A 110,769-nucleotide genomic window follows, 5' to 3' on the forward strand; every position below is an offset into this window, starting at 1 on the left:
GGTCGCTCCGGCGAGCGTGACCAGGACGTCGCGCAGCAGCCCGCCGCGGAACGACACTGCGCCATAGGTGACCTCGGCACCGTCGAACCGTTCGTAGGGCCGGCTGAGCGCCTTGCCGCGCAGGCGCAGGACCTTGCCCGCGCGCTGGACCTGCAGTTCGGCAGGATCGCCGGTCAGCAACGTGGCGGCATAAGCGACGACATCCTCGCCGGTTGCGACCGGCCTGCCGCCGGCGGCGATGATGCGGTCGCCCTGGCGGACACCGAGCCGCTCCGCGGTCTGTCCGGGCAGGACGCGATCGACGATCGGCGGCCCCTGGAGCGCCGACGGGGGCGTGGCCATGGCGACGCCCAGACTGGCGCGCCGGGGCAGATTTTGTGCCGAGAGAGGCCCGGCGAGTGCGGTCAGTGCGGAAGCGGCAAAAAGCCATGGAGATGAGCGGAGCATGATCCCGAGGCTAACACCGCCCCCGCCGAAGGTGCTTGCCACATCTTGCTCATGTCGGCGCACGTGGACATCCGCCGGAAACGACGCGGCTTCAGCCCTCCCCGAAGGGCTCGTCCTCGGCCCGTCCCTTGAAGCCCTGCGCGACCACATACCATTCGGAAGAGCCCTTGCGGCTGGCCGGGGGCTTGGCGTGCTTGACGGTGGTGAATCGGCGCTTCAGTTCCGCCACGAGATTGTTGTCGGCGCCGCCGGCGAGAACCTTGGCGACGAAGACGCCGCCGGGCTTCAGCACTTCGGCTGCGAAGTCGAGACCTGCCTCGACCAGCGCCATGGTGCGCAGATGATCGGTCTGGGGATGCCCGACCGTGTTGGCCGCCATGTCCGAGAGAACGAGGTCGGCCGGGCCGCCGAGTGCCTCGCGAAGCCGATCAGGCGCCTCGTCGGCGAGAAAGTCCATCTGGAGGAGGATTGCGCCGTCGATCGGATCGGCGGGCAGAAGATCGATCCCGACCACCGCCGCCCGCGGCAGGCGCTTGCGCACCACCTGGGTCCAGCCGCCGGGCGCGACGCCGAGATCGACGACCCGCTCGGCACCCTTGAGGAAGCCGAAGCGCTCGTCGAGCTCGATCAACTTGTAGGCGGCGCGGGAGCGGTAGCCTTCCGCCTTGGCCTGCTTGACATAGGGATCGTTGAGCTGCCGCTCGAGCCACCGGGTCGAGCTGATCTTGCGTCCCTTGGCGGTCTTGACCCGCGTCTTGATGCCCTTGCTCACGAAATATGTCCGTCCTTCGCCATCAACGAGCGAAGAATGCCTTCGCGAATGCCGCGATCGGCAACGCCGAGCGTCTGCGCCGGCCAGATGTCCATGATCGCTTCGAGGATTGCGCAGCCGGCGACGACCAGATCCGACCGCTCGGTGCCGATGCAGGGCAAAGCGGAGCGTTCGGCATGGGTCATCTTGGACAGCATCTCGCTGACCGACCGCATCGAACCGGAGGGAACCATCAGCCCGTCGACCGCGCGGCGATCGTAGCTCGGCAGCGCGAGATGAACGCTGGCGAGCGTGGTGACGGTGCCGCTCGTCCCCATCAGCCGGATGTTGTTGCGCTCGCTCGGCAGCAGCTCGGAGAATCGGCGGAAGGCGTGACGCACTTTCTCCTTCATCCGGCCGTAGGCGGCGAGCCGCTCGGAAGGGTCGTTGAAGGCGGTGCCCTCACTCTCGGTCAGCGAGACGACTCCCCACGGCGCGCTCCACCAGCATTTGATCCGCGGCGCGGCCTCACCGTCCGTGTCGATGAGGACAAGCTCGGTCGAGCCGCCCCCGATGTCGAAGATGAGGGCAGGGCCGTCACCGGGCTCGAGCAGGCGATGGCAGCCGAGCATCGCCAGCCGCGCTTCCTCTTCGGGCGCGATGATCTCGAGCACGATGCCGGTTTCGCGGCGGACTCGTTCGACGAAGTGGCGGCCGTTGGCCGCGCGGCGGCAGGCTTCGGTCGCGACCGAGCGCGCCAGGGTCACTCGCCGACGGCAAAGCTTGTCGGCACAGACGGCGAGCGCGGCGACGGCACGGTCCTGCGCCGCATCACTGATCCGGCCGCTCGCCGCCAGGCCCTCGCCGAGGCGAACCACCCGCGAGAAAGCATCGATGACGGTGAATCCGTCGTCGGAAGGGCGCGCGATCAGCAACCGGCAATTGTTGGTGCCGAGATCGAGCGCGCCATAGGTGTGTCTTATTGCCCTCGCGCCGTAACGCGCGGAGGGCGGCTCTCTGTCCGCCGGCGCCGGGCCTGCTGCCGGCGTGAGCGGTGCCGTACCGGCCTGCTGCGCCATGCGTAAACTCTATATTCTCTTGCGGTACGGCGGGTGCCGCACCTGACTTGAGGACGTGGTACAGCGCGGCCGCGGGTTCGGCAAGGCACGGGCGCCGCCGTTTCGGAGCCAGTTGTCGTAGGAACACCTAGTCGGCGTTTGTGCCTTGACCGCCGAGGGGCAGCCTCCTATCTGGCGGCCCGGCGCTGCCCGATCGTCTAATGGTAAGACTACGGACTCTGACTCCGTCAATCGAGGTTCGAATCCTCGTCGGGCATCCAGCCGCTCCCCACATCATCGAGAATTGACGCGCGACGACAAGGCGCGCGATCCCTCGACGCTGCTCGATCTTCGTCCCATGATGCCGGTCGCAATGCGCATCGCGTTGCGGACGGGAGAGCTTATGGACGTGCAATACGGGCTTGCGAGCGCCGAAGACCTGAAGAGCCTCAGCGGCCTCGAATTGTTGCGGCGGATGATCGCCGGCCTCGTACCCGGGCCGACGATCGCGCGGACGCTGGGATTCCGTCTCACCGAGGTCGAGGAGGGGCTGGCGATCTTCGAGATGGACGTCGGACCGCATCTGCTGAATCCGCTCGGCAGCATCCACGGCGGTGTCGCGCTGACCCTGATCGACAGCGCCGCCGGCTGTGCGGTGCACACCATGCTCTCGGCCGGGATCGGCTACACCACCGTCGAGACCAAGGTGAACTTCACCCGCGCGATCCGCCCGGACGGCGGCACCATCCGCGCCGAGGGCAGGGTGGTGACCCGCGGGCGCCAGATCGCCACCGCCGAGGCGCGGGTGCTCTCGGGGGACGGCAAGATCCTTGCCCACGGCACGTCGACCCTGATGATCCTCGCCTCGCGCTGATCACAATCGCGAGCGGAGTGTCCGGACGATGATCCTGTCGGAGCGGCTTCGGCTGCGCCCGTGCCGGGAAGACGACAAGGATATGTTCGTCGCCATCCTCAACACGGAAAGGATGATGGCCCATGTCGGCGGCGTGATGGATCGTGCTGCCATCGAAGCGTTGGTCGACAAGCGCATCGCCGACCAAGCGAGGAACGGAATGTCCTATTGGGCGGTCGAGCTTCGCGGCGAGAACAGGCTGATCGGCAGCTGCGGCGTGCGGATCGCGGACGATTATCGCGGCACGCCGGTCCAAGGCATGTACGAAGCAGGCTGGCGTATCGCCGAGGCGGATTGGGGGAAGGGCTATGCCTATGAGGCCGCCCAGGCCAGCTTTGTGTGGCTGTGGGCGAACACAGGCGCGATGCGCGTCGCCGCATGGACGATCGCTGCCAATCGCCCCTCGTGGCGGCTGATGGAACGCCTCGGCATGCGGCGCCGTGAGGGTCTCGACTTCGACCGCCCCGCGAGGGGCGCGGCGCGCGGTCCCGAGCGACAGCGCGTCTATGTGCTCGACCGGCCATCCGGCTGACGATCCGCTGGAGCGGACGATTGCAGGAAAGTCAGCAAGATCGGTCAGGAACGCGCAAAACCGCGCTGCTAGCTCGGACCCGTTACGGAGGTGCGAAGTGAATTCCACGGCGGCTACAGCCTATCGGGAGCGGATGCTTCGGGTGCTCGATCATGTCGATCGGAACCTCGACGGCGATCTCACCCTCGACGCGCTGAGCGCCGTCGCGGCTTTCTCCAAGCACCACTTTCATCGGCAGTTTTCGGCGATGTTCGGGTTGAGCGTCCACCGCTACGTCCAGCTCGCACGGCTGAAGCGCGCTTCCTACCGCCTTGTCTTTCGCGAGGAGGTGCCGATCATCGAGATCGCGCTCGACAGCGGCTACGAAGCGCCGGAGGCCTTCGCCCGCGCGTTCAAGGAGCGGCTCGGCCAGAGCCCGCGCGCGTTTCGAAAGCAGCCGGACTGGAGCCCGTGGCACGCGGCCTACGCGCCGTTCCACCGAGCAAGGACGAACCAGATGAGCACGCCGACCGACGACCAGATCAGAATAGTCGATTTTCCCGCAACCCGTGTCGCGATCCTGAAGCATCGCGGCGATCCGCGAACCATCGGCGACACGATCAAGCGCTTCATCGCGTGGCGCAAGGAGACCGGCGTACGGCCGCCGGCGAGCGCGACCTTCAACATCCTCCACAACGATCCGGAGACGAGCGCCGCCGACGATTATCGTCTCGATCTATGCGCGGAAATCTCGGCCCCGATCGTGCCGAACGATGCCGGCATCTTCGACAGCGAGATCGCCGGTGGGCGTTGCGCGGTGTTGCGTCTCGTCGGATCGGGCGACGATCTGCGCGCTGCGATTGCATACCTCTATGGCAATTGGCTGCCGAGCAGCGGCGAGGAGCCGCGCGACGCACCATTGTTCGTGCAGCGCGTCCGCTTCTTCCCGGACGTGCCGGAGCATGAGGCGATCACCGACATCTTCCTGCCGCTGCAGTACCGGCACCGCTGATTTCCACAGGCTGGCGCCGCCGGTTTCGAACGCGTAACGAGACCGGCGGAGTCAACAGGGGTCGACGGGAAAAACATGGTACGCGTTCTGCTGGTGATTGTGCTCGGTCTGGTGCTCGGCGGTTGCTCCGCCGGTGAAAAGATCGCAGCGGCCCAGAACGAGGCTGCGCGTTTTCATTCGCTGCTGAACGCTGAGAAATATGCCGAGATTTACGAGCAATCGTCGTCCGAACTGAAAGCGCGCGAGACGAAGGATCATTTCGTCACATTTCTCGCCGCCATTCACCGCAAGCTCGGTGCCGCCGGCGAGGCACGTCAGCAAGGCGTCAATGTGAACATCAATCCGGGCGGCAGCCACGTCGCGCTGAGCTACAAGACGCATTTCACCAAAGGCGAGGCCGGGGAGACGTTCGTCTTCTCGAGCAGCGGAAGCGAGACCAAGCTGGTCAGCTACAATATCGACTCAGAAGTACTGGTCGTCGGATGAGCGCTCCGCTGCTTTGATCTTTCCTGACGGAGCGGCGTTGCCGAAACGATGACCGATCCGCCCCGTCCCCAGTCCTCGCTCTCGCCGCTGCGCCACCCGGTTTTCCGGGCCGTCTGGTTCGCCAGCATGGTGTCGAACTTCGGCGGCATGATCCAATCGGTCGGCGCGTCGTGGATGATGACCTCGATCTCGCATTCGGCCGAGATGGTGGCGCTGGTCCAGGCCTCGGTGACGCTGCCGATCATGCTGCTCGCCCTCGTTGCCGGCGCGCTGGCCGACACGTTCGACCGGCGCGGCATGATGCTGGCGGCACAGAGCTTCATGCTGCTGGTATCGGCGGCCCTCGCCGCCTGCGCCTGGTTCGGCCTGATCACGCCCTGGCTGCTGTTGCTGTTCACCTTTCTGATCGGCTGCGGCACCGCGCTCAACAGCCCGGCCTGGCAGGCGTCGGTCGGCGACATGATGCCGCGGTCCGATCTGCCGGGCGCGGTGGCGCTGAACAGCATGGGCTTCAACATCGCGCGCAGCCTTGGCCCGGCGCTCGGCGGTGCGATCGTCGCGGCCGCTGGCGCCGCCGCCGCCTTCGCGATCAATGCGCTCACCTATGTCGGGCTGCTGGTGGTGCTGTTACGCTGGAAGCCGCAGCGGCCGCCGCGAACGCTGCCGCGGGAGACGCTCGGGTCCGCGATTGCGGCGGGCCTGCGCTATGTCAACATGTCGCCGCCGATCAAGACCGTGCTCGTGCGCAGCGTCCTTTTCGGAATCGCGGCGAGTTCCGTGCCCGCCCTGATGCCGCTGATCGCCCGCGACGTGGTGGCGGGAGGGCCGCTCACATACGGTCTGCTGCTCGGAAGCTTCGGCGGGGGTGCGGTCGCGGGCGCGATCGGCAGCGCCCGCCTGCGGGCGCTCGTGTCGTCGGAGCGGCTGGTGCGGCTGGCCTGCGTCTGCTTCGCGCTCGGCGCGGGCACGGCCGCGCTCAGCCAGGTCCTGCTGCTCACCATGGCGGGCTTGCTGCTCGCCGGCGGTGCCTGGGTGATGGCCTTGTCCACCTTCAATGTCACGGTGCAGCTGCGCTCGCCGCGGTGGGTGGTCGCCCGCGCGCTCTCCATCTACCAGATGTGCGCCTTCGGCGGCATGGCGATCGGCAGCTGGGTGTGGGGCCGCGCCGCCGAAACCAGCAGTATCGAAGCCGCCTTGCTCGTCGCCGGAGGGCTCCAGCTCGTCTGCGCGCTCGTCGGCCTCAAGCTGCGATTGCCGCCGGTGACGGAGATCGATCTCGACCCGTTGCGCGAATGGACCGCGCCGCAGACCGCAGTGCCGGTCGAGCCGCGCACCGGTCCCGTCGTCGTCACGATCGAATATCGCATCCGTCAGCGCGACGTGCCGCGTTTCCTCGCGGCGATGGCCGAGCGCCGCCGGGTGCGGCGCCGCGACGGCGCCCTGCATTGGACGCTGCTCCGCGATCTCTCCGACCGCAACATCTGGATCGAGCGCTACCACACGCCGACCTGGCTCGATTACATTCGCCATAACAACCGGCTGACCAAGGACGATGCCGGCATTCCCGAGAGCCTCCGGGCGCTGCATTGCGGGGAGGGGCCGCCGGTCGTGCGGCGGATGATCGAGCGCGAGCCGACCCGCCTGCCGGCAAGCCGCACGCCGGGCGCACGCGAGATCGCCGAGCCGCTCACCGATCCGACGCGGAGCGCCTGAGCTTTCGAGATACCGTATGATTCCGGTTTCTCTTCAACGGCTTGGTGGCAATTCCTAGATTGCCGGGAAGTCGCTTGGCCGCCGGCCAAGGCCTTCCAGGATCCGTTCGTGACCGCATTTCTGCACGCGCTGCCGCGCATCGTCGGCGGCCGCTCGATTCTCTCCGCTTTGCTTGCCGCCAGCCTCGCATTCGCCCCGACCAGTGTCGATGCGCGCACCGAGACGGCAAGCCAGTCTGCGAGGACCTTCAGCCATCTGCGGACGCGCAGTTTGGAATACCGCCTGAACTGGGGCGTTCGCGCGATCCGGGCCGATCGCGCCTATCGGAAGGGTGCGACGGGCAAGGGCGTGACCATCGCCCTGCTCGACACCGGCATTGACGGCGGGCCGGCCGATCTGCTGGCCAACGTCTCCGATCGGTCGATCGACGTGGTTCGCGGATCGCCGCGCCCCTCAGACGATCGGCGCCCACGGCCGGCAGACCGCAAGCCTGCTCGGCGCCCGGCTGGACGGCAGCGGCGGGATGGGCGTCGCCTACGACGCAACGATCCTGTCCATCCGGGTCGATGCGGATGGTTCCTGCGCCGCGCGGTGCCGGATCCTGGAGCGTGATCTTGCTCGCGGCATTGATTATGCCGTGGAGCAGGGCGCCGACATCATCGCGCTTCCCTTGGCCTCCAAGCGTCGGCTGACGGTGATCGAGCCCGCGCTCGCCGGGGCGGCCGCCGCGGGCATCCTGATCGTCGCCGCAGCCGGCAATGACGGGTCCGAGCAGCCGGCCTCGCCTGCCCGCTATGCCGCCGATCAGCGCATCAGCGCAAGCTGAGCGCCGACAGGGTCAACGGTAGCCGGCTGCGATCAGCGCGACGCGACTGTGGGGCTGTAGCGCGCCAGGGCCTCACGGGCGAGATCCTGGGTCGAGACGATCCGGCCGTCCGCCGTTTCCACCTCATGGTGGTGCTTGGACGCGAACGCCCGTTCCCACGTAGCGACGGCGAGATCCGCACGGCCGGTCTCCATGTAGACCTTGCCGAGATTGATCAGGCGGGCCGGATCGCGGCTGGCCGAGGAATTTCGGGCGGTGAGCAGGGTTTCCGCTTTCTCCCAATCGGCACGAGCGATCGCTCCGACGCCGAGCGCGCCCGGCGCATAGCCCTGTTCCATCTGGGCCACCTGCGACGAGTTCGACGCGCAGGCGGCGAGCGAGGCGCAGCAGAGAGCTGCAAGAACGGGCATCTTCATGGGCGATCTCCACGTCCGAAAAAACAATGTTACATCTTTATGACACTTATGAGAAGCCTTTGTGAAGAGATATTCGCTTGCAGCGCCCGCGCCCGTCTGCTGCTCTGCATCGCTCCGGCCAAGCCGCCCAAGCTCCTCAGGAAAACTACTAGTCTCAAGAGGTTAACCATCTCCGGTCAGGCTTTGCTTACCGCAAATGCGCAAGCCTCGTTCGCGGACGCGAAAGCGGGTCCGTGTGGACGATGGAGTGATCGGGATGACGGGGTTGGGGACGAAATTGGCGGCGGGCATCGGACTTGTCGCGATTGCGATGGCGCAGCCGGCGCTGGCGGACGCAGGCTGCTGGAACAGCGAACAGGCGGCGGCGGCGCGCGTGCGCGATCTGCAATCACGGCTTATGGTGGCGACGCTTCGCTGCAAGGCGTTCGGCATCGATGTGCTCGCGCCGTATAACAGCTTCGTCACCGTCAACCGCGAGACGCTGCAGGCCGCCAACGGCGTGCTCAAGGCACAGTTCGCGGCCGGTTTCGGCAGCGAAGGGGAGAGCGCCTACGACCGCTTCACGACGTCGCTCGCAAACCAATATGGCGCCGATGCGACGACCGATCAGATCTGTGCGGAAACCGCCGATGCGGCGCTCGAGGCAGCCGAGGCCGGCGGTGACGTCACCCGCCTGCTCGCCATCGCCGAACGGCTCGGTGCCGCGCCGGAACTGCCCGGCGGGGCCTGCCCGATCCGCTTCAGCGCCGCGCGCTGATCCCGGAGGCGCGGGGCGCACCTGCCGCGACGCGCGCTGTCTGTGCCGGCGCGCCCTCCTGCGGCTGGTCCGTGAGCAGGGACCAGCCGTCGGGAAGATAGTCGGTCGACATGTAGTAATAGAAGTTGCAGCGGCCGCGGCGATCGTAGCTCGCGCCCTTGACGATGCCGAATGCGGTCCCGCCGGTGAACACGGGGCCTCCGCTGTCGCCGCTGCCGCAGGATGGGCCGGCAACGGTGACCCAGACGGGCGCACAGGGGCCGCCGCAGAGATCGCCCGGTGGCGCATAATCGACGAGTTCGACGTCGGCGCAGCTGTAACCGCTGCGCTCGCCGCGATGGCAGACGAAGTCGCCGGCGCGGGTGCTGGTGCGCTTGCGTGCCCCTGTCAGCGGCCGGGCGGCCGTCTTCTTGGTGTCCGAGTAGAAGAGCGGCTTCTGAGCGAGATCGCTGACGTGGAGCTGTACGTCCTGGAAGCTCCAGCCCCACTGACCACCGAACGGGAGCACGGTCTTGCCGCCGGCCGGATCGAAATAGGTAACCGTGTCCGGGCAATGGGCGGCGGTGACGATGCCGGTGCGTGCGCCGTCGGTGACCACGAATCCCGTCGTGCAATAGCCGCGATTGCCGGTCACCGCATCGAGTCCTTCGACCCGGGCACCGCCTTCCACCGCACTATTCTGGTCCGCCCGATCGAGCACACGCACACGCGCCGGAAGACCGAGCCCGTCCTTCAGGCGCCGCTCGATCTCGGGGACCCCGAAGCGGTCGGCATCGGCACGCCGCACCATAAGCACGAACTCGCCGGTGCGCTGATCGAGACCCATGCCGACGGCGCTGGGCAATTGGGCGCGGATCTCGCCGGCGTGCAGGCGCACCGCGTCGACGATCTCGGCGGCCGTGGCGGCGGCACCGGTGCGGAACAGGATCGGGACGTTCATGCTGCCGGCGCGGATCACCCGGTCCGGCACCGGGTCCGCCCCGGTGAGCAGGACGACGATTCGGTATTCGGGCGCGTGCTCGATCGCGATACCCGCCAGACGCGCGGCATAGGTCTGGCGGATCTCGTCGGTGACGGCGACGCTTTCCTCCTGTGCAAGCAACCTGCGGATCGCCTCGTCGAGCGCGACTTGGTGCTGCCGCGCATATTCGGCGGCATCCTGCGCCAGCGCTTCGGCGGGCCGCTGAAGGATCGTCGGCACCAGCCCGGGGGCGGCCGTGCTTGCCCCGCCCATGGCCTGGGCGAGCGCGGTGCCCGGCACGCTCAAGGTCAAGGCCAGCAGGAACGCAGCGATCAGGCGACGAAGAGATGTGACGCGCACGGGCTGTACGAAGGCCTCCCCAGCCGGCGCGGAGCATCCTTCGCCCCGCCGGCAGGGGAGCCTGTAGCATGGCGCAGCTTGCGGCAAGCTGACGAAAGCGCGGCGCAGGGGACGAGGGGCGCACGACGACTCCCCCTCTCCTCGCCGCCTTGCGGCTCTTCCTCTCTCTGAAGGGGAGAGACGTCTTATTGTTCGGGGAGGAATTCCGGCACCGACAGGTAGCGTTCGCCGGTGTCGTAGTTGAAGGCGAGGATACGGGTGCCTTCGGGCACTTCCTTCAATTTCTGTGCGACGGCGGCGAGGCTCGCGCCGGAGCTGATGCCGACTAACGTGCCTTCCTCGCGGGCGGCGCGGCGTGCCATTTCCTTGGCGTCGTTGGCATCGACCTGGATGACGCCGTCGATCGCGTCGGTGTGGAGGTTGGCGGGGATGAAGCCGGCGCCGATGCCCTGGATCGGGTGCGGGCCGGGCTGGCCGCCCGAGATCACCGGCGACAGGGTCGGCTCGACCGCGAACACCTTGAGGCCCGGCCATTCCTTCTTGAGCACTTCGGCGCAGGCGGTGATGTGCCCGCCGGTGCCGACTCCGGTGATCAGCACGTCGATCGGAGAATCCCGGAAATCGCTGAGGATCTCCTGGGCGGTGGTGCGGACGTGGACGTCGACGTTTGCCGGATTCTCGAACTGCTGCGGCATCCAGCTGCCCTCGATCTCGCCGAGCAATTCCTTGGCGCGCTCGATCGCCCCCTTCATGCCCTTCTCGCGCGGGGTGAGATCGAACCTGGCACCGTAGGCCAGCATCAGCCGGCGGCGCTCGATGCTCATGCTCTCGGGCATGACGAGGATGAGATTGTAGCCCTTGACCGCCGCGACCATGGCGAGGCCGATGCCGGTATTGCCCGATGTCGGTTCGACGATCGTGCCGCCGGGCTTGAGCGCACCGGAGCGCTCCGCATCCTCGACCATCGCCAGCGCAATGCGGTCCTTGATCGATCCGCCGGGATTGGACCGCTCCGACTTCACCCACACCTCGGCATTGCCGAACAGCCGGTTCATCCGGATGTGCGGCGTGTTGCCGATCGTATCGAGAATGTTCGAAGCCTTCATCCTGTCTCTCCTGGAACGATGGTGATGCTGTGCTGGGGCAAATCGACCCACGGACCGTCCTGGGCACGAAGACCCTCGCCGATGCGGTTGAAGAAGGCGCCGCTGGCGGCGCAGCGCGCCGTCTCCCACTCGGGATGCCACTGGACGGCGAGCAGGTCGGCACCGCAGGGACGGCTGGAAAAGGCCTCGACCAGGCCATCGTCCGCAGCGATAGCCTCGACGGTCAAGCCGGTGCCGAGACGCCCGATCCCCTGATGGTGGACCGAATTGACGCTGATCCGCCGCGTCCCCGCCGCCGACGCGAACACGCCGCCTTCGGTCAGATCGACCTCGTGGCGATGCGCGAACAGATGTTCGAACGGAAGGTCGTCGCTATCCTCACGATGATGGCCGGGGAGCTGTTCGAGGGTCCCGCCGAACAGGACGTTGAGCTCCTGGAGGCCGCGGCAGATGCCGAAGACCGGCCGCCCCTCCTCGATCATGTGCGCTGCGAGCGCGAGCGCGACCTCGTCGCGCTGCTCGTCGATCGGGAAGTCGCCGTGGGCGCCGCCATAACGGTGCGCGGCGACGTTCGACCGCGATCCGGTGAGCAACAGGCCATCGAGCCGGCGCGCGACCGCCCGTCCGTCGAACGGATCGGAGAGCGCAGGCACGAGCAGGACCGCGGCGCCCGCAAGCCGGGCCAGCGGTTCGATGAAGCGGCTCGCGACCGCCTGGACCGGGCGCCCGGCTTCCTCGTTGCAGCAGAGAACGCCGATTACCGGCTTGGCCTGCACGGGAAGGGAGGTGTGGATCATGTTGCGGGTCCTGCCAGGGTCTCGCGGACCGCTGCGGCCGAAGCGCGCTCGACGATGCCCGCCGCCGGCTGAAGCACGACGCTGCCGGCGGGCACGTCGGCAAGCAGCCAGACGTTGCCGCCGATCGTCGCGCCGCGACCGATCGTGACCCGGCCGAGGATGGTGGCGCCCGCATAGATAACGACATCGTCTTCGACGATCGGGTGGCGGGCGTAGCGATCGCGCACCGACGGCCGGGTCGTACCGAGCGGGGTTCGTGCGCCGAGCGTCACATGCTGATAGAGCCGGACCCGCGCGCCGATGATCGCGGTTTCGCCGATGACCACCCCGGTGCCGTGATCGATGAAGAAGGAGGGCCCGATCGTCGCGCCGGGATGGATGTCGATCCCCGTGCGTTCGTTGGCCAGCTCGGAAATGATGCGGGCCGAGATCGGCGCACCAAGGCCGTGCAGCGCGTGGGCGATGCGATGGTGAAGGGATGCGAGCGCGCCGGGATAGCAGACCAGGATCTCGTCTGCGCAACGCGCGGCGGGATCGCCGAGGAAGGCTGCCTCGACGTCGCTATCGATCAGCGCACGGATGCTTGGGATGGTGGCGGTGAAATGGGTGACGATCGTCGCCGCGTGATCGGGATCAAACGGGACCCGCGCTTCCGGTTGCCAGTAAGCGAGCTCGGCGGCGATCTCGTCGTGGAGGAGGCGCAGCCCTTCGCCGAGCTGTTCGCGGACGAAGGCATCCTCGGCAACCGCGGAGCCGCCGAACCGGCCGAGACGGCGCGGGAACAAAGCGGCGGAGAGATGCTCGACGGCAGCGGCCAGCGCCGACCGGGACGGAAAGAGCGGAGCCGCTTCCTCGGCGCGCTTCCCGCGTGCGGCCAGGCGAAGCCCACGCAATTCGGAGAGTGCTGCCTCGGCACGCGTCGTCCACGGCGAAGCATTTTCGGGAGGGATCGGAAGATGCGATGCCGGAGCTTCGGAAAAGGCGCGTGCGTCCACGGAAGAGTCCTTGTGTGGCGAACGCCTCCGGGTGTCCGGTCGGCAGCAATGAGCGTGGGCGGAATCGGCGCCGCGGCTCCACGATCAGGAGCAGAGATAATACTCTACCAGTTCAGTTGACAAGGATCTTCGATCCGCCCCGGCGCTCGGCGGGCTCGCTTGGGCGCAGGCGGCCTGCGCGTCTCAGGCCGGCTTGATGCGCGAAGCGCTGCTGCGCAGCCGTTCAAGCACCTTGGGATCGTTGATCCGCCGATAGCGCGCCTCGACCAGGCTGAAGATCCCGAACAGCAACAATCCGGCGGCGACCAAAGCATGGACCGTCGGGTTCAGCGACGCCAGGACTTCGCCCATGCCGCCGGCTTCGGACGAGCGGCTTTCCCAGCCTGCGCGAAGCAGGAACCAGCCCATCACCAGGAAGACGATCCCGCGGGCGGCGAATCCGGCCTGGCCCAGCGCCTTGATCTGAGGCCGCCGTGCGGCTTCCCCATCGAGATTTCGGAGGAAATCGGCGCGCCAGGCCTTCACCAGCTGGAGTGCCCCCGTGGCGAGGAGCACCACTCCGCCAATCAGAACCAAAATCTCTCCGCCTGGCAGATCGAGTGTCGCAGCTGCGCCCTGCTGCGTGCTGTCGCCACCGCTGCCTTTTCCCGAGCCCGACGTCAGTGATGCAGCGACGATGCACAGGCCGAGATGGATGACCCCGCTGACAGCGCCGCCGAGACGAACGGCGATGCCCTTGGCGTCGCTGCCATGGCCTTCGCTGTCGTAGATGGCGTCCGAGATGCGCCACAAGCCGTAGCCCAGGAACCCGACCGCCATCGCGCCGAGCAGCACCCGTCCGAAGCCGCTGTTCAGTTGCTCCAGAGCGCCGGCGCCATCCTCGCTGCGCCCCGTGAACAGAGCCAGAATGCCAATCAGGATGTACATGATGCCGCGTGCGGCAAAGCCGATCCGGGCGAGGGCTTCCAGATTCGGGACGCTCGGCATCGCCATCTTCTCCTGTTTACGCAACGTTCGGAGCCGAAGCTCCACCCGCAACAAAACACGTGCTTTCGGGCGTAAGTTCCGCGGCCGGAATGAGCGGGGTCCGCAGGCGGCGAAGCCGTGCGATGTTCCTTGCCTTCCGGAGCGGCGGCGGCTTCACTCGCCGCATGAGTCTCTTCCTGCTGTTGGCGCTTGCCGCCGCTCCCGCCGCCGTCTCTGGATCCCCCGCCATTTCCGCAGAGCGGATCAAGGCCGATGTCCTCCAGCTCTCGTCCGACGATTTCGCCGGACGTGGCCCCGGTGAGGCGGGTGAGTCGAAAACGATCGCCTATCTTGCGGACCGCTTCGCGGCGGCCGGCCTGCAGCCCGGGGGTGAGAATGGCGGCTGGTACCAGGACGTGCCGCTGGTCCGAATGGACCGTCTCCCCGGCGCGACGATGGCGCTCACGGTGACGGGGCGAACGATCCCGCTGACGCTTGGACGCGACGCGACGCTTTCGCTGAGAAACGCCGGTGCGACCGCGCTCGCCGGCGCCGAGCTCGTCTTCGCGGGCTATGGCATCGTCGATCCTGCCCGCGGTTGGGACGCCTATGCGGGCATCGACATGAAGGGAAAGATTGCGGTGGTTCTGGCCAACGATCCCGATTTCGAGGCGGGTGCCGATCTCGGCTTCGAAGGGCGGCGGATGGCCTATTCGGGCCGCGTCGGCGTCAAGTTCGAGGCTGCCGACAAGGCCGGCGCCGCGGGCGTCCTCGTCATTCATGAAGAGGCTGCGGCGAGCTATCCGTTCGCCCAGGTCGGCAGCGGCGACGCGTTGCCGGCGATGGGGTACGCGCCGCTTGCGCCATCTGCGATGAAGCTGACCGGCTGGCTCTCGCGCGACAGGTCGCTGTCGTTGCTTCGCGACCTCGGGCTCGATCTCGCTCGACTCAAGCAGGAGGCACGACAACCCGCCTTTCGCGCTCGTCCGCTCGCCGGCGCATCGCTCGCTGCCAGAGGCGAGATCAAGGCGACACCCTTCACCAGCCGCAATGTGATCGCACGACTGACTGGCGCCGAAAGGCCGGACGAGATCGTCCTCTACGGCGCGCATTGGGACGCGAATGGACGTAACGGGGCCGATCGCAGCGGCGACACGATCCGTAACGGCGCGATCGACAATGCGACCGGCACCGCCGAACTGCTCGAGGTCGCGCGTGCCTTCGCAGCGGGCAAGCGGCCGGCGCGGACGGTCGTCTTCGCCGCCTGGACGGCCGAGGAGAAGGGCCTGCTCGGTGCGAACTTCTACGCTGCGCACCCGCTCGCGCCGCTGGCCCGCACCGTGGCGGTGATCAATCTCGATCCGCACCTGGTGCTGCCCGCTGCCCGCAACATCGAGCTGGTCGGCGGCGGGCGGACCCCGCTCGAGGCCGATCTCGCGCGGGTGGCGAAGTCGCAGGGACTGCGCACCGATCCCGAGCCGAACCCGGAAGCCGGCTGGTACTTCCGGTCCGATCACTTCCCGTTCGCGCGGCGCGGCGTGCCGGCCCTGTCCTTCCGCGCCGGCCGGGATCTGGTCGAAGGCGGACGCGAGGCCGGCGATGCGATCGTCTCCGCCTACAATGCCCGCTGCTACCACCAGCCGTGCGACGAATTCAGTGCCGCCTGGACGTTTGCGGGAACTGCGCAGGAGGCTCAGGTGGCGTTTGCGCTCGGCAGCGAGCTGGCCGATTCCGCGGCGTGGCCGACCTGGAACGAAGGCAACGAGTTCAAACCCTTGCGCGACGCCATGTCCCCGACCGTCCGCTGAGACGAAACGCCTCGCGAATCTACGGCCGGAGAGTAAGCGGCGGATTAACCAATTGCCGCTAGCGCCGATCGTTGATGGCCGGTTCGTTGATCGAGGATCGTCGGCATCTACTGCTGACGAAAGTGGTGCTGCCCGCGGCGGCCGCGATGATCGCGCTCGCTTTGCTCGTTGGTGCCGTGCTGAGCATGTCGGCGGCGGGCTCCGACGAGGCCGCGGTGGCGCGGCAGACGCGCCTGGCGAAGATCGGGCTCCGGCAGGGGTGGGCGGACATCCGCAAGACCCAGGAAGCCTCGACCAACTGGGACGATGCCGCAGAAAAGTCGATTGCAACCCCGCTCGACGCCGAGTGGATGGACCAGAATCTCGGGGTCTGGTTCTACACCTATTACAAATACGACCATGCCTATCTCCTCGATCACGCCGGGCGGCCACTGTATGCTATGGTCGATGGGAAGCGGCATGCGCCGGAGGCATTCTCCGCCGTGTCGCAGGCGGTGCTGCCATTCGCGGCCGATCTCCATCGCCGGCTGAAGCGCGGAGACACGGCGGCACCGCCGGGTGAACTGACCCCGAGCGCCAGTGGGCTCACCCGTATTCACGGCCGTCCGGCGATCGTCAGCGTCAAGCCGATCCTTTCCGAAACCGGCGAGGTCGCGCTTGCTCCGGGCGCGGAGCGGCTGCACGTCATCGTCCGCTACATGGACGGGAGCTTTCTCCAGACCCTGTCGTCCATCTACGGGATCGATGCGGCCAGCTTTTCCACGGTCAGAAGCAGCGATGCGAGCCTTCAGCTGCGCGATACCAGGGGGAACATCGTCGGCTACATCCAATGGACCGCGTTCCGGCCCGGCCGGCAGGTTGCCGATCGCATGGTGCCCGTTCTTGCGGTGGCACTGCTGCTGGTCGGTGCGGTCCTGCTGTGGCTGCTTAGCCGCGTGCTTCGCAGCAGGCTCGAGCTCGAAGCGAGCCGGGCCCAGGCGCAGCATCTCGCTTTCCACGATCCGCTGACGGCCTTGCCCAATCGGGCTCTGTTCGAGGACCGGTTGAGCCACGCGCTGGTGGAGGCGCGGCAGGGCGGAAGCGTGGCGATCATGCTGCTCGATCTCGATCGCTTCAAGAACGTCAACGATACGCTCGGCCATCTCGCGGGCGATGCCCTGATAAAGGAATTCGGCCGCCGGCTGAGCGCGCTGCTCGCCGAGGGGGACACGATCGCGCGCCTGGGAGGCGACGAATTCGGTATCCTGCTCACCGGCGCAGGCGCGCGGGCGGAAATCGAGATTCTGTGCGCACGGGTGCTGATGGCGGTTCACGCGCCTTTCCCGGTGCTTGGATCGGAGGCCCATGTCGGAGTCAGCATCGGGGTGGTTTTCGCGCCTGAGTCGGGGACGGACCGGACGGAGCTGCTGCGCAAGGCTGACATCGCTTTGTACCGGGCCAAGGAGGATGGGCGCGACTGCTTCCGGGTGTTTGAGCCGGATATGGATGCGACCGTCCGCCTGCGCAGCAGCATCGAGGACGATCTCCGCCGTGCCCTCGACCGGGGGGACGAGCTCTCCGTCCACTATCAGCCGCAAATCTCGGGCGCAGGTCATCAGATCGTCGGAGTCGAAGCGCTTGCCCGATGGACTCATCCGACCCGCGGCGCGATCGCGCCCGAGCAATTCATCCCGATCGCGGAAGCAACCGGCCAGATCCGCCGTCTCGGCGCGTGGGTGATGCGGGAGGCCTGCATCGCCTCGAGACGATGGCCGGATCTGGTCGTGTCGGTGAACCTGTCGCCGGTTCAATTCCGATCGGCGGACTTGTTCGAGACGTTGACCGGCATCGTGCGGGAGACCGGCGCCGATGCGCGCATGATCCAGCTCGAAGTCACCGAAGGCATCCTGCTCGACGACGATGCCTTGGTCAGGACGACGCTGACCCAGCTGCGCAGCGTCGGATTCACCATAGCGCTCGATGATTTCGGGACCGGGTATTCGTCGCTGAGCTATTTGCGCCGCTTCGAGGTCGACAGGATCAAGATCGACCGCAGCTTCATCCAGGCGCTGGGGCAGACCGTCGACTCGGCGGCGATCGTGTCTGCGGTTCTGTCGCTCGGCCAGGCAATGGGTCTTGCGGTCACCGCCGAGGGCGTCGAGACCGCGGAACAGCGCCGGTTCCTGGAGGCCGCAGGGTGCAGCGAGATGCAGGGCTTCCTGTTCGCACCCGCAATGCCTGCGGAGGAAATCGACACCTTGTTGATTCGCAGCCGCCTCACCGACGCAGCCTGAGCCATGAGGGCGGACGGACGCTCTGGACAAAGTCGCCGTTCCGAGCGAGCAAGGGTGCCGAGGGGGACATCATGCAGATATTCGGGCATTTGCGGCGCGCCATTCTTGGGGGCATCGGACTGCTATCGGCGACTTTTGCGCAGCCGGTCTCTGCGGCCCCGGAGACGGTCACGATCAAGGCTGATCAACGCGATCTCACGTTGAGCGTATGGCGACCAGAAGCCCCCAAGGCCGTGATCATTTTTTCGCATGGCGGTAACGGCGCGCCGGCGGCTTATGAGAAGCTGCTCGAAACCTGGAAGACGGCGGGGTTCCTCGTCGTTGCGCCGCTGCACACGGATTCGTTCAAGCACCCTGGCCCCGATCACGGTCTCCAGACCGCATTCCCAATTCGAATCGCCGATTTCGCTGCCGCCGAAGCTTGGGCGAATGAGGCCGCGCCGGGACTCCCACATGCTGCCGCGGGCCATTCTTATGGTTCTCTGACCGCCATGATCGGGGGCGGAGCGCTCGACTCTATGGTTCATGCGAAGAGCAGACAGATCAAGGCTGTGATAGCATTTTCCTCTCCCGGAACGATCCCCGGCCTGATCAACCCGGCAAGCTTCTCCACTCTGGATGTGCCGCTGCTGATGGTGACAGGCGATGCGGACGTCGTCCCGGGTTTCGCGGCGGATTGGAAGGCACATCTGCTACCCTTCGAGGCCGCTCCGGCAGGAGCGAAATACGCCTGGATCGGCACGGGCGTGACCCACGGCCTTGCTGGACGCGATCCGGCCGAAGATGCGGCACTGTCGAACGTGGTGAAACTGAGCCTGGCATTCCTGGAGGCACATGTCGTCGGCAATCCCGCCGCCGTCGATGCGCTGACGTCTTGGAAGCAGAGCGGTGCCGCGGTCCTCCGCACGCGGTGAGCCCCCGGACCAAATCCTTTTCTCAGCGACGGCCGGGTTGATGGAGCACCGCCATATGCGCCTTTTCGCCTAGTTCGGCAGGAACGCGAACACCGAGGTGCGGCGCTTCACGCCGCCGGAGCGCTCGGCGATTTCGTAATTGGCGAGGGCACGAAGGTTTCCGACCGGCAGGCCGCGGCGCCAAGGATCGCCGACGATCACCTGCGCGCCCGCCGTCGACCATCGCTGGAGGCAGGCGGTTACCCCGGCTGCAAGATCAAGATCGTAGAACAGGTCCCCGACGAGGACGAGGTTCGCTCCGGCCCGGGGGGCGCGGGTGATGTCCTCGTGACGCAGGGTGAGTTCGACCCGATTGGCGCGGGCGTTGAGTCCGGCCGCGACCATCGCATAGGGATCGACGTCGACTGCCATGACCGAGACCGCGCCGACCTTCGCGGCGGCGATCGCGACCAGCCCCGATCCGCAGCCAAGGTCGAGCACCTCTTTCCCGGCGACGAGCTCGGGATTGTCGAGAAGAAAGCGCGCCAGGGCGAGGCCGCCGGTCCAGGCGTAGGCCCAGTAAGGCGTGGTGAACGCATCATCCTCGGCAGCGAGGCGGCCGAGCCCGCTGGTCGGCTTCGCCTGATGCAACCGTATCTCCGGTACGAACGGGAGCGGCTCGAGAGGCAGGTGCGTCTCGATGAAACGGGTGCGTTCGGCGTGGTTCACGCGTCGGCCGTACAGGGAGGGAGTGACAAGGGACAGCGCGGCGAGCCCTCGGATCCAAGTGTCCGTCAGCGGCCCCCCGGCGGCCCGGCTGCGGCGCCTTGTTGGGATCGAGTCACCGCGCTGCGCAAGGCTAGGGTCCGCGCCTGAAGCTCCCGCGATTCCGCCCCGGAGAGCCCGTCTCGCCCGTAGCGCCCGGCCAGCCTGCCGATCTGGCGCGCCTCCCGGTTGAGACGGCGCGCTTCCCCGCGGCTGATCGTTCCGCTTGCGCGCGCCCGGTCGACTCCGTCGCGGATGCCTCGCAACTCGCCCCTGAGCGGCGGGGCGCCGAGGCTGCTGTCACCGATGAACGGGTTGGCAGGTCCGACACTCTCATAATCGTGACGCCCGGCGATCTGGGCGGCAGCGGGCGCGGTTGCAGCGAGGCCAAGGATACAGAGAAAGACTGAGAAGCGCATCGGCAGGCTCCTTCCGGGAAGGCGTAATCTCGCCGAGCCAAGCTTAACCGGCGCCTAACGCGACCCGTCAAACAAAGGCATGGCCACGCCGCGCGGCCTGAATGAGGAGCGCATCGAGACGACGGGTTTCGCGGAGCACGGCGTCGCGAGACCGGGAGCCACCGAGGGAGATGCGCAGCCCCTGGTATGGCGGCTCCGCGCCGGCGCAGAAGCTCGAACCCGGCGCCACCGGAATACCCGATGCAACAGCCTGCGCCGCGAGATCGGCGGCGGCGAGCCCGGCATCGAGCTTAAGCCAAAGGTGATATCCTTCCGGCCGATGGCGCAAATCAGTACCGGCAAGGATCTTCGCCGCGGCGGCGCTGCGGGCGGCCGCTTCCGCGCGCACCGCTGCGACCAGTCTCACGAACGTTCCGTCCGCAAGCCAGCGCGTCACCAAGGCGAGGTTGAGCGGTGGCGGCATGATTGCGGTTTCGTGGATATCGCCGGCGAGCCGTGCCGCTCCGCGCACGTCGGGTGCCCGTACGAAGCCGACGCGCAGGCTTGGTGACAGGATCTTGGAGACGCTCGTGACATGCCAGGTCCGCTCCGGCGCCAAAGCCGCGATCGGGGGAAGGGGATCGTCCGGCAAACGCCCGTAAGGATCGTCCTCGATGATCGGGATTCCGAAACGGCGCGCGACGTCGGCAATGTCCTCCCGCCGGCGAAGGCTCATCGTCGCGGTGGTCGGATTGTCGTTGGTCGGAATGACGTACAGCGCAGCGAGCGACGTGCGTGATGCGACACGTTCGATGGCGTCGGGGAGAATGCCTTCACCATCCACCTCCAGCGGCAGCAACGGGGCGCCGAATCGGCGGGCGAGGGCGATCAGTCCGGGGTAAGTGAAGCAGCCCGCCGCAACGGGCTTGCCGCCGCCAAGCAGCAACCCACAGACGGCGTGGAGGCCGTTCTGCGCGCCGGCGGTGACGACCAGTTCGTCGGGTATGATGCCCGGGATCGTGCGCGCCAGGAACCGGCTGACCGCGGCACGATCGGCCTCGCTTCCGCCGCTCGGCTGATAGTGGAGCGACGGCGCTCCGCCGTCGAACAGGGCCTGGATGCCGGACATGATCGCGCGCTGCAGCTGGCCGCCCTCTGGCTCCGGAGGCATGTTCATCCCGCTTGCGGCCTCGGAGGCAAGTGCCGCCGGCGCAATCGGAACGACAGCGGTGCCGCGGACGAAGCTGCCGCGCCGGCCGTCGCTGTCGATCAGCCCGCGCCGCGCCGCTTCGGCATAAGCGCGGGTCACCGTGGTGAGATCGACGCCGAGTGCCTGGGCAAGCTCGCGCTGGCTCGGCAGCCTGTCCCCCGCGGCAATCCGGCCGTTCGCCACGTCGCGGGCCAGCGCGTCGGCGATCGCCCGGTAGATCGGGCCGGCCGAAGTAGCGAGTTGGGGGTTCCAGGTCACTGCATCTCCCTTGATCTGTATGGCTTTCTCATATATATTCATGCATACAAACTTGCAATATTGTATGGATGGCATCCGGTGATCGACAGGGAGGAGGCGCGCTTCGTGGACGCGCAGGGCAAAGTCTGGCCAAAGCTCGATCCCCACAAAACGGGGCCATTCGGCCGTTGCCCCCGCTGCGGCGAGGGCCATATCTTCCAGGGATTCCTGAAGATCCGGAGCGCGTGCGAGGTTTGCGGCCTGGATTATTCCTTCGCCGAGCCGGCCGACGGGCCCGCCTTCTTCGTGCAGATGTTTACCTGCATTCCGGCCGTGCTCTGGATCCTGCTGCTGGAGATCTTCGCCAGTCCGCCATTGTGGGTGCACGTCGTTACCGGTCTGCCGCTGCTGATCGTCACCTGCGTTCTGCCGCTGCGCCCGCTCAAGGGCTGGCTGGTCGCCAGCCAGTTCTACTTCAAGGCTCAGGAGGGGCGGCTGGCGCGGGAGTGAAGGAAGCGGCGTCACACGACGCGATCATCGGCAGGTTGTCGGCAGTAACGTCGATGCCTCGCAACGTGGCTATTAGCTGATAACAGTCATGGCGTACTGAATGTTGTCCGCATTCGAGGCGCTTTTTCCTCCATCTTCGGCTGAATTTTTAGTCCGAGACTATTGTTAGGCTTCATCGAGGGGTCCATCCTGCACGTTCGCGTGTGGGGAGATTCGACGATGAAAGCGTTGAAGTTCGTACTTGGGGCAGCGCTGGCTGCGTTCGCGGCGACACCGGCTTCGGCGGACGTGGTCTGCGAGTGGATGGGGTTTGCCGATGGCGTCATCACCGCGGCCACGCCGACCGGAACACCGCGAGCGCCTGAGCGCGACCGGGCATCGACCCAGGTCGCGCTCGCCATGTTCGAGGCCCTGAATGCGATCGACCGACGCTACGAAAGCTATCTTGGCGTTCCTGCCGGCGATCCGAAGGCGTCGCAGGATGCCGCGGCTGCGACGGCTGCCTACCAGGTTCTCCTCGCCCATTTCCCGAGCCAGAAGACCGCACTCGAGGAGAGCTGGCTGCTCGCGCTCGACGGCATTCGCGACGTGTCCGCCCGTGAAAAGGGCAAGGCGATCGGCGATGAAGCGGCGAAGGCAGCGCTTGCCGCAGGGGGCATCGACCCCGCAATCACGCAAAATCCGTACAAGCCCCGCGCCCAGCCGGGTGTGTGGACGGCCGTGCAGATGCCGGTCATCGAGCCGTTCGACGTCGCCTTCAAGCCGTGGGTGCTGAAGCGGGTCGATGCGGTGCGGCCCGGCCCGCCGCCGGCGCTCGACAGCGCCCGATGGGCGCGGGACTATGACGAGGTGAAGAGGCTCGGCGGCAAGACCAGCACCGAGCGCACACCGCACCAAACGCTGATGGCCCGTTACCGGATCACGCCGAACATGATGCCATCGTTCCGGATGATCGCGGACGCTCCCGGCCGTTCACTCGTCCAGAATGCACGTTTGTTCGCATTGCTCGAGATGTCCGCCGACGATGCCGGAATGGCCACTGCCGAAGCCAAGCTTCACTATAATTTCTGGCGGCCGGTGATCGCCATCCGCAGCGCCGAGACGGACGGGAACGACGCAACGGCGCCGGAGCCGGCCTGGGAGCCGTTGGTTCCGACGCCCAATCATCCGGAATATCCGTGCGGCCATTGCACCTACGCGGCAGTCGCAGCCGCCGTGCTCAAAGCGGAGGTCGGCAATGCTCCGCCCGGCGGGGTCCGGGTCGCCTCCCGCTCCATCCAGATGAGCAACGTGCAGGTGCTGCCGACCTTCGACGATTGGGTCCGCGAAGTCTCACTGTCGCGCACACTTGGCGGCGTTCACTACCGCTTCTCGAATGAGGCGGGCGAAGAGATCGGACGCAAGGTCGGTGAGTTGGCAGTGGCAAATCTGATGCGTCCCCTCCCAAAGTCGGGAGGGAAATAGACCGGCCAATCGGGACCCACGGCATGCTGTAGCCGCAGCTGTTCCAAGCCCAACGACCGCCTGTTCTTTTTTTGCGCGGAACCGAGCGGCGTCGGCATCGTATGTATGCCGAGCGGGGAAAGAACCTCGTAGGGAGATGGGAACACATGAAAACTCTTTTGCTCGCGGCAAGCGCGGCCTTGCTCGCGACCGCCTGTTCGTCCACGTCCGAGGATGAAACCGCAGCTGCCCCGAGCGAGGCGGCGCCCGCCGGTATGCCGGCAACCGAATATGTCTCGACCGCTGCAAGCAGCGACATGTTCGAAATTCAATCCGGCCAGTTGGCCCTGCAGCGGTCGTGCGATCCGGCCGTCCGCCAATTCGCCCAGATGCTCGTCGACGATCACACCCGCACCACCGCGCAGGTGACTCAGGCCGCGCAGACGGATGGCGTGACGCCGCCGCCGCCGCAGATGATGCCGCGCCACATGGAAATGCTGCAGCGCTTGCAGGCGACGGGCCCGGGCGGCTTCGAAGCCGCGTTCCGGAACGAGCAGACCACGGCGCACCAGGAGGCGCTGACCCTGCATCAGACCTACTCGCAGGACGGCGACCGGCCGGCGCTGCGCACGGTGGCGTCGCAGGCTGTGCCGGTGATCCAGATGCACCTCAATCAGGTGCAGAGCCTGCCGAGCACGGCCGCGTGCGCAACCCAAGCCCCGGCACCGACGACGGACCGCAGGCGCGGCGAGCGCGGCTGATCCGCGGATGAAGGAGGGTCGGAAGACGCGGCGCTGCGCCGCGCGAGTGGTTGCGCTCGGCGCATTGCTGCTCGTAGCCTCGCAGGCCGCCTGGCAGGAGCCTCTGCACGCGGCCTCTCCCTCCTCGATCTTCGAGGGGGAGGTGCGCGCGTCTTCCGATCGCACGATGCGGCAGCTTTATGCCGCCCGAAACTATGCGCCATTGTGGTCCGAGGGCTCGCGCCTCTCCGATGCGGCCGAGGATGTGCTGGCGCGCCTCGAAACGGCCGATGCCGACGGGCTCGATCCTCGGGACTATCAGGTGAAGCGCCTGCGTGCGGCGTTCGACGACGCTGCGTCCTCGCCGAAGGACCTTGCCAGGGCCGAGGTGCAGCTGTCGCGCGCATTCCTCAAATATGCCCGTGACCTACGCCGCAGCCGCGCCGCCGACATGGTCTATGTCGATCCCGCGCTGATCCCGACCGCACCTTCGCCGGGCACGGCGCTCGACCGTGCTTCCGGGGTCGGGCCCAAGAGCGCGTCGATGCAAGAGGCGTTGGGAACGCACCCGCTCTACGAGCAGCTGCGCGAGGCGTATGTGCGTTGGCAGGATCGCTGGGGGGATCTTCCGCAGACGCGCATCTCCGAAGCGACTCCGCTGCGCGCGGGAGCGCGCGGCGAGCGTGTCGAGGATCTCCGCGTGCGGCTTGGTCTGCCGGCCGGCGATGTGTTCGATGCCGCGACGACGGCTGCGGTACGCGCGTTTCAGTCCGGCCACGGCCTGACCGCGACCGGCATTGCCGATGCGGCCACGATCGATATTCTCAACAGCGGCGCACGGTCGTTTGCGGCCAAGCTCCGCCTCAATCTGGAGCGCGCGCGCGCCTTGCCCACCGCGGCCAACCGCTATGTTCTGGTCGACGCCGCCGCACAGCGGCTGTGGATGTATCAGGATGGCCGGCCCGTCGATTCGATGAAGGTGATCGTTGGCCGCGTCACCGAACCGACACCGATGCTTGCCGCCTACATCCGCTCCGCCGTGCTGAATCCGTACTGGAACGTGCCGCCCGACCTCGTTCAGACCCGGGTTGCGCCCAAGGTGCTGTCGCAGGGCCTCAATCACCTTCGTGCCGAACGCTACCAGGTGCTTTCCGACTGGTCGGACAATGCGAAGCCGGTCGACGCGAAGACGATCGACTGGCGCGCGGTCGCCCGCGGCGAGGTGGAGGTGCCGATGCGGCAATTGCCCGGACCGAAGAATTCGATGGGGAACATGAAGTTCATGTTCCCCAATCAGTTCGGCGTCTACCTTCATGACACGCCCGACAAGCGGCTGTTTGGGGCCGCCGACCGAAAGCAGAGCGCGGGCTGTGTCCGCCTGGAGGACGCGCGGCGTCTTGGCCGCTGGCTGTTCGGACGAGTGCCGTCGACCAAGTCGAACGCCCCCGAGCAGTCGGTACCGCTGAAGTCGCCGGTCCCGGTCTACATCACCTATCTCACCGTTGCGCCGACCCCGGACGGGATCGCGCTGCGTGACGATATCTACGGGCGCGACGGCGAGGGCGGCACGAGGCTGGCTGGGCGGCGCTGACGCTTCAGAGGCCACGCATGTCAACGTGGCCACCCCAAGGTTGCCGGCTCTGATGCCGGGCGACTTGCCTCCACCCGCTGGCCGTGACACATCTTCGGGAGAGATGGGCGGCGGTCTCGGCCGCGAAGGGGGCGCATGACATTGCCGGTGCTGGAGCTGGTCGACCTCGGCAAGGTCTACCGCGGACGTAAAGGCGGCGTGCAGGCCGTCAAGGATGTCTCGATTTCGGTGGGCGCCGGCGAGGTCTACGGGTTTCTCGGGCCGAACGGTGCCGGCAAGAGCACGACCATCCGCATGCTGCTCGGCCTGATCTCTCCGAGCGCCGGCGAGATCCATCTGTTCGGCGAACCGCTCCGCAACAATCCAGCGGTCCTTCGGCGGGTCGGATCGCTGGTCGACGGCGGCGCTTTCTATCCGTTCCTTTCCGGCCGCAAGAATCTGGAGGTGCTCGCCAGAACGCATGGCGCGGGCGCGGACAGGATCGACGCCCTGCTCGAGCAGGTCGGCCTCTCCGACTCGGCCAAACGGCGGGTGAAAGGCTATTCGACGGGCATGCGGCAGCGGCTCGGAGTCGCCGCCGCCCTGCTCGGCGATCCCGATCTCGTCATCCTCGACGAGCCGGTGAACGGCCTCGATGCCGCCGGCATTCAGGAGATGCGCCTGCTGATCCGCAGCCTGGCGGCGGACCACGGCAAGACGGTGTTCCTGTCCAGTCACCTGCTCCACGAAGTGCAGCAGGTCTGCGATCGGATCGCGATCATCAGCCGCGGCGAGGTGATCCGCGAAGCGACGATCCGCGACCTGCTGGCTGCCGACGAAGGCCTGCGCCTTCAGGCGGCGCCGCTGGAGCTTGCCAGGTCCGTGATCGAGGAGCGCTGGGCGGTCGAACCCGACGGAGACACGATCCTCGTCCGCGCCACCCAGGATGAGGCGCCCGAAGTGGTAAGGCGGCTGGTCGGGGCAGGAATCGACATTTTCGGCCTGACGCCGGAGCGCCGCAATCTGGAGGAGGTGTTCCTTTCCATCACGCAGGAGGAGGCCGCCGATGCTTGAAGCCTTTGCCGCCGAGACGCTCAAATTCCGGCGTCACCGCGCCACCTGGTTCCTGGTGTGGATCTACCCGATCGGCTTCCTGCTGCTGTCGGTGCTGCTGATCTGCGTCGGTCTCATTCAGGCGCGGCCGGAGACGGCAGCGCCGGCCGCGTCCAAGTGGATCGAGAGCACGGCCGCTATCTGGTACGTGCCGCCGCACATGTTCGGCCGCTATCTGATCGCGGCGTTCGCGGCCTTCGTCTTCGCCGGGGAATATGGCTGGAACACGTGGAAGCTGGTGGTTCCGCATCGCTCCCGTAGCGCCCTCATCGCCGCAAAGTTCGCGATGACGTTCCTGTTCCTCTACGGCGCCTTCCTGCTCACCGGCCTGCTGACCTTGCTGATGGGTTGGATCGGCGACGTCGTCCTGGGTTCACCGATCCCGGAGGGGATCACGGCCGCGGCGCTTGCGAAGGCGCAATATCTCGGCGCGGTCGCGGCACTGGCGCCGGTGCTGGTCACGATCGCCTATACCAGCCTTGCCGCCGTGCTGACGCGCTCGACGATCGCAGCTCTGGTCATCGGGCTGGTGGCGGTAACCGCGGAGCAGGCGTTTCTCGGTCTTGCACCGATCCTGTCGATCTACGCGCCGCGGCTCGTCTGGGGCTTGTACCAGCTGCTCCCCGGCTATCATTTCGACAATCTGTCGAGCTGGCTCGGCCAGGGCTCCGCTTCTCAAACCCGTCTACCCGAACTGGAGCCAATCGCCTGGTCCTGGCCGGCATCCCTCGCCCTGGTCGGCGCCTGGGTGGTGGGCGTAGCAGGGCTGACGTTCGTCAGCTTCAAGCGGCAGGATATCAATTGAATAGCGAGATGCCGTCCAACCTGGACTGATGGGGCGGACGCCTCAGGCGGCGGTCCTCGACGGCGTGGTGTCGTTGTTGCTCCGCGCCGCGGCGCGCGGCTCGGCACTGCCGCCGGCATGGGTCCGGCGCAGCCAGATATCGATCGAGCGGCTGAGGTTGGCACGCAGTTGCTGCTGGACGATCCGGCCGTCTTGCTCGTCGGACGAAGCAACGAGCGGGTCATTGAGCGGCACCATTTCTTCTTCCTTCCTGATTGCAAAGCGGCCGGCATGGCCGGCGATGATTCCGAACGCGGCCGACGTCGTCGGTGCCGGATTGCGAGGCGGGCGGCGTCCGCCGCAGGCTGGAAAGAGAAAAAACGGCTGGGTGTTCGCCTTTGCAGCGACGCAAGAACCGTCCCCCAACGATCCTTTCACCCAGCCTTTGCTCCACCCCCGGAGCCGTGACCTCTCTGTCCCGCTGAACACACCTTGCCGCGGCGAAGGCGGTAGAACTACGGTCTTTCGCCGCAAATCCTTGCCGGAATAGCGGGATTCGAAACGTAAGACGCGGCGTCCCGTGACGAGATGTGCGCATTTGTGCGGAAGAACCCTCGCCCAGGTGATAGCTCCTGGGCAAGGGTGGGGTGGCAGAATCGTATCCGCTGGGCTATGGGCGTTCCACAAGAGGAAGGAGGGCGTTGATGACAGCAAATCGCAATCCGCTTTCCTGCGGACGCGGCGTCATCGGCTGACGCCCCCCGCCGCCCTCCAGCGCGGCTTCGCTTTCCATCTGCAATCTCGATCCAGGGACGCACGCTCAAGCAGGTGCGGCAATCTATGGCTGTGAACCACCTGAAGGGGCGCTCGGCGCTCCGCATCGTCTTCGCCTTCGCCTGGGGCAAATGGCGCCGCCGCCCGGCGTTGGCGGCGGGCGTGAGCGCCGCGATGTCTGCGGCAACGATCACGGAGGTCTTCGTTCCGCTGTTCGCCGGACGGATGATCGACGCGCTCGGATCCGGACCGGACGGTGCCGATGCCGCGTGGGTGACCTTCGGAACGATTGCGGCACTCGGGGTGATCATGGTCGTGCTCCGGCACCTGGCGTGGTGGGGCGTCGTTCCCCTGACGCAATCGAACATGCGGGAGACGGCCGCCGACGCCTTCTATCGGGTGCAGCGGCTTTCATCCGACTGGCACGCCAACAGCTTCTCGGGATCGACCGTGCGCAAGATCACCCGGGGCATGTGGGCGTTGGACACGCTCAACGACGTGCTCCTGCTCGCGCTGCTTCCGTCGTTGGTCGTCCTGATCGGCACGGTGGCGCTGCTGGGCGTTCACTGGCCCGTCCTCGGCGTCGTCATGGCGATCGGCGCCTGCCTTTATGCCGGGCTGACCGTCATCCTTGCGACCCACGTCCTCGCCCCCGCCGCGCGGCTGTCGAACGAGTGGGACACGCGTCTGGGCGGCATGCTCGCCGACGCGATCGGCACCAATGCCGTGGTCAAGGCCTTCGGCGGCGAGGCGCGGGAAGATGCGCGCCTGTCCGCTCTGCTCGAAAAATGGAGCCGGCGGACGACGCGGACCTGGATGTTCTTCACCTGGAGCGGCTCGGGCCAGTTCGCTCTTTTGTGGCTGATGCGGGCAGGGGTGACCGGCACCGCGCTGTGGCTGTGGTCGATCGGCCGGGCAAGCGCCGGAGACGTCGTCTACGTGCTGACCAGCTACCTCGTGCTGCACGGCTACCTTCGCGACATCGGCCAGCACGTCCATCAGCTTCAGCGCTCCGTGAACGAGATGGAGGAACTCGTTCGGCTCCATGACGAGCCACTCGGCGTGGCCGATCGTCCCGGCGCCGGGCCGATCCGGATCATGCGCGGCGAGATTACGTTCGACGCGGTCACCTTCCGCTACGGCGGTCACGAAACCCCGCTATATGACGGATTGAACGTGCGGATCCCCGCCGGACAACGGGTTGCCCTCGTCGGGCGATCGGGATCCGGCAAGACGACGTTCGTGAAGCTGCTGCAGCGGCTGTACGACGTCAGCTCCGGCGAGATCCGCATCGACGGTCAGAACATCGCCGCCTCGCAACAGATGTCGCTTCGCCGGCAGATCGCGATCGTGCCACAGGAGCCGGTACTTTTCCACCGCACCCTTGCCGAGAATATCGCCTATGCGCGGCCGGATGCGAGCCATGCCGAGATCGAGCGCGCCGCCCAACTCGCCAATGCGCACGATTTCATATCCGCATTGCCGAAGGGCTATCGAACGTTGGTCGGAGAACGCGGGGTCAAGCTTTCCGGCGGTGAGCGCCAGCGTGTCGCGCTGGCGCGGGCCTTCCTCGTCGATGCGCCGATCCTGGTGCTCGACGAGGCGACGTCGAGCCTCGACTCCGAGTCCGAGGCGCTGATCCAGGACGCGATCCAGCGGCTGCTGATCGACCGAACCGCGATCGTCATCGCGCACCGTCTTTCCACGGTCCGTGCACTCGATCGTATCCTGGTGTTCGACAAGGGCCGCATCGTCGAAGATGGTGCCCACGTCGCGTTGCTCGAGCGGGAAGATGGGCAATATCGACGGCTGTTCGATCGTCAGGCCGGAATGTCGTCCGGGAACGAGCTGCTCAGCTGACGCTGCGTGCAGGCACGATCGGGATCGAAGGTCGGCTCAGGCGGGTTCGGCGGTGCGGACTCGCGCGATTTCCTGGTCGCGATGCACCAGGGCCTCCCCGCGCCAGAGCTCGACCGGGCGGCCCCGTGACAGACGGCGGGCATAAGCGAGCGCGCCTTCGTCGTTGAAAAAGCCGACCTCTTCCTCGGTCCGGCGATCATGGTCTTCGAAGCAGAGTCTGTACAGCGGCATGGCCTCTCCTTCCCCGAGTCGGATCGAGAAAGTTGCGCCGATGCGGCGGGGAAGTCCAGCGGCGCGCGAACCCAGGCGACGGCATCGGCCGTCCCCCTGGAACGTCTCGGCGCGACCGGCTTTTGCCTCGACACCGCTCGCCCGCTATCACCCTGCGGAAAACAAACAACGTCCAGGAGAGTTCGATGCGCAACGCCGCTCTTGCCGCCTTCATGCTTGCCACCGCCGGCTGCACCGGCGCCGTCAGCGAGCGCCCCGTCTCCGCCGCTCCAGCGTGGTCAGAGGGCTATGGTCTCGCGGCCCAGCGGGCGAAAATCGCCCGTATCGCAATGCCCGCGGATACGGCTTTCCTCACTTCGGAGGAGCGGACCGTAACCAATCTGCTGATCCGCGCCGCCGAGCTGATGAACCCGATCTACCTGCGCCAGCGCTCGGTCGAGAACCCGACGATCCGGGCCGAGATCGAGCGCAGCCGTGACCCGCGCGCGGCGCAATTGCTCGACATGTTCGATCTGCATTTCGGGCCCTGGGACACGCTTGCCGAGAACCGGCCCTTCTACGGCGATGAACCGCAACCGGCCGGCGCCGGCTTCTACCCGCGCGATCTCAGCAAGGAGACGTTCGATGCCTATCTCGCCGCCAATCCGGAGCAGAAGGAGGCGCTCACGTCGCCTTACACCGTGGTTCGGCGGCAGGGAGAGAAGCTGGTCGCCATTCCCTACAGCGTCGAATATCGCGAGTGGCTGGAGCCGGCGGCGCGCCTGCTGGAACAGGCGGCGGCCCGGACTTCCAACACGAGCCTGCGGACCTTCCTGACCCTGCGTGCCAAGGCGTTCCGGACCAACGATTATTACCCCTCGGAGCTCGCCTGGATGGAAGTCTCGGGGACTCCGATCGAGGTCGTGATCGGGCCGTACGAAGTCTATACCGATACGCTCTACGGCACCAAGACCGCGTTCGAGGCCTTCGTCACGGTCCAGAACCCCAAGGAAAGTGCCGCCCTCGCCAAGTACAAGACCTTGCTGCCCGACATGGAGCGCAATCTTCCTGTCGAGGAAAGGTACAAGAATTTCAATCGCCCGTTCACCTCGCCGATCCTCGTCGCCGATCAGGTCCATGGCGGGGGCGACAACGTGCCCGGCGTGCAGACGGTCGCCTTCAACCTGCCCAACGACGAACGAGTCCGCGAGCAGAAGGGGGCGAAGAAGGTGATCCTGGCCAATGTGCTCGGCGCCAAATACGAGCGGATCCTGGGGCCGATGGCGTCCTTCGTACTGGTGCCGGAGCAGGCGCGGCTCGTCTCCAAGAAATATATGGAGGAGGAGACGCTGTTCCACGAGCTGTCGCACAGCCTCGGGCCCGGAACGATCAGCGTCGGCGGCCGTCAGACGACGGTCAATGCCGAGCTCAAGGACGTCTATTCCGCAAGCGAGGAAGCCAAGGCGGATGTGATGGGCGTGTGGAACATCCTTTATCTGATGAAGCGCGGCGAAATGCCGTCCGCCGAGCGCGAGCAGATGCTCGCCACCTATTTCGCCGGCATCTTCCGCGCGGTCCGCTTCGGCGTCGACGAGGCCCATGGGCGCGGCGCGGCGATGCAGTACAGCTATCTTAAGGACAAGGGCGCTTTCACCTGGGATGGCTCCGTGGGGCGGTTCCGGGTCGATTACGCCAGGCTGGAGGCGGGGGTCCGCGAGCTCGTCGCCGATCTCGTCCGCCTGCAAGGCAACGGCGACTATGAGGGCACCAAGGCGTTCTTCGAGCGCTACGCCAGGCTCGACGATCACGCGCAGGCCGTGCTCGCCACGACGACGCACATTCCGACCGATATCCAGCCCGATTATCCCGACCGCCTGTGAAGCCGATGCGGACGAGACGGCAGGCTGTTGCCATTCCGGGTCAGAAACGTTCGGCCAGCGGAGCGCCGAGGATGGAACCGCGTTGCAAGGGGGGAGCAGCCGGCGTGGAGCCGAGCGACGCATTCGGGAGACGGGAATGGATTATCAGGCGCTGGTCGACGACATTGTGGGGGACGTTCACGCCTATCGTGGCTCCGGCAAGGTCGCGTCCTACATACCGGCGCTTGCCGAGGCGGATGCGCATTCGTTCGGATTGGCGATCGCACTGGCGGATGGCTCCACCTATGTCGCCGGTGAGGGCGACGAAACCTTCACCATCCAGAGCATCTCCTACGTGTTCAGTCTCGCGCTTGCCTTGCACCACGTGAAGTCGGCGCTTTGGAATCATGTCGGGCGAGAACCGGCGGGATCTCCGGTCAACTCGATCATCCAGCTCGAGATCGAGAAGGGCAAGCCGCGCAACCCGCTGACCAGCTCGGGCGCGCTTGTCGTCTGCGATCAGCTGATCGGGCGGCGCGGCCGCGAGGAGGCCTGTTCGGAATTGCTCCAGTTCCTGCGCGAGCGCGCGGGCGCCGGCGAAATCGGCATCGATGAGACGATCGCCATGTCGGAATCCCGCGCTGGCGCCTTCAACCGCAGCCTCGCGCATTTCATCGCGGCGTTCGGCAACCTCAAGAACCCGCCTGAGGAAGTGCTGTCGCTTTACTATCGTCAATGTTCCGTGGCGATGAGCTGCCGCCAGCTTGCCCAGGCGGCGTTGTTCCTCGCGTTCGACGGGCATGATCCGGTCAAGGGTGACGTGGTCTGCACGCCGTCGCGGGCACGCCGCATCAACGCGTTGATGCTGACCAGCGGCCATTACGACAATAGCGGCGACTTCGCCTTCCGGGTCGGTCTGCCGGGCAAGAGCGCGGTCAGCGGCGCGATCCTGGCGATCGTGCCCCGAACCGGAGTGGTCTGCGTCTGGTCGCCAGGGCTCAATGATGCCGGCACGTCTCTGGTCGGGGCGGTGGCACTCGAGCGCCTGGTCGAGCGGACGGGCTGGTCGATCTTCGTCTGACCATGTGGGTCGGAGAGGGGATTGATCCTTGTTAATCTGATGGCAAGGAACGCGAAGCGCTCTCAAAGTGTTGATCCGGAAGAAAAAAGGCGCACTCCGTTTCGGACCGCGCCGCTTCGGAGAGCTTGATTGGCAACGTCCTTCCTCACTCCCTTCGCGTCTGCTTTCTCGTCCTCCATTCCTTCATCCGTCTCCGCTCTGCCGTTCCTGTTTGTCCGCAGCGACGCCCAGGACGAGGAATGGAAGGTGCGGGCGGCGCTGGCGACGGCTGCGGCGGCGGAGCGCGCGGACGATACCCGCCGGAATACGCGCGGGCGCCTCGCCTATCTGCTGTGCGAGCTCGGCTTTCAGCTCGGCCGCCACGGTGCCGATCGCGACGCTTCACTTCCGCTGCCGCGTCAGGAATTGTCGCGCACGCTGGACGTGCCGCTGTGCAAGGTGAAGCGAACCCTCGCCCTGCTCAATCTGTCGCAAGTGATCCGCATCGAGGGCGAGAGCATGCGCATCACCGACTGGCGTCGCCTGTGCAGCGTCGCGCAATATGATCCGCTGCGGCTCGACATGCGCGATCCCGAGGATGACGCGATCCAGACCACGGCAATGCTCGACGGCGAGGAAGGGGAAAAGCGGCTGACCGCGGCCGGGGACCCTGCCTGTTTCGTGTGATCGGAGGGGGTCAGCCGTGCGTTGACGGATCGTCGTGGCTATGCGGCGCAGGCTCGGTGGGCTGCTCGGTGAAGCCCTCGAGACCCGCAAGCTCCTCCACGTCGCGGGCGATCTCGACCGGGCTCGCGGCATAGAGATAGGTCAGCTCGGCAATCGATTTGAGCGCATGGATGTGGATCCGCTCATAGGAATGGCTGGCGTCGATGCCGAAGGTGATCAAGGCCGTTCGGACATCGGCGCCGCCTTCGAGGGCCGATGCGCTGTCGGAGCGGTAGTAACGGAAGACGTCGCGCTGGTGGCGGATTCCGTTGTCGGTGCACAGGCGGATCAGCTTGCGGGTGAGGTGATAGTCGAACGGGCCGACCTGGTCGGCCATCCCGATCGTGACGCCGAATTCGGCGCTGTTCTGGCCGGGGGCGGTCGTGCCGTTATCGATCGACACCATTGCGACGACGTTGTCGAGCAGCACTGCGGATGCACCCGATCCGACTTCCTCGGTGATCGTGAAGATGAAGTGGATATCGACGGGCACGCGCACCCGGTCGTCGACCATCGCCTTGAGCGCCGCCAGCATCGCGGCCACTCCGGCTTTGTCGTCGAGATGGCGGGATACGATGTAGCCGTTGTCGAGGAATTCCGTACCCGTGTCGATCGCGACATGATCGCCGATGTTGATGCCGAGCGCCTCGACGCTCTTGCGATCAGTGCAATCGGCGTCGACCCGAAGCTCGACATGCTGCCAGCCGACGGGCTGGGTATCGATTTCCTCGTTGAAGGTATGGCCCGAGGCCTTGAGCGGCAGGATCGTGCCGCGGAACGCACCTTCATCGCTGAGGATGGTGCAGCGCGTCGTTTCGGCCGCCCGAGCCGACCAGGTGCCCACCGGCACCAACTCGAGCCGGCCATTGTCCTTGATCATCTTCACCGTCGCGCCGAGCGTATCGAGGTGCGAGACGATCGCTCGCGCGCCCTCGACCTCGCGCCCGCGGTATAGAGCGAGAATGGCGCCGCGGCGGGTAACCGAGAAGGGTACGCCCATCCGCTCCAGTTCCTCCGACAGATAGCGGACGATCGGATCGGTGTAGCCGGTCGGGCTCGGGATCGCGAGCAGCCGCTGCAGCTGGTCGGCAAGATAGTCGGTATCAATGTTGGGCAGCGGCATCGGCCCTCCTGGCGGTGCGTGCGGCGGCGGGCATGCTGAGCGGGAACAGCAGGTCGACGAAGCGTTCCGCAGTCGGCTGCGGTTCGTGATTGGCGAGGCCGGGCCGCTCGTTGGCCTCGATGAAGACGTAGTCGGGCTCGGTCGGATTGGGCACGATGAAATCGACTCCGACCACCGGAATGTCGATCGCCCTCGCGACTCTGATCGCCGCCTCGACGAGGCGCGGATGGACCAGCGCGGTGACGTCGTGAATGGTGCCGCCGGTGTGGAGGTTCGCCGCCTTGCGGACCGCGAAGGCGGCGCCCTCGGGAGGGACATCGTCCAGCCCATAGCCGGCCTTGGCGACGCAACGCTCGGTCTCGGCATCGAGCGGGATCCTGGACTCGCCGCCCGTCGCCGCCGCGCGGCGACGCGATTGCCGCTCGATCAACTGGCGGACGCTGTCGCGGCCGTTGCCGATCACCTCGGCCGGGCGCCGGATGGCGGCGGCGACCAGCTTGTAGCCGATCACCACCAGACGGAGATCATCGCCCTTGTGGAAGCTTTCGACCAACACGCGATCACTGTGACGGCGCGCGATGGCGATCGCCGTCTCCACGCTCTCGATCGTGTCGAGATCGACGGCGACGCCGCGCCCTTGCTCGCCGCGCGCCGGCTTGACGACCAACGAGCCGTGCTTGGCCAGCATCGCCTTCACGGCCTCGACATCGTTGGCTTCGATTTCGTCGGGCACCGACACACCGGCCGCGTGGACGATCCGGCGAGTCATCGCCTTGTCGTCGCAGATCGACAGTGACACCGCGGTGGTGAGATCTGACAGGGATTCGCGACAGCGAATATTGCGGCCGCCGGAGCGCAGCTCGAAGAGGCCGCCCTCGGCATCGATCACCTCGACTCCGATGCCGCGGCGCCGGGCCTCGTTGATGATGATCCGCGCATAGGGGTTCATCGCCTTGGCCGGATCGTTGCCGGCGAACAGCCGCTCGTTGATGACGTTGCGGCGTTTGACCGCGAACACCGGCAGCCGATGGAAGCCGAGCTTCTCGTATAGTCCGATCGCCCCATGATTGTCGTGCAGCACCGACAGGTCCATCGTCGCCGCGCCCCGCGCGATATAATGTTCGGCGAGCCAGCGGATCAGGGCCTCGCCGACGCCGGGGTGCGGCGTCTGCGGGTCGACGGCAAGCGTCCACAGCGACGATCCCTTCTCCGGATCGTCGAAGGCGCAGCCATGATCGATCCCGGTAACGGTGCCGATGATGGCGCCGGTCTCCTCGTCCTCGGCAACGAAATAGGTGAGCAGCCGGCCATTGCGATGTTGCTCGAAGAAATCGGGCCGCACCTCGATCATCCGGTGCAGGGCATAGAGGCGGTTGACCCCGTCAATGTCGGTGTCGGGCACCAGACGCCGGACGAAGAAGCCCGAAGGCCGTCGGCCCGCGGCCCGGTAGGTGGCAAGCGTCAAGCGGAAGGTGTGCGAGGGATCGAGGAAGAGCTCGGCCGGCGCGGCCGCGAGCACGACATGCGGATCGGTCACGTACATGGCGATGTCGCGCTGCTCCGGCCCTTCGGCCCGCAGTTCCGAAAGCAGATATTCGGCATTTTCGAAACTGTGCGCGAACAGGATCCGTCCCCAGCCGCAGTCGGCGAGCGCGTTCGCCCGCGGCTGCGGTCCGTGCGGATTCTTGAGGAACGGGAACAGGGCGGCGCGCCCGCGATGATGATCGGTGCGACTGGCCATCAGCCGACCCTGTGCGACTGCAGCCAGAGTTCGATCAGGCCCACCTGCCACAGCTCCGAGCCGCGCAACGGCGTGATATGTCCGGTCGGATCCGCGAACAGCATGTCGAGATAATCCCGCGAGAACAGTCCGCGTTCCCTCGCCGGCGCGCTCGAGAGCGCGTCGCGGACGAGATCGAGATAGGGGCCATCGATATATTTGAGCGCCGGGACCGGGAAATAGCCCTTCGGGCGATCGATCACCTCGGACGGGATCACCTGACGGGCGACATCCTTCAAGATGCCCTTGCCCCCGCCGGCGAGCTTCAGTGAGGACGGGATTCGGGCGGCGAGTTCGGCAAGATCGTGATCGAGGAACGGCACTCGTGCTTCGAGGCCCCAGGCCATCGTCATGTTGTCGACCCGCTTCACCGGATCGTCGACGAGCATCACGTGGGAATCGATCCTGAGCGCCTTGGCGACCGGATCGGCAGCGCCGGCGCGGGCGAAATGGCCTCGGACATAGTCGAGCGGACCGCTGCCGCCGTTCCGCCACTCCGCGCCGAGATGGCGGTTCAGGGTTGCGGCATCGCGATCGAAGAAGGCGTGGGCGTAGGTGTCGACCGGATCGCCGGGCCCCGCCATCGGCGGATACCAATGATAGCCGGCGAAGACCTCGTCCGCACCCTGTCCGGACTGGACCACCTTGATGTGCTTGGCGACTTCGCGAGAGAGCAGGTAGAAGCCGATATTGTCGTAGCTGACCATCGGTTCGGCCATCGCCTCGATCGCGCCGGGGAGCTCGCGCAGCAGGTCTTCCGAGGGCACGAACAGCTTGTGATGGTTGGTGCCGTAATGGCCTGCGATCAGATCGGAATAGACGAACTCGTCGCCCTTCTCGCCATGGGCTTCCTCGAAGCCGATCGAGAAGGTCGACAGGCCGTGCTGCCCCATCTCGGCGAGCAGGCCGACGATCAGGCTCGAATCGACCCCGCCCGAGAGCAGCACGCCGACCGGCACGTCCGCGACCATCCGGCGCTCGACGGCGGTGCGCAATGAGTCGAGCAGCATCTCCCGCCACTCGGCGTCGCTGCGGCCCGCATCGCCGTCCTGCGGACCAAAGGGCGGATCCCAGTAAAGGTGATCCTCGAACGCACCATCCTCGTCATAGATTCGGACGGTGGCCGGCGGCAGCTTGCGAACGCCCTTGAGGATGGTGAAGGGCGGCGGCACCACTGCGTGCCAGCTCATGTAGAAATGCAGTGCATCGCGGTCGATGCCGGTGTCGAGATCGCCTGCGGCGACGATCCCGGGCAATGTCGAGGCGAAGCGCAGCCGGTCCGGCTTGGCGGAATAATAAAGCGGTTTGATGCCGAACCGATCGCGGGCGAGGATCACCCGGCCGCTGTCCCGTTCATGGATGGCGAAGGCGAACATGCCCTTGAACCGGCGGACGCAGTCACGCCCCCAGGCATGCCATGCCTTGAGGATCACCTCGGTGTCGCCGCCCGAGAAGAAGCGGTAGCCGAGCCCCTGCAATTCTTCGCGCAGCGGCTGGTAATTGTAGATGCAGCCGTTGAAGACGAGGTCGAGCCCAAGCTCCGGATCGGCCATTGGCTGGGCCGAGCGCTGCGAGAGATCGATGATCTTGAGCCTCTGATGGCCAAGACCGACCCGGCCGCGCATCAGCTGTCCGCAGGAATCCGGGCCACGCCGGGACTGGCTTCTCATCATCGTGGCGACCGCCGCGGCATCGGCGATGCCGGAGCGGAAACGGACCTCACCGGCAATACCGCACATCAGGCGGCCGCCTTGTTCATAGCGTGACTGTGAATCATTCTTCCGGAGGAGCTGAGGAGAGGAATGACCGGTGAACGGGGCTGGCCGCGAAACGATCCCGCAATTGAGCCAGGTTAAGAGGATTGGCGCCTGGTGGGCGTCAGCGGCCGGTCACCCGGCGACACACGGCGTCGAGCTTTGCCAACATCTCCGGATCGCGCGCATCCGGTGCGGTGATCAGGGCCTGATCGAGCACGGTATCGATCGGCGAGGCTTCGCGATCGGCGGGCAGGGCCTTGGCGAACAGCTCCACCATCGCGCGCGCCGTGACCGCGTTCGCCATCAGCTGGGCAATGATTTCGGCGACTTCGACCGGCTTGTCGCCGACCCGCCAGCAATCGTAATCGGTGACCATGCCGACGAGCGCATAAGGAAGCTCCGCCTCCCGGGCGAGCTTCGCTTCCGGCATCGCGGTCATGCCGATCACGTCGCAGCCCCATTGGCGGTACAGTTCGCTCTCGGCACGCGAGGAGAATTGCGGGCCTTCCATCGCGAGGTAGGTGCCGCCGCGGGTTACCGCGGCGCCTGCGGCCTCTGCCGCGCCCGCAAGGGTCTCGGCGAGACGCGGGCAGACGGGGTCGGCCATCGAAACGTGGGCGACGAGCCCCGGGCCGAAGAAGCTGGAGGCCCGGCCGACGGTGCGATCGATGAACTGATCGACCACAACGAAGCGTCCGGGCGGCAATTCTTCGCGGAGCGAGCCGATCGCCGAGATCGCGACGATATCCGTGCAACCGGCGCGCTTCAGGGCGTCGAGATTGGCCCGGACGTTGAGATCGCCGGGCGGAATGCGGTGTCCACGGCCATGGCGCGGCAGGAAGACGAACTTGTGTCCGTGCAGGCGGCCGACGAGCAATTCGTCGGAAGGGGGACCCCAAGGCGTGTCGACCGCGATCCATTGCGCGTCCTCCAGCGCGTCCAGTTCATACAGGCCGGAGCCACCGATGATGCCGATCGTCCATTCGCTCATGATCGCCGTCGTAGGCGGGGCAAGGCCGCTTCGACAAGCCGTCGCCGACACGATGGTGCGGTCAGCGCGCGGGTTTCCTGAAACGGTAGACGAAGCGATCGGTCTTGCCGCGGATGGCGGGGTCGAACACATTCTTGCTGTGATCGTCTTCGGCAAGCGCAAGCAGATCGCTCTGCCCGTCGAAGACGAAGCCGGCGGCCTCGAAATCGGCACGTACCCTGGCTGGATCGATGCGATGAAGCTTTTCGACGATCTCGCGTGTGTCGCCGGCGGGGCCGACATGATCGACGACGCCGACGATCCCGCCGGACCTAGTCGCCTCGAAGACCGCCTGCAGGAAGGCCGGCGGGTCCATGCGTGGAAAATTATACTGAGCGCTCTGCCAGTAGGTGTCGTGGTAGACGAGGTGCAGAAGGACGAAATCGAACGCCTGGCTCGGTAACGACACGGCGTTGGCGGGAGTGGCAAAGATACCAGCGTTCGGCGTTCGAGCCTTGAGCTCAGCCCAGGCGGCTCGGCTCTTGTCGGTTGAGAAGTTGGCAGGATTCCAGGCCAGGGCCAGGCCCTTGGGACCGACTGCCCGTGCCATGATCTCGGTATAATAGCCGGACCCGGCGAACAGATCGAGCGCCCGGTCCCCGACTTCGAGGCCAAGGAAGTGCAGGACCTCGGCAGGCTTTCGACTCGCATCCAATTCCACCGCGTCGGCCGGCCGTCCGCTCGCCGCCAGCGCCGCTGCAGCGTCGGCGGGCCTCGCCCCGGCACTTGCTGCGGCACAGGGCAGCAATATGCTTGCCGCGATCAGCCCGATCCTGCGCATGATGGCTCCTCCCCCCGATCTTTTCTTACACCTACGCTGCCGCGCGGCGCAGGAAAAGCGATGTCCATGCGACCAAAGCCGCCCACGGTTCGACCGGGAGACAGGAACGCCGCCTGTGGATATCTGAGAGGATTACCTGTGGGCTGAGGTGAAGAGGCTGCGGAAAAAAACTCCGCTTCGGTGATTTCAACCAGCGAAGAGGATTCGCTTTGACGGCAAAAGCAGGTTAAAAAAGACAGCAAGGTCCGTTGCTTGGCGCGGTCGGGTAGATCGACGGGTCAGACTGGGGCAGCGGATCACAGGCGGGGATTGTCACGCTGCGGGCGCGAAAGCTGCTCCGAAATGGAGCAAGGCATGGCTGTCGCCGCTCGAAAGTGGAGATAATCTTCGTCCGAGCAGGAGTGGCGGACGATGCGGTCGCGAGCGGAGTGTAGCAGGGATCGACGGGCAGCGATCATCTATGATGATGCGCCGTCCTTGCTTCTGTTCGGGCACGAGCCAGCGATCCAGACAGGGCGGCGCGCGGCTGCCGCGGGAGGCTTCCGGGTCCTTGGGGAGGCGACCTCGCCGGGGAAGGCCGTCACCGCTGCGCGCGCAGTTCCGGCCGACGGAATTCTCGTCATTGCCGACTCGGCAGCATCATCCGGAGAAATCCTCTCGTCGCTGGAGGGTGCGAAGCTCGATCCGGCAATGCCGGTCGTGGTGGTCTCCCCTGGTGCCGATCATGACCTGGGCCGGAATCATTCGAACGATATCATTCGAACCATCATCGCGAACGATCCAGCCAGTCTCCTTCTGGTTCTCCGAGATCTGGCGGTGCCCCGTGCGGTCCGTTTCCACGATGCCAAGAACCATGGTGGGCCGCGGCTGCAGCAACTCAGCGAGGAGGTCGGGCGAATCGCTAACATCCTCGCCTCCCTGTCGGAAGACGACGGACCCGAGGATCTCGAGCGGGACGAGGGCATGCGCATCGACGCCGCGTTGGTGCGATCGGTGATCCGCGTGCGCCGGCTGCGCGATCATTTCTTCCGAAGCGCGATGTTCGCAGACCCTGCCTGGGACATGCTGCTGGATCTCTATGCGGCCCGGCTTGAACGGCAGCGCGTCGCCGTGTCCAGCCTCTGCATCGCCGCCGCGGTGCCAGCAACAACGGCGCTTCGCTGGATCAAGACGATGACCGACCAGCGGCTGTTCGTCCGGGTGGCCGATCCGCAGGACGGCCGGCGGGTGTTCATCGAGCTGTCCGACGAAGCTGCGGCGGGGCTCGAGGCCTATCTCAAGGCCGCCCAGCGGATCTGTCCGCTGATCGTGTGATCGGCGACGCCGGGAGCGCGCGGCACGGAACGCTGAGCGCCCTGGGCTGGCTGTTCGCATCAGAGGTCGCGAACCGCCTTCAGCACCCGCCCGATGACGATAAACTCCTCCTGGCCGGGGTAGATCGTCCTGTGCTCCTTGTTGGTGGAGCATGGTTCGAGGCGTGCAGGCTGATCCTGATATTGCTTGAAGGTGGTTTCGCCGGAGGCGTTGCGGACGACATAATAGCGCCGCGGCAGCAGCTCGCGCCGGCTGGGATCGACGATCACCGCCTCGCCGTCGTCGACCACCTTGTTCATCGAATCGCCTTCGACGATGACGACGAACGCATCGGTGCTGAGGTCGCTGTCGGGGCTAGGCATGTGTCCGCGGACATGCTCGAAACCCTCTTTCCAGGCGCCGGCGGACACCAAACCCACGATCGGCAGCATGTGGGGCCGGGCCGGACGGCCCTCGTCATTGTCCAAGCCGAAATAGCGCCGGAGAATGTTTCCTTCCTCCAGCTTCAGATTGCGCTTGCCGCTCAGCGTTTTCGACATCTTGTCCGGCGTGATCCCGATGAGACGCGCGAGCCCCGCCTGGTTCTCGCCCCGCTCCTCCATCAGTCGCTTCAGTTGTTCGACGTTCATGGACCTGCTCGCGCCATTATTATGTGGCGAATATCGCAATAAACCGCTTGCGAATCAAGTGCGAAATTCGCAATATGAGTGGCGACTCGGCAAATGGGCCGATGCGCGGTGAAATGGAGATGTAAGTGGCGAGCGGGCGCGGCAAGGCAGGGCGTAAACCCAAAGCGGGAGCGCGGTACAAATGCGGCAGGCTGCGGCCTGTCCGCGAACAGGGGAATGACCGCATCGCCGCCCTGGCCGCGCGCTTCCAGCCTTTCCAGGGCGGCAAGGCCGGTCAATGGGTGCGGGATTCAGCGATCGGGCGCGCGTGGGCGGTAGGGCTGCTCGACGGCCATGATGCCGATCCGTCGGCGATCCGCGACGCTGGTCTGGGCTATGCGGCGCGTTACTGGAGTAATTATCCAACCGCCGCAGGAGTCGCCAATTACGAGGGTGTCGACCGGCGGGGACGGGGGCTGACGGGCGGCGGGGCTGATCCCGGCGGATTGGCTTTCCAGCGCCTCGATCGTGCGATCGCCGCCACCGGACGAGCCTCCTACGAGGCGGTTCAGAGCCTGGTCGTCGACACCCATTGGTCTCCACAGGACAATCCCGCCTGGCTCGACCGGCTGATCAATGCGCGTCTGGTGCATGCTGGCGTGCACGCGGACGGTCCTTTCCCGACCACGGCGGACTTCGATCGGCTCAAGCTTGCCGTCGAAGGATTGCTCGCCACCGTGCGCGGAGAGCGAACGCGCTCGACCAGACCGATTGCGCGATCCGGCAACCTCGGATAACCTGTTGCACAACAGGGGTAATGCGCGAGAAATTGCGCCGGGGGGCTGTTGATATGCAGGCAAGGTCATTCCTTGTGCTGGCGCTGACGGCATGCGCAGCAGCACCGGCAGGTGCGGCGGAGCCGGTGTACTTCCATCAATCGGGAATCGCGCGAGAGCGCTTCGCGACCGATCTCGCCGAATGCGTCGGCCTCGCCGAAGGCGTCCAGGCACCGCGCCACTTCGTCTATTCGCCCAACCTCTATGCGGCGGCGGCCGGCGCGTTTTTCGCGGGTTTGCTCGGATCCGGCGAGAAGCGAAAGATGATCGACAGCGTGCTGCGCACCTGCATGGCCGATAAGGGCTATCGCCGGATCAAGGCAACCGGGCCGCTGCGCAAGGAACTCGGCGCGCTGTCCAAGGATGCGCGCCTCGATCGCCTCTACCAACTCGCCGCAGCGGACGCGCCGCCGGGAAAGGCTCTGCCGAAATGACCAGGATCGTACCAGCCATGGCGGCGGTTGCGCTTGCCGCCGGATCGGGCGCCATGGCGCAACCGCTCAAGACCGTTCCCACGGTCCTCAACCCGGCCAAGGCCTATGTCCTGGTCGAATACCGGCTGCGCGCCAATCCCTATGCAAGCTTACCGGGCTCCCGGAAGACGATGCCGCTCGACCAGGGGCTCGTGCTCGCCCGCTACGATCGCGTTCTCGGGGACATTCGCGGCCTTGGGCGGGCAAAGCAGAATTCGCTGCCGGCCAAGCAATCGGCGGTCGAAGGCTTCCGCAACAAGCCGCTGGTCAAAGCCGCGGAATCGCGCCTGTTCCTGCTGGAACTGGAACCCGACACATGGGTCGTTCAAGGCTGGGGCAATACCTCTTTCTCGCTTGGCTCGTACGCATTCGATCTGGCGCCCGGGACGATCACCGATCTCGGCGTCGTCGTCGCCGAGGATGATTGGGCGGAGGGCGACAGGCCACCGACGGTCGGGAGCCTGTTCAAGGGCGCGCTGCTCGGGCCCTTTTCCAAACGGCCCGACGTGGCGCCGATCCGCGTCCGGTTCGAGCCGCGCGGCCCGAAGGACATCGCGGTCCCCGCCGCACTACCTGCCGGCCGCTTGCAATCGGTGCGCTTCGAACCGGACGCGAAGTTCGGCAATTATCTTGGCGGACTCGTCAATCGCATCGAAGGCGTCAACGCCCGGCTCAAGGCCCAGAGTGTCGCGGTTGAGTCGGCTGATCCCGTGCCCGAGGTGGCAGCGACCAACCCTGCGACATCGCCGCCGTCCGTTGCGCCTCATTGACCGTGCAAGCGGCACCCGTCGCGGCTCAGCGAACGTCCGCGCGAGAGTCCAGCTCGGCTGCCCGCGCTGCCTGCGCGTAGACCTCAGCCATCGCCTGCAGGGTCTGGCGCAGCTCGTCGTCGGCAGCTTCGGACACAAGGCTCCGACAGAGCGTCTCCTGCGCCAGCAGCCGTTGACGGCCGAGTTTCTCCAGATGATCGGACATGAGGCTAGCGTTACGTCCACCACAGCGCGGCGGAAACATGGGCTTTCGGCCGGGTGGCCCGTCGTATTTCCCCTCAATGGCGAAGCGACGGGGAGCGCGGCAAAGGCGGGCTCGGCCGGCTCGTCTCTCCACCGAATCGCCGGCCACGGGCCGAGGTGAAGCGCCCCACGCTCCGCCTCGGCCCACCCTTTGCAATGCGACGGCCGATCTCGATCGAAGGCCCTCAGCGGTTGCGAAGCAGATCGCGCGCGGCGTTGACCAGCTGGATGTAGGCGGCGCCTTCCGTCACGACATATTCGTTCTCACCCCATAGGAACGGCCAATCCTCCTTGTTCTCCGGGAAATCGGGTTTGAGGATCAGCACCCCTGGTACGACGCCGCCGGCAATGAAGCTGAAATCGGCGCGGTTGTTGCCGTAGGCGACTTCCTTCGACTGGGTACCGACGCCCGAGACGAACGAGATGTCGGAGCCCGGATGGTTGCCGTGGATGAAGGCGAGTGCCCGGAAGACGGCGTCGGGCTTGACGATTTCCGGGAACGCCTTGTGCAGCGCGTAGGTGGCGAGGCCATAATCTAGCACGGTGCCGCCGCCGGCCCAGCCGCCGGTCGTGATCGGAACGCCATAGGGATTGGCCTTGGCAATCTTGTCCGACTCCGCTGCCCAGGCGCGCACCGCCGGCTCCAGTGCGGCCCGATAGGAAGCCGGCATGTGGGGGAGGGCGGCGACAGCGGTCGCGGCGTCTCGCGTGAAGCTTTTCTCGATGGTGGGCCAGAGCGCCTGGACGCGTTCGGCGTACACGGATTTCCGCGTCGCGGCGAGCAGCTCGACGGCGGCGGCGAGCTCCTCGGCTTCGAGCGGCCCGCCGGTCGTATTTCCGTGGCGAAAGGTATTCGGCGCATGGCTGTGCTCCTCCTTCCAGACGCGCTCGGCGATGTCGAGGCATCGGGCGGCGAGCGAATCGTCGAAGCCCTTGAGCGCGCGGCTTGCCGCCGCAAGCGCCGCCGCGGATCCGTAATTCAGCGCGGAGGCGCGGCTGGTGAAGGCCCAGCGGTCATCGGGCGTCCCGCTGCGGCCGTTCTTCTGCTCGCCGGGCTTGAGCTTTGGATCGTAGACGAGGCCATCGGTCTTGGTCGAAGCATCGCCAAGATGGGTATATTGGCCGACGTCGGGTTCGACGATGCCATGGATTGCGTGGCCGACCGCATCGAACTGGGCGACGAGCTGGAGGGTACCGTGGCGGATCTGCTGCAGCAGATCGGGCGCGCCGTCGGGAACATGGATCTCGACCCGACGGCGCTCCTGATCGATCGCTGTGGTGTCGCGGGCCGGGCGGAACCGCTCCCAGCTTTCGACCATCGATCGGATCACCGCATATTGCGTCTGGGTGCGGATGTCGAAATCGCCGGCGTCGAGCCACCCGCCGACATTGAGGCCCGGAATATGTTCGCCCGGCTTGAACTTCGTGTCGGTCGTCGGGCCCTGCCGGTACAGATCGATATGTTCGTGGTTGACCGGAGCCTGCCGGGCATCGTCGCGGTGCGGCTCCCCATGCCAGACCCGATAGGCCTCGTTGACGAACATATGGTCCATCGCGATCGGGAAATAGACGTCGAGCGTCGGGTGCCAGGCATCGTCGTAGAGCGCGTCACCGATCCGAAAGGGTGCGGTACGGGTATCGCCATATTCGAGCTGATAGAGGCCGGGCGTGCGTACGTTCGAGAAATCGAAGGTGAGATAGCGATAGCGCAGGTAATCGCCCCACGCCTTGGCAGGTCCGACGCTGACCGGCACGGCGGCGCCGCTTGCCGAAAGCCGCAGCAGTCTGGGGGCAAGCCGTCGGCGGTCGCCGCGATCGAGCTCGATGGTCGCGACCTTCTTTTCCGCCGGCGCATAGCCGAGCTGGGAGTGGCCGATCACCGGTGGCCGCAACCAGCCGGGCGCTGCGGCCGCTTCGACGGTCCACTCGAGCACGTTTCCGGTGCGGCCCGATGGCAGCAACGAGCGCAGCACGAACCAGCCATTCTGCGCCTGGTCGCGCCCGTCGAAAAGCTGGATCGTGCCCTCGGAGGTGCGTACGCTGACCCGGCGGGCGGGATCCTCCGGCGCCAGCACGAAGCTCTTCCCCGTCGCCAGCGGCAGCGGTTCGGCGCCAGGACCGTCGCTGCGGCCGCTGGCCGGGTTGCGCTCGGCCGTCAGCATCATCGTGCTTGCCGGATAGAGCGGGAAGATGCCGGCCCTATCGTCAGCCATGTAGCTCTTGCGGAAATAGGCGGTCGGCAGGAATTCGAGGTTGAAGCCGGCTTTGCCTTCCAGCGCTGCGGGAAGGGCCTGCGGCAGCGCGACAGTCACCCGGAGCGCATCGCCGCGCGGCTCCGCACGGATCGTGTATCGAAACTGATGCTCGGGATATTCGAGCGAGGCCTCGATCACCCCGGTTTTCGGATCGACCTTGCGTTCGACCAGTCGCCCGATTGCATCCCACTGTCCGGGCGTCGAGGAGAGCCGGACATCGCCATTGGTGGCGGTGCGGGCGCCTTGCTGGATGAGCTCGACGCCGCTGATTTTCGAGTCGGCGAACAGGCCGTCATACCAATTGCTGAACACCAGCCAATTGACCCCGGCGCTTTCGTAATAGCCGCCGTCGCCGAGCGTCAGCCGCGGGGCGGTGGTCTGCGCCCCCGATGCCTGCGAGAACACCGCTCCTGCCGTGCACAGAAGCAGCCCGATCATCGTTCGCGTGCCGTTTCGCATCGCATCCTCCCTGTTTTATGCTAGCGCTAACATAGCCAAGCCGTCATGCTTGCCAAGCGCCTCCGAAAGAGCGGCATGACAATGACGGGAGATGGTGATGATGAGGCTTCTTCTGCTCGCGGCCTCGTGCCTGCTCGGGTCTGCCGCCTTGGCACAGGTGCCGAAAACACCGGCAACAGTGCCGCTATGGACGAGCGGGGCGCCGGGATCGGAGGGCCGCCGCGGAGAGGCCGAGCAGGCCCAGGATTATTGGATCAAGAACGTCCACAACCCCTCGCTCACCGTGTTCCCCGCCGATCCCCGTCACGCCAACGGCGCATCCGTCGTCGTCGTTCCGGGCGGGGGACATCGGATCATCGTCTGGACCTCCGAAGGGATTGCGGTTGCGCAGGCGCTCAATCGGATGGGGATCAGCGTCTTCGTCCTGAAGTACCGCCTCGCCCGCGAGGAGGGCAGCCGCTACACGATCGAAGGCGATGCACTTGGTGACCTGCGAAGGGCCGTGCGCTGGGTTCGCGCCAATGCGAAGCAGTACGATCTCGACCCGAACCGTGTCGGGGTGATGGGCTTCTCGGCGGGGGGCGAGCTCGTCTCGATGCTCGCCGACAACAAGCCGGCCGCCGCGCTGCCGCCGCCGCGCGACCCGATCGATCGCGAGAATGCCCGGCCGGACTTCCAGATTCAGGTCTTCCCGGGTCCGCTCGGCATCCCGGCCAACGACGCCGCCGAGGCGCCGCCGGCATTCATCGCTGCGGGATCACTGGATCAATGCTGCGCCGAGCCCGCGGTCACGCTGTACGAGCAATTGCGCAAGGCGGGGGTTCCAGCCGAACTTCACATGTATGCCAATGCCGATCACGCCTTCAACCTCGGTGAGGCATCGAACCTGCTGTCGATCCTGCACTGGCCCGACCGTTTGCACGATTGGCTGATCGACAGCGGCTTCCTCGACGACCGCAGCCGAAGGTCTGCGGCATCGAAGGCGGAGTAGGTCGGCAAAAATTTCCGGGTGTTCCGCACGGGCACGGCCGCACCGTCCTATGAAGTAACGGTTAACGCCGTTTCCGGACAAGGACCCGCCCCTTATGCACCGCAGCTCGATCCTGCCGCACCAACTCCCCACCGCGCTCGACCACAATCCTGAAGCGGCGGTGTTGTCGCTGGATTGCTTCGACACCTTGCTGTGGCGCAACGTCCATCAGCCCGACGACGTGTTCGCGGACCTGGTGCAGGACGGCATCGATCCGGGGCAGCGCATCATGGGCGAGCGCCGGGCACGCACCGAGGCGCGGATCAACGAGGAGCGGCACGAGGTCACTTTCAAAGAGATCTACACCAAGCTGATGACCAACGCGGACGACGCCGTCCGCAGCGCCGCCATCGCGCGCGAGCTTGCCGCCGAAGCGCGTCACTGTTTCCCATTCCGACCGACCGTCGAGCTGATGGACCGCGCCAAGGCCCAGGGCCTGAAGGTCATCATCGTTTCCGACACCTACCTCGACAACGCCCAGCTCACCGAGCTTCTGCGCCTTTCCGCCGGCGAGGACGTGCTCGCGCTGATCGACCGGATCTTCTGTTCGTCGGATTACGGCAAGCCCAAGGCCGCCGGACTGTTCGTCGATGTGCTTGCCGAACTGGGTGTCGAGCCGGCCCGCATCCTGCACCTCGGCGACAATCCGGTGGCCGACTTCGACTCACCGAGCCGCCTCGGCATTTCGGCCCTGCACCTCGTGCAGTTCGACGAAGCCACGAAGGAGCGGCTGCGCCTGGAGACCGTCGGCGCGTCGGTATTCAACGCGGCAGTGCGCGGTTCGATGCCGGCCTACCAGCCCCATCGTGCCGGATTGTCGATCGCCCAGCCCTTGCTCTCCGATCCGACCTCCGCGCTCGGCTATGCCGCGCTTGGCCCGGTCTTCTATGGCTTCGGACGCTGGCTGCTCGACGAGGCTGCCGATCTCGAGCAGCGTACCGGCAAGCCGGTGCGGATGTTGTTCCTGCTGCGCGACGGTCACCTGCCGCACCTGGTTCACCAAGCGATCGCGCCGGAAAGCGCCAACGCGTCGCGTGGCGAGATCAGCCGTTTGACCTCGTCGGCGGCAACGCTGACCACCGAGGATGCGGTGACGCGCTACGCCAAGGTTGCAACCCTTTCGGGCTATCCTGCGGATTATACGCTCGCCCGCTTGCTGTTCCCGCCGGCCGAGGCCAATCGGATCATCCGTTCGCTTCCGAAAAAGGGAGACCAGAACCAGGCCCTGTTCCGCTACCTCAGCAAGCCGCAGACGATTGACGTGATCATGCGCCGCTCGCGCGCCTTCTGCGATCGAATGATCGAGCATGTCCGCGCCGCGACGGGCATCCAGCCGGGCGAGACGCTGATGCTCGTCGATCTTGGCTATAACGGATCGGTGCAGAATCGCGTGGACCGCGTGCTGGCCGAAGCGCTGGGGGTCCACGTTGCCGGTCGCTATCTGCTGCTTGCCGAAAGCGAGGTGAGCGGTCTCGACAAGAAGGGCTTCATGGATCGGCGCAACTATGACGATCGTGCGCTCGATGCGCTCGGATCGGTGGTCGCGGTGATCGAGCAGCTCGCCACCGTGAGCCAGGGCTCGGTCATCGATTACGATCCCGGCGGTTCCCCGATCCGCCGCGACTACACGATCAGCGACTCGCAGACTCGGACCCGCGACCGAGTCCAGGCTGCCTGCGTCCAGTTCGCCAGGGACGTTGCCGGCGCTTCGCACCGCCGACCGCAATCGGACGATGTTGCCTGGACGCACGGCGCGGCCGCGACCCTGATCCGCCTGATGTTCCTGCCGACGAAGGAAGAGCTGGCGGTGCTCGAGGCGTTCGACCACGACATCAATCTTGGCACCTCCTCGCACGTGAAGCTGTTCGATCCGGAGGTCGCCGAGCGTGAGCTGAAGCGGCGCGGGCCTTTCTACCTCAAGCATAGCGAGCGCATGTATCTGCCGGCCGAGCTGCGCGGGCAGGGTTTCCCGCTGACCTTGATGGCGATGGCAAGCTGGCGCCTCCGCCTCGACGTCCAGCATAGCGAATTCAGCGATCGCCACATCGTGCTGCCGGTGATGATCGCCGACGGGAACGAGCTCAGCGAAAGTGTCGTGCACGCAACGCCGACCCATGAGGGTTTCTTCGTCGCGACCATTCCGGTTGGCAGCGGCCGCTTTGCCATCGGCGCCCAGTTCGCAAAGCAATATGAGTGGCTGCAGATCGAGGCAGTGTGGTTCACGCCAGCCTCGACCTTCCTCAATCCTCGCAGCATGCACGCATCGAAGGATTTTGCCGCACCCTATCATCTCGAAGGTATCGAGGAAGTCGCACCGGGGCTTCTCAAATGCACCGAAGAAGCGGGATTCCTGCTGGTGCCGCCGCCGCCGGTGCAGGCCGACGTCGTCCTCCATATCGCCTTCCGCCCGATCGCACCGCGCGTGAAGGCACCGGTCACTGCGAATCCTGCGGAGCCGGCCCTGGTCGGCTGAGCAACCCCGTACGGCTGACGAAGACAGGCATGGAGCTCCGGCTTGCATGCCTGTTTTCATATCTGCCCAGGAAACATGCTGGAATCTCAGGATGTTGGGAACCATACGCCGGTTAGACCGTTCACGCGGTCATGGCAGAGATCGGTTTCCCCATCTTCTTCATCCTGATGCTCCTCGCGGGCATGGGCGCCCTGGCGAGCACCATAGCAGGGCACTGGGCGCGGATTATCGCCGCACTGGACGGCAGGCTGATCGCCAGTCCTTCGCCCGAGCGCATCCTCTCCGTGCGCACCTGCGCGCCGGCGGATCTCCCGTATGTCGCACGCCGGATGAACCGGCCAGCCGGGTTCGAACCTGTGCGGCCGGCGTCTCCATCCCGGCGAAAGGCAGCCTGAAATCCTCGCGCAGGACGCGCCTCCCGCAACAGTCTCCCAGTTCAAGCAGCCTCCGCCCCGGATCCGGGCGCGACCATGATACTGCCAGCGACAGTTGCGGTCAGAGGCGCTTGCCCATGCTGATGCGCGGTTCGATCTCGTAACCTAGACTTGCATAGAGATTGACGACCACATCGTTGTCGGCGCGCACCTGCAGGTTCACCTTTGTGCAGCCCAAGGCGGCGAGCCTTGCCTCCGCTTCCCTGATCAGCGCAGCGGCGATCTTACGTCCGCGATGGCTGCCGCGCACCGCGACCGCATAGAGCCACCCGCGGTGGCCGTCATATCCGGCCATGGCGGTGCCGACGACCCTTTCCTCATCCTCGGCGACGAGGAACAGCTCCGGCTGGACTGCGAGCTTGGCCGGAATGGCCAGTTCGGCACGATTGTATGGCGGATCGTTCGGGAAGGCTTCGCGCCAGAGGGCATCGACGCCATCGAAATGCGCGTCACGATAGTGGCTGATCGTCGTCACCTATGTCTCCATCGAGGTCCGGATCAGACCACCGCCGGCTCGATCATCCGGATCGTGCCGGACGTCGCATCGATCTCGGCGCGGACGCCGACCGGGATGCTGAACTGGTTCGCGACGTGGCCGATCAGCGCGCCCTGGAACGCGGGAATGCCGAGCGGCGCGAGTTGCTGCTGCAAGACTTCGGACAAGGTGAAGCCGCTATAGGAAGGGCCGGTGTTGCGGCAATCGGTACATTGGCCGAACACCACGCCGGCGAGCTTGCCGAGCACGCCGCCGAGCGCAAGCTGGGTCAGCATGCGATCGATCCGATATTCGGCTTCGTCCGTGTCTTCGATGAACAGAATCGCACCACTGAAGTCTGGCAGATAGGGCGTGCCCATCAAGGCGGTCAGAACGGTCAGGTTCCCGCCGAGGAGGCGGCCGCTCGCTTTGCCCGGCCGGAAGGTGCGAATTCGTCCCGCACGCTGCACGAGCCGGTCGTCTGTCCCCTGCGGGTTGCTGTACACGGGCATCGCTCCATCGAAGGCGACGCCGCGAAAACTGTCCCAGGAGAGCTTGCCCCACGAACTTGCTGCATTGGGGCCGTGGATGGTGGTGAAGCCGGCTTTCGCTGCAAATGCCATGTGCAGCGCGGTGATGTCGCTGAAGCCGATCAGCAATTTGGGATTGGCGCGGATCAGATCGAAATCGAGGAAGGGCAGGATGCGCGCGCATCCCCAGCCGCCGCGAACGGCGAAGACAGCGCGCACCTTGTCGTCGGCGTACATTGCGTTGACGTCGGCTGCACGATCCCTGTCCTTGCCCGCAAGGTAGCCATAGCGGGCAAGGAGGTGCGGGGCCGGTTTGGGCACCAGCCCCATCGCGACGATCGCTTCCATGACCAGCGCCAGATCGAAAGCATCATCGGTGAAGCCGGCAGGCTCGATCAGGCCGACCGTGTCGCCGGGCCGGAGGCGCGGTGGCTTGCGCACCGTCGGGCTGCTCGCGGCGCGGGTGGCGTGGAGGGGGAGGGCGAGCGCTGCGGCAAGTGCCGCCAGGCCGGTGATCGCAGTGCGTCGGTCATGCATATGGACGTACATAGAACCGAAATGATCGCTTCCGGCAAGCGGCCCGCCCGAGCGCAGTAGCCGGCTTCAGCCGACGTCGCGCCAATCGAAGGTCAGCGGAGCCTCCCGGAAAGCGAAGCGATCGAGATGGCGCGCGACGACGCCTTTCAGGCCTTCGAGCTGCTCGGGCGACGTGGCATCGACGCGGACCTCGAGCGTCTCCGCCTGCGCACCGAAACTCGCCAGCCCGTCACCGGGATAGTCGGCGCCGCGAGCATCCTTCGGAAAGGTCACTGTGCCACGTTCCGGAGTGTAGGCGACTTCCAGATTGTGCGCCCAATGCTTGCAGAGCTGCTGCAGATAGCGGCTGCCGCTGGCGGTCGGTACAGACGCGATCGCGCTGTGCGTAAAACTCATTCTCTCACCTCGTTGCCACTCGCTGTCCTTGCCTGCTGCGCCGTGCGGCAGAAGCAGGCTCCGGCGGCGGAGGCGCGATGCCGAGCCTCCGCCTCAAGATTTCCAATCGCGGCACGTTTCAGAGCCGCTCGATCTTCTGGGCCGTCTCGTCGAGGAGCGAGACGATCTCGTGAACGGTCGCCGCCGCGATGTCGCCCCGGCCGACCCTGTCGCGCAAGACGCTCTCGAGATTGCCCATCGCGCGGCGAAGCGGAGTCCGGTCGACCCGCGCGCGCTCCGCGCCCAGTCCCTCGAGGCGCTTGAACAGGGCAACGACTTCTTCGGCCCGCGTGTCGAGCTCGGTTCGTCCGGCATCGGTTGCAGAGAACAGCTTGCGGGTGCCTTCCGCCTTTTCCTCGGCGATCAGCCCCATGTCGTCCAGCATCGTCAAGGTCGGGTAAATCACCCCTGCGCTCGGGGCGTAGGCGCCCGCCGTCCGCTCTTCGATGTCGCGGATCAGATCGTAACCATGCCGGGGCTGATCGGCGATCAGCTTGAGCAGCACCAGGCGGAGCTCCGTGCCATCGAACATACGGCGGCGGCGGCCTTCGCCACGCCCGGCCCAGGGCGCGCCGCCGCCATGACCCCAATGGCCACGCATCGCAAAACGCCCGCCGCGGCGCTCGCCGCATCCATGCATATGAAACATGATTAAATCACTCCATTCGAAACTAATTGCATCAAGATATATCTTCAACCTGCAGAAATGCAAGCGGCAGCCGAAAATTCGTGCGTCTCTCCGGAATCTAGAAAGAGCCGATCGTCTGTTGGATCAGCCCTGCCATCAGCCTGTCGTCGGCGATCGAAGGATGCCAATCGCACCCGGCCAGATCGAGACCACGAAAGCGGATCGCCTGCACGCGATCCGGCATTTCGGTGCGGAGAGCGGCGGCGATGGTCTCGATCTCTGCAAAGAATGTGTCGGAGCCCATCAGGATGAAGCGTGCTAGCTTGTGCCGGGAGCCAAGTTCGCGGACGAAGGCAAGATAGCGCGTCCGGTATGCGGCCTTGAGTTCATCCTGATCGGCCCAGCGCTCTCCAGCTTTCACCGGAGTGGAGAAATCGTTGGTGCCGAGGTTGATCACGATAATCCAGGGATTCCAGCCGACATCGTCGGTTTCGTGGGCAGGATCGTCGGGCTTCAGGCGCGGGTACAAGATCGGCAGACTGAGATCGGGGCTGCTGCCGTTGTAGTTGCGGACGATACCGAAGCCCGAATAGGCATTGATGCGGTAATCGGCGTCGAAATGACGTGCGACAAGAGGACCGAAGGCCTGCTGGGTGTCGGTGGTGTCGTGAATTTCGTCCGCAGTGCAGGCGCGTTTCGCCGACGTGTTGCCGTAACCGACCGTGTAGGAATCGCCGATGAATTCGATCTGCCGGGCGCGCGGCTTCGCTGGCAGGGTAATGCTGCCCTTCGCTGGATAGAAGCCGATGAAGCGACCGCCACCGGTCTGGCTTTCGGTTAGTTTCTCGAGGCGGACGTCGTGCTCGCCGGAGCCCAGATTATCGACGATCAGGTCCACCTTGCCTGGTTTGACGAACGTACGCTTCAAAGCGCCGTCCACGAACAGGCGCAGATGCTCAGCCGGCGCATCGAACACGACCCGGACGGCCCTGCCGCGGAACCGGCCCTCGAAATATGTTCCAGGCCAGCCGAAACTGAGGCTCCCGTCCGCCTCCTTGATCACGCGACCGCCGACGTTCAGCGGCAATGGAAGCGGAGAGGCAGCAGGGGAAGCCGGTGGCGCCGTCGCGCCAAGCAGGGCCAGGGCCGTTACGCAGAGCAGAAACCGCATTCTCTTCCTCGATCGTATCGAGGCTTAGGAGCATGGCCGCAGCGCCGATGCAAGACGGTGCCGCGGATCCTACCGGAAGCCAAATGCCGTGGGCTCCCACACTCTACGCCTTTGCGGGTCAGCGGCCAGGATGCGTGCTGATTTCGGCACCGGCGGCGATGCCCTGCGCTTCGGCCTGGGCGACGGCCTGCTCGATTTCGGCTGCACTCGGTGCGGCCCGAGTTACACGCGCGGGAGGCGACATCAGGGATGGCGACAGGACGAGCGCACCAGAGACGACCCCAATGGTGAGCCCTAACAGCGACGTCCGGATCAGCTTGTCGAATCCGGCGCGAAGACCGGCGGGCGGGTGGTGCGAGTCCTTAGCCGCGGACAGCGCGTCCGTAATCGTTACCGGATTCATGATCTGATCCTTGCGACGCGCCTTGGGCCCGGGGCTCAGGCGAACGGCATCACGCCGGAGAGCAGATGGGTGCTCACGAGGATCAGCGACACGAGGCCGATTCCGATCGATCCTGCCCCCAACCTGATCGCCTCCATGCTCCAGCGCGTCATCGCTCCGTTCCTTCCTGTCCTCTGAGATCGCTATGCGCCTTCCCTGGGGAGAGTCGCGACGGGACATGGCGGCAAATCGCCGCATCGCCGAAGTAAATGCCGGCTTTACACGATCATCCATTGACGAGATGTGCGGATTTGTGCGGAAATGCGCACACAAAGGCGGGTGGGTTCATGCACGACGAGTTCGACGTCGGACAAAGCAATGCCGTGGCGACCAAGGTGCGGGAGGAGCTGGCGCGACGCCGGCGCTCGCGCCAATGGCTCGCCGACGAGGCGAAAATCAGCATATCGACGCTGGAGAAGGCGCTTTCCGGCCGCCGTCCGTTCACGCTCGGGACCGTGGTTCGGCTCGAAGAAGCGCTCACGACTCGGCTGCGCGACGTGCCTGCAGCTCCGGCGCCCGCCCCAACCGACAACGGTTTGGCGCCGGAAGAGCTCGGCGCCTATGGCCGGGCAGGCGTACGCTGGCTCGAAGGCCACTATCTGACCTTGCGCGCCTCGATCGATGAGCCTGGCGCCGTCTATGCCTATCGGACCTTCATCTCGTGGGATGGCGAGCGCAACCTGCTCCAGTTCGCCGAATCCGCGCGCCTCGACAGCGATTTCACTCAGAAAGGGGTGGTCTCGTTTCCCGCTTTGTCGGGGCACATCTACCTCGTGACAAGCTGGGAGGGGCAATATCGGATGGCGCTCCTCTGCCGTCCGACCATCCATGGAGACATGAATGGTGTGCTGACGACCCTGGTCGTCGGTTCCGGATCTCAGCTCATTCCCGCTTCGACGCCGATCACCCTGGTTCCGATCAGGGGCGATGCCGCCCCGCAGATGGGGATCATTCGCGCCGGAATGGATTGTTACGAGGAATATCGGACGCGCGTCGATTGCATCATGATCAAGCGCTTTGCCCTGTTCCCTGGCCTTTCTGCCCAAGCCTGACCAGCGGCCACGAACAAGACATGGGGAAGGCAGGTGCAGAAACTGCAATCGCCTTGGCCATCCTTGCACTTGCACGACCCTTTGCTGCGATGCACAAAGAGCGGGCCTTTCAGGCATCCTCTCCTAATGAAACTTGGCCAGCGTTCGCGCTGGCCTTTTTTTTGGCATTCGCGTAATCACGAATCGCTACGGCTGAGCTCCGAATAACAAAAAAATTGCAGGGGACGATGCCGCCGGAAAGACCGGCTTGGGAGTTCGCCGTAGCATCAAGTCTTCTGCCCCACGGTTGAGGCCCCGCCACCCGGGATTCGCAGCACTGCCCTGCCGAGTCGAATGCAAGCCAACGGTGTTGGACTTCGCAGGATGGCAGTGGTCGATGGTCGATCCCTGCTCTCGGTCTGACCCGCCGGAACTCGCACGCGCAGGCCGTCAATCCGGGCGTCATTGGGTCACCGCACGAGAGCGATCAACGACCATGAGCCGATTAGGGGGCGGGCAGATGGTTGAGGCCGTCGGCGCGTTCCGCAACCTGATCGTCCCAGACGCCTCTTATGCGTGGGGAACGAGCGGCAGTACCCGCCGGATGGCCCGGACCATCTCCTCGCGTCCGAACGGTTTGTGCAGAAATTCGACGGCGCCGCAGGCACGCGCCAGCGCTTCGGCATCCTCGTCGAGGGAGCCAGTCATCACGATCACTGGCCACTGGATGTCGCGGGCGCGCAGTTCCTGTATCCCGGCAATCCCGTTGGTTCCGGCCATGTGGATGTCGGTCAGGACGCAACCCGGCTTCAATGATCCAAGCGCTTCGAGAAAGGAATCCGCCGAGGTGAAATGATGGACTTCGAGCCGATCGGCGCGGAGAAGGGCAGAGAGCGACAGGGCGACGGCAGGGTCGTCCTCGAGCAGATACAATGTGTCCTGGTGAATGACTCTTCTCGTTCTTCTGATCGGGAATTGCCTGGGGCCATTCCGCTTTGCCGATCTTGGCGGAAAGTGCGGGCCCGGTCCAGCTTTGGCTGGTGCTGGTGAAGCTCGCGCTCGGACGCGCCTCGCCTCGCTTGGAGTCGATATCCGCGGTGTACCATCCATAATCGCGCATTGCTAACTTCCCGGATCACGGTAGCGGCCAAAATCACGCGCACATGCCGATGCGCCGGCAAGCTTGCTGCGAAGCGGGGAGGATGTTGTGGAGCTGCTCGCAGCAGCCACCAATGAGGATGCGCGATCCTGTTCGCTTGCCACACCGTTTCGCCCGGTATCGTGGTGACCGCACCACCCGTGGGCCTTATGGAGGCGGTGCCGAATGTACCAGGTGACGGGGCCGAAATCGCCGATGTCGTTGCAACCGGAGAGGTCGATCTCATGATCGCTGCGCTGCCTCGCTAAGCAGAAAGCCCCCAGCGGATTTCTGCGCTCCCAGAGGATCATTGGCGCTTCCTGGCGAAGGCTGACGGTCGCAGCCGCGTTTCTTCGAAACGCCATGACGGGGAACAGGCCAGCGCTCCCCCCGTTCAGCTCTGCCTGCGGAGGAGGAGACTGGAATGGAGCGACTTGCGGGCGTGGTTCCGCTGTGGCTCGGGAACGTGGCGATCGGCCTTGCCGCTGTCGTGGCCGCAGCGGCCTTGCACTGGATCATCGTCCGGATCGCGTATCGGGCCGGGCGGCGTACACCGTGGCGGCTCGACGATCTGGTCATCCGCCGGATCCATCGGCCCTCGTTCTGGTTGCTGGTCGCCTTTGCGCTGTCCGCCGTACAACCGGCGATGGCGCTGGGCGACGCAGGGGTGAGGGCTTGGACCCGCATCGCCAGCTTCCTTTTCCCCGCGCTCGTCGGGTGGACGGCGATCGCGTTGCTCGGCAGCTGGATGGCGTCGGTCGAGGTGCGCACCGACATCAGCGTGGCCGACAACCTTCGCGCACGACGTCGACGCACGCGGGCCGGGATCTTGTATCGGATTGCGGTCTTCCTTGTCCTATTGGTGACGATCTGCATGATGCTGATGAGCATCCCGAGCGTGCGCAACGTCGGCGTTACGTTGATCGCATCCGCAGGCATCGCCGGCCTCGCCGTCGGCGCCGCCGCGCAGCCGGCGCTCAAGAATCTGATCGCCGGCATCCAGATGGCCTTCACCGAGCCGATCCGTATCGATGACGTCGTCATCGTCAACGGAGAATGGGGTCGGATCGAGGAGATCCGCCTCACCTACGTGGTGATCAAGATCTGGGACGAGCGGCGCCTGGTCGTTCCCGTGTCGAAGTTTCTCGAGGAGAGCTTCGAGAATTGGACCAGGAAGACCAGCCAGTTGCTCGGCAGCGTGTTCTGGCACCTCGATCCCGCTGCCGACATTCCGCGTCTGCGCGAGAAACTGGAAGAGATCGTCAAGGGCGCCTCATTGTGGGATGGACGCTTCTTCAATCTCCAGGTCACCAACATGAGCGCCGATGCAATCGAGGTGAGGGCACTGGTCACTGCCGCTGATGCCTCGAAAGCCTTCGACCTGCGCTGCGACCTACGCGAACGTATGCTTGCCTTCATCCGCGAGGAAATGCCGGAAGCACTGGTCCGCCGTCGCGGCGAAATCACGCTCGAACAACGAGCAGTGCCAGACCGATCGTGACAGGAGGGGGCTCCGCCGAAACGACGCCCCCTCCTACCTGTTCCGCGGATCAGCCGCGGCGGCCGTCCCAGTCGCGGCGTTCCAGCCTCAGGCGCTGGTGCAGGCGGTTCACCTGGCTTTCGAGCTGCGCCACTTCCTGGCGGTCGAGCCCACCGCGTGTGTAGCGATTGTAGCTGCGCTGCAGGTTCATGGCGTCGCGGCGCAGGCCGGTGGCCTCGCGCTGCGAGACGGTCTTGCGCTGTACCGCGCGCGCGATCTGGCGATCGAGCTGGTTGATGTCGTTCTGGATCTGCCGCTGAACGGCCGGCTGGATCCGCCACGCCTGCGCGGAGGCGGGGGCAGTGGCGCCGAAAGCGGCGGCGACGGCGACTGCGGCGACGATGACCTTACGCATGACTTAACTCCTCGACTATGGTCCGACGCCCGAAGGCGTGAGAGGAGATATGCAGCCCTGCTGTCGCGCGGATGTGCCGGGCAATCGGCAATTCTGTCGCAAATCGTATCGGATCAGCCTTCGATCAGCACGGCGCGATACTCCGGGTCCTCGAGGGCGCGCCAGGCGCCGAGCGCGACGCAGGTGAGGGGATCGGGCGCGACGATGACGGGCAGGCCCGTGGCCTTCGACAAGGCTTGATCCAGCCGCTGCAGCAGAGCGCCGCCGCCGGTCATCACGATACCGCTGTCGACGATGTCGGCGGCGAGTTCGGGCGCGCTATTCTCCAGCGCCGTGCGGACCGCGCCGATGATCTGGGCGACGGCATCGAACAGGGACTGGGCGACCTCGATCTGGCTGATCGTGATCTCCTTTGGCATGCCTGCCGCCAGGTGGCGACCGCGGACCGTCAGGGTCGGCGCGTCTCCGGTCGGGGGAAGTGCGGCGCCGAGCGCCATCTTGATCCGCTCCGCCGTCGCCTCGCCGATGATCAGATTGTGCTTGCGGCGAACTGCATTGATGATCGCTTCGTCCATCTTGTCGCCGCCGACCCGTACCGACGTGCTGTAGGCCAGGCCGCGCATCGACAGGATCGCGACCTCGGTCGTGCCGCCCCCGATGTCGACGATCATGGCTCCAACCGGATCCAGGACCGGCAGGCCTGCGCCGATCGCGGCTGCCATCGGTTCCTCGATCAGCCAGACCTTGGAGGCACCCGCGTTGCTGGCGGCGTCGCGAATCGCGCGCCGCTCCACCGAAGTCGAGCCCGAGGGCACGCAGACCACGATTTCGGGGCGGCGGGGCAGGCGCGAGCGTCCCCCATGCGCCTTGTCGATGAAGTGCTTGATCATCTGTTCGGCGACGTCGATGTCGGCGATCACGCCGTCGCGTAGCGGTCGGATCGCCTGGATGCTCGCGGGCGTCTTGCCCATCATCAGCTTCGCGTCACGCCCCACGGCCTTGACCCGCCGAACGCCGTCGATGGTCTCGATCGCAACCACGGAGGGCTCGTTGAGAACGATGCCGCTGTCGCGCAGGCACACGACGGTGTTCACCGTACCGAGATCGATGGCCATGTCCTGCGACGCCAGCCGTAGGAATTTGGGTAGCTGCATGATGATGCGGTCCAGCCAGAGGAAAGATGCTGGAAACGCAGCTGCGCTTCCGAGAGGATCGAAGAGTTGCGGATCGGCGGCGTGTCGCACACGGCCCGATCGTTCCCAGGCGCCTTCGTCCCACCCATGCCTATCTACGCAATGATCGGAATTGGCAATCGCCGCAGTCGTCGCTTATGGTTCGCTTGCGGAACGACCTCATGGGCTCCTTCGTTGAACCCATGAACAAGGAGTAGCCGACATGGGTGAGTTCACGGATCGAGTCAAAGGGGCGGCCAACCAGGCCGCAGGCAACCTCAAGCAAGGCAGCGCCAATGAGCGCGTGCGCGAGGAGGGTGCCGCCCAGGAGGTCAAAGGCAAGGGGCAGGAGCTGAAGGGGCGAGTCAAAGGCGTCATCAACAGCCTCTGATCGACAAACCTTCTCGAATGCGGGGTGCCGATCCTGGGCGGATCGGCACCCCGTCTTGGTTCATCCTGCTCCCGCCGGAGCGCCTCGATCTGGCTCAGGCGGTTTGCAGCCGCAATTGCAGCATGTTGGTGTCAAAGCCGGCGTCTCCCGGAACCGCCATGAGCATCCGCTCCCGCTTGCGAGGGCCGATCGAGCGGCTGAGCACGGCCTCCCCGGATCCGTTTAGCACTACGCGGTCCTCGCCGGCAGAGAGCACCGCACCGCGGAGCGTACCCGGTGTGTAGCTCACGATCACGTCGTAGCCGTTCGGTGCGTTGCAATATTCCTGGATCTGGCCGAGCACGATCTCACCCGAATTGCCCGCGCTGGCTCCAATCGGGGAATGAGAGACCGTGCAATGGGTGGCGACGGTCAGGCTAAGATTATAGCCGTATGTCTCTGCATGCGCACTCGGCGTCGCGCTGGCGAGAATTGTCACGGCCATGACCGCAGCGAATTTACGCATCTTCGTTCCACCTTCCAGCGCCGGCACAGGGCGATTTCGGAGGGTGTAAACGCTGAACCTAACTCAACGGTTAAAGTGATGCGACGAACGGCCCCCGCGGTGCGGTCACCGGCAATTCAATTCCAAGTCCTTGTTATTGCGGCGCTACCGAGATGGTGATGATGTCACTGTAAACGCCCGCCCGATGCCCGGAAGGGTCGCTGATGCGAAACTGCACGGGCAAGGAGCTGCGGGTCAGGCCGTTGGTGGGGGGGCTGGAAACATCCGCCTGGCCTGTGGTGAGCGACGCAGACTGGCCGCCGAGACTGAGCTGATAGGGCACGTACCACTCGGTGCTGCCCAGGCGCAGCCTGCCATTGTTCCGCGATTGGACGTTGAGCGAATAGCGGCGGGTGCTTTGCACGCGTAGCTGGAGCGGGACTTGCGCAAGTCCCTCTTCGAGCTGCCCAAGATCGACCAGCGCCTGACCGTTGTTGATCGCATAGGCACCTGAAAGTCCCAGCGTTGCCGACGGCAGCACCTCGATGCCGAGAATGATCTGGCGGCTCGCGAGCAGCCGACCGTTGCCGTCCTCCGCCTCCACCTGCACGCGTTGGTCGAACAGCCCGTCGCCCTGGAGCGCGTCCTCTGCGACGATGAAGCGATATTGCACGACCTGCTGGCTATGCGGTGCCACTACCACGGGCCTGCGCGTTGGCGTCTGAACGGTCCGCCCGGTGCGCGGCGTGGCCTCGTAGGATCCGAACAGATCGAATAGCGCATAGGGCACCCGCTTGCCGTTCAGAGTCTGCAGGCCGAACGGCTCCTGATCCGCCATGAAGATCGGGAAGAAGGCACACTCGCCTTCCCCTTCGTTGGTGAACGTAAGCTCGAATGTGCCCGAGCCTTCGCTGCTCCCGAAGGGATCGAAGCCGCGCACGATCCAGCTACCGGCGCTCGTGTCGATGCGAAGGCGGCAAGCGCTGTTGTCCACGCCACCGCCCGGCTTGCCCTGTTCCTGTGCCGCGACGGGTGCCGCGCCGATCGCAGCGGCGATGGTGAATGCCAGCAGGAGAGGGAAGCGTGTCATGTCAGCACCTCAATTGGGCTTCGGCAGGGTGATGGTGTTCAGCTGAACGAGGCCATCGGATGCGTCGGGGACCTCGAATTCGAACCCCTGCGGCATGCCGTAGACTTCGACACGGTAGCGGCGTCCCGGCAAGAGGTTTGCGATCGCGAACCTTCCCACCGAATTGGTGAAGAACGGCACCGGCTCCGCTGCTTGCTCGCCTAGCGCGAAGACTCGGCCGCCAACCAGCGAGACCGGCTTGGTATCGGCAAGAACCAGGGTGCCGACGGCGCTTACGAACGCATCGGTGCCGATCCGCATCGCATAGCCGCTGCGGTACGGGGGCTTTACCCTGACCACGCCTGGCCCCGTATCATAGCCTGTGGGAGCATCGTCGACGTCGTAGCTTACCGACTGCGCGACGTAGGAACTGAGGAAATTGTTCACTGCCGCACCGAGCGTGCCGCTCTTGCTGATATAGTCGTTCTTGGCGAGCGACTGTCCGGCGACGACGCTCCGCTTTCCGAGATTGTCGTGCGGATAGAGCAGCATGAAGCTGTCGTTGATCCGTCGACCAACGCCGAAATGCCCGTCCGCGAACGCGAGCGTGGTGCCGACACGCACCGTGCTGACGTTGACATTGCCGAACGACGACAGGCCCTGACCGTAAGCGGCGTGGCTGACCGAAGCATCGAAACGATTTCCGACATAGTCGGCGAAGCCCTGGGCGCTGACCTCCTCATCCTGACGGGTGACGAGCCCCCCGAAACCGACGCTGTTGATCTCGTTGAGATTGGACTGGGTGTAGGAAAGCTGGGTGGTTTCGGTGCTGCTCTCGTGCCGGAGCTCCGCGCGGCGGCGATAATCGGGCTGGAAGGCGATGGAGAGCGTGAAGCCGAGGCCGTCGCCGCGAGCAAAGCTGTTTGGAAAGCGGGTGTAATCGACGCCGGCACGGACGGTCCATTTCGGGGAAAACCGGTAGTAAGCCGATGTCCCGATGCGGTAGCTGTTGCCCTGATTGCCGCGGGTCGACAGGTAGGAGGCGGTGATGATGCCGAGCAGCTTGTCGCTGAAGGTGCGGGAATATTGGCTGCTCAGCGACCAGGCTGTGGAATTGATCCCCTCCGGATTGCCGAGGGTCGCGAACTTCTTGGAGAGATAATCCGCGCGGATCGTGAACCCGTCGATACGGCCGCCGCGGTCCATCAACTGGTCGAACGATAAGCCGGCCGAGAATCCCTGGCCGACATTGTCCGCGTTGCTGACGCCGCCGTCGAGCAGAAGGCGACCGCCGCGACTAAGCACGAACTGCGTTTGCCCGGTCAGCGTCTGGATTTTCCGACTTGCCTGCAGCCCCACTCCGATCGCCGGACGATCCAGAAATGCTTTCCGCCAGAAGCCGGAGAAAGCGACCGGCCCTCCATACGTGGGTGACCGGCCGAAGCTCCGATCCGTCGGACCCAGATAGGCGGCAAATTCGTGATCGCCTGGATCGAGATCGATCGGATCGAGATAAGTCTGGTAGGACAGGTTCTGGACCAGTCCGCCATTGTCACGGACCTCGATCTGGACATCGTTGCTGCCGGTGACGAGCGGCAGCGAACTGAAGTCGTAGGATCCTGCGTCGAGCCGCAGCTCGCGATAGAGCACGCCGTTGCGCATCACGCGGACGGTCGATTGCCGTTGCAGGACCAATTGGCGGTTCCCCTGAAGAACCGCCGAGCGGAAGCTGTTGAACCGGCGGCGCTGCCGCGTGACCCCGATACCGCCGATCTGCACGAAGCTCTGTTGGCCACGGGTCTCGGGCGTGAGATCGCCCAGATACCAGCGGCGGAAATCGTCGGGTTCGTCATACACGAAACGGGCGAAGTTGCGGTCGAAGCGGTAGCTGCTGTCGTTCAGTCCAAGCTCCTGCGAGAACTGCCCGTCACCTTCGAAGACGATCCCCTTGTACCGGATCGCGCCGTTGAGGGCGACGGTGGGTGGGTCGGTGCCATCCCCTTCCCAATAATAACTCTGGATCAGGTTGAGGTTGAGATAGGCCGAGAAACCTGCGGGTTGAAGATTGATGTCGTCGCGGTCCGCACGCGGCGGCGCAAACAATTGCTCTACGGACCGTTGGGACGGATCGATCTGCAGCACCACGACCGACAATGTCGAGGGATCGTATTCGAGAGCGACCCCGGTGGCGGCCAGATCTTCGGCCGTGAACGTCTTGCCGGTAAGCTTTGTCTTAAGCGCCGCCAATGCCTGATCGTTCAAGAGCGGCGTGATCAGCTTGATGAAGGTTTCGGTTTCGACCACCAACCGGTCGTCGAAGGTCAGCTTGACCGGAATGTCGCCGAGCCCGCGGTTCCGGTAGGTCAGCGGCACCGTCATGTCGACGTCGCGCTCGTAGGGGTTGATGTCCGGACGACCGTGACGGCCAAGCGGAACTTGCGGCACGCCGACGGTTGGAAGCGGCACCGTCGCAGGCGGCTGGGAAGACGTCTCCACCGGAGCGGCCGGGGTGGTGACCGGCGCGCCCCGCGCGGGCTGGCCGGGAAGCGGTACCGTCGCCTGCCCGATCGCTTGACTGGCGCCGAGCGCTGTCCACGCGACCGTGCAGAGGAGCGCCGACCCTCTCACTTGATGAAGCTCACCTTGATCGGCTTCGCAGCGAACGCTTCCACCAGGGGAAGCTTGAAGGTGCGCTCGCCCAGTGCGGGAACGTAGCCGGTGCCGAGGACGCGGTTGAGCTCTTCGGGTTTGACGTCGATCCGCATCTCCTTGCCTTGGGCATCCGTGCCGTCGAGGCGCCAGCCCATGCCGGCCATCATCGCGTGGCGGCGGCCGCTATTCTTCAGGGTGATCTCTACGCCCGGCCCGGGGGGCGGCGCAGCGCCGCCCCCCGGCGGGGCCGGGGCCTGATATTCGATGGGTCGCGCTGCCACGGCCTCGATGTTGGGCGAGGCGCCCGGCGGAGCGACGACCACCAAGGCCTTCATGTGGTAAACGATTTGGACCTGCGCGCCGTTGGTGTTGGGCTGCGCGGCGTCGAGGGCGACCGGAAGCTGATTGACCGAAACATAATAAGCTCGGGACGCCGGCAATTCTGGCGGACCGACCCATTGCAGCCGCACGACCTGGCGGCCGTTGTTGGGCAGCACGCCCTGTGGCGGGAAGACCAGGAAGTCCTCGTCGGCCGGCGATTCCTTGATGGTGCCGTTCTCGTCGAATTCCATTCGGGTCACGCGCGTCTCGAACGCAAGCTTGCCGGGATTGAGGTTCTGGATTTCCAGCCGTCCGACGGCTCCGGAGCCGCGCGTCTCCATTTCGAGAACCATCGGGGACACGCGCATGGCGAGCGCCGCAGTCGAAGCAATCACGCCAAGCGCGACGATGGTAACGGCGCGCCAGAGCGCGCCCGGAAAATAGTTGAACGCTTTCATGCCCCACCCGAACGGAATTTACATCCGTCTCTTTTTGTCTTCGAAGTGCTAAGGAAGGGGAAAGATTGCTCTTTCCCCTTCCAGATTAGCGTCCGATCAGATGATTACTGAGCCGCGAGGGTCAGCGTCAGAGTGTCGGAATAGCTGCCGGCGACGAGGCCCTTGTTCACCGGGGCCGCCGTGATCGCCATCGCGAAGGCCGAGCGCCACGCGCCCTGGTTCACCGAGTTGGTACCCGACGTGTCGGCCACGGTCAGGCTCTGCGAAATGCCGTTGGCGGTGGTGCCCTGCGGCGTGCCGGTCCAGTTGGCCTGCACGGTGTAGGGGATGTTCGCCTGGAACTGCGCCGAGTCATAGCTGCCGGGCGCCGAGTTCTTGAGGCCTTGATTGCCGTTCAACTTGGTCAGGGTGACGCTGTTGTTGAAATTGCAGCCGGCAGTCGCGCTGTTGATCGCGGCCACCGCTGGGCCGACCATTTCGAACGCATCGCTGACGTTCTCATTGTTGCCGGTGCGGACGCCGATGGTGCCAAAATCGATCGCGGTCGCCGAAGCGTTGTTGCCGGCGTAGAACGAGCAATCCTTGCTGACGCTGCCGGTCAGCGCGAATGCGGTGGCGACGGTCGGGGTCGCGGTCTGAGTATTGCCGAGTGCGCCTGCATTTGCGGTGTAGCGGGTGCCGATGCCGCCGGCGAAACCGAATTCGGCCGCAAGAAGGCCAAGGCCGCTCGGGTTCGTCGAGGTGAACGGGATGCCGACGATGTTGCCGGCATAGTGACGCTGGCTGGTCTGAGCCTGGGCGGAGGTGGCGGCGAGCATTGCGGTCGCTGCGAGAGCGGCGGTGATGATCTTCTTCATAGCTTACTTCCCCATTTTATCGAAACAGCTCCCCGGCGGAATGCCAGTTCGTCTGTTGTCATGCAGCGACATTATGAAGCTGCGGGTGTTTCAAGCCCGAGCGAGTCTTGAACGACGTGTGTTCGGGCTTGGTACGCTCAGTTGGCGTTTAACTCAGACCCGCAAGTCACTAGACGTGCGTAACGCCAACCAAATACAAAAACTAATTCGGAGTTACGGTGATAATAATTGTTTCGCTGTAATTGCCTGCAAGCAATCCCGCTTCGCCGGAGGCGGCGCCTAGATTGATCGCGAGTGTCATTCCCTCGGTGGCAATGCCCTCATTCGTCGAGAAGGCTGCGCCGCTGAGCAGTTGACGGCTTTCGAATTCCTTGCTGAGCGTCGCCGGCTGCGGGCGGCGGATCGGCATTCGGACGCCGATGCTATAAGGCAGCGTTCCAGCATAAGGTCCTTGGCCCATCGGCATCTGCGCATGCGCAAAGCCGCCATTCCGAGCCTTGATCGACATCGTGAAGGGTATGTTGCAATCGAGCTGAAGCTGGGCCGTCGCGGCGAGGCCCGGGCGCATGATGTCACCGAAGTCCATGTCGCCGATGCTTCCCATTGCGCAATGCTCGGCAATTCTGCCCCGAACTTCGAGATCCAACGATTTCACGTTGTCGATCTCTGCCCCGGCGGCAGGCGCGGCAAAGAGCAATGCGGCAAATGCCGCAACTGCGTGTCGCATCGAGTGTTTCCCCATTCCCCCTAGTCGCCGCCAATCCCATCATCCCCCGGGTGTGCGGCCGCCTCCCCAGCGTGCGGCGGAGCGAAGTCGATTCGCCGTGCCCTGGTGAGGTGAACGAGTTGTTAGGGGTTTTGCCCTCAGGGTGGCATCCCCAACATTGGTGAGGTTTGCGGTTTCTGGCGGAAACGTCCGGAAATTTCTCCTGTCAGTCCAATTTGTTAGTGATACGTAATGATAGCAAGCTTAGCTCATGTCTTTGTGCCGCGTTCCGATAAGAGACAGGTTGTGGGCGAGAGGTTGCGAACCTGGGGTGCTAAACGGCGCAGATTTGGCCGTGGACAAGCCCATTTCGCATCGCATCGGGACGGTGCGAACGCTTTGGAGTTGGACGTACACCGGGAATGATTTAGCAATGTGCCGGGGGCGCGCTGTGGGGGCAGCGTTTCCGATAAGATAATGAAAACGGGGGGGAACATGCCTGATGCGGAACCGGTTCCGGTCGCGGAACGGCCGAAAGCCGAATCGCTCGCCTTGCGCTGGCTGGCGCTCGAAGAGACTGCGCGTCTTCTGGTGACGAATACGCTGGAACTGCTCTGGGCGAACGGCGCGGCGAGATGCGCGTTCGATGCAGCGACGGATCTCGCGCTGAGGGACGGTGTGCTGGTGACGGCTCAGCGTACCGCGCAGGCGGCCCTGGCACGATTCGTCGAACATTGCGGCGGATCGGTGTCGACCCTTTGTCTTCCCTGCGAGAATGGAAGTGGCCATTTGCTGCTGCGTGGACGCCGGCTCGGTCCGGACCCACAAGGCGGCTGTGTTGGCATCTCCTTTCATCGCAGTGTCGATCACGTCGCCCACTTCGCCGATATCGAGACGGCTTTCCAGCTTACCCGCAGCGAGGAGCGGGTGCTGCAAAAGATGTTGGACGGGATGACCGCTGACGAGATCGCCTCCGACATTCGGCTGTCCATCGAAACGATTCGCAGCCATATCCGCAATATCTACGTGAAGGTCGGAGTGACGAGCCGGGAAGGGCTGTTCGCACGTCTCAGAGCTTTTCGGATCTGAGCTGCGCGTGGACAAATCTTCGCCGCTTCGTCGCGGCACTTGGTTGCGCGGCCGGTACGGGATAGGGCGCTACGGTGGACATCGCCGGGTTGTCAGAGCAAGAGCAAGAACTCAGCGCGGGTGAAGAAGGCCGACGTGCGTGCTATTCTGCGTCGGGAGGTTGGATGGAACAATCGTGGCGTCCGATTGACGATCATCCTTTGCCCGAGGGGCCGCTTCTGATCGTGTCCGAGGGGCGATGCTGCATCGCCGTGCTGGTCGGTGGCACCGGACCCGAAGGCGCATGGCAGGTCTTCATGGATCCTTATACCGACGCGCTCTATGCTTGGCCCACCCACTGGTTGCCGCTGCCGGATCTGCCGGATCAAGGCTGAACGAAACCGCAATGCCGAGGGCGGCTTGGCCTCCGTTTCCACCACCAGCCGCTCTGCAGCCGCCGGTGAAGGCTGGCAGGCGTCGGCGAGAAAGATCTGGAACTTTGCCGCCTTTGTGACACAAGCAGCCCATGCTTTCTTCGCAAGATCCATCGGCGGCAGCCGCGCTGCGCACGCTGTACCGGCAATTGAGCCGCTCGCGGCGGCGTAGCTTATGGCTGTTGCTGATCGCGATGTTCGCCGGAGCGGCGGCCGAGATGCTGACCCTCGGCGCGGTGCTGGCCTTCCTGGAAGCCGCTGCCAACCCGGACGGCGTGCTTTGGCTCCAGCGTGCGCTTGCGCCGCTGCTTCGAGCAACCGGATTGCCTTTGCTGCCGCTGGCAGCGGGCCTGCTGGCGATCGTTGCAATCGGCGCGGGATGCATGAGGCTGTTGCTGACCTGGCTCACTCAATGGACGGCGATGGCAGTCGGTCACGATCTTGGAACGGCGGTGTTCAGCCGCATGCTTCGACAGCCCTACAGCCAATATCTGATCCGCAGCAGCAGCGAACGCCTCAGCGGAATGGAGAAGGTGCATCGCGCGGCGTTCAACGTCCTGCTGCCGACGATGCAGGGCGTGGTCGCGGCGATGCTCGCCACGGGGATCATATTATTCTTCGTCGTCATTGATCCCGTTACGATCTTCGTCGCGTCGTTCGCGATCATCGCCACCTACGCAGCGATCGCCTGGGCGACCGCCGGAAGGCTTCGTCGCAATTCCGCGATGGTCGCACGGCTGATGACGGAACGGACGGCGGCGATCCAGCAAGGTCTTGGGGGGATTCGAGACATATTGCTCGAAGGATCGCAGCCGGTCTTCGAATCGCGGTTCGCCAAGCTGGATGCCCTGTATCGCCGGGGGAATGCACTTCATGGGTTCATGGTCAACGCGCCGCGTTATGTCGTGGAGACCGCCGGGATCATCATTCTCGTGATCGTCGCAAGTGTTCTGAGCGCCCGCCCCGGCGGGCTGAGCACGGCGATCCCGGCATTGGGCGCAATGGCGCTCGGCGCACAGAGGCTGCTTCCGCTCGCCCAGCAGGCCTATTTCGGATGGGGCCAATCTCGCGGCAACCTCCACTCTCTGCTCGACGCGCTCCGCCTCTCTCAGCTTCCGATCCTCGAAGGTCCGTTGCACGCGGCGCCCGAGCCCTTGCTCAGCGACATCGTTTTCGATCGGGTGTCGTTCAATTATGCGGACGGCCGACAGGCACTTCAGAATATCTGCGTGACGATCGAGGCCGGCGCGCGCATCGGGATCACGGGGCCGACCGGCAGCGGCAAGAGCAGCTTTCTTGATCTGCTGATGGGGCTGCTCGCTCCGGGCGAAGGCGAAATCCGCATCGATGGGCGCCTCCTGGACGCCACCCGGCGGGCCGGGTGGCAAGCGAACCTCGCCCACGTTCCGCAGACGATCTTTCTCTCGGACGACACTATTACCGCCAACATCGCGTTCGGCGCGGCGCCCGACGCGATCGACATGGATCGGGTTCGCTGGGCCGCGTCGATCGCCGAAGTGGACGGCTTTGTCCGTCGTTTCGACGCCGGGTACGACACGCTGGTCGGCGAGCGCGGCGTTCGCCTTTCGGGTGGGCAGCGGCAGAGGATCGGCCTTGCGCGCGCGCTGTATAGGAACGCCGGCATCCTCATCCTCGACGAGGCGACGAGCGCACTCGACGAGAAGACGGAAGCCGCGATCATGAACCGGCTCGCGGGTGAACTGCCGGGTGTCACCCTGATCATCGTGGCGCATCGGGCGAGCTCGCTTGCACCGGCCGAACGCATACTCTTCTTCGAAGAGGGACACCTCCGTGCCGAGAGTTCGGCGTTCGCCGGCAGGGATAGCGGTTGACCGATCAGGGCAGGGGCTCGCGTCTGCGCAGGGCGGCGGCTGAAAATGCCTCCGCGGCGCTCGTTTCGATTATCGTGCCGGCGTTCGGGCAATCCGCATCATCGCTTCGACGCTTGCTTCTGTCCTCGGCTAAACCTTCGGTCGATTGGAGGTGATCGTCGGTGACGACGGCTCCACGGACGATACGGCAGCGAGCGCCTTCGGCACCGCGGAGTCGGATGCGCGCCTGCGGCTGATCCGACAATGATGGCCAGTCGCGTGCGCGCAATCATGCCATCGGACGTTCAACGGCAGACTGTCTCGCGCGCATAAGCTTCGACGACCTTTGACAACCCGCCATGATCGAGCGGAAGACTAAGGCGGCCTCAGCCGCACTCGAAGCGAACGGCTTCGTCGACGCAGTCCGCTTTCCCATAACGGTATCAAACACTGAGCTTCTATCGCTCAGCTTGATCCGGAGGACTGAAGCGGTAGCTTCCGTCGGCCACCGAGCGCCACCAGCTTTCGTTGGCAAGGTACCAGGCGAGGGTCTCCTGCAAGCCCGCACGGAAGGCACGGCCAGGCACATAGCCGAGCTCGCTGCGAGCCTTGCTGTCGTCGACGGCGTAACGCCGATCATGTCCGGCGCGATCGGCAACGTGAGACTTGAGCGACGCCGAGGGGAGCCCACGAGCCGCCGGAGCATCCGGAAAGCGCCTCGCCAACGAGGGATCGGCTTCGAATGCAGTATCGATCCCGGCGCAGATCGCATCGATCACGGCGACATTCGGGAGCGCGTCGCCGCCGCCGATATTGTAGGTTTCGCCAGGCCGGCCGCGGACCAGCACCCGCTCGATGCCTTGGCAATGATCCTCGACGTGCAGCCAATCGCGCACGTTCATCCCGTCTCCGTAAATCGGAAGGTCGGTGCCATGGAGGCAGTTGATGAGGAATAGCGGGATGAGCTTTTCCGGAAACTGATAGGCGCCGTAATTGTTCGAGCAATTGCTCGTGCTCGTCTGCAGACCATAAGTGTGGTGATAGGCGCGGACGAGGTGGTCGCTGGCGGCCTTCGACGCCGAATAAGGCGAGTTCGGCGCAAATGCAGTGGTTTCGGTGAAGGCGGGGTCGTCCGGTCCGAGGCTGCCATAGACCTCGTCTGTCGAGATGTGATGAAAGCGATGGGGAACACCGCTGCCCCGGTCCAGCCAGACGGATTTGGCGGCCTTGAGGAGGCTGTGCGTACCGACCACGTTGGTTTCGATGAAGGCGTCGGGGCCATCGATCGAGCGATCGACGTGGCTCTCGGCGGCAAAATGGACGATCGTATCGATGCTGCGTTCAGCAAGCAGGGCCCGCATCGCGTGCGTGTTGCGGATATCCTCCACGACGAGATGAACGCCGGGCACTCCCTCGATATTGGCCGGATTGCCGGCATAGGTCAGCGCGTCGACAATCGTGATTGCGTCTTCCGGATGACGATCACGCCAATAGCGGACGAAGTTCGCGCCGATGAAGCCGGCACCACCGGTGATCAGCAGGTGCGGCATCAGCGATCGTCCCGCAGACAGGCGCGCAGATTGGCGCGCCAATGCGGTGGAGGGCCGCCGATCAGGCCCCAGGTTACGCTCGTGTCGAGCACGGAAAATGCCGGCCGCCGTGCCGCCGTCGGATACTCGGCCGTCGAGATCGGGACTATTCGCGGGATGTCGCGCAGCAGGCTCACCGCCGCTGCCTCTTCGGCGATTGCCACCGCGAAATCGTACCAGGTCGCGCTACCCGCATCAGTGAAGTGGTGGATGCCCCGGGCCTCTGTTCGGCCGAGGGCCCAGAGCGCCGCGGCCAGCGAGTTGGCCCAGGTGGGGGTGCCGGTCTGGTCCGCGACGACGGGAACGTCTCCGCCCTCGTTCATCCGGCGGAGCATGGTATTGAGGAAATTCGACCCATGACGTCCATACACCCAGGCAGTGCGCACGATCAGCGCATCGGGATCTGCTGCGGTGACGGCCTCTTCTCCGGCCAATTTCGTGCGGCCGTAAACGCTGATCGGCGATGTCGGGGCAGAAACCGGCAGGGGGCGAGACGCCTCTCCGTCGAAAACGAAGTCGGTCGAAATGTGGATCATCCGGCTGCCGGCCTTGCGTGCGATGTCCGCGATCCAGCCGGGCGCCATTCCGTTGAGCAAGTGCGCCCATTCGGCGTCCGCTTCGGCACGGTCCACCGCTGTGTAGGCGGCCGCATTGACGATGAGCGCAGGGCGATAGCGGGCGACGGCTGCCGCGACCGCGGTCTCGTCCGAGACGTCGCATTCGTCGCGGCCGAGCGCGACCGTCTCGGCCCCTGCGGGGGCGGTTGCGATCAGCGCGCGGCCGACCTGGCCAGCTGCGCCCAGGATCAGCACGGTCACACGAACACCTCGGCATCCCTGAGCAACGGCGCGTCGCGATCCTTCGCTGCCATCAGCGGACGTGCGCCCGCGTCCAATGGCCAGGCGATGCCGATCTCGGGATCGGACCAGAGGATGCATCGCTCATGCTCGGGAGCGTAGAAGTCGGTGCATTTGTAGAGCAGTTCGGTATCGTCCTCGAGGCTGAGGAAGCCATGGGCGAAGCCCGGCGGGATCCACAGCATCCGTCCATTCTGCGCGCTGAGCTCGATCCCGGCCCATCGGCCGAAGCTTGGCGCGTTCTTGCGGATGTCGACCGCAACGTCGAAGGCCGCACCGCGCACGACCCGCACCAGTTTACCCTGTGGCTGAGCGATCTGGTAATGGAGACCCCTCAGCACCCCCTTTGCCGATCCGCTATGATTGTCCTGGACGAACGGCCCACGGATGTCGTGCTCGGCGAAGCTGCGGGCATTCCAGGCTTCGAAGAAGAACCCGCGGGCATCCTCGAAGCGGCGCGGCTCGATCAGCTTCAGGCCGGGTAAAGGCGTGTCGACGACCACCCTCACCGGCTGCGGCCGCCTTGAAGCAGCCCGAGCAGATAATCGCCATAGCCGCTTTTCTGGAGGGGCTCCGCGAGACAGACGAGCTGTTCGGTGTCGATATACCCCATTCGCCACGCGACCTCTTCGGGGCAGCAGATCTTGAGGCCCTGTCGATCCTCGATGATCTTGGTGAACAAGGCAGCATCGAGCAGCGAGGCATGGGTGCCGGTGTCCAGCCATGCATAGCCAGCACCCATGATCTCGACGTTCAGATCGCCGGCGTCCAGGTAAAGCCGATTGACGTCCGTGATCTCGAGCTCGCCGCGGCGGGAAGGCTGAATGGCCTTGGCATAGTCGACCACGCGCTCGTCGTAGAAATAGAGGCCGCTGACCGCGTAGTTGGACGTTGGGCGGAGCGGCTTCTCTTCGAGCGAGATGACCTTCCCGGCGGCATCGAACGAGACCACCCCGTAGCGCTCCGGTTCGGCGACGTGATAGCCGAAGACTGTCGCACCCGCCGGACGGCGATCCGCCCGTCGCAGCAGCCCGGCAAGATCATGGCCATAGAAGATGTTGTCACCAAGGATCAGCGCGCTCGGGCCGTGGCCGATGAATTCCGCGCCTATTCGGAACGCGTCGGCGAGCCCGCGAGGCTCCGGCTGCACCGCATAATGGAGATCGAGGCCCCATTGCCCCCCGTCGCCCAGCAGGGATCGGAAGGCGTCCTGATCGTGCGGTCTGGTGATGATCAGGATTTCCCGGATCCCGGCCAGCATCAGCACGGAAAGCGGGTAGTAGATCATCGGCTTGTCGTAGACCGGCATGAGCTGTTTGCTCGTTACGGAGGTAATCGGATGCAGTCGCGTTCCCGCGCCACCGGCAAGTATCAGCCCTTTTCGCACCCAACCTCCTTGCGGCTCTCACCGGAGCGGACGCACCCATGACAGCGGCGGGCCGCAAAACGCAAGCGTCGCGAGATTGGAGATATCAGAGCGTGGCGAAACGCCCAGGCAGCGTGAAGATCGGATTGCCGGCAATCCACTTTTCACCCGGCTCAGCCCACGGCAGGGGTTTCTGGTATCTGTCCATAGCGGCTTCCCAAGCGAGGACCGCGGGGTTGCAGCGATCGGCATCGGCTTTCGCCGCGGCATCGAAGGACGCGCTGCATTCGATGATCATCACCAGCCGGTTGCCCGAACGGTGGATCTCCATCTCCTCGATCCCCGACGCGCGGATGCTGGCGAGGATGTCTTCGGGCACCGATCCCGGCGCGTGATGCGCCTCGTACGCGGCGATCAGATCCGCGTCCTCCTGCAAATCGAGAAAAAGGACATGGCGGCCCATGCTGTGTTCCCTCCGTCGATTGGCTCAGTTGACCCAGCCGCCATCGATGACGTGCACGGTGCCGGTGGTGAACGCGGATTCGTCGCCGGCAAGATAGAGCGCCAGCGCCGCGAGCTCTTGAGGCCGGCCAAGGCGGCCCATCGGCTGGCGGCCGACGAAGGCCGCCCGGGCCGCTTCGTAATCGCCGGTGTCGCGGAGCCGCTGCTGGAGCGAGGGCGTATCGACCGTCCCCGGGCAAATCGCGTTGCAGCGCACGCCGTGCTGAACAAAGTCGGCGGCCACGGCTTTGGTGAGACCGATCACCGCGGCCTTGGTCGTGCCGTAGGCGAAGCGGTTGGGAATTCCCTTCACCGAGCTCGCGATCGACGACATGTTGACGATCGATCCGCAACCCCGCTCCACCATCGCCGGCAGAAAGGCCCGGACCGTCCGGTACATGGCGGTGACGTTGATGGCGTTCGAGAACGCCCAGGCGTCCTCGTCGCAATCGAGAATGGTGCCCGAATGAACGAACCCGGCGCAATTGAACAGGATGTCGACAGGCCCGACCGACTCCCGCAAGCGCTGGATCGCGGCTGCATCGGTGAGATCGGCGACATGCGCGGTGCAGCAATCGAGGGCGGCGAGCCCCGGTTCGTTGATGTCGACGGCATGAACGATCGCACCCTCTGAAGCGAACAATTCGGCGGAGGCGCGGCCGATCCCCTGGGCCGCCGCGGTGATCAACGCGATCTTGCCTGCCAGACGCCCGCTCATGCCGCGTTCCTTGCCGCCGTCGGCAGGCAGGAGGGGCCGATCGGATCGAACGCCTTGTAGGTCAGGATGAACTCCTGGTGGCCAAGAGCTTCCGAGACGGTGCGCGCGCCGCCAGCGACCGCAAGGACCTGGGCATATATTTCGTCGCCGACATCGGCCAGCGTCGCCTCGCCTTCCAGGATGCGGCCGGCATTGACGTCCATGTCGGCGGCAAGCCGGCGCGCGGTCTCAGGATTGGCGCAAATCTTGATCACCGGCGCGATCGCCGATCCGACGACGGAACCGCGGCCGGTGGTGAACAAGGTCATATGCGCGCCGCAGGCGATCAGCTCGACGATTTCGGCATTGTCCGAGATGTTGGGAAAGCCCCAGCGCGGATCGCCGTCGGGCACGACGTCGAGCAGGAACAGCCCGCCGGTCGGGGGCAGGTCGCCCGGCTTGATGATGCCGCTGATCGGTGACGATCCGGATTTCGAATAGGCGCCCATCGACTTTTCCTCGATCGTGGTGAGGCCGCCCTCCGCATTACCTGGGGCGAAGCTGCCGAAGCCCATCGCCGCATAATATGTCTCGGCCTTTTGGACGCAGGCCTCGATCGCGGAGCCGAGCTCTGCGGTGACCGCCCGTTCGGCCATGATCGCTTCGCAGCCGACAAGCTCCCCGGTCTCTTCGAAGATGCAGGTGGCGCCGTCGGCAACCAGCCGATCGAAGGCGCGGCCGACCGCGGGGTTGGCGGTGATGCCGCTGGTGCCGTCCGACCCGCCGCAGATCGTGCCGACGATGAGCTCGTCGATCCGCATCGGCCCACGTGGTGCCGATGCGGCCGCGGTGCGAACCCGTTCGACCGCCGCAAGCCCCTCCTGGATGGTGGCTGCGGTGCCGCCGGTCTGCTGGATTACCAGCAGTTCGACGGGACGGCCGGTGGCCGCCACGGCATCCCGCAGCCCCTCGCGATCGAAGCTTTCGCAGCCGAGCGAGACGATCACCATGCCGCCGACATTCGGATGGGTTGCGATGGCGCGCATGATCTTGGCCGCATAGGCATTCGGGTAGCATCCGGGGAAGCCGATCAACTGCACGTCGGGATGATCGGCCTTGTCGACGACGCGCCGGGCGACGTGGTGCGCGCATTCGACGAGATAGGCGACGGCGACGACGTTGCGGACACCCTTGCGGCCATCGGAGCGGAGAAACGCATTGAACATCAGGAAGCTTCCACGGTGAAGCGGCACGGGGCACTGCTTGCGAGTTTGAGGGCGATGAGGGGTGATGCCCGGGATCGGACGGGGTTCATGGCAGCGCGACCGCCTCCGGCTCGGTGATCCGGACCAGGTCGGCCTCGTGCAAGGCGGTCCAGAGTGCGTCGGGGATCAACAAGGCGAGCCGCTCCATCATCTCCTCGACCTGTTTCTCTCCGACCAGCCCGGGGATGACGCTCGCGACCGCGGGATGGCGGAGCGGGAACCGCAAGGCCGCGGCGGGGAGCGGGACATGATGATCATCGCAGATCTGCTCGATCGCCGCGGCGCGCAGCAGGATGGTCTCGGGCGGTGCGCGATAATCGTAACGCAGATCACGGACCGTTCGCGTCGACTGGGCAAGGATGCCGCTATTATATGGACCGCCGACGATCAGCCTTGTCCCTTTCTCGAGACAGCGCGGCAGCAAGCGATCGAGTGCGCTCTGGTCGAGAAGGGTGAACCGGCCGGCAAGGAGAATAACGTCAAGCTCGACTCGGGCGAGCAGATCCAGGCAGATTGCGGTCTCGTTGACCCCGAGGCCGAGCGCTCGAACCGCGCCCTGATCGCGGAGGGCGCGCATCGCCGGATAGCCGCTGTCCAGAAAGTCGCGCAGGTGCCGGTCGCCGGCTGCGCCGTGGGTGAGCGCGCCGAGATCATGGGCGAGCAGGATGTCGATCCGGTCGCGGCGAAGACGGGCGCAGCTTTCCTCCACGCTGCGCAGGATCGCGTCTCCACGATAATCGAAGCGGGGCTCGAACGCGGCTGCATCGACGAACCCGTGACGCTCGCCCCCGCAGCCTTCGATCGGATCGAGCAAGCGTCCGACCTTGGTCGAGACGATTGCCTCTCTTTTGCTGTCGATGGCCGCGAGGGCTGCTCCCAGACGGCATTCCGAAAGGCCGAAGCCGTAATGCGGCGCGGTGTCGAAATAGCGGATCCCGGCTTGCCACGCCGCGGCGACGGTGTCGTGCGCTTCGCAATCGCTGACGGGCGCGTACAGGTTGCCGATGCCGGCGCAGCCCATGCCGTAGGCGGGAAGCCCCAAGGCGGTCACGCGAGCATCTCCGCCGTGAGCCGATAGATGCGGCCTGCATTTCCGCCGAACACCGCGGCCTGCGCGCATGCAGGGACGAGCTGGCGTGCAAGGGCCTGCCAGCCCGCGTACGTCGAAACGGCGTTCAGCACCGGCCAGTCGCTCCCCCAGATGATCCGATCCGTTCCGAATAGGGCAATCAGCGCCTCCACATAAGGCGGGATCGCATCGGCGCCCGCCGACCCGCACTCGCTGAGCAGACCGGAAAGCTTCACGGCGACATGGCGTTGATCGGCAAGTGGGGCGATGGCTGCCCGCCAGGCCGCAAACCCGTCCGCTTCGTCGATGCGCGGCTTTGCGGCATGATCCACCACGATCCGGATCGGAAGCCGCGCGGCGAGCCGGGCAAGCGCCGGAAGATGACGTTCGCGGACCAGAGCCTCCAGGCAGAGATCCGCATCGGCGAGTGCGGCGAGGCCTGGTGCAAGATCCGGATCGTCATACCAGTCGGCGGGCCGATCCTGGACCATGGGCCGCATTCCGGCGAGTTTCCGGTGGAGTGCGAGCGCTTGAATACGGCGGGAAGCACCGGGTGCGGCAAGATCGCTCCAGCCGATCACCGCTGCGACTCGATCCTCCTGTTCCGCCAGCCCGAGCAGCCACTCCGTGTCGGCAGCGCTCTCCTGGCTCTGGACGAGAATGGCGGCGGTCATGCCGAGCGGCAGCGCCGTCTCCCAGAATTCGTCCAGGTCGAAGTCTCGGTAGAGGCGGAGCTCGGCGGCAGTCGGCCAGCGGCAGCCGTTCCGACCCAATTGCCAGACGTGGACATGCGTATCGATCATGCCGGGACGCGAGCCGACTGCCGGGCAAACAGCAGCACGACGAGGAAGGCGCCGGCCGGCAGCAGCATCGCCAGACGGATCGTTCCGGAAAGATCGGAGAGGAGCCCCATTGCTGCGGTGATCACCGCTCCGCCGATGATCGCCATCACGATCAGCGAGGATCCGAGCTTGGTCAGCGGCCCGAGGCCCCGCAGCGAGGCCGCGAAGATCGTCGGGAACATGATCGACATGAAGAAGCTGGCGAGGGTCAGCGCGACGACCCCCAGGATGCCGCCGGCGAGCGCGGCGACGAGCGCGAGTGCGGCATTGATCGACGCGAACAGGCCGAGCAAGCGCAGCGGCTCGATCCTTTTCATCAGTGCGGTTCCCGCGAAGCGACCGACCATGAACAGAATGAGGGCCAGGATCAGAAGATCGGCGGCACGCTTTTCACCGGTGCCGGGGACCTCTTCCTGCACATAACGGATCGTGTAGCTCCACAGGCCGACCTGCGCGCCGACGTAACAGAATTGGGCAAGCACGCCGGCAAGATAAAGAGGGCGCTGGAAGAGCGCTCGGAAACCGCCCACTTGGCTCGAGTTCTCTCCCGCCACTTGCCGTCCGGCAATCGCGGGAAAGCGGGTGAGGGCGATCAGCAGAGCCCAGAACAGGACGCCGAGACCGATCACCAGATAGGGCATCTGAACCGCTGCGGCCTCCTCCGCGCGCCAGGCCGCGACCGCGCTGGAGCTCATCGCAGCGATCTCCTCGGGCTGCCGCTCGATCCCGGAGAGGATGAAGGTCCGCCCGATCAGGATCCCGGCGATGGATCCCAGCGGATTGAACGCCTGGGCGAAGTTCAGGCGGCGCTCCGCATCCTCTGCAGGGCCAAGTGCGGCGACCATCGGGTTCGCGGCCGTCTCGAGGAAGGCGAGGCCGCCGGCGATGACGAACAGAGCGGCGAGGAAGAAGACGTAGCTCTGCGCCTGGGATGCCGGCAGGAACAGGAGTGCGCCGCCGCCATAAAGGCAGAGTCCGAAGATGACCGCGCGCTTGTAGCCGTATTTCTGCATGAACAGGGCTGCGGGCACGGCGATGAGGAAATAGCCGAGATAGAAAGCCGATTGGACGAGGCCCGACGCCAGATCGGAGAGGGTGAACGCCTTTCGGAAGTGCGGAATCAGGACGTCATTAAGGTTGTTCGCAATCCCCCAGAGGAAGAACAGGCTGACGATCAACCCGACGGCAAGTCTGGTCCTCGCCCCGTCACTGCCGCTTCCGGCCATGCCCTTCTCCTTCGTGCCGGTCTCTGGCGGACCGTGCGGGACAAGCTTAGCGCATCACTTTCATATATAGAAGTCACTTTCTCGATGCGCAGTGCGTGGAGCGAGGATCGCCCGTCCATCGCTCTGAAGCAAGCCCGCCCTCCCATCGCCGATCATGCGTCTTCTCTTGGAATCCCACACCTTTTGCTGCGATGCACAAGATGCACTTGCTGCAGCGCAATATGCATTTGCGCTGCCCTTGGGCATCGGCGATCAATCGGGCGAGAGGATGAACCCTGGAAGCTCCCTGTGACCGGAGGCTTTGAAATGCTCGAACATCTCGTACTCGGCTTTGCCGGACTCTCGCTTGCCACTGCCGCCGCTGCCCAGCCGGCGGCGAACCGCATCTCCTTCGATGGGGTGACTGCCGAATATACGAGATCGATCGACGGCGAGGGCGCGCTGCACCTCGAGGGGCGGTTCATCGAGACCAGCGAGCCTTTCCATTTCATTGTTTCCACCGATGGCCGCGCCAAGGGTGAAGTTGCCGGCCGCGACGTTCGCTTCAGGGTGCCGCGCTCGGTTCGCGAGGCGGCTTTCGGACACGGCAGCGCGTCCGCAGCGTCGCTCGGTGAGCAGGTCGCGTTGGCAGCGGAAAGTGCCTCTCAACCTTGAGAATTGTCCAGCTCCTCGAACTCGGAAAGGGATCGATGTCGGAAGACGATCAGGCCTATTTCTCTCGCCGGGCCGAGGAGGAGATCAGCCGCGCGCAGGCCTCGCACCACGAGGCTGCCGTGAGCGCCCATTACCGGCTCGCCGGTTATTATCTCGACCGCGTATTTGGTCCCGGTCCGGAGCCAGGAGAGCTGCTCGTCTCGAGCCGTTGATCCGGCGGACCCTGTCAGCGTACCGGCCGCCGCATCACCCAGGTGATGCGGCGGCCCTGTTTTTCATTTCCCTTTCTCCGCGACACCGTGACCGGGAACAGAATGCTGCTTTGGTCTTTGGGTGAACAAGGGCGCATGGCCCGGCGGGCTCCCGGCCAGCCGATCGCAGCGAGAAATATGGCCGAAACAGACGAAGCGACAGCGACGGGCGGCACGGGATGGCTCGTGAGCCTGGCCGCAGGCGCCGCAGCGATTGCGCTCGGTTTCGCGCTGCTGCTTTTCCCGTCCGCAGGACTCGACCGATTCCTGAGGATCTCCGGAGGCGCCTATCTGCTCGCCTCGGCGCTCGAGATCATGGCGGCGACGCGGGAGCGTGTCCGGGATGATCGTCTCGCGGCGTTGGTCCTCGGCATCGGCGGAGCACTTGCTGGGGCGATGCTGCTGATCGCGGCCTCGGCACCGCTCCACCGGCTCAATCTGCTGCTGATCGGTGCTATCGCGGTTCGTGCCGTCAGTGCCGGCGGCGTCGGCATGCTGATCGAGGCGCGTGGCCGGGGGTGGATGCTGTGCCGCGGCCTTGGTGAAGCCGCCGTCGGGATTTTGTTGATCGTGACGATGTTCGCCGTGCTGGCCGCTCTGCCCTTTGCTTCCCTCAGCACCGGGTTCACCAAGGCGCAGTCGAGCGTAACCGCGGATTTGCGCTATTTCATTGCGGCGAGCCTCGTGTTCGCCGGCGGGAGCCAGATCCTGGTCAGCCTCTGTGCGCCGATCGCCCGGCATCTGAGGGGAGGCGACTCCTGCGCGAAAGACGGTGTAGTCTCCTGAGAGCGGAGCCGGACGCGTGGCGGCGAGGGCTTGAAGGCGGCATAGGGAGAGAGCATGATTTGCCGGATCTGGAAGGGCTGGACGACGGTCGAGAACGCGACCGCCTACGAGCATGTGGTGCGCGGCGAGGTCATACCGGGCATCGAGGCGATGGAAATAGCGGGCTTTCGTCATATCGATCTGATGCGGCGCGATGGAGCGGACGAGGTCGAATTTCAGACGATCATGTGGTTCGACTCTCTCGCGTCGATCGAGGCATTCGTCGGGCCCGATTCGGAGATCAGCCACGTTCCTGCGGCGGCACGTGCGGTCCTGAAACGCTTCGATGCCCGCGCGGCGCATTACACGGTCATCGATCGCCGCCCGCAGGGGTGATTCCTCTCCCGTTCAGGCGAGAGGGCAGGAAGTGGGGGAGCCGGTCGAGTCCCCCGATCTCTCCAATTCCCCGACAACTCTGCCCGTCTCCCGGCCTCTCCCCTTGAAGGGGAGGGGAGCGATTGCGACACGTTGCGACACTTTTCCGGATTTTTCGACAAAGCTCCGCGACGCGCGAGGCCCAGATGTCTCTCAACGCCGGATGACGGCGCACCAAGGAGACAGAGCATGAAGACCGTCAAGAAGATCATCCTCGCCGGCGTCGCCGCTTCCGTCGTCGCCGTTCCCGTCGCCGCCGAAGCCGCACCGGGTGGCCGCTACGACAATGATCGCGGCCGGGTCGAGCGGGTCGAGACCACCCGCGTCGTTCAGCGCAACAACGGCCGCCAGGTGGTCAATGTGAAGCAGGTGCGCCGCGACGACCGCGCCAGCTATCGCAGCTTCCGCCGCGGCGAGCGGTTCGACAGCCGCTATGCCCGCAACTACCGGGTGATCAACAATCCCCGCGCCTACCGCCTCTCCGACGCCCCGCGCGGCTATCGCTGGGTCCAGTCGGGCAATGATGCGGTGCTTGTTGCGATCACCAGCGGGATCATCGGCGCGGTGCTCGGCAGCCGCTTCTAAGCCGGCGCCGAAGGCCCCGGGGCGGGAACGTCCCGGGCCTTCGGCGTCAAGCCGCGCGGGGACCCTGTTCGAAGCGCAGGCGCAACGAGCCAGGTCGCTTGCCCGAGCGCCAGCGATCCGTCACAATGGCGTGGATGGGGCTTGGGAATTCACTTTCGAGTCCCGGACACAGGAGAGGCATATATGCCGTCTCGACCGCCCACGGATCCGTTCCTCGCGCTCTGGCAGATGCCGATGCGCATCTCGGCGCGCTATTGCGAATTCTGGTTTTCGATGCTTCCGTCGCACCACCTCAGCGGCGAGGAGCGCGAGGACAAGGCGCATGCGCAACTCGTCGTGCCGGAGCCGCTCAAGACGATCGAGGATCGCGATCTCTTCGCCTGAAGCGTAAGCTTCGCGTGCGAGGCAGGCCGGACGGAGAGACCCGGATTCAGTCGTCGAGCGCGTCCAGCAGGTCGTCCACGATGTCATGCAAGTCGCCCTGCAGATCGGGATTGCCGAGATCGAACAAGGCGTCGGCGATCGCCTCCTCGTGACGCGGCTCGAAGCCGAGATCTTCCCGGCTCTCGACCAGGCTCGCCCATTGCGCGACGTCCTCCGCGCTCAGCTCTGCGGACGCGTAGCGGCGAAGCACGGCCGCGAGATGCGTGCGTCTGAGGGTCTCGGCCGGCTGGTCGCTCCAGTCCAGCGCATCGAGTGCCTGGTTCAGCTCCGAGAGAGGCCTGTCTAAGGCGAGAAGGGAGGAAAGGGTCGCGCGACGGTCCATGGCCTCTCCTATCATCGGCGCACGGACTTCCGAAAGAGGCAGCCGAAGCGCTTCTGGCGAACGGCGCAGCCGCCGCTTCGCCCACGACGCGCGATTCGGCTCAGGCGCAGCCTTCGACATATTGGATGCTCGGACCGCCGGCGTGGATCGCCTGCACCCGTCCGTTCGCGCCGATTTCGTAAACGATGCCCCGGGCAGCGGCGTTCTGGACATAGTCGCCGGTGCCGCCGCCAGCCTTCCAGACGGTGACATAGACCGCGGGCGCGGCCTCATATTTGTGCGGCGTCTCGTCCGCAGATGCCCCGTATGTGCTCACCACCTTCGCCTTGCTGTCGCCGACGCCGAGGCCCCGATCGGTGCGCAGCGTCGCGCCGTCGATGAGTGAGATGCGGGTCAGCTTGCCGTCTTCGATCATCACCAACAGTCCCTCCGGAGCACGGGCCGGGTGGAACTGATCGCAGGCCTCCGGATCGGGGCCGCCAACGGCGCCGGAATTGGAATCCGGACCGAGCGCTGCAACGACCTCGGCGACGCTCATGCCGATGCGGAGCGGCCCCCATCCGGTGGCGGCAAGCGGCTGGTCGGGGGAGGAAGGGGCGGTCCCGCGCGTCGGCGAAGCGCTTCCCTCCGAAGACATGTTCGATGTGGCAGCGGGCTGCGGAGCGGTCTGCGCCGTGGGCATGTCCTCGTTCGACTGCTGCACGGGCTCGGCACCACTGCACGCGACAAGGCCAAGGATGCAGGGCAGGACAAGGCCTCTCATGACCGGATGTTCCTCTTTGCGTGGTCAGCGATTGTGACCGGGAAGGCGCCCCGGGGCAACAGGGCGACAAAGATCTGCGACAGGTGGGTGGCGCAACGGCATCATGCGGTTATCCTGATACTCATGACGCTCGGTCTGATCCCCTTCGCACCTGAACATTTCGCAGTCCTCGCCGGCTGGTTCGCCACCGAGGCGGAGCTGGTCTCATGGGGTGGTCCGTTCCTCGAACATCCGCTGCGCCGCGATCAGATGCAGGCGATGATCGACGAAGGCGCCGGCACCCCTCCCGGCCGCTTGTGCTGGATGGGCGTTCATGCGGATCGCCCGGTGGGGCATGTGCAGCTGGCGTTCGACTGGCGGAACGGCAGCGCCCGCCTTGCCCGCGTGGCGATCGCGCCCGATGCACGCGGTCAGGGGCTTGCGGTGCCGATGGTGCGGCAGGTCGTCGACCGGGCCTTTGCTCACCACGAGGTGGAGCGGCTCGAACTCAACGTGTACGCCTGGAACAGAGCGGCGATCCGCACCTATCGTCGGCTCGGCTTCGTCACCGAAGGCGTGCGGCGTTCGTCCACCCGTGTCGGAAGCGAACGCTGGGATACCGCGATCATGGCGGTGCTCAGGGGCGAGTGGAGATCACCCGGCCCCGACACCTCCGTCGCGAAACCTGCGAACGTTCAGCCGGTGGCCCAGGGATCGTAGGAGCCGAAGCTCCAAACGTTCCCTTCGGAGTCACGCGCTTCGTAGCTGCGGCCGCCATAATCCTGATCGCGCGGCGGATTGATGATCTCGACGCCCGCGGCGGCGGCCCGAGCGTGGTGCGCGTCCGGATCGTCGAGCACGACATAGAGGATGCAGGTGACACGGCCCTCGGTCTCCGCGGGGGTCGCCATCCCGAACGGGTTGGAATGTGCCGTGTTGAGCATGATCATGCTGTCGCCGAGGGTCAGTTGGGCGTGCTGAATGCTAACGCCGTCTTCGCTCGCATGAACGGCATGCCGGGTGAAGCCGAATGCAGCGCAAAGCAAGTCGATGGCGGCGGGCGCGTCCCGGTAGCTGAGATTGGCGATTATGCCGGGGCGTAACGTCATGATTTGGCTCCTGTCATCTGGGGAGGCCATTGCTTGTCAGAAAGATCGCTGCCCTGATTGCACGTTTGTAACCTCAGTCTTCGACCAATCCGCCCATGTTGGGGAGAGAGCGGGCGAGGAACATGCGCGGCGTGACACCGGCGAACTCACGGAAGTCGCGGAGCATATGCGGCTGATCGAAATAGCCTGCTTCGAGTGCGAGCGCCGCCCATTCGGTTCGGCTTCCGCTTTGCAGCTGCGCGGTCAACCGTCCGAACCGGGCGAGGCGGCGGTAGAGGCGCGGGCTGACCCCGGTCGCCTGGCGGAAGCGGACGCTGAGGTGCTTGCGGCTGCACCCGAGGTCCGCGGCGAGGTCGCCGACCTTCTCCTCGGCAGATCGGTGAAGTGCCGCCGAAAGGTAGGTCACGAGCGGATCGGCGGCTGCATCCGAGAGCCGCTCACTCAGCATGCCGTCGAGCAAGGCGGCACGATCCAGGGGCGTGGTCGCTTCCGCAACCCGGGCGCACAAGGTGCGACCCCATTCCCCCGCCGCAACATTCAGCGGCAGGGTTCGGTCGACCATCTCGCCCAACGGCAAGCGGAGCAATCGTCCGAGCGTCTGCAGGGGCATGTGGACGTGAACTCCCGCCTGCGTTCCGTTCGAGCGGGCAAGCGCGTGCCGCAGATGAACGCCGCCGGCGAAGCCCTCCCCGGCGCGTATCGTGATGCGTTCGCCATTGCCGTCGACAATGTCGATCGGATCGCCCAGATTGACGATCAGCACAGGATCGATGCTCGGCAATTCGCGCCGGGTCGTGAACCCGCCAGTCTCTTCCCAATAGTCCGAATAGGAGGTCACCAGGCCCGCCAAGGCGCTGGCCGTTCTCAGCCGCGCCATCTCCCACCGGTTCACGCCATCGTCATGGGCGTCGACGCGGATGAGCCGCTCGGATGGATTGGCGAACATCATCGAAGCCTAAACACAATCCGGCTATGGTGCGACGGCAGAAACTCTGTTGCGAAAATCGCTTGACTTACTTGAAACGCGGTGCGATTTACGCAAATGCCATCTTGGCGCTCTCTTGGGCAGACAAGAAGGGCTTGGGCGGACTTTCCCGCATTCACAAGGTTCTCCGATGTGCTGGCGAGGTTGGGGAACCTAACCTGGATCAGTCTGTTGATTCCACGTCTGGTCTCCCTACCAGGCACTGGACGGTAGAACTGGGGCGCCCGGCGACAGACGGGCGCCCCGTCTTTTCTGGCACCCCGCCGCGGCAGCGCGCGTGCCGTGGGACGGCGAAGGCCACAGCTTGCAGAGCCGCAGCCACGGCGGCATCAGCTTGCGGAAAAGGGAGAACAAGGTGGACCTCGAACTGCTGGCGATCTGCGCGCTCACCTTTGTCATCCACCTCATCGGGGCGCTGGCTTATGCGGTGCGGATTGCGGGCGTGCGGACGCGCCGGATCGCGATATCCTTCGCCTTGTTCAACATCCTCGTGCTGGTCTCGCGAACCTCGAACTCGTTTCAAGGGCCGTTCCTCGCCAAGAGGATCGAGGAGGATCTCGCCTCTCCATTGACCGCCCACGTCCTGTCCGATCTACGCTGGATACTGCTGACGGCGACCTTGGCGACGCTCGTCGGCGCGCTAGCCGTGCCGACGTTTCAACGCCTCTTCAGCCGTGCCGTGCTGCATTTCCAGGTGCATCGATCGATTGCGAAGATGCTTCTTCATGGCTTTGCCAAAGGAGGCCTCGGCGCCGTGAGGGAGGCGCTGACCCCGCCGCGAGTCCGGCAGGTGACGGCGCTGAAGGGCGGCACCGGACTACCGATCCGCGTGATTGCGATGAACGTTGCCGCGCAGGCATTGCTGACGGTCGGGATCTACGCGACGTTCTACGCCGGCTACCTCGAACCGGATTTCCGCGTGACTGCCTCGTCGCTGTCGGCGGTGGTAAACGGAGTGGCGACCTTGCTGCTGTTCGTGTTCATCGACCCACAATTGTCGGTGATGACCGACGACGTTGTCGATGGCCGGGTCAGCGAGCCGGCTTTCCGCCGCGCCGTCGTCGCGCTCAGCATCAGCCGGGTGGCGGGTACGTTGGTCGCACAGGCATTGCTCGTACCCGCAGCCTATCTGGTCGTATTCGTCGCGCGTTCGATTTGAACTCTCGCCGAGGCCTCGGGTCCGTGGAACGGCGCCGGATCCTTCAGTCGCGTCCTGGATACAGGCCGATGACGAGCCACAGCGACAGGCTCATCAAGGCTGCCGCGAGCATGTGCGCACGCGGATCGTAGGGGCGCAATATGGCCGCGGCCAGTAGCGTCACGATCGCAGCGCCGATCGAGAGCAAGGCGAGTGTCCATTCGACGCGAGGGCGATCCATGCATTCGGCAGGCACTCGAATGAGACTCCATGTCAAGCGTTTGAGACGACATTGCCGAAGACAATGCGCCAGGAGCATAGACTAAATGCCGTCAGCGTCTCGGATTGCAGAATCCAACTCGAACTTGGTGCCGCGCCTCGCGGGAATCGACCGATCTTTCGGCGCTTGTGTCTGCACAGGAAGGCTGGTTGCCGTGACAAGCCTGTCTCCGTTCGGGTCGAAATGCTGCCGCGCGCAGGCAACTTGGGTGCAACCTCTCGCAGCCGCCTTGGTTTTGTTCCGAAAGCTCCGCCTCAACGGTTGGCGATCGGCGGCCGGGAAGGGGAACGGAAAGGCATTGGTTTGAAGTCGCTTCTCTACGCGAGCGCAAGTGCACTCGCGCCCGGCGATGAACAGGCGGAGGTTGAGCGGATCGTCTCGACTGCCCGAGCGCGCAACGCCGACCTCGGCGTGACCGGCACCCTAGTTTTCACGCGGACCCGCTTTGCCCAGATCCTCGAGGGTGCCGACGGCGTCGTCGACGCGCTGATGGCACGGATTGCGCGCGATCCCCGGCACGAACAAGTCACTGTTGTCGACGCAATCCCCATCGATCGCCGCATGTTCGACGATTGGACGCTGTCGTATTCGGGCGGCTCGCGCTACGTCGACAAGCATATTGCGCCATTGCTGGATGGCGGCGGCAGCGGCGGCGGGGATGCGCGGCAGCTTCGGCGTTTGATGCAGGCGCTCGCCGACGCGAGCTGACCAGGGCGAGAGGGAGTGCCGACTCTCAGTCGAGCAAGGCGGCAGCGGCGCGGAGCATCTCGATCAGTTCCCCGGGCGTGAACGGCTTTACGATGACATCCCGTGCGCCGGCGTGGAGCGATCGGGCGGCGAGCGGCAGATCCGGTACCGCGCACATCGCAATCATCGGCCAATCATAACCGCGTTCCCGAAGCGCACGGATCGCGCCGATCCGTTCCGCACCGGGGCCACCGACATCCATCAGCAGCCAGCCGGGCGGCCGGTCCGCCGCCAGCTGAGCAAAGGCATCGGGTGTCGGATAGGTAAACGCCCAATACCCTGCGGCTTCGAGCGTGCGCGCGATCGAGGCGGCGCAACCTCGATCTTCATCGACGATATAGACGCGTTCGGCCATCTGACCTCCGGCAGGCCGACCCACTGAACCTGCACATGAAAGGAACCCTGCGGCAGCGCTGCGGTTCCGGCGTTAACCATTGTTTTCAAACGGAAATGGAGCATCTGTCGGTAGCAATGTCGGCAAGCCTCTGATTTCGCGCGCTTAGCGCGATTGCTGCGCAGCAATGCTGAGGATGAGGCCGCCGAGGTTCGCGGCACGACGGCCTGCGCGCGGTCCCGCAGCGCGGCTGCTGGAAATGAATTTCGGTGCGCAGGGCGCGCGCCATAATGCGGAGAGAAGACATGACGACACTTGCGGCAGCCATGCCCGCGAGCGGCCCGGTGCCGTGCGCGCGCGACGCGGACATCCTGTTCGATCTGGGGATCAGTTATTCAACGGGAACCGGCGGCAAGCCGGTCGACATCGTCGAGGCGCACAAATGCTTCAACCTGGCCGCGCTGACCGGCCACGCCAGCGCCGCCGAAGCGCGCGCAAGTCTCGCCGTCGACATGACCATGGCCCAGATCGCCGCCGCCCAACGCGCGGCCCGAAGCTGGATGGTGTCCGCCGCGGGCCCAACCCCTGACTCTGGGACGGGCCACGCGCATTCAGCGAAGGCCACAGCAAGTGGCGTTAACCGTTGCTAGTGCGATCGCTCGGACGAAATCACGACCCTTCACTTCCTGCAAGTTGAAAGCTGGAACGAATAGTGAACTTCTATTTTGTCCTCCTGTGGTTCTTGAGAACGGAGCCGTAGGTGGAGGTAAGGTGAGCAAACGTGAACCAGCGACGGGGCCCGCGCGACCGACGCTCCAGGCGGAATCGAGTGCCTGCATGACTTCCCCGAACAAAGGCCGCCCGATGACGATCTTGAGGCGTCTGGGGGATGGAACGTCGCCGAGGTGATCATCGAGATGCTGGCAAGGGGAGGCTATGTTCAAGAAAGCGTCGAACCGGATGATGAGCATCACTGCTGGTTCGTCATCGTGAACAAGGACGACAAGGAATATTGGGTTCGCATCTACGTGTTTGACGACGTGACGGTCTCGGCAGAAGAGCCCCCCAGGGGATGTTTCGCTCCCCCTGGACCGGAGCGTGAACCGCCGGAACAGTTGCTCCGCTTTTTGTGGGCGGAAATGGAGCAAGACGGGCGGTTTCGAGATTTCGAGTGGCTTTCCCACGCGATCAGTGGCCTTGGGCTGGTCACTCCGGTGGGCGAGCCACGTCCCAGAACACTCGCGTGGTGGGCGAGAATGCAGTGAGTCTACGCGGCTCGATCGTCGGCAGGGCGAAAGCTTGAGCTGCGCTGGACAGCAGATCAGGGCATTATCGCAACAGTTCTGCAGAGATGGAGGCGAAGGGCCGCGGGCCGCTTGCCTGTCCGAACCATCGCGAACCGGGTTCGCTGGTGGGCGCTGACGGGCTCGAACCGCCGACCCTCTCGGTGTAAACGAGATGCTCTACCAACTGAGCTAAGCGCCCTGTGCGGGAAGGGCGCGTTTGCGTGACTTTGCGTGCGCGGTCAAGATGGAGAGGGGAGTTCGACGCTTCGACGGACTCCCCTCTTTCTCTTACTGCGTGCCGGCGCTTGCCGCGGCCGCTTCAAGCTGTTCGGCAGTGGCACCGGTGACGAGCCCGCTCTGGCCGAGCGCAAGCGCAGTGCGCGGCAGGCGCACTGCCTTGCCCGACGGGAGCTTCAAGGTGACGAATTCGGGATCGACCGCGTCGATCGTCCCGGCGGGGGTGCCGGCCGAGCCGAGCACGGTCGCACCGGTCGTGATCGCCGCATCCTTCTTGGCCAATTGCTGTTCCACCGCGGCGTTGAGCTGATCGCGGGTCATGCCGAAGAGCAGGGCGCCTTCGTGCGGCGTCACGGACGCCCTGGCGATCGGCACTTCATGCTTGTCGGTTTTGATGATGTAGGTTTCGCCTTCCACGCGGGCGACGGTGCCGACCTCGGCGCCCTTGTCGTCCTTGACGATGGTCCCCGGCCCCACGGCCGCCTGTGCCGCCGGCTGCTGTGCCGCGGCCGGAAGCGCGGCCGCCAGGGCGAAAGCGGCGACCGAAAGCTTCATGTTGTTCACGATGTTCATCCCGACTCCTGAGAGGTGTGCCGCCGTAGGGGCAGCCGATATGAGAATCCCCGTTCTGGCCGCCGCCGCGTACAGCGAACGGCCGGAGTCCATGGCTAGCGGGCCGCGTCGGCGCGGCCATATCGTGGCGACGGAACGACGCGGATTAGCGACGGGACGCCGGATCTTTGCGGATCAAAGCCGAATCCAGCCCATCAGCACGAGCAGGACGAACGTACCCACAGCGGTGATGAGCAGCGAGCCCAGGCAGCCGAAGCGGTTCGAGAAGAAGAAGAACAAGGCGAGTCTCCGCGGCGTATCGCGTCAACGCCACGCTCGCTCACAAGCTCCTGATCAACGTCACCGCGACGGCCGCCCAGGGCGGGCTGGCGACGACCAATTGCCGCTGGCCGGCGCCCAGAGGCAGGATGTGGAGCTTGCCGGCCTCGCGCCCGATCAGGCGTCCGAAGAGGAAGCGGCCCCCCGGGCGCGGCACCAGGACATCGCGGTTCATGGCGCTGCCGATCGCGTCCGGGGGAATTCGGCTGAGCCAGATTTGGTCGCCCGCACGATAGTCCCCGATTCCGGCCGAGACGGTGATCGCCACGCTGTCAGGAACCGGTCGCGGCTGCAGCGACATCTGCTCGCGTCTGGGCGCGACGGCGCCATCCGCGCCGAGCATGGCCGCGACGGGAACATCCTCGCGATCGGGCAATCGCACCAGGTCGCCGGCTTCGACATCGAGTGCGGCAGCAATCCGGTTCAGCCAGCCCACGGACACGGTGCGGGTCCCGGTCTCGAGCCTTCCGATCGTCTGTGGGGTGGTCGGCGGGCTGCAGCGCGCGGCGACGTCCTGCAGGGTCAGCTTCCGCGACCGACGGACTTCCCGGATGCGCGTGATCATTGCCACTCCCCAACCTGTTCGGTTCCTTACTCTGGGCAAGGGCGGCCGGGCTGACAAGAGGCGGGGCACCAGTCCGATCGCGCGGCGTTGCGCGTGCATGACGGTCTATTTCACCAGCGACACCCATTTCGGCGATCACCGCACGATCAACATCCACAAGCGGCCGTTCGCATCTGTCGCGGAGATGGATGCGGTGCTGGTGGAGGCATGGAATGCACGCGTCGGGCCGGCGGACGAGATCTGGCACCTGGGCGATTTTGCCCGCAAGGAGGCGGACGTGCCGGCACTGCTCGGCCGGCTGAACGGCACCAAGCATCTCGTGCGCGGCAACAACGATCCGCCGGGAACGCTCAGTTCCGCGGGTTGGGGAAGCGTGCAGGACTATGCCGAGATCGACCAGGAGGGCGTCAAGATCATCCTCTGCCACTATCCCTTCCGAAGCTGGAATGGCCAACACAAGGGAGCGATCGACCTTCACGGCCACAGTCACGGCAAGCTGAAGCCGGTGCCGCGCCAACACGATGTCGGAGTCGATGTCTGGGCCTGGCGCCCCGTCACCCTGCCCGAGATCCTGGCGAAAGGGTGAAGCGCTTGTCCCCCTTTGGCGATCGGCGTAGGTGTCTCCGCGGATCCGAAACGGGGGCTTGCAATGATCGTCTACGGCCATTCCTTATCGCCTTACGTCCGCAAGGTTCTTGCCTTTGCAGCCGAGAAGGGCATCGAGATCGAAAATCGAACGGTGGGTCTCGGTTCGGACGAGCCCGAATTCCTGGAGGCGAGCCCGTTCCGAAAGATGCCGGGATTTCGCGACGGCGATTTCACCATTTGCGATTCGACCGCGATCGTCACGTATCTGGAAGCGCTACAGCCCGATCCGCCGCTGATTCCCGCAGAGCCGAAGGCGCGTGCACGCACGATCTGGTACGAGGAATTCGCCGACACGATCCTGATGTCGCCAGGGCAAACCTTGTTCTACAACCGAGTCGTCGCGCCGCGTTTCCTCGGCCTGGCGGGTGACGACAAGGCCGCCACCCGCGCGCAGCGAGAGGAATTGCCTCCGATCTTCGACTATCTAGAGCGAACCATCCCTGAAGATGGCTTTCTGGTCGACGGGCGGCTGACGCTTGCGGACATCGCGGTGGCGAGCCCGTTTGCGAACCTTGAACATGTTGGCGCCACACCGGATCCGGATGCTTATCCGAAGACGACCGCCTATATCGCGGCAATCCTGTCGCGGCCGAGCTTTGCGCATTGGATCGAACGTGAGCGGAGCTTCCTGCAACGCAAGGCCGCCTGAGACGTCATAGGGCCAAACATTTCGCACGACCTGGCTGCCAGCGCCAAGTTCCGGGTCGCGCTATCCGGATGAGGCGCGATGCACGACCGATTGCGAAGGCGGTGAACTGAAGCGTGTCAGGCCCGGCCCGACAGCTGACCGCGGTTGCGTGGGCCGCGGTCCTCGTACCGGCTCCAGCCGCAGCGTGGGCAGCTATCATTCTGCAGGTTCGGGTGGATGCCCCACGGCGTGCGAGGCGAGCAGGTCACCAGCCTGAAGCCGCTGGTCGCGACGGCTGCCGGGAGGCTCGCCATCAGGCCGCGCGCTCCCGAGAGGCACGAACACGAAGAAATGGCTGGTCCATCGAGACTCACTCCATGTTGCACTGCATCATAGATTGCCCCGACGTGACATCAGGTCAAGCGCCGCAGACCTGACGTGAATAATTCGCGTTGCTGGTCAATCCGGTTCAGCTCCGGCTGTAACGTCGGCAGAACGTGGCGATGCGCAGCATGGTCAAGACCGCGCTGATCAGCAGCAAAGGCAACAAGTACGCAAGAACAAGCATTTCGACTTCCTGTCGGGAAAGTGCGGATTGCATCGGATCAACGGACGGCAGTCCGCCTTCCGTTCCGCCTTGTTGTGTGCTGTTCAAGTCCAATGGGGGCGTTGCTGTGTCTGGCCGAGCGGTTGCGCAGCCTTCCCGCGTCGCGAGATCAAACGTCGAGATCGCGCGCGTAGCGGTAGGTCGCGCGGGTCCAGCCAAGCCGTCGGAAGAAATCGGGCGCCGCGCCGATCTCGATCTCCGCCAGCGCTTCAACCCGGGTGCAGCCCGCGTCGGCGAGACGCGCTTCGGCTTCCTCGACGAGCGCGCGACCGATGCCGCGGCGCCGCGCCGGCGGTGCGACATGCAGGAAGGTGATACGGCCGAGTGGCGCGTCCCGCTGGAGGAGAGGCAGTGCGTGCCAGGCGAGGCACCCGAGAATGGCGCCATCTTCCTCGGCAACGAGCGGCGGCTCGCCCGCCTTTCGCTGTGCACTGATGCGCACCGCGATCGTCTTCGCATCCCCGGTGTCGCCGAGCAAGGCGGCAAGTCCCTGGGCATCTGCCGGGCGTGCATCGCGGATCTTGAGGATCGGCCGCGAGGGAGAGGGAGGCGGTGGCGCCGGAGGCGGGGGAGCGACACGCGGGGGATCAGGTGGTGGCGGACCGGTTTCCGGAACGGTTGCTACTGCACTCTCGACGATCCTAAGCTTTGGCTTTGCGCTCGGCGGCGGCGGTGGCGGCGGAGTCGGGGGCGGCTCCGCGGCGGGGCGCACACGCTTGTCCTTCGCGGCGCGCGGCCGGGCGGCCTGCGTCGCTTCGGGTGCCACGTTGTCGGTCCGAGGCTTGGACTTCGTCTGCGGCGCCGGCTCGGCGGCGGCAAGGGAACTCTTCCAATCGGCGACGAGCCCCTTGCGAAGGAAGGATTCGATCGCCTCGGGCGAAGCGGTCAGCCCATCCGGCCCGAAGCCGAATATTTCAGTATCGGACGCCGCGTCCTTCAGGCCATAATGGCCGTAATCTCCGACACCCGGGGTGCGGCGCCGCGATTTGACCAGCCGGCAACCGCGATTGGCGGCCATATCGCGCAGCATCTTGTCGCGGTCAGCGTCACCCATGGCCGGATCCGGGCGAGCCGATGCCGCGCAGATCGACTTGGCGACATCGGGCTCGGAGACGTTGTTGCAGGCGCGGGGCAGCAGCCGGGCCGCTGCTCCCGCTCCGCATCAGGCGCTCTGCTTGGTCTTCTTGGTCTTGGCGCCGGCGCTTTCACTGTCGCTCTTGCGCGCGCGGACGAGTGGGATGGCGGCTGCCGCTGCGAGGCCAGCGACCACCGCAGCACCGGCTACAATCGCCGTCTTCGGATTCTCGCGTACCAGATCCGCGACCTTCGCACTCCGGCTGCCGATGCTCGATTTCGGCTGCTCGGCAGGCGCCTTCTTCTCGCTCGGGGCTGCGTGCGGCATTGCGGAATTGGGGATGTGCGACATCATAGTCTCTCTTCATGGATCGGGGGAATGCAATTGGAACGGAACGATGCAGCCAAGGTTCCCGATAAGCGGCCCGCGCTGCGCCTGAGCGCAACGAGCAAGGAAAGAGTTTGGCGCCGAACAGCAGAGGCACGCGGAGCATGGCACCTGGTTCAACGGACCTCGGAAGCTTATCAGGCGTACTTGGAGGCGTCGGCTTAACGGCAGGCCCACTCAGCCTCGATCTTCTCGATCGGGCGATCGGGTGCCCCGCCGACGCTGACAGTCGCCGGGCCTTCAGACATGTTCGCCTGCCCGGGAGCCCGCACCGCCCGGCCGATGCTGACGCTCGCACCGTCGGCTACGAAGAATCCGCCGGAAATCCCCACCGGACCGCCGATACGGAGGCGGGTAACGCGGCCGTCGATCCGGGCGAGCCCGCCGGACGTATTCGAAACGAGGAGCAGGCGATCGCTCTGGCGCAGGCTGCAATGCGCGCCGGCGGTGAAGCCGGCTGGAATGTCGCGCTCGGCGAGGCTGTCGAGGCGTGGGCCTCGCGACTCCTGCTCGGGTTGCGAGACCCGGGCGTCCTCGATCTGGTTGTAAAGCTCGTTTGCCGAGAGATCGGATGCCTGCGCGCGATCGTCCGCCTTGCCGCATGCCGCCAAGAGCAGCAGGCAAACGACCGTCGCTGCCCGGGCTTTGAAGGCCGCGATCGAGCCCGCCCGACACATCTTTGTGTCGATCAAAGGGTGGGAAAGGGTTTGCGGCATGGACGGTGAACGAGCGCGTCCCGTACTTGGTTGCCCGGCTCGGGCGGCTGCCTATCTTTTGTTTCGGCCGCGTTTCTTCAGAAACCTTGATCCAGGTCATGAGTAGAGGATGCGAGGGAGGCAAGCGACAGCGCAAGCGAGGCAGGCGATGACGCCCACTTTCTACTTTCATCTCCGCGGCGAGGATTACGAAGTGCCCGATCTTACCGGCCAGGTCTGCGCCGATGACGCGGCTGCACGTGACGAGGCCGAGCGTCTCGTCGCCGATCTCGTCGAGACGGCCCGGCTCTCCGGCGACGCGCCGTGCGCCGGCACCATCGAAGTGCTCGATGAAGATCAGCGTCCGATCCTGACATTGCCTCTTGGCCGGAGCGCCTCCTGATGCTGGCCTACCCGGTCCGCCTGGTGCCAACGCGGGAGGGCCGGGTGCGCGCCGTTTTCCCAGATCTGCCGCAGGCGGTCGCCGAGGGTGACGATGAGGAGGACGCCCTGTTCCGCGCGAAATTCGTGCTCGAAATGTGCCTCGGTCACCTGACGAGTCACGGCCACCGTCCGCCGCCCGCGTCCGAAATTTGCGGCGCGCCGATGATCGAAACGACGAAGTTCACCCGCGCCGAAGAGCCGCTTGCATCCTGACCTTGATCTTCCCTGCCGTTTTGCGGCACCTGCCCTCCGACAAGGCCCGCCGGGCCATTTCATCGCTCCGAACACAGATGCGTGCGGAGTGGGTTGAAGCGGGTCGGACGGCGGGAAGAGGGAGGGAACATCCTGATGAAGTGCGTGCGGATGATCGTTCTCGGAGGCCTGCTGGCAACGGGAGGGTGCATGAGCGTCGAGGGTTCGAAGACGTCCTACGAGACGGTCGGGAAGATCGTCAGCCCTGCACCGGGCCTTGCGGCGCTGGTCCCGGGGGACGCAAAGATCGAGAAGCTCGCCGACGGGTTTACCTGGAGCGAAGGCCCGGTCTGGATCCGTGACGGCAGATATCTGCTGCTCAGCGATGTTCCCGCCAACAAAATGTATCGCTGGTCCGAGGACGACGGACTTACGGTGTTTCTCGAGCCTTCCGGTTTTTCGGGGCCGGACGCCAAGGGGTTTCGGGAGCCGGGCTCGAACGGTTTGATCCCCGGTCCAGGCAATTCGATCCTGGTTGCCGATCACGGCAACCGTGCGGTCGCGCAGCTGGATCTCGCGACCAAGAAGAAGACGTTCCTGGCAACACGATTCGAAGGAAAACGCTTCAACTCACCGAACGACATGGTCCGCGCCTCCGATGGTTCGATCTATTTCACCGATCCACCTTATGGGCTTGAAGGTATCAATGATTCGCCGTTGAAGGAGCTCGGCTGGAACGGCGTGTACCGGCTGCGGCCGAACGGCGATGTCGAGCTGCTGGTGAAGGATATGAGCTTCCCGAACGGGATCATCCTTTCACCGGACGAACGGACGCTCTACGTCGCCAATTCGGATCCGGAGCGCGCCGTGATCATGGCCTTCCCACTTTCCGAAGCAGGAAGCATTGGTGAAGGACGGGTTTTTGCCGACTTGACCGCACTGGCCAAGTCCGGTTTGCCGGGTCTTCCGGATGGTATGGCAATCGATAAAAAGGGAAATCTCTTCGCCACTGGTCCGGGCGGCGTTCATGTCTACACGCCCGCCGGCAAGGAGCTTGGCAGGATCGACACTGGTACCGCGATCGCCAATTGTGCGTTCGGGGAAGACGGCCGTACGCTCTTTCTCGCCTCCAACAACTTCCTCGGAAAAATACGGTTAAGCACAATAGGGCTTGGCTATTGACGCGAAGTGGCCGAGTAGCGCCGCAACCGAATCAATTCGGAAAAGTTGCTTCGGGCATGATTCTCATTTGAGACGCATCGCGTGACCACGGAGAGTGCAATGGAAAATGAACAACTTGTGCAACTGACTGCCGATATCGTGGCAGCTCACGTCGCCAACAACAACGTCGCCGTCGGCGATGTCGGCAATCTCGTCCAGCGGGTTTACGAAGCGCTTTCCGCTCTCGAGAAGCCGACCCAGGAAACCAAGCAGGAAGACAAGACCCCGGTGGTTTCGGTCCGCGCGTCGATCAAACCCGATTATATCGTCTGCATGGAATGCGGCGCGAAGCAGCGCATGCTGAAGCGCCACCTGATGACCGCGCACCAGATGACGCCGGAGCAGTATCGCTCCGATTACGGCCTGCCGCGTGACTATCCGATGGTCGCTCCGAACTATTCCGAGCAGCGCCGCGCGCTCGCCCATTCGATCGGTCTCGGCCGCAAGAAGGGCGGCGAAGACGCACCGGCACCGACACCTGAGCCCGCCAAGGCCACTGGCCGTGGTCGCGGCCGTCCGCGCAAGGCTGCTGCGGACGCCTGATCCGACCGAAACTTGACGTGACGCCCGCTCCGGTTCTGCCGGGGCGGGCGTTCTGTTTTGTGCGGCGTGGCGACGAGCGGAGCCGATGGTGCGACCTGAACATCATGATGCCATCATCCTTGGTGCGGGCGGCGCCGGGCTGATGTGCGCTGCCGTCGCCGGACAGCGCGGCGCGCGGGTCGCGGTGCTCGATCATGCCGATGCTCCGGGCAAGAAAATCCTGATTTCCGGCGGTGGCCGCTGCAACTTCACCAATGTCGACGCGGCTGCCGACCGCTACATTTCGGCCAATCCGCACTTCGCCAAATCTGCACTTGGCCGCTACCGACCGGATGACTTCATCGCGTTGGTCGACGCGTACGGAATCGCCTGGCACGAGAAGACCCTGGGCCAGCTTTTCTGCGACGGTTCCGCACGGCAGATCGTCGCGATGCTGCTTGAGGAGTGCGCCAAGGGCTCGGTCGCGCTGCGCCTTGGCAACCCTGTCGGTGAAGTTCGCCACGCGGACGGGCTGTTCCTGGTCGATCATGGCAGCTCCGCATTCGCTGCCCCGACGCTCGTCATCGCCACGGGCGGGCCTTCGATCCCCAAGCTTGGGGCGACCGGTTTCGCTTATGATCTTGCTCGTCGCTTCGGCCTCAAGGTCGTCGAGCCGCGTCCGGCTTTGGTCCCGCTGACGCTCGGCGGCGACGAAGTGCTGTTCCGAACGCTGTCCGGTGTTGCGACGGACGTGGTCGCCAGGGCGGGCAAGGCGCGGTTTCGCGAAGCCGCCTTGTTCACACACAAGGGCCTGTCCGGCCCGGCGATCCTCCAAATCTCCTCTTATTGGCGCCATGGCGAGCAGATCGGCATCGACTTCCTGCCCGACGTCGAGCGGGACTGGCTGATCGCTGCCAAGCGCGAGCGGCCGCGCACGACCGTGAAGGCCGTGCTCGGCCGGATGCTGCCCGAGCGCCTGGCGGAGACGCTTGCGGAGCGTCTGCTGGCCTCGGGCGAACTCGCCAATCTTTCCGATCGCATCCTTGGCGACAGCGAACGCGCGCTTTCCGATTGGCGCTTCACGCCCAGCGGCACTGAAGGTTTCGCCAAGGCAGAGGTGACCCTGGGCGGCATTTCCACGGACGGCCTCTCCTCCCGGACCATGGAAGCCAAGGCGGTGCCCGGCCTCTACGCCATCGGCGAAGCGGTGGACGTGACCGGATGGCTTGGCGGCTACAATTTCCAATGGGCCTGGGCGAGCGGCTGGGCAGCCGCGCAAGCCATGCAGTTTTGACGCCGCCTCTTCGCGCTGCAATGAGGTCGGCAGCATGGGAGAATAAGCATGATCGCACGCGCCCTGACGGCGGCAATGGCCGGATTGATGCTTATCGCCGCCGCACCTCCACCCGTGAACGTGGACGGGGGCCGCGTACGCGGCAGCGAGGACAATCATGCACTGGTGTTTCGCGGCATTCCCTTTGCCGCGCCGCCGGTGGGATCGCGCCGCTGGACTGCGCCAGCGCCCGTGCAGCCGTGGCGCGGTATTCGCGATGCGACCGCGCGGGCGGCCGCGTGCATCCAGAACGATCAAGGCTGGAACCACGCCGATTTCGTGTCGGGCGACGAGGATTGCCTGACCCTCGACATCCGTACGCCCGGGCTCGACGGCAAGCGGCCGATCTTCGTCTGGATCCACGGCGGCAGTAATCGTGCCGGCTCGCCCGGCGAGATGGTCACTTCACGCTTCGGCGGGGGCGACATCGTCCTGGTCGCGATCCGGTATCGTCTTGGCATCTTCGGGTTTCTGTCGCACCGCGGCCTCGGCCGGGAAGCGGGCGGAGCCTCGGGAAATTACGGGCTCATGGACCAGGTTGCTGCGCTGGAATGGGTGCAGCGAAACATTGCGCGCTTCGGCGGCGATCCGGCGCGGATAACGATCGGTGGCGAATCCGCAGGATCGCAGGACGTCGGCCTGTTGCTCGCCGCCCCGGCTGCGCGTTCGCTTTTCGCAGGCGCAGTGATGGAGAGCGGAACGCCGGGTTTCGGCCTCCCGTGGCGTAGCCGCGAGGAGGCGGAGCGCCTCGGCGATCAGGTCGATGCCTTGCTGCAGAGCGGAGGCGATGTCGCGAAGCTGCGCGCGGCGTCGGTTCCCGCGCTCCTCAAGGCGGATCTCGGCCTGCATGACGAGGCGCTAGAGGCCAACGATTATCTTTGGTTGCGGACGACGATCGATGGCCGCGTGTTCACGGTGTCGCCGCGCGCGCATTTGCAGGAAGGTCCCGGCAAGCCGCTCCTCATCGGCAGCAACCGTTTCGAACTTGGGCTTCCCGGCGGCCGGCCGCACCGCGATTCCTTCGTCGCGCGGGCCTTTGGGACCAACGAGGCGCAGGCGCGCGCCTTCTATCGGCTGGACCACCCCGATCCCGCAGCCGATCCGCGCATGGGCACACGCGACGATCAGATCGCCACCGACGTCACCTTCCGCTGTCCGGCCGGCGCGATGGCGTCGCTGATGGCGCAAAAGGGTGCTCCGGTGTGGCGCTACGAGTTCGATCTCGCGCCCGGCGGCGGCCGCACCAGCCACTCGGCGGAACTCGGTTATATCTACGGCGATCAGCGTCTGCCGTCGGGCGCCTTGCTCGGCGAATATTGGAGCCGCTTCGTCCTGTCCGGCGATCCGAACCGGCCCGGCCTCGCGCGATGGCCCCGCTTCCAACCCGACGACCGGGCGCATGTCTCGTTCGAGGCCACGGGGGCTATTCCTGGTCGCGATCTCCGCGTGGATATCTGCCGGTTGACCGACAGGCTTTAGGTCCGGCGCGGCGGCTCCCGCTCGAAGCGCCAGTGCTCGCCGCCGCGGCACAACGCGCCTCCGACGTTGCAGGTCTTACCCTCGATGAGTTGATCGATCAGCATGCCGAGCTGATCCCCGCGTGGAGAGGCTCCGGGAGAAATGTGGGTCAAGGCACGGCGGACGAGCCGGCGTAGCAAGGCCCGGGGGATATTTTGGGGGGCGAGCACCGCCCAGCCATCGCCGCTGGAAAGGCGTTCATCGGCAAGCGCGCCGGCGATCGCGTCGAGTGCGTCATCCGCTTCGGCGAGCGCGGCAGCGCTGCGGGCGAGCGCCGGCGGGTCGATCCAGATTGCTTCGGCAAGGCGACGCCGCATCAGGGCGCGGTCGAAGCGCTCGTCCAGGTTGCTCGGATCGTCTACCGCACGAATACCGGCGGACGAGACAATCGCTGCCAGCTCGCTACGCCGCCAGCCGAGCAACGGTCGGCACAGCAAGGCATTGCGTGCAAAGGGTGCCCGGGCCCGCACGCCGGCAAGGCCGCTTACACCGGATCCCCGCAGCAGCCGCATCATCAGCGTCTCGGCCTGATCGTCGGCATGATGGCCGGTCAGGACGACGGACAAACGCTCGTCTTCGGCCCAGACCCTCAGCGCAGCATAGCGCGCCGCGCGCGCCTGGGCCTGGACGCTGGACGCGGCCGCGACCGTGACGGGGAGGATGCGATGCGGAATACCGAGGTCCGCACAGGTCCGTGCGACCCAAGCGGCTTCTTGCGAGCTTTCGCTGCGCAATTGGTGGTCCACCGTCGCGGCCGCCACGGCACCGGGCCAGGCGGACGCGGCGAGGAGCAGCAAGGCAAGACTATCCGGCCCCCCGGACACGGCCACGCCGATCCGCTCCGGCTCGCCTCCGGCGGCCGCCCGAAGATCGTGTCGGAAGCGCTCGACCCACTTGGGTTCAGGAACGGGAGTCGTCATGGCGTCCTTCTAACCGGAAGTCCCACCGGCTGCGACACGTCCGCGATGGGCTGGCGAGCACCGGACGGGCAGGAGAGTGTCGGATAACCTGTTTCGACTCGTCATTGTACTCGGCTGGAGCGTCGTTGCTGCGATCACCGGCACCGCGATCGCCGAGCAGGGACCGGCGGCAGCGGTCGCAACCTTCGTGACCGATCTCGATCATCCCTGGCGCGCGCAATTCTATGCAGATCTTGAAACCCGTATGCTCTTCGGCGCCTGCATGATTTATCGAGAGCGGAGTCCTGCAACCGGTGTCGCGTGCGCGTTCGCCACGCTCGCGCTCGGCGCCTTGTTCACCTTGCCGTACCTCCTGGTCGCGAGCTTTCACGGGCACGGCAGCGTGCGCGCGCTCCTGCTCGGCCGGCACCGTTTATGCTCCTCCCCGGCGTCCCGGGGAGGAGCTGAGGGGATCATTGCCCGAACAGTTTGCCGAGTCCCTTCTTGAGCTTCGATTTGGTCGTCTCCGGCTTGGCCGGCGTCGCATCGGCGCCATCGCCGTCGTTGCTGCCGGAATCCCGCCCGCCCATCATATCGGCCATGTTCATGCCGAGCAGGCCCGTATAGGAGGATTTGGTACGCAGCTTGACAGTCCAGTCGGGCCGCCACGAAGCGGGGGCACGGGCAGGCCGGACCGGATGGCTGAAATTCGCCTCGTTGCCGAAGGCCGCGAGGCTGAGCATCGACTGCGGAGCGGCCTTCGCGACCTCCGCCGGAACCGTGCAGCTGGTTGCCGTTGCAGGCATCAGCACCTTGCCGGCGACAAGACGACGGATTTCCTCCGGCGCCAGATAGTCGCTCATCATCGCCATCGCCTGCACTTCGCTCGAGCTCCAGATGATGAAATCACCATTCCGTCCCGAGCCCATCGTTCCGGCGAGCCATGCCTGCGCCCCCGGAACCCCGCTCCAGGCGAGCGGCACCGCTCCGGACGGGCCGGCCTTGTTCGCCACGAGATTCACCGGAGCGAGAAAATCCTGCCCGGGCGCCAGGGTGAAATTGATGTCCGGCGTGTAATTGCCCTTGATGACATGGGCACCGACCAGCGAGCCTTTGGCAGGGATGCGCGATTTCGACCGGTCGTTCGGCCAATCGCCATAGGTTGCGGCGGTTGCCGGCGACGGCGGTGTCATGAACTTGAAGCTGGTGGTGGCGAAGGCTGGCGGCATCTTGCCGGCGCTCATCGCCGCGAAGTCGAGCACGACCGGCTGCCCCGTCCGCGCATGCTCCCCGCACCCCCAGTAGATCAGCATGCGCCCCTTCGGCTTCTCCATATTGCGCCAGGGCTCGGTCGGTCCGCTGGTTCTCGGTGCCGTCTTGGGCGTGACCAGCGGAAGGCTCGGTCCCGCCTGCAGTCCGGCAGGCGGAATATGCTCGGCGCTCGGCTCCCCAGTCGGGCGCTGGCCGGTGCCGAGTTGCAGTGTCAGATTATGTGCGTAACCGGATCCACCGCGGCCGCCCAACATCGCGGAAACCATGCCGCCGGTGCCGCCTGCCGCCATCGCACCCATGCCGGACATCGTGTCCGCGCTCATCCAGTAGGTGGCCGTCGAGCCGGCCTTCTGCTGGCCGTGCGCCGTCCCGATCGCCAATGCGGCAACGGCGGCCGTTGCGCCGAGCAGCGCAACCCGTTTGCTGTTCATGAAGTAACTCCCCGTCCTTCCCCTCGCTTGCGATCATACCGGAAGGGGGAACCTGCGGCAATCGAGCGGCGGCTGTCCCGGTCGCCACATTGGCCGTGTCCGTCGCGCAACAGCGGACTCGTCGCAAAAAGATGCCGGAACGAACTCTTTCGCCGCGATTTCGTGATGTGATCCGGCAGAGAGGACCATGCGGGCAAGGATGGAAGACGCAGCCTCCTTGAGGGCTCAGGCGGCACGGTGCCGGCGTCTCGCCGCCATGGTGACGACGCCGGACGTGATCGAGACGCTTCGCCAGATGGCACGCGAATATGATGCTCGCGCGGACGCGCTCGAGGCGCAAGACGCCAAGGATTGAGAGATCGCCGTAATCGAACCGCTCCGCGATTCCGGACGTCAGAGGGTGGTGTTCGTGCTTACTGGCACTTGGAAGCGCTGCGCGCCTGCGGCAGGCGCTGCTTCAGATAGTCCCGGATCGTAGCGCCGTAGACGTCCTGCAGCTCGTCATACGCCTTGCACGCGTCCCCGGGCTTGCCGAGTGCGACCAAAGACTGGCCGAGGAAGAACAGGCTGTCGGCGGCGCGCTCGCCCTTGGGATTGTCCTGGTAATTGGCGAGGAACACCTTGGCAGCGGCGGCAGGCTTGCCATCGTCCAGATAAGCGCGCCCGGCGAGGTTCGCGGCCCAACTGGCGAAGCGGTGCTTGGGCCACTTCTTGGCGACGCTTTCCAGCGTCTTCTGCGCCTCCCCATATTTCTTCTGTTCCCACAATTTGTAGCCGGCATTGTAGGCCGCTTCGGCCTCGTCGGCGGACGAGGCCGTATTGCCGGCGGGGGCGGGAGTGGACGGAGCCGGAGCGGCAGGACGCGTCGTCGCCTGAGCCGGAGCGGTCTCCGCCTCCGGCTGCGCGGCGGTAGGCCGTTCGAGCGTCTCTAGACGCGAGTTGGTGTTGTCGCGCAGCGTATTGAACGCCGCCTCGAGCTGGCGGACACGATTGGCATTCTGCTCGATCTGCCCGGTCAGCCCGGCAAGCTGCGATTCGAGCGCGTCGACGCGGGCCGTCAGGTCGGAGACCGCAGTCCCGGCGGGAACGCCCTGCTGCTCGACGATTGGGGTCGCCGGCGTGATTTCCGGGCCGACATATGGCGCGTTGGCGCCCGGAAAGACGCGCCGCTGGACCGCGCGCATTTCCTGCTCCAGCCGATCCACCCGGCGATCGATCCGGTCCGCCTGCTGGGCCCTGGCAGGCATCGCCACGCCGGCCATCAGCACGATGGCAAGAAGGTGAAAACGCATGAATATTCCCCGCTCTCAGTCTGACGCTTCTTCTACTAGCCGCGACTGGCTGTCACCAGCATTAAGAAAGGCTCGATTCAGCGTGCCGTCGCGCCAGGAGCAGGATCGGGCTGGACCGGCACGGGCGGCGCTGCGCCGCCCTGCGTCTGCGCGCCCTGCGCACGTGCGACGAGATCGACGGCGCGCAGGCTGACCTTGGAGATGGTGCGGTCCGGTGGGCCGAGCGGCGGAATCGCGGTTGCGCCGACGGTCACCCGAAGCGCTTGCGGACGACCGGTGCGCACCTGCGGGGCCTGTGCAGAGGCGGGCACTTCGAACCGTTCGCCGGCCTTGAGCGTGCCCTGGTAGAGCGCGGCCGATCCGCCCGGCTCGTCGACCCGCAGCCAGACGTCTTCGATCGCGGTGAGCACGACCGGGCCGGTCCCGGACGCCGGGGCAGCGGCAGGACGTTGCGGCACCGGCTGCGCCTGTGGCTGCGGCGCCGGAGCATCGACGATTTCGGTCGTCGGCAGGGGATCGTCGACCGCGCTGTCGCGCCAAAGATAATATCCGCCGATCAGCAGGATCGCGATCACCAGCGCAACGAGCGCCAGCGTCCAGGGCGGCACCCGGGCCGGATCGGCCGGCTCGTAATGGGCGGTGATCGGTCCCGAAGGGCCGCGGGCCAACCCCATCTGCTCGCGGACCTGCGCGCCGACATCGGACGGCTCGATACCGACCGCCTGCGCGTAGGAACGGGCGAAGCCGACGCTGTAGGTCGCGGCGGGAAGGGCGTCCCATTCGCCGCGTTCGATATGTTCGAGGTGGCGGATCGGGATACGAGTCTGGACCGCCACTTCCTGAAGGGTCAGGCCTTTCTGCTCGCGCGCGGCACGCAGCCGATCGCCGACGGTTCCCTCATGCGCCTGATCCTGAACCGTGTCCGCCATCAACGCCCCTTACAATGCCGAGCTTCATATCTGTTATCGTCAATGACACAGGAGCATGGCTCCGATGTCAACGTTTGCGGCCGTTTCACCCACGTCCGCGATCAAATTCAGGGTCGGTCCGCCCCGAGCGGTGCAGGCCCTCAGTCTAGCCGATAAAGATCCCATTGTCCTCGGCCCAGCGGCTGAGCGTCCCGCGCATGTCGGAAGGCGGAGTCGCCAGGAGTTGTTCCATCACCGGCAGCAGCGCCGAGCGGTCGAGAGAACGGATCATCGCCTTGATCGGGCCGACCGCAACCGGGGTGATCGAAAAGCGCTCGATGCCAAGCCCGATCAGCGCCATCGCCTCGAGGGTGCGGCCGCCCATTTCGCCGCATACGCCGACCGGCACTCCGGCTGCGGAGGCCTGGCGCACGATCCGGGCAAGGAAGCGCAGGATCGCCGGAGAGAGCCAGTCGTAACGCTCGGCAAGCTTGGGATGGGCACGGTCGGCGGCGAACAGGAACTGGGTGAGGTCGTTGGTGCCGATCGACAGGAAGTCGATCTTGGGCAGCAGCAGGTCGAGCGTTTCGGCCAGCGCCGGAACTTCGAGCATCGCCCCATAGGAGATCCGGCTCGGCAATAATTTGCGCCGCTCGGCAAGCCAGTTCTTCTGCTGCTCGACGATCTCGCGCGCGGCGTCGAACTCCCACGGTTCGGAGACCATCGGGAACATGATGTTGAGCTGGCGGCCCGCCGCGGCCTCCAGCAATGCGCGCGCCTGCGCCTTGAGCAGCCCGTCGCGATCGAGGGCGAGGCGCAGCGCCCGCCACCCCATCGCCGGATTCTCCTCCTGATCGTCGCCGTCGCCGGATTGAAGATAGGGCAGAGCCTTGTCGCCGCCGACGTCGAGGGTGCGGAAGATCACAGGCTTGTCGCCGGCACTTTCGAGCACCGAGCGGTAGAGGCGTTGCTGACTCTCGCGGCGCGGCAACGCGGCCGACACGAGGAACTGGAATTCGGTGCGGAAGAGGCCGATGCCGTCGGCACCGACGAGATGGATCGCCGCGGCGTCGTCGCGCAGGCCGGCATTGACCATCACGGTCACGCGGGTGCCGTCGGCAGTGATCGCCGGCAGATCGCGCAAGGCGGCGAACTCCGCCCGCTGCTTCTGGCTCACGGCAAGCTTGGCGGTGAACGCTTCCTCGACCGCGCTCGTCGGGCGGACGAAGGCGGCGCCCTCGCTGCCGTCGAGCAGGATCTCGTCGCCTTCGGACACGGCCTGGCGGATGCCGCGGACTCGGCCGAGCATCGGGATTCCCATCGCCCGCGCGACGATGGTGACGTGCGCGGTCAGCGATCCTTCCTCGAGGATTACCCCCTTCAGGCGGCGACGATCATATTCGAGGAGCTCGGCCGGGCCGAGATTGCGGGCGACGAGGATCGCATCGCCGCGCAAGCCCATCTGGGCCGCGGTGCCGAGCTGGCCGGAGACGATGCGGAGCAACCGGTTCGACAGATCGTCGAGATCGTGCATCCGCTCCTGCAGCAACGGATCGTCGATGTCGCGCATCCGCATCTGCATGCGCTGGCGGACCCGCTCGATCGCGGCCTCGGCGGTGAGGCCGCTGTCGATCGCCTCGTTGATCCGCCGCGACCAGCCCTCGTCGTAGGCGAACATCTTGTATGTCTCTAAAATGTCGTGATGCTCGCCGGCGGTGCCGAATTCGGCGCCGCTGGTCATGCTGTCGATCTGCTCGCGCATCTTGCCGAACGCGGAATAGACGCGGTGGCGCTCGGCCTCGGTGTCCTCAGCGACCGTATGCTCGATGGTGACCCGCGGTTGGTGAAAGACCGCGACTCCGGCCGCCATGCCGGTGACCAGGCGCAGGCCCGCCAGCCGCGCCGAACCCTGGTCGCGCGCGATTTCGGAAGCCGACGCGGCTTGGTCGGCAAGGCCGGCATTGGCGATCAGCTCCGACAGCACCATCGCAACCGTCTGCAGCGCCTCGATCTCGATCTCGTCATAGGCGCGGGGCTCGGCATGCTGCACGCTGAGCACGCCGATCGCGCGCTCGCGCCGGACGATCGGCACGCCGGCGAAGCTGTGGAACAACTCCTCGCCGGTCTCCGGCCGATAGGCATATTCGGGATGGTTCGCGGCTTCCGCGAGGTTGAGCACCGAAACCTGCTTGGCAATCGTTCCGACGAGGCCCTCGCCCATGCCGAGCTTGGTGACATGGACGGCACTCTGGTTGAGGCCGACGGTGGCGAACAGTTCGAGCACGCCGTCGCGCAGCAGGTAGATCGAGCAGACTTCGCTGCGCATCGCTTCCGCGATGATCTTGACGACCTTGTTGAGCTTGACCTGCGCAGCGGCGCGCGAAGCCATGACATCATGAAGTCCGGTCAGGATCTCGCGGGCGGAAGCGGCGGAAGTCGGCATGTTGGTCCTGCGCTAACAGAATGCGTGACCGGAAGCCAAGGCCGATACAGTGAAGATGTATCCGGAACGGCCTGCGCCGCGCGAAGGTCAGACCGAGCGGCGCTCCAGCGCGTGCGCGGCCTGGTCGATCAGCTGGCGCAATATCTCCGCGGCCGGCGCTTCTTCCTTGACCATCCCCACCGACTGGCCGGCCATCACCGATCCGGTCTCGACATCGCCGTCGATCACTGCGCGGCGGAGCGCGCCCGCCCAATAATGCTCGATCTGCAGCTGGGCCTCGGCCATTTCGACCGAACCCTGATCGAGCAGGTCGGCAACCTGGCGCTGCTTGGCGGCGAAGCTCTCCATCTCGCGATTCTTGATCGCCCGGACCGGGATTACCGGCAGGCGCGGATCGATCTGCACGCTGGTGATCGCGTCGCGGGCCGAAGCGCGGATGAAAGCCTTCTTGAAATTGGGATGGGCGATGCATTCGTTGGCGCAGACGAAGCGGGTGCCGAGCTGAACGCCGACGGCGCCCATTTCGAGATAGCCGGCGATCGACCCGCCGTGGCCGATGCCGCCGGCGACGAAGATCGGCACATCGGCGGCGAGCGGCGGCAGTATCTCCTGCGCCAGCACCGAGGTCGAGACCGGGCCGATATGGCCACCCGCTTCCATGCCCTCGATCACCAGCGCGTCGACGCCCGAGCGAACCAGCTTCTTGGCGAGCGCGAGCGCCGGCGCAAAGCAGATCAGCTTGGCGCCATTGCCCTTGATCCGGTCGATCGAACCGGGCGGCGGCAGGCCTCCGGCGAGCACGACATGGCTGACTTCGTGACGTGCGCAGACGTCGATCAGATCGCTCAATTGCGGGTGCATGGTGATGAGATTGACGCCGAACGGCCGATCGGTGCGCTTTCGCGTCTCGGCAATTTCGGTGTCGAGCAGATCGGGTGTCATCGCCCCGCAGGCGATCACCCCGAACGCACCGGCGTTGGACAGCGCGGAGACCAGGTTGCGCTCCGAAATCCAGCTCATCGCGCCGCCGAGGACCGCGACGTCGCAGCCGAGGAAATCGGTGCCGCGCTTCATCAGCCGCGCGAGGCGATCGTGACCGATGTCGGCGGACGTCTGCTCCGCCGCGACGGCGACTTCGCTGGTCACGCGCTGGTCTCCGCGTCGAGCCCGTAGGTGCTGTGCAGCACGCGCACCGCGAGCTCGGTATATTCCTCGGCGATCAGCACGGAGACCTTGATCTCGGAGGTGGTGATGGCGAGGATATTGATGTTGCGGGCGGCGAGCGCTTCGAACATCTGCGCAGCGATGCCGGCATTGGAGCGCATGCCGACGCCGACGGCGCTGACCTTCACGACATTGGTGTCGGTGACGAGGCCGTCGAAGCCCATTGTCTCACGCACCTTCTCCAGCACCGCGCGGGTCTGCGGCAGCGAGGCGGCCGGCACGGTGAAGGTCAGATCGCTCTTCGAGCTCGGCTGCGGCACGCTTTGCACGATCATGTCGACGTTGATGCCGGCGTCAGCGAGCGGCAGGAAGATTCCCGCGACGGTGCCAGGCTTGTCGGGCAGGCCGGTGAGGGTGACCATCGCCTCGTTCTTGTCATAGGCGATGCCGGTGATCAGTTGCCGTTCCATGTCGAATTCCTCGAGAGCCTCGTCGGCGACGACCATCG

General features: G+C 65.5%; 119 protein-coding genes and 2 tRNA genes (2 of these 121 cut by a window edge). 55 read left to right on the forward strand and 66 right to left on the reverse strand.

Features of this window, described 5'->3' with window-relative positions; genetic code table 11:
• From C7I55_RS02085 to C7I55_RS02095, 3 genes are all read right to left on the reverse strand, one after another.
• Positions 1-342, reverse strand: the 5' end (the start) of a protein-coding gene (locus C7I55_RS02085; protein WP_158266246.1) for an alpha/beta hydrolase. It extends 966 nt beyond the left edge of the window; only the first 342 of its 1,308 coding nucleotides appear in the window; the start codon lies at positions 340-342; the stop codon falls past the left edge of the window.
• Between the two features lie 196 nt (positions 343-538).
• Positions 539-1,219 carry an RlmE family RNA methyltransferase gene (locus tag C7I55_RS02090; protein WP_106511216.1) on the reverse strand — a complete coding sequence of 227 codons (681 nt, stop codon included), beginning with the start codon at positions 1,217-1,219 and terminating at the stop codon, positions 539-541.
• Positions 1,216-2,277 carry a Ppx/GppA phosphatase family protein gene (locus C7I55_RS02095; protein ID WP_106511217.1) on the reverse strand — a complete coding sequence of 354 codons (1,062 nt, stop codon included), beginning with the start codon at positions 2,275-2,277 and terminating at the stop codon, positions 1,216-1,218. Before C7I55_RS02095 ends, C7I55_RS02090 begins: the two co-directional genes overlap by 4 nt.
• A 186-nt stretch (positions 2,278-2,463) precedes the next feature.
• Between C7I55_RS02095 and C7I55_RS02100 the strand changes: the two genes are divergently transcribed.
• The 8 genes from C7I55_RS02100 to C7I55_RS02130 all read left to right on the forward strand — a co-directional run bounded on the left by C7I55_RS02100 (position 2,464) and on the right by C7I55_RS02130 (position 7,717).
• A tRNA-Gln gene (locus C7I55_RS02100) sits at positions 2,464-2,537 on the forward strand.
• Positions 2,538-2,560: 23 nt separating this feature from the next.
• On the forward strand, positions 2,561-3,130 hold the full coding sequence (locus C7I55_RS02105; protein WP_233221998.1) for a PaaI family thioesterase: 570 nt from the start codon (positions 2,561-2,563) through the stop codon (positions 3,128-3,130).
• Between the two features lie 28 nt (positions 3,131-3,158).
• Positions 3,159-3,701, forward strand: coding sequence for a GNAT family N-acetyltransferase (locus C7I55_RS02110; protein ID WP_106511218.1), 543 nt, complete (start codon positions 3,159-3,161; stop codon positions 3,699-3,701).
• Between the two features lie 97 nt (positions 3,702-3,798).
• Positions 3,799-4,692, forward strand: a complete 894-nt coding sequence (locus tag C7I55_RS02115) for an AraC family transcriptional regulator (protein WP_233221999.1) — start codon at positions 3,799-3,801, stop codon at positions 4,690-4,692.
• A 75-nt stretch (positions 4,693-4,767) separates the two neighbouring features.
• Positions 4,768-5,178 carry a DUF4019 domain-containing protein gene (locus C7I55_RS02120; RefSeq protein ID WP_106511220.1) on the forward strand — a complete coding sequence of 137 codons (411 nt, stop codon included), beginning with the start codon at positions 4,768-4,770 and terminating at the stop codon, positions 5,176-5,178.
• A 48-nt stretch (positions 5,179-5,226) separates the two neighbouring features.
• Entirely contained in the window at positions 5,227-6,891 is a 1,665-nt protein-coding gene (locus C7I55_RS02125) for an MFS transporter (protein ID WP_106511221.1), read from the forward strand.
• A 108-nt stretch (positions 6,892-6,999) separates the two neighbouring features.
• The gene (locus C7I55_RS28670) at positions 7,000-7,503 is read left to right on the forward strand and encodes a S8/S53 family peptidase (protein ID WP_233222048.1); all 504 of its coding nucleotides are present in this window, start codon (positions 7,000-7,002) and stop codon (positions 7,501-7,503) included.
• Positions 7,397-7,717: a S8 family serine peptidase gene (locus C7I55_RS02130; RefSeq protein ID WP_233222039.1), complete on the forward strand. Its 321-nt coding sequence runs from the start codon at positions 7,397-7,399 to the stop codon at positions 7,715-7,717. Before C7I55_RS28670 ends, C7I55_RS02130 begins: the two co-directional genes overlap by 107 nt.
• Before the next feature lie 32 nt (positions 7,718-7,749).
• Here C7I55_RS02130 and C7I55_RS02135 read toward each other — a convergent pair whose 3' ends face one another.
• Entirely contained in the window at positions 7,750-8,133 is a 384-nt protein-coding gene (locus C7I55_RS02135; RefSeq protein WP_106511223.1) for a tetratricopeptide repeat protein, read from the reverse strand.
• Between the two features lie 256 nt (positions 8,134-8,389).
• Here C7I55_RS02135 and C7I55_RS02140 point away from each other — a divergent pair, with 256 nt between their 5' ends.
• Positions 8,390-8,890, forward strand: a complete 501-nt coding sequence (locus tag C7I55_RS02140; RefSeq protein WP_106511224.1) for a hypothetical protein — start codon at positions 8,390-8,392, stop codon at positions 8,888-8,890.
• Here the strand turns inward: C7I55_RS02140 and C7I55_RS02145 are convergent.
• The 5 genes from C7I55_RS02145 to C7I55_RS02165 all read right to left on the reverse strand — a co-directional run bounded on the left by C7I55_RS02145 (position 8,874) and on the right by C7I55_RS02165 (position 14,096).
• On the reverse strand, positions 8,874-10,211 hold the full coding sequence (locus C7I55_RS02145; protein WP_199192681.1) for a chymotrypsin family serine protease: 1,338 nt from the start codon (positions 10,209-10,211) through the stop codon (positions 8,874-8,876). The two genes, C7I55_RS02140 and C7I55_RS02145, sit on opposite strands and share 17 nt — an antisense overlap.
• Positions 10,212-10,396: 185 nt before the next feature.
• Complete coding sequence (gene cysK / locus C7I55_RS02150; protein WP_106511225.1) at positions 10,397-11,317, reverse strand: cysteine synthase A; 921 nt, start codon at positions 11,315-11,317, stop codon at positions 10,397-10,399.
• On the reverse strand, positions 11,314-12,114 hold the full coding sequence (locus tag C7I55_RS02155) for a gamma-glutamyl-gamma-aminobutyrate hydrolase family protein (protein ID WP_106511226.1): 801 nt from the start codon (positions 12,112-12,114) through the stop codon (positions 11,314-11,316). The genes cysK and C7I55_RS02155 overlap by 4 nt, the downstream gene beginning before the upstream one ends.
• Positions 12,111-13,064, reverse strand: coding sequence for a serine O-acetyltransferase EpsC (epsC, locus tag C7I55_RS02160; protein ID WP_106511642.1), 954 nt, complete (start codon positions 13,062-13,064; stop codon positions 12,111-12,113). Before epsC ends, C7I55_RS02155 begins: the two co-directional genes overlap by 4 nt.
• Before the next feature lie 228 nt (positions 13,065-13,292).
• A complete protein-coding gene (locus C7I55_RS02165; RefSeq protein ID WP_158266247.1) occupies positions 13,293-14,096 on the reverse strand; it encodes a DUF1206 domain-containing protein in 804 nt (267 codons plus the stop codon).
• A 122-nt stretch (positions 14,097-14,218) separates the two neighbouring features.
• Here C7I55_RS02165 and C7I55_RS02170 point away from each other — a divergent pair, with 122 nt between their 5' ends.
• The 3 genes from C7I55_RS02170 (at position 14,219) to C7I55_RS02180 (ending at position 19,070) form a co-directional block, all read left to right on the forward strand.
• Positions 14,219-15,883, forward strand: a complete 1,665-nt coding sequence (locus C7I55_RS02170) for a M28 family peptidase (protein ID WP_233222000.1) — start codon at positions 14,219-14,221, stop codon at positions 15,881-15,883.
• A gap of 74 nt (positions 15,884-15,957) precedes the next feature.
• A complete protein-coding gene (locus tag C7I55_RS02175; RefSeq protein WP_106511228.1) occupies positions 15,958-18,156 on the forward strand; it encodes a putative bifunctional diguanylate cyclase/phosphodiesterase in 2,199 nt (732 codons plus the stop codon).
• Complete coding sequence (locus C7I55_RS02180; RefSeq protein WP_146150900.1) at positions 18,060-19,070, forward strand: alpha/beta hydrolase family protein; 1,011 nt, start codon at positions 18,060-18,062, stop codon at positions 19,068-19,070. The genes C7I55_RS02175 and C7I55_RS02180 overlap by 97 nt, the downstream gene beginning before the upstream one ends.
• Positions 19,071-19,139: 69 nt before the next feature.
• On the opposite strand, the gene C7I55_RS02185 is transcribed toward C7I55_RS02180, so the two are convergent.
• The 3 genes from C7I55_RS02185 to C7I55_RS02195 all read right to left on the reverse strand — a co-directional run bounded on the left by C7I55_RS02185 (position 19,140) and on the right by C7I55_RS02195 (position 21,680).
• A complete protein-coding gene (locus tag C7I55_RS02185) occupies positions 19,140-19,778 on the reverse strand; it encodes a class I SAM-dependent methyltransferase (RefSeq protein WP_106511230.1) in 639 nt (212 codons plus the stop codon).
• Between the two features lie 65 nt (positions 19,779-19,843).
• The gene (locus tag C7I55_RS02190) at positions 19,844-20,233 is read right to left on the reverse strand and encodes a hypothetical protein (protein ID WP_106511231.1); all 390 of its coding nucleotides are present in this window, start codon (positions 20,231-20,233) and stop codon (positions 19,844-19,846) included.
• A gap of 67 nt (positions 20,234-20,300) precedes the next feature.
• Entirely contained in the window at positions 20,301-21,680 is a 1,380-nt protein-coding gene (locus C7I55_RS02195; RefSeq protein ID WP_233222001.1) for an aminotransferase-like domain-containing protein, read from the reverse strand.
• 105 nt (positions 21,681-21,785) lie between these two features.
• On the opposite strand from C7I55_RS02195, the gene C7I55_RS02200 reads away from it, so the two are divergent.
• From C7I55_RS02200 to C7I55_RS02225, 6 genes are all read left to right on the forward strand, one after another.
• Positions 21,786-22,169: a DUF983 domain-containing protein gene (locus tag C7I55_RS02200; protein ID WP_106511644.1), complete on the forward strand. Its 384-nt coding sequence runs from the start codon at positions 21,786-21,788 to the stop codon at positions 22,167-22,169.
• Positions 22,170-22,388: 219 nt separating this feature from the next.
• On the forward strand, positions 22,389-23,633 hold the full coding sequence (locus C7I55_RS02205; RefSeq protein WP_106511233.1) for a vanadium-dependent haloperoxidase: 1,245 nt from the start codon (positions 22,389-22,391) through the stop codon (positions 23,631-23,633).
• Positions 23,634-23,779: 146 nt separating this feature from the next.
• Positions 23,780-24,373, forward strand: a complete 594-nt coding sequence (locus C7I55_RS02210) for a DUF4142 domain-containing protein (RefSeq protein WP_233222002.1) — start codon at positions 23,780-23,782, stop codon at positions 24,371-24,373.
• 7 nt (positions 24,374-24,380) lie between these two features.
• On the forward strand, positions 24,381-25,943 hold the full coding sequence (locus tag C7I55_RS02215; RefSeq protein WP_106511235.1) for a L,D-transpeptidase family protein: 1,563 nt from the start codon (positions 24,381-24,383) through the stop codon (positions 25,941-25,943).
• Between the two features lie 135 nt (positions 25,944-26,078).
• Positions 26,079-26,996 carry an ABC transporter ATP-binding protein gene (locus C7I55_RS02220; RefSeq protein ID WP_106511236.1) on the forward strand — a complete coding sequence of 306 codons (918 nt, stop codon included), beginning with the start codon at positions 26,079-26,081 and terminating at the stop codon, positions 26,994-26,996.
• Complete coding sequence (locus tag C7I55_RS02225) at positions 26,989-27,840, forward strand: ABC transporter permease (protein ID WP_106511237.1); 852 nt, start codon at positions 26,989-26,991, stop codon at positions 27,838-27,840. Before C7I55_RS02220 ends, C7I55_RS02225 begins: the two co-directional genes overlap by 8 nt.
• 42 nt (positions 27,841-27,882) lie before the next feature.
• On the opposite strand, the gene C7I55_RS27680 is transcribed toward C7I55_RS02225, so the two are convergent.
• Entirely contained in the window at positions 27,883-28,077 is a 195-nt protein-coding gene (locus tag C7I55_RS27680) for a hypothetical protein (protein ID WP_146150902.1), read from the reverse strand.
• A gap of 582 nt (positions 28,078-28,659) precedes the next feature.
• On the opposite strand from C7I55_RS27680, the gene C7I55_RS02235 reads away from it, so the two are divergent.
• Complete coding sequence (locus C7I55_RS02235) at positions 28,660-30,453, forward strand: ABC transporter ATP-binding protein (RefSeq protein ID WP_106511239.1); 1,794 nt, start codon at positions 28,660-28,662, stop codon at positions 30,451-30,453.
• Positions 30,454-30,489: 36 nt separating this feature from the next.
• Here C7I55_RS02235 and C7I55_RS02240 read toward each other — a convergent pair whose 3' ends face one another.
• The gene (locus C7I55_RS02240) at positions 30,490-30,684 is read right to left on the reverse strand and encodes a hypothetical protein (protein WP_106511240.1); all 195 of its coding nucleotides are present in this window, start codon (positions 30,682-30,684) and stop codon (positions 30,490-30,492) included.
• Positions 30,685-30,869: 185 nt separating this feature from the next.
• On the opposite strand from C7I55_RS02240, the gene C7I55_RS02245 reads away from it, so the two are divergent.
• From C7I55_RS02245 to C7I55_RS02255, 3 genes are all read left to right on the forward strand, one after another.
• Positions 30,870-32,543 (forward strand): dipeptidyl-peptidase 3 family protein, encoded by a 1,674-nt coding sequence (locus C7I55_RS02245; protein ID WP_106511241.1) that lies wholly within the window; start codon positions 30,870-30,872, stop codon positions 32,541-32,543.
• Positions 32,544-32,679: 136 nt separating this feature from the next.
• Positions 32,680-33,603 carry a glutaminase gene (locus C7I55_RS02250; protein ID WP_106511242.1) on the forward strand — a complete coding sequence of 308 codons (924 nt, stop codon included), beginning with the start codon at positions 32,680-32,682 and terminating at the stop codon, positions 33,601-33,603.
• A gap of 129 nt (positions 33,604-33,732) precedes the next feature.
• On the forward strand, positions 33,733-34,269 hold the full coding sequence (locus C7I55_RS02255) for a helix-turn-helix domain-containing protein (RefSeq protein ID WP_106511243.1): 537 nt from the start codon (positions 33,733-33,735) through the stop codon (positions 34,267-34,269).
• 10 nt (positions 34,270-34,279) lie between these two features.
• Here the strand turns inward: C7I55_RS02255 and C7I55_RS02260 are convergent, their stop codons facing one another.
• The 5 genes from C7I55_RS02260 to C7I55_RS02280 all read right to left on the reverse strand — a co-directional run bounded on the left by C7I55_RS02260 (position 34,280) and on the right by C7I55_RS02280 (position 40,779).
• Positions 34,280-35,431 carry an osmoprotectant NAGGN system M42 family peptidase gene (locus C7I55_RS02260; RefSeq protein ID WP_106511244.1) on the reverse strand — a complete coding sequence of 384 codons (1,152 nt, stop codon included), beginning with the start codon at positions 35,429-35,431 and terminating at the stop codon, positions 34,280-34,282.
• A complete protein-coding gene (gene ngg / locus C7I55_RS02265; protein ID WP_106511245.1) occupies positions 35,412-37,172 on the reverse strand; it encodes an N-acetylglutaminylglutamine synthetase in 1,761 nt (586 codons plus the stop codon). The genes C7I55_RS02260 and ngg overlap by 20 nt, the downstream gene beginning before the upstream one ends.
• Positions 37,172-38,950 carry an N-acetylglutaminylglutamine amidotransferase gene (locus C7I55_RS02270; protein WP_106511246.1) on the reverse strand — a complete coding sequence of 593 codons (1,779 nt, stop codon included), beginning with the start codon at positions 38,948-38,950 and terminating at the stop codon, positions 37,172-37,174. The genes ngg and C7I55_RS02270 overlap by 1 nt, the downstream gene beginning before the upstream one ends.
• Positions 38,951-39,089: 139 nt before the next feature.
• Positions 39,090-39,959 (reverse strand): S-methyl-5'-thioadenosine phosphorylase, encoded by an 870-nt coding sequence (locus C7I55_RS02275; protein ID WP_106511247.1) that lies wholly within the window; start codon positions 39,957-39,959, stop codon positions 39,090-39,092.
• Positions 39,960-40,020: 61 nt separating this feature from the next.
• Positions 40,021-40,779, reverse strand: coding sequence for a class I SAM-dependent methyltransferase (locus C7I55_RS02280; protein ID WP_106511248.1), 759 nt, complete (start codon positions 40,777-40,779; stop codon positions 40,021-40,023).
• A gap of 411 nt (positions 40,780-41,190) precedes the next feature.
• On the opposite strand from C7I55_RS02280, the gene C7I55_RS02285 reads away from it, so the two are divergent.
• Complete coding sequence (locus C7I55_RS02285; protein WP_106511249.1) at positions 41,191-42,093, forward strand: winged helix DNA-binding protein; 903 nt, start codon at positions 41,191-41,193, stop codon at positions 42,091-42,093.
• Between the two features lie 59 nt (positions 42,094-42,152).
• On the opposite strand, the gene C7I55_RS02290 is transcribed toward C7I55_RS02285, so the two are convergent.
• A complete protein-coding gene (locus C7I55_RS02290; RefSeq protein WP_106511250.1) occupies positions 42,153-42,722 on the reverse strand; it encodes a LexA family protein in 570 nt (189 codons plus the stop codon).
• A 125-nt stretch (positions 42,723-42,847) separates the two neighbouring features.
• Here C7I55_RS02290 and C7I55_RS02295 point away from each other — a divergent pair, with 125 nt between their 5' ends.
• From C7I55_RS02295 to C7I55_RS02305, 3 genes are all read left to right on the forward strand, one after another.
• A complete protein-coding gene (locus C7I55_RS02295) occupies positions 42,848-43,498 on the forward strand; it encodes a hypothetical protein (protein ID WP_106511251.1) in 651 nt (216 codons plus the stop codon).
• Positions 43,499-43,623: 125 nt separating this feature from the next.
• On the forward strand, positions 43,624-43,971 hold the full coding sequence (locus C7I55_RS02300; protein WP_106511252.1) for a hypothetical protein: 348 nt from the start codon (positions 43,624-43,626) through the stop codon (positions 43,969-43,971).
• Positions 43,968-44,780 (forward strand): hypothetical protein, encoded by an 813-nt coding sequence (locus tag C7I55_RS02305; RefSeq protein WP_146150903.1) that lies wholly within the window; start codon positions 43,968-43,970, stop codon positions 44,778-44,780. Before C7I55_RS02300 ends, C7I55_RS02305 begins: the two co-directional genes overlap by 4 nt.
• Positions 44,781-44,805: 25 nt before the next feature.
• Here the strand turns inward: C7I55_RS02305 and C7I55_RS02310 are convergent, their stop codons facing one another.
• Both C7I55_RS02310 and C7I55_RS02315 read right to left on the reverse strand, forming a co-directional pair.
• Positions 44,806-44,985 carry a hypothetical protein gene (locus C7I55_RS02310; RefSeq protein ID WP_106511254.1) on the reverse strand — a complete coding sequence of 60 codons (180 nt, stop codon included), beginning with the start codon at positions 44,983-44,985 and terminating at the stop codon, positions 44,806-44,808.
• Positions 44,986-45,208: 223 nt separating this feature from the next.
• Positions 45,209-47,737: a glycoside hydrolase family 9 protein gene (locus C7I55_RS02315; RefSeq protein WP_233222003.1), complete on the reverse strand. Its 2,529-nt coding sequence runs from the start codon at positions 47,735-47,737 to the stop codon at positions 45,209-45,211.
• 97 nt (positions 47,738-47,834) lie between these two features.
• On the opposite strand from C7I55_RS02315, the gene C7I55_RS02320 reads away from it, so the two are divergent.
• Positions 47,835-48,728 (forward strand): alpha/beta hydrolase, encoded by an 894-nt coding sequence (locus C7I55_RS02320; RefSeq protein WP_233222004.1) that lies wholly within the window; start codon positions 47,835-47,837, stop codon positions 48,726-48,728.
• Between the two features lie 94 nt (positions 48,729-48,822).
• Positions 48,823-51,240, forward strand: a complete 2,418-nt coding sequence (locus C7I55_RS02325; protein WP_106511256.1) for an HAD family hydrolase — start codon at positions 48,823-48,825, stop codon at positions 51,238-51,240.
• A gap of 495 nt (positions 51,241-51,735) precedes the next feature.
• On the opposite strand, the gene C7I55_RS02335 is transcribed toward C7I55_RS02325, so the two are convergent.
• The 6 genes from C7I55_RS02335 to C7I55_RS02360 form a co-directional block, all read right to left on the reverse strand.
• Positions 51,736-52,149 carry a GNAT family acetyltransferase gene (locus C7I55_RS02335; protein WP_106511258.1) on the reverse strand — a complete coding sequence of 138 codons (414 nt, stop codon included), beginning with the start codon at positions 52,147-52,149 and terminating at the stop codon, positions 51,736-51,738.
• A gap of 23 nt (positions 52,150-52,172) precedes the next feature.
• Positions 52,173-53,216: a S66 peptidase family protein gene (locus tag C7I55_RS02340; protein ID WP_106511646.1), complete on the reverse strand. Its 1,044-nt coding sequence runs from the start codon at positions 53,214-53,216 to the stop codon at positions 52,173-52,175.
• Between the two features lie 66 nt (positions 53,217-53,282).
• Positions 53,283-53,612 carry a DUF2218 domain-containing protein gene (locus tag C7I55_RS02345; RefSeq protein WP_106511259.1) on the reverse strand — a complete coding sequence of 110 codons (330 nt, stop codon included), beginning with the start codon at positions 53,610-53,612 and terminating at the stop codon, positions 53,283-53,285.
• Positions 53,613-53,730: 118 nt separating this feature from the next.
• Positions 53,731-54,300 carry a PadR family transcriptional regulator gene (locus C7I55_RS02350; RefSeq protein ID WP_408640573.1) on the reverse strand — a complete coding sequence of 190 codons (570 nt, stop codon included), beginning with the start codon at positions 54,298-54,300 and terminating at the stop codon, positions 53,731-53,733.
• A 97-nt stretch (positions 54,301-54,397) separates the two neighbouring features.
• On the reverse strand, positions 54,398-55,450 hold the full coding sequence (locus C7I55_RS02355; protein WP_106511260.1) for an SGNH/GDSL hydrolase family protein: 1,053 nt from the start codon (positions 55,448-55,450) through the stop codon (positions 54,398-54,400).
• A 118-nt stretch (positions 55,451-55,568) separates the two neighbouring features.
• Positions 55,569-55,853, reverse strand: coding sequence for a hypothetical protein (locus C7I55_RS02360; RefSeq protein WP_106511261.1), 285 nt, complete (start codon positions 55,851-55,853; stop codon positions 55,569-55,571).
• 326 nt (positions 55,854-56,179) lie between these two features.
• Here C7I55_RS02360 and C7I55_RS02365 point away from each other — a divergent pair, with 326 nt between their 5' ends.
• Complete coding sequence (locus tag C7I55_RS02365; RefSeq protein ID WP_106511262.1) at positions 56,180-56,944, forward strand: helix-turn-helix domain-containing protein; 765 nt, start codon at positions 56,180-56,182, stop codon at positions 56,942-56,944.
• 549 nt (positions 56,945-57,493) lie between these two features.
• Here the strand turns inward: C7I55_RS02365 and C7I55_RS02370 are convergent.
• Entirely contained in the window at positions 57,494-57,856 is a 363-nt protein-coding gene (locus C7I55_RS02370) for a response regulator transcription factor (RefSeq protein ID WP_158266250.1), read from the reverse strand.
• 629 nt (positions 57,857-58,485) lie between these two features.
• On the opposite strand from C7I55_RS02370, the gene C7I55_RS02375 reads away from it, so the two are divergent.
• Positions 58,486-59,562 carry a mechanosensitive ion channel family protein gene (locus C7I55_RS02375; RefSeq protein WP_106511264.1) on the forward strand — a complete coding sequence of 359 codons (1,077 nt, stop codon included), beginning with the start codon at positions 58,486-58,488 and terminating at the stop codon, positions 59,560-59,562.
• 49 nt (positions 59,563-59,611) lie between these two features.
• Here the strand turns inward: C7I55_RS02375 and C7I55_RS02380 are convergent, their stop codons facing one another.
• On the reverse strand, positions 59,612-59,956 hold the full coding sequence (locus tag C7I55_RS02380) for a hypothetical protein (protein WP_106511265.1): 345 nt from the start codon (positions 59,954-59,956) through the stop codon (positions 59,612-59,614).
• Positions 59,957-60,069: 113 nt separating this feature from the next.
• Positions 60,070-61,110, reverse strand: coding sequence for a rod shape-determining protein (locus C7I55_RS02385; RefSeq protein ID WP_106511648.1), 1,041 nt, complete (start codon positions 61,108-61,110; stop codon positions 60,070-60,072).
• A gap of 241 nt (positions 61,111-61,351) precedes the next feature.
• Between C7I55_RS02385 and C7I55_RS02390 the strand changes: the two genes are divergently transcribed.
• Positions 61,352-61,519, forward strand: a complete 168-nt coding sequence (locus C7I55_RS02390; protein ID WP_106511266.1) for a CsbD family protein — start codon at positions 61,352-61,354, stop codon at positions 61,517-61,519.
• 94 nt (positions 61,520-61,613) lie between these two features.
• On the opposite strand, the gene C7I55_RS02395 is transcribed toward C7I55_RS02390, so the two are convergent.
• From C7I55_RS02395 to C7I55_RS02420, 6 genes are all read right to left on the reverse strand, one after another.
• A complete protein-coding gene (locus C7I55_RS02395; RefSeq protein ID WP_233222005.1) occupies positions 61,614-62,024 on the reverse strand; it encodes a hypothetical protein in 411 nt (136 codons plus the stop codon).
• Between the two features lie 133 nt (positions 62,025-62,157).
• Positions 62,158-63,093: a Csu type fimbrial protein gene (locus tag C7I55_RS28675; RefSeq protein ID WP_233222006.1), complete on the reverse strand. Its 936-nt coding sequence runs from the start codon at positions 63,091-63,093 to the stop codon at positions 62,158-62,160.
• Between the two features lie 9 nt (positions 63,094-63,102).
• The gene (locus tag C7I55_RS02405) at positions 63,103-65,700 is read right to left on the reverse strand and encodes a fimbria/pilus outer membrane usher protein (protein WP_233222007.1); all 2,598 of its coding nucleotides are present in this window, start codon (positions 65,698-65,700) and stop codon (positions 63,103-63,105) included.
• On the reverse strand, positions 65,697-66,503 hold the full coding sequence (locus C7I55_RS02410; RefSeq protein ID WP_106511267.1) for a fimbrial biogenesis chaperone: 807 nt from the start codon (positions 66,501-66,503) through the stop codon (positions 65,697-65,699). The genes C7I55_RS02405 and C7I55_RS02410 overlap by 4 nt, the downstream gene beginning before the upstream one ends.
• Before the next feature lie 104 nt (positions 66,504-66,607).
• Positions 66,608-67,360 carry a hypothetical protein gene (locus C7I55_RS02415; protein WP_106511268.1) on the reverse strand — a complete coding sequence of 251 codons (753 nt, stop codon included), beginning with the start codon at positions 67,358-67,360 and terminating at the stop codon, positions 66,608-66,610.
• A gap of 202 nt (positions 67,361-67,562) precedes the next feature.
• The gene (locus C7I55_RS02420; RefSeq protein WP_106511269.1) at positions 67,563-68,087 is read right to left on the reverse strand and encodes a Csu type fimbrial protein; all 525 of its coding nucleotides are present in this window, start codon (positions 68,085-68,087) and stop codon (positions 67,563-67,565) included.
• Between the two features lie 414 nt (positions 68,088-68,501).
• On the opposite strand from C7I55_RS02420, the gene C7I55_RS02425 reads away from it, so the two are divergent.
• The 4 genes from C7I55_RS02425 to C7I55_RS29390 all read left to right on the forward strand — a co-directional run bounded on the left by C7I55_RS02425 (position 68,502) and on the right by C7I55_RS29390 (position 71,668).
• Positions 68,502-69,155, forward strand: coding sequence for a helix-turn-helix transcriptional regulator (locus C7I55_RS02425; RefSeq protein ID WP_146150904.1), 654 nt, complete (start codon positions 68,502-68,504; stop codon positions 69,153-69,155).
• A gap of 74 nt (positions 69,156-69,229) precedes the next feature.
• Positions 69,230-69,529, forward strand: coding sequence for a hypothetical protein (locus C7I55_RS02430; RefSeq protein ID WP_146150905.1), 300 nt, complete (start codon positions 69,230-69,232; stop codon positions 69,527-69,529).
• A 131-nt stretch (positions 69,530-69,660) separates the two neighbouring features.
• A complete protein-coding gene (locus tag C7I55_RS02435) occupies positions 69,661-71,421 on the forward strand; it encodes an ABC transporter ATP-binding protein (protein ID WP_106511272.1) in 1,761 nt (586 codons plus the stop codon).
• Positions 71,422-71,572: 151 nt separating this feature from the next.
• Positions 71,573-71,668 (forward strand): hypothetical protein, encoded by a 96-nt coding sequence (locus C7I55_RS29390; RefSeq protein ID WP_408640574.1) that lies wholly within the window; start codon positions 71,573-71,575, stop codon positions 71,666-71,668.
• 190 nt (positions 71,669-71,858) lie between these two features.
• Here the strand turns inward: C7I55_RS29390 and rfbB are convergent, their stop codons facing one another.
• The 10 genes from rfbB to fucP form a co-directional block, all read right to left on the reverse strand.
• Positions 71,859-72,950 (reverse strand): dTDP-glucose 4,6-dehydratase, encoded by a 1,092-nt coding sequence (gene rfbB / locus C7I55_RS02440; RefSeq protein ID WP_106511273.1) that lies wholly within the window; start codon positions 72,948-72,950, stop codon positions 71,859-71,861.
• Entirely contained in the window at positions 72,950-73,807 is an 858-nt protein-coding gene (rfbD, locus tag C7I55_RS02445) for a dTDP-4-dehydrorhamnose reductase (protein ID WP_106511274.1), read from the reverse strand. Before rfbD ends, rfbB begins: the two co-directional genes overlap by 1 nt.
• On the reverse strand, positions 73,804-74,355 hold the full coding sequence (rfbC, locus tag C7I55_RS02450; RefSeq protein WP_106511275.1) for a dTDP-4-dehydrorhamnose 3,5-epimerase: 552 nt from the start codon (positions 74,353-74,355) through the stop codon (positions 73,804-73,806). Before rfbC ends, rfbD begins: the two co-directional genes overlap by 4 nt.
• Entirely contained in the window at positions 74,352-75,233 is an 882-nt protein-coding gene (gene rfbA / locus C7I55_RS02455) for a glucose-1-phosphate thymidylyltransferase RfbA (RefSeq protein WP_106511276.1), read from the reverse strand. Before rfbA ends, rfbC begins: the two co-directional genes overlap by 4 nt.
• An 85-nt stretch (positions 75,234-75,318) precedes the next feature.
• Entirely contained in the window at positions 75,319-75,675 is a 357-nt protein-coding gene (locus tag C7I55_RS02460) for an L-rhamnose mutarotase (RefSeq protein WP_106511277.1), read from the reverse strand.
• A gap of 24 nt (positions 75,676-75,699) precedes the next feature.
• Entirely contained in the window at positions 75,700-76,431 is a 732-nt protein-coding gene (locus C7I55_RS02465) for an SDR family oxidoreductase (protein ID WP_106511278.1), read from the reverse strand.
• Complete coding sequence (locus C7I55_RS02470) at positions 76,428-77,636, reverse strand: UxaA family hydrolase (RefSeq protein ID WP_106511279.1); 1,209 nt, start codon at positions 77,634-77,636, stop codon at positions 76,428-76,430. Before C7I55_RS02470 ends, C7I55_RS02465 begins: the two co-directional genes overlap by 4 nt.
• Before the next feature lie 85 nt (positions 77,637-77,721).
• The gene (locus C7I55_RS02475) at positions 77,722-78,726 is read right to left on the reverse strand and encodes an aldo/keto reductase (RefSeq protein ID WP_332888399.1); all 1,005 of its coding nucleotides are present in this window, start codon (positions 78,724-78,726) and stop codon (positions 77,722-77,724) included.
• Positions 78,723-79,547, reverse strand: coding sequence for an amidohydrolase family protein (locus C7I55_RS02480; RefSeq protein WP_106511280.1), 825 nt, complete (start codon positions 79,545-79,547; stop codon positions 78,723-78,725). The genes C7I55_RS02475 and C7I55_RS02480 overlap by 4 nt, the downstream gene beginning before the upstream one ends.
• Complete coding sequence (gene fucP / locus C7I55_RS02485; protein WP_106511281.1) at positions 79,544-80,812, reverse strand: L-fucose:H+ symporter permease; 1,269 nt, start codon at positions 80,810-80,812, stop codon at positions 79,544-79,546. Before fucP ends, C7I55_RS02480 begins: the two co-directional genes overlap by 4 nt.
• A gap of 306 nt (positions 80,813-81,118) precedes the next feature.
• On the opposite strand from fucP, the gene C7I55_RS02490 reads away from it, so the two are divergent.
• The 6 genes from C7I55_RS02490 (at position 81,119) to C7I55_RS02515 (ending at position 83,886) form a co-directional block, all read left to right on the forward strand.
• Positions 81,119-81,466 carry a hypothetical protein gene (locus tag C7I55_RS02490; RefSeq protein WP_106511282.1) on the forward strand — a complete coding sequence of 116 codons (348 nt, stop codon included), beginning with the start codon at positions 81,119-81,121 and terminating at the stop codon, positions 81,464-81,466.
• 35 nt (positions 81,467-81,501) lie between these two features.
• Positions 81,502-81,678: a hypothetical protein gene (locus C7I55_RS28425; RefSeq protein WP_199192682.1), complete on the forward strand. Its 177-nt coding sequence runs from the start codon at positions 81,502-81,504 to the stop codon at positions 81,676-81,678.
• A gap of 225 nt (positions 81,679-81,903) precedes the next feature.
• Complete coding sequence (locus C7I55_RS02500; RefSeq protein WP_146150906.1) at positions 81,904-82,503, forward strand: DUF308 domain-containing protein; 600 nt, start codon at positions 81,904-81,906, stop codon at positions 82,501-82,503.
• Positions 82,504-82,557: 54 nt separating this feature from the next.
• Positions 82,558-82,878: an antibiotic biosynthesis monooxygenase gene (locus tag C7I55_RS02505; protein WP_106511285.1), complete on the forward strand. Its 321-nt coding sequence runs from the start codon at positions 82,558-82,560 to the stop codon at positions 82,876-82,878.
• Positions 82,879-83,106: 228 nt separating this feature from the next.
• Complete coding sequence (locus C7I55_RS02510) at positions 83,107-83,502, forward strand: RcnB family protein (RefSeq protein WP_106511286.1); 396 nt, start codon at positions 83,107-83,109, stop codon at positions 83,500-83,502.
• Positions 83,503-83,685: 183 nt separating this feature from the next.
• Positions 83,686-83,886, forward strand: coding sequence for a hypothetical protein (locus C7I55_RS02515; RefSeq protein WP_106511287.1), 201 nt, complete (start codon positions 83,686-83,688; stop codon positions 83,884-83,886).
• 46 nt (positions 83,887-83,932) lie between these two features.
• On the opposite strand, the gene C7I55_RS02520 is transcribed toward C7I55_RS02515, so the two are convergent.
• Entirely contained in the window at positions 83,933-84,268 is a 336-nt protein-coding gene (locus tag C7I55_RS02520; protein WP_106511288.1) for a hypothetical protein, read from the reverse strand.
• A gap of 100 nt (positions 84,269-84,368) precedes the next feature.
• The gene (locus C7I55_RS02525; protein WP_106511289.1) at positions 84,369-85,031 is read right to left on the reverse strand and encodes a hypothetical protein; all 663 of its coding nucleotides are present in this window, start codon (positions 85,029-85,031) and stop codon (positions 84,369-84,371) included.
• Between the two features lie 123 nt (positions 85,032-85,154).
• On the opposite strand from C7I55_RS02525, the gene C7I55_RS02530 reads away from it, so the two are divergent.
• Positions 85,155-85,730: a GNAT family N-acetyltransferase gene (locus tag C7I55_RS02530; protein ID WP_106511653.1), complete on the forward strand. Its 576-nt coding sequence runs from the start codon at positions 85,155-85,157 to the stop codon at positions 85,728-85,730.
• On the opposite strand, the gene C7I55_RS02535 is transcribed toward C7I55_RS02530, so the two are convergent.
• On the reverse strand, positions 85,706-86,119 hold the full coding sequence (locus tag C7I55_RS02535) for a VOC family protein (RefSeq protein ID WP_106511290.1): 414 nt from the start codon (positions 86,117-86,119) through the stop codon (positions 85,706-85,708). The genes C7I55_RS02530 and C7I55_RS02535 overlap by 25 nt on opposite strands.
• 73 nt (positions 86,120-86,192) lie before the next feature.
• A complete protein-coding gene (locus C7I55_RS02540) occupies positions 86,193-87,065 on the reverse strand; it encodes a helix-turn-helix domain-containing protein (protein WP_158266251.1) in 873 nt (290 codons plus the stop codon).
• 394 nt (positions 87,066-87,459) lie between these two features.
• On the opposite strand from C7I55_RS02540, the gene C7I55_RS02545 reads away from it, so the two are divergent.
• Positions 87,460-88,263, forward strand: coding sequence for a lipid II flippase Amj family protein (locus C7I55_RS02545; protein ID WP_106511654.1), 804 nt, complete (start codon positions 87,460-87,462; stop codon positions 88,261-88,263).
• A 43-nt stretch (positions 88,264-88,306) separates the two neighbouring features.
• On the opposite strand, the gene C7I55_RS27965 is transcribed toward C7I55_RS02545, so the two are convergent.
• Positions 88,307-88,483 carry a hypothetical protein gene (locus C7I55_RS27965; RefSeq protein WP_158266252.1) on the reverse strand — a complete coding sequence of 59 codons (177 nt, stop codon included), beginning with the start codon at positions 88,481-88,483 and terminating at the stop codon, positions 88,307-88,309.
• Positions 88,484-88,705: 222 nt separating this feature from the next.
• Between C7I55_RS27965 and C7I55_RS02550 the strand changes: the two genes are divergently transcribed.
• A complete protein-coding gene (locus C7I55_RS02550; protein WP_106511292.1) occupies positions 88,706-89,230 on the forward strand; it encodes a BLUF domain-containing protein in 525 nt (174 codons plus the stop codon).
• Between the two features lie 25 nt (positions 89,231-89,255).
• Here the strand turns inward: C7I55_RS02550 and C7I55_RS02555 are convergent, their stop codons facing one another.
• A complete protein-coding gene (locus C7I55_RS02555) occupies positions 89,256-89,624 on the reverse strand; it encodes a response regulator (RefSeq protein ID WP_106511293.1) in 369 nt (122 codons plus the stop codon).
• A gap of 284 nt (positions 89,625-89,908) precedes the next feature.
• On the opposite strand from C7I55_RS02555, the gene C7I55_RS02560 reads away from it, so the two are divergent.
• A complete protein-coding gene (locus C7I55_RS02560) occupies positions 89,909-90,253 on the forward strand; it encodes a hypothetical protein (protein ID WP_199192683.1) in 345 nt (114 codons plus the stop codon).
• A gap of 255 nt (positions 90,254-90,508) precedes the next feature.
• Positions 90,509-90,868 (forward strand): hypothetical protein, encoded by a 360-nt coding sequence (locus tag C7I55_RS02565; RefSeq protein ID WP_106511294.1) that lies wholly within the window; start codon positions 90,509-90,511, stop codon positions 90,866-90,868.
• A gap of 144 nt (positions 90,869-91,012) precedes the next feature.
• Here the strand turns inward: C7I55_RS02565 and C7I55_RS02570 are convergent.
• The 3 genes from C7I55_RS02570 to C7I55_RS02580 form a co-directional block, all read right to left on the reverse strand.
• Positions 91,013-91,088: transfer RNA gene (locus C7I55_RS02570), tRNA-Val, on the reverse strand.
• Positions 91,089-91,177: 89 nt separating this feature from the next.
• The gene (locus C7I55_RS02575) at positions 91,178-91,699 is read right to left on the reverse strand and encodes a hypothetical protein (protein WP_106511295.1); all 522 of its coding nucleotides are present in this window, start codon (positions 91,697-91,699) and stop codon (positions 91,178-91,180) included.
• Positions 91,700-92,018: 319 nt separating this feature from the next.
• Positions 92,019-92,582 (reverse strand): helix-turn-helix domain-containing protein, encoded by a 564-nt coding sequence (locus C7I55_RS02580; RefSeq protein WP_106511296.1) that lies wholly within the window; start codon positions 92,580-92,582, stop codon positions 92,019-92,021.
• A 97-nt stretch (positions 92,583-92,679) separates the two neighbouring features.
• Here C7I55_RS02580 and C7I55_RS02585 point away from each other — a divergent pair, with 97 nt between their 5' ends.
• Together C7I55_RS02585 and C7I55_RS02590 are read left to right on the forward strand one after the other, a co-directional pair.
• Complete coding sequence (locus C7I55_RS02585; protein WP_106511297.1) at positions 92,680-93,168, forward strand: metallophosphoesterase family protein; 489 nt, start codon at positions 92,680-92,682, stop codon at positions 93,166-93,168.
• Between the two features lie 63 nt (positions 93,169-93,231).
• Positions 93,232-93,879 (forward strand): glutathione S-transferase family protein, encoded by a 648-nt coding sequence (locus tag C7I55_RS02590; protein WP_106511298.1) that lies wholly within the window; start codon positions 93,232-93,234, stop codon positions 93,877-93,879.
• A 695-nt stretch (positions 93,880-94,574) separates the two neighbouring features.
• Here the strand turns inward: C7I55_RS02590 and C7I55_RS02595 are convergent.
• The 3 genes from C7I55_RS02595 to C7I55_RS02605 all read right to left on the reverse strand — a co-directional run bounded on the left by C7I55_RS02595 (position 94,575) and on the right by C7I55_RS02605 (position 96,604).
• Positions 94,575-95,519, reverse strand: coding sequence for a GNAT family N-acetyltransferase (locus tag C7I55_RS02595; protein WP_106511299.1), 945 nt, complete (start codon positions 95,517-95,519; stop codon positions 94,575-94,577).
• Positions 95,520-95,627: 108 nt separating this feature from the next.
• The gene (locus tag C7I55_RS02600; RefSeq protein ID WP_106511300.1) at positions 95,628-95,894 is read right to left on the reverse strand and encodes a hypothetical protein; all 267 of its coding nucleotides are present in this window, start codon (positions 95,892-95,894) and stop codon (positions 95,628-95,630) included.
• 194 nt (positions 95,895-96,088) lie between these two features.
• Entirely contained in the window at positions 96,089-96,604 is a 516-nt protein-coding gene (locus C7I55_RS02605) for a hypothetical protein (RefSeq protein ID WP_106511301.1), read from the reverse strand.
• 187 nt (positions 96,605-96,791) lie between these two features.
• Here C7I55_RS02605 and C7I55_RS02610 point away from each other — a divergent pair, with 187 nt between their 5' ends.
• From C7I55_RS02610 to C7I55_RS02635, 6 genes are all read left to right on the forward strand, one after another.
• The gene (locus C7I55_RS02610; RefSeq protein ID WP_106511302.1) at positions 96,792-97,025 is read left to right on the forward strand and encodes a DUF6894 family protein; all 234 of its coding nucleotides are present in this window, start codon (positions 96,792-96,794) and stop codon (positions 97,023-97,025) included.
• Complete coding sequence (locus C7I55_RS02615) at positions 97,025-97,279, forward strand: type II toxin-antitoxin system HicB family antitoxin (RefSeq protein WP_106511303.1); 255 nt, start codon at positions 97,025-97,027, stop codon at positions 97,277-97,279. The genes C7I55_RS02610 and C7I55_RS02615 overlap by 1 nt, the downstream gene beginning before the upstream one ends.
• A 189-nt stretch (positions 97,280-97,468) precedes the next feature.
• Positions 97,469-98,440 carry an SMP-30/gluconolactonase/LRE family protein gene (locus tag C7I55_RS02620; RefSeq protein ID WP_106511655.1) on the forward strand — a complete coding sequence of 324 codons (972 nt, stop codon included), beginning with the start codon at positions 97,469-97,471 and terminating at the stop codon, positions 98,438-98,440.
• A 99-nt stretch (positions 98,441-98,539) separates the two neighbouring features.
• Entirely contained in the window at positions 98,540-99,022 is a 483-nt protein-coding gene (locus tag C7I55_RS02625; RefSeq protein ID WP_106511304.1) for a MucR family transcriptional regulator, read from the forward strand.
• A gap of 85 nt (positions 99,023-99,107) precedes the next feature.
• Positions 99,108-100,295 (forward strand): BaiN/RdsA family NAD(P)/FAD-dependent oxidoreductase, encoded by a 1,188-nt coding sequence (locus tag C7I55_RS02630; RefSeq protein ID WP_106511305.1) that lies wholly within the window; start codon positions 99,108-99,110, stop codon positions 100,293-100,295.
• A 48-nt stretch (positions 100,296-100,343) separates the two neighbouring features.
• Positions 100,344-101,813, forward strand: coding sequence for a carboxylesterase/lipase family protein (locus C7I55_RS02635; RefSeq protein ID WP_106511306.1), 1,470 nt, complete (start codon positions 100,344-100,346; stop codon positions 101,811-101,813).
• Here the strand turns inward: C7I55_RS02635 and tilS are convergent.
• On the reverse strand, positions 101,810-102,772 hold the full coding sequence (gene tilS / locus C7I55_RS02640; RefSeq protein WP_106511307.1) for a tRNA lysidine(34) synthetase TilS: 963 nt from the start codon (positions 102,770-102,772) through the stop codon (positions 101,810-101,812). The genes C7I55_RS02635 and tilS overlap by 4 nt on opposite strands.
• A 76-nt stretch (positions 102,773-102,848) precedes the next feature.
• Here tilS and C7I55_RS27685 point away from each other — a divergent pair, with 76 nt between their 5' ends.
• The gene (locus tag C7I55_RS27685; protein WP_146150908.1) at positions 102,849-103,259 is read left to right on the forward strand and encodes a hypothetical protein; all 411 of its coding nucleotides are present in this window, start codon (positions 102,849-102,851) and stop codon (positions 103,257-103,259) included.
• Here the strand turns inward: C7I55_RS27685 and C7I55_RS02645 are convergent.
• The 6 genes from C7I55_RS02645 to C7I55_RS02670 all read right to left on the reverse strand — a co-directional run.
• Positions 103,225-104,454 (reverse strand): hypothetical protein, encoded by a 1,230-nt coding sequence (locus tag C7I55_RS02645; protein ID WP_106511308.1) that lies wholly within the window; start codon positions 104,452-104,454, stop codon positions 103,225-103,227. The genes C7I55_RS27685 and C7I55_RS02645 overlap by 35 nt on opposite strands.
• A 413-nt stretch (positions 104,455-104,867) precedes the next feature.
• The gene (locus C7I55_RS02650; protein WP_106511309.1) at positions 104,868-105,746 is read right to left on the reverse strand and encodes a DUF7518 family protein; all 879 of its coding nucleotides are present in this window, start codon (positions 105,744-105,746) and stop codon (positions 104,868-104,870) included.
• Positions 105,747-105,823: 77 nt separating this feature from the next.
• Positions 105,824-106,675: a helix-turn-helix domain-containing protein gene (locus C7I55_RS02655; RefSeq protein ID WP_106511310.1), complete on the reverse strand. Its 852-nt coding sequence runs from the start codon at positions 106,673-106,675 to the stop codon at positions 105,824-105,826.
• A 145-nt stretch (positions 106,676-106,820) separates the two neighbouring features.
• The gene (gene ptsP / locus C7I55_RS02660) at positions 106,821-109,097 is read right to left on the reverse strand and encodes a phosphoenolpyruvate--protein phosphotransferase (RefSeq protein WP_106511311.1); all 2,277 of its coding nucleotides are present in this window, start codon (positions 109,095-109,097) and stop codon (positions 106,821-106,823) included.
• An 87-nt stretch (positions 109,098-109,184) separates the two neighbouring features.
• Positions 109,185-110,171: an NAD(P)H-dependent flavin oxidoreductase gene (locus tag C7I55_RS02665; RefSeq protein WP_199192714.1), complete on the reverse strand. Its 987-nt coding sequence runs from the start codon at positions 110,169-110,171 to the stop codon at positions 109,185-109,187.
• Between the two features lie 68 nt (positions 110,172-110,239).
• Positions 110,240-110,769: the end of an aspartate kinase gene (locus tag C7I55_RS02670; RefSeq protein ID WP_106511312.1), read on the reverse strand. The gene runs 709 nt beyond the window's last position; the window shows 530 of its 1,239 coding nt (coding positions 710-1,239); the start codon falls outside the window, past its right edge; its stop codon occupies positions 110,240-110,242.

The sequence above is a fragment of the Allosphingosinicella deserti genome (assembly GCF_003012735.1).
In the GTDB taxonomy this organism is placed as follows: domain Bacteria; phylum Pseudomonadota; class Alphaproteobacteria; order Sphingomonadales; family Sphingomonadaceae; genus Allosphingosinicella; species Allosphingosinicella deserti.

Coding starts and splice junctions, on each gene's coding strand:
- C7I55_RS02635 (WP_106511306.1), top strand. CDS start 100,344: ATGATCGCACGCGCCCTGACGGCGGCAATGGCCGGATTGATGCTTATC.
- C7I55_RS02620 (WP_106511655.1), top strand. CDS start 97,469: ATGAGCGTCGAGGGTTCGAAGACGTCCTACGAGACGGTCGGGAAGATC.
- C7I55_RS02205 (WP_106511233.1), top strand. CDS start 22,389: ATGAAAGCGTTGAAGTTCGTACTTGGGGCAGCGCTGGCTGCGTTCGCG.
- C7I55_RS02250 (WP_106511242.1), top strand. CDS start 32,680: ATGGATTATCAGGCGCTGGTCGACGACATTGTGGGGGACGTTCACGCC.
- C7I55_RS02655 (WP_106511310.1), bottom strand. CDS start 106,675: ATGGCGGACACGGTTCAGGATCAGGCGCATGAGGGAACCGTCGGCGAT.
- C7I55_RS02290 (WP_106511250.1), bottom strand. CDS start 42,722: ATGAACGTCGAACAACTGAAGCGACTGATGGAGGAGCGGGGCGAGAAC.
- C7I55_RS02350 (WP_408640573.1), bottom strand. CDS start 54,300: ATGTTTCATATGCATGGATGCGGCGAGCGCCGCGGCGGGCGTTTTGCG.
- C7I55_RS02120 (WP_106511220.1), top strand. CDS start 4,768: ATGGTACGCGTTCTGCTGGTGATTGTGCTCGGTCTGGTGCTCGGCGGT.
- C7I55_RS02390 (WP_106511266.1), top strand. CDS start 61,352: ATGGGTGAGTTCACGGATCGAGTCAAAGGGGCGGCCAACCAGGCCGCA.
- C7I55_RS02415 (WP_106511268.1), bottom strand. CDS start 67,360: ATGAAGAAGATCATCACCGCCGCTCTCGCAGCGACCGCAATGCTCGCC.
- tilS (WP_106511307.1), bottom strand. CDS start 102,772: ATGACGACTCCCGTTCCTGAACCCAAGTGGGTCGAGCGCTTCCGACAC.
- C7I55_RS02615 (WP_106511303.1), top strand. CDS start 97,025: ATGCTGGCCTACCCGGTCCGCCTGGTGCCAACGCGGGAGGGCCGGGTG.
- C7I55_RS02225 (WP_106511237.1), top strand. CDS start 26,989: ATGCTTGAAGCCTTTGCCGCCGAGACGCTCAAATTCCGGCGTCACCGC.
- ngg (WP_106511245.1), bottom strand. CDS start 37,172: ATGGCCAGTCGCACCGATCATCATCGCGGGCGCGCCGCCCTGTTCCCG.
- C7I55_RS02420 (WP_106511269.1), bottom strand. CDS start 68,087: ATGCGACACGCAGTTGCGGCATTTGCCGCATTGCTCTTTGCCGCGCCT.
- ptsP (WP_106511311.1), bottom strand. CDS start 109,097: ATGCCGACTTCCGCCGCTTCCGCCCGCGAGATCCTGACCGGACTTCAT.
- C7I55_RS02325 (WP_106511256.1), top strand. CDS start 48,823: ATGCACCGCAGCTCGATCCTGCCGCACCAACTCCCCACCGCGCTCGAC.
- C7I55_RS02235 (WP_106511239.1), top strand. CDS start 28,660: ATGGCTGTGAACCACCTGAAGGGGCGCTCGGCGCTCCGCATCGTCTTC.
- C7I55_RS02465 (WP_106511278.1), bottom strand. CDS start 76,431: ATGAGCGGGCGTCTGGCAGGCAAGATCGCGTTGATCACCGCGGCGGCC.
- C7I55_RS02470 (WP_106511279.1), bottom strand. CDS start 77,636: ATGTTCAATGCGTTTCTCCGCTCCGATGGCCGCAAGGGTGTCCGCAAC.
- C7I55_RS02555 (WP_106511293.1), bottom strand. CDS start 89,624: ATGGCCGAACGCGTCTATATCGTCGATGAAGATCGAGGTTGCGCCGCC.
- C7I55_RS02645 (WP_106511308.1), bottom strand. CDS start 104,454: ATGAACAGCAAACGGGTTGCGCTGCTCGGCGCAACGGCCGCCGTTGCC.
- C7I55_RS02165 (WP_158266247.1), bottom strand. CDS start 14,096: ATGCCGAGCGTCCCGAATCTGGAAGCCCTCGCCCGGATCGGCTTTGCC.
- C7I55_RS02490 (WP_106511282.1), top strand. CDS start 81,119: ATGCTCGAACATCTCGTACTCGGCTTTGCCGGACTCTCGCTTGCCACT.
- C7I55_RS02630 (WP_106511305.1), top strand. CDS start 99,108: ATGGTGCGACCTGAACATCATGATGCCATCATCCTTGGTGCGGGCGGC.
- C7I55_RS02530 (WP_106511653.1), top strand. CDS start 85,155: ATGACGCTCGGTCTGATCCCCTTCGCACCTGAACATTTCGCAGTCCTC.
- C7I55_RS02360 (WP_106511261.1), bottom strand. CDS start 55,853: ATGAATCCGGTAACGATTACGGACGCGCTGTCCGCGGCTAAGGACTCG.
- C7I55_RS02320 (WP_233222004.1), top strand. CDS start 47,835: ATGATGAGGCTTCTTCTGCTCGCGGCCTCGTGCCTGCTCGGGTCTGCC.
- C7I55_RS02365 (WP_106511262.1), top strand. CDS start 56,180: ATGCACGACGAGTTCGACGTCGGACAAAGCAATGCCGTGGCGACCAAG.
- C7I55_RS02575 (WP_106511295.1), bottom strand. CDS start 91,699: ATGAACATCGTGAACAACATGAAGCTTTCGGTCGCCGCTTTCGCCCTG.
- C7I55_RS27680 (WP_146150902.1), bottom strand. CDS start 28,077: ATGGTGCCGCTCAATGACCCGCTCGTTGCTTCGTCCGACGAGCAAGAC.
- C7I55_RS02600 (WP_106511300.1), bottom strand. CDS start 95,894: ATGATGTCGCACATCCCCAATTCCGCAATGCCGCACGCAGCCCCGAGC.
- C7I55_RS02280 (WP_106511248.1), bottom strand. CDS start 40,779: ATGCGCAGGATCGGGCTGATCGCGGCAAGCATATTGCTGCCCTGTGCC.
- C7I55_RS02270 (WP_106511246.1), bottom strand. CDS start 38,950: ATGTGCGGTATTGCCGGTGAGGTCCGTTTCCGCTCCGGCATCGCCGAT.
- C7I55_RS02340 (WP_106511646.1), bottom strand. CDS start 53,216: ATGCATGACCGACGCACTGCGATCACCGGCCTGGCGGCACTTGCCGCA.
- C7I55_RS02535 (WP_106511290.1), bottom strand. CDS start 86,119: ATGACGTTACGCCCCGGCATAATCGCCAATCTCAGCTACCGGGACGCG.
- C7I55_RS02525 (WP_106511289.1), bottom strand. CDS start 85,031: ATGAGAGGCCTTGTCCTGCCCTGCATCCTTGGCCTTGTCGCGTGCAGT.
- C7I55_RS02305 (WP_146150903.1), top strand. CDS start 43,968: ATGACCAGGATCGTACCAGCCATGGCGGCGGTTGCGCTTGCCGCCGGA.
- C7I55_RS02385 (WP_106511648.1), bottom strand. CDS start 61,110: ATGCAGCTACCCAAATTCCTACGGCTGGCGTCGCAGGACATGGCCATC.
- C7I55_RS02210 (WP_233222002.1), top strand. CDS start 23,780: ATGAAAACTCTTTTGCTCGCGGCAAGCGCGGCCTTGCTCGCGACCGCC.
- C7I55_RS02380 (WP_106511265.1), bottom strand. CDS start 59,956: ATGCGTAAGGTCATCGTCGCCGCAGTCGCCGTCGCCGCCGCTTTCGGC.
- C7I55_RS02560 (WP_199192683.1), top strand. CDS start 89,909: ATGACGACACTTGCGGCAGCCATGCCCGCGAGCGGCCCGGTGCCGTGC.
- C7I55_RS02480 (WP_106511280.1), bottom strand. CDS start 79,547: ATGATCGATACGCATGTCCACGTCTGGCAATTGGGTCGGAACGGCTGC.
- C7I55_RS02460 (WP_106511277.1), bottom strand. CDS start 75,675: ATGGGCCGCCATGTCCTTTTTCTCGATTTGCAGGAGGACGCGGATCTG.
- C7I55_RS02125 (WP_106511221.1), top strand. CDS start 5,227: ATGACCGATCCGCCCCGTCCCCAGTCCTCGCTCTCGCCGCTGCGCCAC.
- C7I55_RS02650 (WP_106511309.1), bottom strand. CDS start 105,746: ATGCGTTTTCACCTTCTTGCCATCGTGCTGATGGCCGGCGTGGCGATG.
- C7I55_RS02275 (WP_106511247.1), bottom strand. CDS start 39,959: ATGAGCGAATGGACGATCGGCATCATCGGTGGCTCCGGCCTGTATGAA.
- C7I55_RS02520 (WP_106511288.1), bottom strand. CDS start 84,268: ATGGACCGTCGCGCGACCCTTTCCTCCCTTCTCGCCTTAGACAGGCCT.
- C7I55_RS02375 (WP_106511264.1), top strand. CDS start 58,486: ATGGAGCGACTTGCGGGCGTGGTTCCGCTGTGGCTCGGGAACGTGGCG.
- C7I55_RS02610 (WP_106511302.1), top strand. CDS start 96,792: ATGACGCCCACTTTCTACTTTCATCTCCGCGGCGAGGATTACGAAGTG.
- C7I55_RS28425 (WP_199192682.1), top strand. CDS start 81,502: ATGTCGGAAGACGATCAGGCCTATTTCTCTCGCCGGGCCGAGGAGGAG.
- C7I55_RS02580 (WP_106511296.1), bottom strand. CDS start 92,582: ATGATCACGCGCATCCGGGAAGTCCGTCGGTCGCGGAAGCTGACCCTG.
- C7I55_RS02110 (WP_106511218.1), top strand. CDS start 3,159: ATGATCCTGTCGGAGCGGCTTCGGCTGCGCCCGTGCCGGGAAGACGAC.
- C7I55_RS02665 (WP_199192714.1), bottom strand. CDS start 110,171: ATGAAGCGCGGCACCGATTTCCTCGGCTGCGACGTCGCGGTCCTCGGC.
- C7I55_RS02140 (WP_106511224.1), top strand. CDS start 8,390: ATGACGGGGTTGGGGACGAAATTGGCGGCGGGCATCGGACTTGTCGCG.
- C7I55_RS02505 (WP_106511285.1), top strand. CDS start 82,558: ATGATTTGCCGGATCTGGAAGGGCTGGACGACGGTCGAGAACGCGACC.
- C7I55_RS02155 (WP_106511226.1), bottom strand. CDS start 12,114: ATGATCCACACCTCCCTTCCCGTGCAGGCCAAGCCGGTAATCGGCGTT.
- C7I55_RS02345 (WP_106511259.1), bottom strand. CDS start 53,612: ATGAGTTTTACGCACAGCGCGATCGCGTCTGTACCGACCGCCAGCGGC.
- C7I55_RS28675 (WP_233222006.1), bottom strand. CDS start 63,093: ATGACACGCTTCCCTCTCCTGCTGGCATTCACCATCGCCGCTGCGATC.
- C7I55_RS02355 (WP_106511260.1), bottom strand. CDS start 55,450: ATGCGGTTTCTGCTCTGCGTAACGGCCCTGGCCCTGCTTGGCGCGACG.
- C7I55_RS02260 (WP_106511244.1), bottom strand. CDS start 35,431: ATGCCGCTGCCCAACATTGATACCGACTATCTTGCCGACCAGCTGCAG.
- C7I55_RS02175 (WP_106511228.1), top strand. CDS start 15,958: ATGGCCGGTTCGTTGATCGAGGATCGTCGGCATCTACTGCTGACGAAA.
- C7I55_RS02515 (WP_106511287.1), top strand. CDS start 83,686: ATGCCGTCTCGACCGCCCACGGATCCGTTCCTCGCGCTCTGGCAGATG.
- C7I55_RS02590 (WP_106511298.1), top strand. CDS start 93,232: ATGATCGTCTACGGCCATTCCTTATCGCCTTACGTCCGCAAGGTTCTT.
- C7I55_RS02095 (WP_106511217.1), bottom strand. CDS start 2,277: ATGGCGCAGCAGGCCGGTACGGCACCGCTCACGCCGGCAGCAGGCCCG.
- C7I55_RS02285 (WP_106511249.1), top strand. CDS start 41,191: ATGCGGTCGCGAGCGGAGTGTAGCAGGGATCGACGGGCAGCGATCATC.
- C7I55_RS02395 (WP_233222005.1), bottom strand. CDS start 62,024: ATGCGTAAATTCGCTGCGGTCATGGCCGTGACAATTCTCGCCAGCGCG.
- C7I55_RS02215 (WP_106511235.1), top strand. CDS start 24,381: ATGAAGGAGGGTCGGAAGACGCGGCGCTGCGCCGCGCGAGTGGTTGCG.
- C7I55_RS02605 (WP_106511301.1), bottom strand. CDS start 96,604: ATGTGTCGGGCGGGCTCGATCGCGGCCTTCAAAGCCCGGGCAGCGACG.
- C7I55_RS02315 (WP_233222003.1), bottom strand. CDS start 47,737: ATGCGAAACGGCACGCGAACGATGATCGGGCTGCTTCTGTGCACGGCA.
- C7I55_RS02410 (WP_106511267.1), bottom strand. CDS start 66,503: ATGAAAGCGTTCAACTATTTTCCGGGCGCGCTCTGGCGCGCCGTTACC.
- C7I55_RS02220 (WP_106511236.1), top strand. CDS start 26,079: ATGACATTGCCGGTGCTGGAGCTGGTCGACCTCGGCAAGGTCTACCGC.
- C7I55_RS02245 (WP_106511241.1), top strand. CDS start 30,870: ATGCGCAACGCCGCTCTTGCCGCCTTCATGCTTGCCACCGCCGGCTGC.
- C7I55_RS02585 (WP_106511297.1), top strand. CDS start 92,680: ATGACGGTCTATTTCACCAGCGACACCCATTTCGGCGATCACCGCACG.
- C7I55_RS02310 (WP_106511254.1), bottom strand. CDS start 44,985: ATGTCCGATCATCTGGAGAAACTCGGCCGTCAACGGCTGCTGGCGCAG.
- fucP (WP_106511281.1), bottom strand. CDS start 80,812: ATGGCCGGAAGCGGCAGTGACGGGGCGAGGACCAGACTTGCCGTCGGG.
- rfbB (WP_106511273.1), bottom strand. CDS start 72,950: ATGCCGCACCTGCTGATCACCGGTGGTGCCGGCTTCATCGGCGCGAAC.
- C7I55_RS02625 (WP_106511304.1), top strand. CDS start 98,540: ATGGAAAATGAACAACTTGTGCAACTGACTGCCGATATCGTGGCAGCT.
- C7I55_RS02550 (WP_106511292.1), top strand. CDS start 88,706: ATGCTGCCGCGCGCAGGCAACTTGGGTGCAACCTCTCGCAGCCGCCTT.
- C7I55_RS02135 (WP_106511223.1), bottom strand. CDS start 8,133: ATGAAGATGCCCGTTCTTGCAGCTCTCTGCTGCGCCTCGCTCGCCGCC.
- cysK (WP_106511225.1), bottom strand. CDS start 11,317: ATGAAGGCTTCGAACATTCTCGATACGATCGGCAACACGCCGCACATC.
- C7I55_RS02510 (WP_106511286.1), top strand. CDS start 83,107: ATGAAGACCGTCAAGAAGATCATCCTCGCCGGCGTCGCCGCTTCCGTC.
- C7I55_RS02170 (WP_233222000.1), top strand. CDS start 14,219: ATGTTCCTTGCCTTCCGGAGCGGCGGCGGCTTCACTCGCCGCATGAGT.
- C7I55_RS02540 (WP_158266251.1), bottom strand. CDS start 87,065: ATGTTCGCCAATCCATCCGAGCGGCTCATCCGCGTCGACGCCCATGAC.
- C7I55_RS02595 (WP_106511299.1), bottom strand. CDS start 95,519: ATGGGTGACGCTGACCGCGACAAGATGCTGCGCGATATGGCCGCCAAT.
- C7I55_RS02240 (WP_106511240.1), bottom strand. CDS start 30,684: ATGCCGCTGTACAGACTCTGCTTCGAAGACCATGATCGCCGGACCGAG.
- C7I55_RS02190 (WP_106511231.1), bottom strand. CDS start 20,233: ATGCGCTTCTCAGTCTTTCTCTGTATCCTTGGCCTCGCTGCAACCGCG.
- C7I55_RS02435 (WP_106511272.1), top strand. CDS start 69,661: ATGCTTTCTTCGCAAGATCCATCGGCGGCAGCCGCGCTGCGCACGCTG.
- C7I55_RS27965 (WP_158266252.1), bottom strand. CDS start 88,483: ATGGATCGCCCTCGCGTCGAATGGACACTCGCCTTGCTCTCGATCGGC.